This window comes from Caballeronia sp. INML1, from assembly GCF_023631085.1.
GTDB lineage: Bacteria > Pseudomonadota > Gammaproteobacteria > Burkholderiales > Burkholderiaceae > Caballeronia > Caballeronia turbans.
Window position 1 is genome coordinate 1 of the sequence record NZ_JALQDT010000001.1, and the last position, 112,994, is coordinate 112,994.

Sequence of the window (112,994 nt, forward strand, 5' to 3'; positions counted from 1 at the left end):
ACTCAGACGCCAGTGGCGCGTTTACGGCGAAAATCTACCGGCGCCTATATGCCGAAAGACTTGTGGCGCCTAAACGCCGAAAAGTCCCTGGCGCCTTTACGCCGAAAACGGTTTGGTTCCTTAACGGCGAAAGTTCACAATTAATGCCAGAGACGATCTAAGCGCCATAAAAGCGCAACACCCGATCTTGTACAACACTGTTTTGTACAGAACTGTTTTGCACAATGTAATATTTATATTTGCCCATATTCTTAAAGGTAAATCCTACAAAATGATAGGGTTATTCTCTCAGGCCGTCAAATCTTGATGCAAGATTGAGGTTCTCCGGATGCAATGTTGCTTTGCAATTTGAGGACAGCGAAGCCGGAACGCGGCACAACTATGCTTGCATTCAAACGGGCTTGCGCCATCGATTAGTCAAGCTCGATGCGGGCAGTTCTTCCTAACGGAGCTTAGTAGTCCTCTCGTCTTGAGGACTCTTGACGGTATCGTAGAGAACCCACTGGGGACGGTCAGATGAAGCAAGAGGTAAGCAGAAAAGCAGCAGCAGCCAAGGCTAGTAAGAATGGATCGGATCAGTTCAGATTCTTCTGTAAAACGTGTGGCAAGAAACGCATGCACTACGTCAGCGATACCAAATGTGTGCTCTGTACAAAGCAGCGAGACAAGAGAAGGACGAAGGAACGCCGCCAACACCCTGAGCTACGGAAGAAACACAGCGATGCTACGCGGAAATGGAACCGAGCCAACCCGGGGTCCAGCAGGGAGTCAACCGCGGCTCAAGACTGGCGAGAGGCAACGGGAGCGAAGCAGATGCACGCTTGGTATGAAAGAGAGCGGAAGGCCATGCAAGCGGTCTATGCCGGTCTGTTTGGCAGGGGAAAATACAAGCAGAATGGTGACCACTTGATAGCGAAGGTCGCCAAGAATGGGAACGATGAGCACGTAGCAAGTGGACTTCACACCTTCGCAAATCTTGGCCCCCTACCGGCAACGGTGAACCGAGGAAAAGGCAGCTACTTCAATCCCGATCATGAGCGAAGCCACAAGCCCGCTAATCGACACCCCGGTGGAGCTTGGGACCGTGAGCCAACCCCTTATGAAGTGGCGTACATGGAGCTTATGGAGAAGGAATACGGGGAGACCATCGAACAGAGCCTGAGGAACCTCGGAGGCTACCTGGACCGTCAAGCACGGGCCTATGAGAAACACGCCAGAGAGACGCATGATGTCGAAATCTTGGTCGATCCTTCTTGGTTTTAATGTCGTGTTGTACCTAAGTGGAAAGCTCTGAAAGCCCCTAGATACGAGGCTTTCGAAGGAGAAACTGACGAGAAGACCGTACAAGCTTTTATGACCATGCTGCAGAAGCTATCCGAGAAATAGACCGACGAAAGACAACGGTTTATGGCTTACTGTACGTTCCCCGCCCCCTTGCGACCTGAGCTCACTGTCAATCCTAGACCAGTTATAACACCTTTATTGATGACCATTTTCACCGGATACATTTTCCTATTAGCTCTAGTCTATCCTCGGTATATCCTTCGATGGCCTTCACCTTCTAGACACCCCTAACGGGGCTATCGTATTCCGCATCCGGCAATGGCCTCGCTTAAGAGATATCCACCTATAGGTCAATCTATTTTGTATATCCGGTAACAGTTTTCCTTATAGCAGCCCTCTTAACGAGTCCATGAAAACCATGATACCTAGGGTCTCCAAATACGTGGAATCCACGGGAAAAGTGGGGCGAACGACTTCAGGCAACCCACGACCCTTCACCAAAGTAACGTCACACCATGTCAAGCAACACGTTCAAGATTGCCCAATCGGTCTGTAGTGAAGCGACTAAGGCCACTGAAAGGCTTGTCGAAGCTGAAGCGTTGAACGGCGTCAACCTAGTGGCGAGAGTCTCAATCGTTCCTGCCAGCAACTTCCCTGACTGGCCGACCAAGCTTGCCGAAGCGCTATGTGAAAACCCGGAACTGGCTGCGCAGTCTAATGAAAGATTGGTCTCTGCGGTCGAGGCGCGTAGTGGCAGGACCGGCTTCAACCCAAAGCTTATTTCGAAGGATCTGACAAAGGCTCAACTTGCTTTCGTGTCTGGCATTCTTCGTCAGCACGGTTATTCCCCGGCGACACTCAAGAAAGGAACCGATATCAAGCGGATTGTCAAAGAGCAAATCCGAGGCGACACGCCTGCCGCGAACCAACCTACAGTCTTCTTCCCCGATGGAGTCTCAATTGACGGGAAGATTTACAAGTACCGTCAGCGCAACACTATTCCCACGGGTCTCCCATGGTATGACCTCTGCATCCGGATCGCAGGTAGCGAGGTTCCCCTTCAGATCGTGCTAAAGCTACGTGCTGTCAGCATTGGCGAGTTCCAATTGAAAGACAAGGCCGCGCAGGATTTCGCAAGTTCAGAGCAGACGGTGCGGAGGCAGGAGCTCGACAGGGAGCCGCAGGTTGCCCGCAGCTTGTCGGAACTTGCCAAAGCCGTTAGAGAGAATCAGCGAAAGGCAGTAGTACCGGGTGAGTACACCGGAAGTCAACTTGGGCAGCTAATTCGTTCGTGGTTCTACAACGTCACCGTAACGAAAGCTGGATACGTCTGCCTCGGAGACTTGTTGAAATCCATGGAGGACAATCCTGAGATCGTGGAAGCTTTGGAGGCGTTCATCAGCCAGCCTTATGGCGATGCCGCCAACGATAGAGAAGTGGAAGCAGCCTGACTGCCTTACAAAGACCGGGATGATCGTCGGTCGACAGGCCCATCTACGACAGTCCTCAAGGCGATCAACCACGCTACGCGGGTTTTACGTGCGTAACGCAAGTACCTCTAGACGAATTTCATTAGAAATCTTCGCAACCTGAAGTGAGAGATTACTATATTCTTGCGTAATCTGTTCTTGGCTCTTAGTCGACAAAAAAAATAACGTCTCTGCCGCTTTTTCGATAAGCACGGGCAACCGCGATTCAGCGGAAAGCTTGTTGCTATTTAGCCACCGTTCAATGGCCCCGCTAGATAGCCCATACAGCTCCTCATTCCATCGAGTACCGTTCACTATCTCTAATATTTCACGTTGAGCCGCAATGCGATTATTAAATTCAGTCATTTAAATACTCACATTAAAGGATTTCATCCAGTCACGAATATTATCAAGGGATTTCCGTGCGTCTTCAAGTTCGCACTCGTTTAATCTTTGACCATAACCGCGTGTGGACAAGATCCTCGCTTTCGCAAAAATCTCAAATTGTTCCCTTTCTAAGGGTGCAGCTGGACTGACCAGCATTGGCGAGTTTCGCGAAAAAATGGGTTTTCCAAGTAGGAACGAATAACATGTCGAAAAATTACGTATTGCTAGAAACATACAAGACAGGTGAAACGTCTGGCTGTTACGCGAGTAGACGAACGCATTGGCCGATTCATCGAACAAACGCTTAAATTTCGCACAATCCTGAAGCGCTTTTTGATATTCCGACGGCTCCCCGAGCTGTTTAAGAAAGTCGATGCCGTCGGATGAGAAAATCAAAGCGGACTCGTAATGCAAATGCCATGCAAAAGGGTTGCCTTCACGCCAGAGGGCTTCAAGACGATCGTAGGTATAGATCGAAAATTTCTGTGGGTCGATCACGGGTTGCCGTTCATCAGTGCAGGCAAGCAAATCAATGTCAGATCCACGGTCCATTTCCCCCCGACAGATCGATCCGAATGCGTAGAAATGCTTTCTCATCTTCGGCCGAATCTCTTAACTAACATTGCTGTCAACAATGCAATCGTTACAAAGCGACTTGCAACGATGCAGTCCAAGAATAGCGGCGAAAAGTTTCGTGGCGGGATTATGCCGAGAAACTCTCCAGGTGCGTTACATAATGCGGTGAGTATATCGTCTACATGCAGCAAGCTGCCATTACGAGCGGTATCGTAGACAGCGACGAGGACCAGAACGAGCATGATAGTGCGCAACAGGTTCCAAACGCTTTCACCGTTTCCCCAAATGAAATCGAGAATCCAAAAATCGGCCCATTTTACGAGCTGCGGGAACCGTTTCCAGCCGCCAAACTTTTTCTGATAATAACTTTCCTTTGAGGACCACGACTTGAGCAGGTATGTCGAGGTTGCCTGCAGCTCAAGCGATATCGCTTGATTGACTGCTTTGGCGTCGCCGACTTGCTGGTAATTCATCCTCAAAGATCGCGCAAATCGCATCCGGAGATTTTCTGCGCGAGGCGCTTCACTACGAAGGATGTCGTGGTCAATGTGGCAACGCTCAAACGTTGCATAGTCAAACTTGCAGCCGATGAACGCCGTTTGATGAAAGTTCGATCCGATAAATCGGCATCCAGTGAAGTCGCACGTGTCAAATACACAGGTGTTCAAGTAACATCCATCAAAGACGCAATGCTCGAATGAAACTCTTTTGAAAGCTATTTCCTTGGCATTTAATCTTACAAATACCTTATACCTGAAGCGCTTCGCTTCCTTTTCGACATTAGCCGCGAAGTAATGGTCGGTGATCACCTCCCGGTTACCTTTCTGCAAAACGTCTTTGGGCGCAGGAAGTTGCGGCACATGCGAGGGTAAGTGCTTGAGATCGCTTGACCCGCTTTCGGGAGTTGAACTCGGAATTTCCATTTTTTGGTTAGCGCCGCTGAACGTACCGATTCATCTATGATGAGCAAGCCATAAAGCAAGGCGTATCTGCGCTGCAGCTTGCAAGCCGTCAAGTCTATCATTCCAACGACGCTTCACGGGGACGGCCTGAAACAGCGCGGGCTGGTGGCTCGGGATTACTCAGAACATGGGCCCGAGGCAGCGCCCGGTGACCGCGCAAAACCGCGAAATTATGTGACAGTTATGCAAACGGCTTGCGGTCCTGCAACAAGCGGCGGTTTTATTTCCTCGGCAAGAAATCATGCGCCAGACGAAAAAACAGCACATTCGGCGGCGGGAGTTGTTAAGCCGATACGGACGCGTCACAAATTGGCATGCAAGCCTGCGGCAACATGCGGACAGGCCCCGGGGGCGGTCTCCGGTGCGAGAGAGCAGCGCAACCGTGCTGATCGAAGGGGAGTTCACAGAACCAGTCGGCGAGGTCACCCGATTCCTGATTCAGGTCTCGCCAACTGAGAAGCAGGAGCTGGGGAATGTCGAAGTACCCAACGTAGGCGTCTTCATATCGGTCAAACCCGAGTTTCAGGGGGTCATTGACATGACGGAGGACCGGTTCCATGAGTTGCTAACTCTAGCTGCATCGAGCCGCTTGGCTTGGTGCCATTTCGCATTCACGACCCCGCATCGGCGGTCCTCCTTCATCATCAGTATCGACTTCACCACGCAGCCGCCCGACGACGAGACCTAACGAGGCGCAACCTCGTCAAATCCGCCACCGGACGGCGAAAGGCGCAGTGACCGTGCAGAGTGTTCTTCTTGATTAGCCGAGCTTCATCGCCAATTCGCCAGCGTCGATTGACACATACCGTTGCAGCATGTTGGCCGTTGTGTGGCCTGATATGGCTCGAAGTTCCAGAACCGAGAGGCCCTGTTTTGCCAGCCTTGTAAGTGAATCGTGTCTCAGGTCGTGGAACGTGAAGTCGCTGATCCCGGCCCGGGCAACCGCTCGTTCATAAGCTTGCTTCAACGCTTCGATCGAAAGAGGAAAGACCGTTCCGTGAACGCTGCGCGGTAGCGATTCCAGCATCTTGACGCACGAAGGCGACAGAGGAATTCGTCTCGCTTGACCGGTTTTCGTCACATGCAACATCGCGGTTCGGTGCGACAAGTCCACATCTTTCCATCGCAGTGCGAGGATTTCTCCGCGTCGAGCAGCGGTTTCCAAGGCAAAGACCACGACCGGCTTGATCCATGGATTCCGGCATTGACTGCAGGCGGAAACAAGCGCGGTCCTTTCTGATGTGGTCAGCACACGGTCACGGGGTTTTCCGGCAGGTGGCTTTCTGATTAGGCTGACAGGGTTCTTGGAAATTGGGATGCCCCACTCGCGGATTGCCATCGTGAAAACGTGCCCAAGGAGTTGGAGTTCCCGCAATGCCGTTCCAGAGGAGACCTCTCTTAGGCGGGCATCTCGCCACGATGCGATCATTTGCGGGGTAATTGTCGCAATGGCGTGCTTTGCTAGGCCGTGTTTCTTGAGCGTTTCAATTCTGTAGATTTCGGCGCGGCTCCCTCGCTTGCTATTACTGACTTCCTTCGCATATCGGTCGAGGAGTTCTCCGAGGGTCGTCTGGCGCTCTCGAACAGTGGTATCGATCCACTCCCCGGCGTCGATGAGGCGTTCCTGCAGTCGTGCCCACTTTTCTGCGTCTTTCTTGAGCGTGAAAGTTTTTGATTGGGTCGGGTAGCCGGTGCGTTTCACGATCGCCTGCCAGCGGTCGTTGCGTTGACGAATGGTTGCCATCACTTCTCCAAGGGTGACAGCGGGGTGACAAACCAATGTGACAAACGGGGGCAACTTGCGCTAACCCCTTGATTCCATGCTTCGTTGGGGGGGTAGCTCAGCTGGGAGAGCGTCGCGTTCGCAATGCGAAGGTCGGGAGTTCGATCCTCCTCCTCTCCACCACGAATCCAAAGGGCTCGGCTTGAACGCCAAGCCCTTTTCCATTTGTTCCCCCACCCGCCTCCTTCCCCATTCGCGCTAGACTCAATCTCACATCGACTGTGCGAGGGCGACATGCACTTCAACATCCGCGGAATCGATCACGTCGTGATCCGCTGCGCCGATCTCGACAACATGGTGAATTTCTATCGCACCGTGCTGGGCTGTCCAGTGGAGAAAGAACAGCGCGATCTGGGCCTCGTGCAAATGCGCGCGGGCCGTTCGCTGATCGATCTACTGGCCGTCGGTGCGAAGATCGATCGGCCCGAGAGCGGCCAGCCCGGCAAAGGCCGCAACATGGATCATCTTTGCGTGCGCGTCGAGCCGTTCGATGCGGATGCGTTACGCGCGCATCTTGAAAAGCACGGCGCGCGCATCGGGGAAAACGCACGGCGCTATGGTGCCGAAGGTTTCGGCCCGTCTCTCTATCTGTTCGATCCCGAAGGCAACATGGTGGAGCTCAAAGGTCCGCCGGAAGCCTGAACGTCGACCTTCAGGCCGACCCCGCCTTGAGCACGTTCCAACGAATCGCAACCGGATCGACGGTCTCGCTGCTCAGCGTCACGTCCCCGTCCTGCACCATCAATTGCAAACGCATCGTCCGTTCGGCCAGCCTGCCGAGCGCTTCGGCGACGCCATCGGCGAGGGACCACACGGTCACGTTCTGTAGCCGCTCGACCTTACCCTTCACGCCGTTCCACCAGATGTCAGCGGTCTTGCCGGCATAAGCGATGACGATCACGCGCTCCGAGCGCCCGCTCGCTTTCGAAATGCGCCGTTCGTCGGGCTGGCCGACCTCGATCCAGGCTTGAATCTGGCCGGTGAGATCTTTCTGCCAGAGATCGGGTTCGTCGGTATCCGAGAGGCCTTTGCAGAATTCGAGTCGCTCGTCGGCGAACAGCCCGAAGGCGGCGACGCGAACCATCATTCGCTCGTCGGTCTCCGATGGATGGCGTGCAATAGTCAGGGAATGATCGCCGTAGTAGTGGCGGTCCATGTCGGCAACTTGAAGGTCGGCCTTGTAAATCGTGGATTTGAGAGCCATTCAGCATGAGGCGCCGGTTTTTTGGCCGGCGAAAAAGGAATATCGGAACGCTCCGTTGATGGGCGCGCGAAACCGATATTGTGCGGCGAATCGATGGAAATGTGGAAGGCAGCCGGAGACGCGCGCTCGAGAGCGCGGCGCAGAGCGATGCGCACGAATGCAGCGTCGAATTACGTCCAACGATTATTCGCGGGAAAATCGAAGCGCCGACGCGATTAGAAATCGCGCCGGACTGCAGGCACGGGAAACGCGAAAAACGCTTATTGATCGATGAACCGATCCGCGGTCCACATTCCTTGCGTGTCGCTATTGGCGGCGTTGACGAATTCGACGTCATGGCCCACCACGCGAATCACGCGAAAATGCGAATCGACCGGAGTCGAAATACATTCGAATCCCTCGAAAAATTGCTGCATTTTCTGATGCTCGCCGGCTCTCGCATGCTGGTCGGCCGAATCGAACTTGTCTTTGGACAAGCAGCCATACGAATTGGGACGGAACGTGAAGGTCTGCTGAGCCTGTATGACGCTGTCTTGAGCCTGCACTGCGGAAACGACTGCGAACAAACCCATCATCGCAAAAAGAGCACCGGCGCGTTTCTGCATGTATAGCCTCCTAACGAAGCCGTTTCGCAATTAGCTATGTATTTAAAAGCGGATAACCGCAAGACTCATGCTAGATGAGTCAGCCTAACTTGCAAGCATATGTTGTGTGCGGCTGCAACAAGTCAGAATGTCGCAGGTCTATACGGCGACGCGAGCAAATCGCGGATTAAAAAAAAATCGTCGAATTTACGCTTTCAGGAGAATGAAAGCCCACATTTGGAGTCGCGAAAGTGTCGCAATTTGCTTCCGCGCGTTTTTTGGTGCGGCGCATTAAACACGGGTGAGGTGTGCCCGACAGTTCACGATCGGCGTGGCGGGCGACGTCAAGCTGGCCGAACGGCCTCTTGCAAGCGATCCGCGTTCATGGATAAATCGACGCATCGAACTCAGGAGAACAAGGATGACCCTCGCCCAATGGCTGCCGTTCGCGATCGCGTCGGCGATTCTCGTCGCGATTCCCGGCCCGACCGTGCTGCTCGTCGTGTCCTACGCGCTCGGCCACGGCCGCAAGTACGCCTTTGCGACGACCCTCGGCGTCGCGCTCGGCGACCTTACCGCGATGACCGCGTCGATGCTCGGGCTCGGCGTGCTGCTGGCGGCATCGGCTGAATTGTTCATGGTGGTGAAGTGGATCGGCGCGGCGTATCTCGTCTACCTCGGCATCAAGTTGTGGAACGCGCCCGTCGTCGATGCGGACGCCGTCCAGCCCACCGGCGACCTGCGCACGAGCCGCATCATGGCGCACGCCTACGCTGTCACCACGCTGAATCCGAAGAGCATCATCTTTTTTGTCGCGTTCGTACCGCAATTCGTCGATCCGCATACGGCGAGTGTGTCCCAGATCGCGATTCTCGAAGCGACCTTCGTCGGCCTCGCGGCGGCCAACGCATTCGCGTACGCGCTGCTCGCGTCGGGAGCACGCAAGGCGATTCGCAAGGCTTCCGTGCAGCGCGCCGTGAACCGCACGGGCGGCGCGCTGCTGATGGGCGCGGGCGTTTTCGCGGCGGCGTGGAAGAAGGCAACGTGAGTCAGCCCGACGATTGGACCGCGAATGCGCGGCGCGTGTACTACGGCCTGCTCGACGACTGGAACAGGCAGGACGCGGTCGCGATGGCCGCGCGGTTTACCGAGCGCGGCAGCATGGTCGGCTTCGACGGCAGCGCTATTGATGGGCGTGCGAGCATCGAGGCGCATCTTCAGCCGATCTTCGCCCGGCATCCCACACCGCGCTTCGTCGCGAAAGTGCGCGAGGTGAGGCGCATGGCAAACGGTCAAACGCTGCTGTTGCGCGCCGTCGCCGGGATGTGGCCGCGCGGTGCCACGGAACTCGAACCGAGCCTGAGTGCGATTCAGACGATGGTGCTGTCGCTCACCGACGGTGTTTATCTGATCGAAATGTTCCAGAACACGCCGGCGGCGTTTCACGGACGGCCGGAGGAAGCCGAGAAACTTAACGCGGAACTTCGCGCACTCGGCAAACCCGCGGGCGCGTGAATTGCCTGTTGAAGAGAGAAGTCGGTTTGGGCCCCCGCTGGCTTTGGCGCATGTCGCTTCACGGTCCGCGCGGTCGTTCAGTTAGGCTCAGAAGCTTATTTCTTCATCAACGTATGCCGCGGCAGACTGATCGTGAATATGCATCCGACGCCCGGAATATCGCGCACGCTCAGAACACCGTCATTCAGCTCGACGCTCCGGCGTGCAATGGACAGTCCCAGCCCAAGCCCCGATTTATCCGCTCCGAACTGCGTAAACGGCAGAAACATCTGCTCTGCTTTGCCCGGCGGGAGACCGCCGCCATGATCCTTCACTTCGATAAGAATCTTGTCGGCGATGGCATATGCGTTCAGGGTGACTTCGGAATGTGGTCGCGTAAATTTGATCGCGTTTTGTATGAGATTGCCGAGCGCCGAATAAAGCAGGTCGCGATTGCCGCTGACAGCGAGCCGGGCATCGACTGGCGTTAAGACAAAGCCGCATCCGCGTAGTTGTGCGGCCAGATTTGCCGCGTGCTTCGTTTCGTTTATGAAGTCCGAAAGTGAAAACAGCGTCCACTTCGCGGCATCGCCAGAGGGTTTGCGAGCGTCTTCGATCGAATGCTCAATGAGTTTCCCCAAGCCCGCCAGACTGCGCTCCAGAACGGCGCCCGTAGCACCGAACAAAGGCAAGTTCCCGGCCTTCGCGGCGGCGAATGCGAGAGTCGCCGTGTGCAGGAAGTTGCGAAGCTCGTGCGCGAACGATCCCATGCGTTCGCCTTCTTCCAGTGCGTGCTGAGTGGCCATGTTGAAATCGCGTTGATAACTGAATTCAGTCACAGCGTCGGCGATCGCGTTGTCCAGGCAGCGGTTCAGCGTGCGGAATTCGTCGATCGAAAACGGGGCATCGCGTTCATGTGCCAGGTCCGTGATGGCCTGACACAGGTCTCCGTAATCATGGACGACCTGGTCGACCGTGTACCCCAGCCGTAGCAACTCGTGTCCGTGCCGGGCTGCGGCCTCGCCAATCTCCGATCGGCCGGAGTTGCCTCCCGACGAGCCTGACACGATGACGCTGTCTGCGGGGCGGTCCGTTTGCTCGATTCTCAACGTTTCTATCAGCTGTTCGAGGAACAGCGGAACGCCGTTTTCGAGTTGCAGCACGGAAGCGCCGCGCGCTGGCCGTTGCGCGACTTTGATCCTGCATCGCGATATCAGTTCGTCGCGATTATTGGCCAGAAATGTGTGAAGCATGGCGCCTCCTGCACGGTGGATGCCGGTAGCCGAACTACGAGATCTGGTGCGGCCCTTCGGTTCCAGAACTCGCCGTTCTTCACCGCGGAAAGCCAGACCGGTGCGCCCGCACGAAAATCGTGAGCCTCGATGGAGCAGTCAGTCAAGGTATTCGAGGACGTCGATTGTGTGGCGCGGCGTCGAGGGAGTGCGCTGCTTCATAGTAAAGAAAAAGCGAGAGCCTGACGAATCTGCATCGGAATACCTGCAAGGTCCAGAGCAAAAAAGAAGCCCATAATCGGCTTGGAACGCGCCTGGTTTTTCATGGGAAGGTCATAAGGCCAATCCCCGAAGCCTTCGCGGCGCAGCTGGAACGCCAGGTTGCGTCTGGCTCGTGTCTATCTCCTTCGGTGGCGGGACTTGCGTTCTCCGCGACCGTCCGGTCGACGACGCCTTCCGTGCTAGTCTCCGCTGCCAAATGGGAGGTTTTATGAAGCGGACGATCGAGTACCGAGGTTTTGAGATTCATGTCGAGCTCACTCCTTCTGCGCAGGACCTGTTTGACGTGATCGTCCAGATCAAAGGCGCCGAGAACATCGAGGTACTCGGGGCACGGGCGGATCGCGTAAGACTGCGTAACGGCCCTTTTACGGAGCGATGGGCGTATCTCGTCGGAGAAGTTGCAGGACAGGCTGCAATCGACGTCTTGTTGGGCCCTGCGGACTGAACTCGCGTTAGCTGTTCTGGGTGCTCAGCGCGCCGCGACACCGGCGTCGAGAACAGACAAAGGCGCCGCGCGCGATACGGCCGCGTTCGACGGTCCGCAACGCATCGTCAGGCGGTCGCTGAATGTGAGGGATAGTTTCAGACATCGTCGCCGTGCACGACAGCAGGGCTACTTGCCAATGCAGAAGCGGCTGAAGATCACACCCAACAAGTCGTCGGACGTGAACTCCCCCGTGATCGAGTTGAGATTGTCCTGCGCGAGCCGCAACTCTTCCGCGAACAGATCGAGCACCTGCGAGTGCTGGTCGGCATGTCCGGCGGCAAATCCGAGGTGATCGCGCGCCTCGCGCAGTGCGATCAAGTGACGCTCGCGCGCCAGATACACGCTTTCCGCGCCCGCCTGCCAGCCTGCGATTTTCAACAGTTCATCGCGCAGCAGCGAGATGCCGTCGCCGGTTTTCGCCGACAGGTTGACCTCGCGCGCGTGACCTTCACCCTCATGTGCCGCGGACGGCGCGCCCGCGAGATCCGTCTTGTTCAGCACTCGCACGACGGGCACGCCCGCCGGAAAGCGCGCCGCGATGGCCTGGTCTTCCGGCGTCAAGCCTTCGCGCGCATCCAGCAGATGCAGTACGACATCGGCGCGCTCGATCTCTCCCCAAGTGCGCTCGATGCCGATCCGCTCCACTTCGTCCTGCGTCTCGCGCAGTCCAGCCGTATCGATGATATGAAGCGGTATGCCTTCGACCTGAATCGTCTGCGCGACCTTGTCGCGCGTCGTCCCGGCGATAGGCGTGACGATCGCGAGTTCCGCGCCCGCGAGCGCGTTCAACAGCGACGACTTGCCCACGTTCGGCTGACCCGCGAGCACAACCGACAAGCCTTCGCGCAGAAGCGCGCCCTGCCGCGCGTCGGCGAGCACGGTGTCGAGCCGCTGCCGGATGCGTGCGAGTTTGCCGCGCGCATCGGCTGCTTCGAGAAAGTCGATCTCTTCTTCGGGAAAATCCAGCGTCGCCTCGACGAGCATGCGCAGATTGATCACGTCTTCGACGAGCGCATGGATTTCGCGCGAGAACGCGCCTTCCAGCGAGCGGCCGGCCGAGCGCGCGGCGGCTTCCGTACTGGCTTCGATCAGATCGGCGACGGCTTCTGCCTGGGCGAGATCGAGCTTGTCGTTGAGAAACGCGCGTCGCGTGAATTCGCCGGGCTCGGCGAGCCGCAGGCCGAATTCGCGGCCGGCTTCGAGCGCCCGTTGCAGCACCAGTTGCAGCACGATCGGGCCGCCGTGGCCTTGCAGTTCCAGTACGTGCTCGCCCGTGTAGGAATGCGGCGCGGGGAAATAGAGCGCGATGCCGCGATCGAGGGCTTCGCCGTTGCCGTCGATGAACGGCACATAGCTCGCGTGACGCGCCGCCAGCCCCTGACCGCATAAAGCGTGCATCGCCTTTTGCGCGGCAGCCTCGCCCGCACGACCGAACGACAGACGCACCACGCCGATTCCGCCCCGCCCGGGCGCGGTGGCGATTGCGACGATCGGATCGGTGTCGTTGCTCAGCATGTCGGTCGTGTCGTCGGATGGTTTCGAAGTGCGGGCATTGTATCGCGGGGTACGGATGGAGCCTCTCGCGCCCTCGCGCAGCAACACCGGGAGTGTTAGCCCTTTTGAGATAAAAAGTTACACTGAGGCTGAAACGGAAACTTTCACGCCGTCTGACGGATGAGGCATACGGAAGCTCACGTTGCGCCGGAAATTTGTTGCCACATAGCAGTCAACTCGCGTGCGTATTCAAGATAAAAGCACGCGGAGTCGCGCCAAATCTAGCCCGGATGGTTGACTGGTAAGCAGCGATTGCCTCGCACAATCCAGCCCATGCCTACACCACAAGAAAAGGCCGATTTTTCCGAGCGGCTCAAATTCTCGATGACCCGTGCACCCGAAAAGATGCGCGGCGCGACTGATCTCGCACTGCATTTCAATCTGCGCTATCAAGGCGAATCGGTTTCGCCACAGACGGCGCACAAGTGGCTCACCGGACGCTCGATTCCCACCGTCGACAAGCTGAAGACGCTCGCCGAATGGTTCAAGGTCGATCAGCACTGGCTGCATTACGGGCCGCCGCCGAGCGGCAATCCGCAAGCGACGCCGAAGCCGCTCGCGCGCGACGAGCGGTATCCCGCGTCCGAGGAGACGCTCGAATTGGCGACGAAGATCGAAGCGCTGTCGCCGCATCATCGATATTTGCTCGAAGAACTCATCGAGCAGTTTTATGGTTCGATGAAGGGGTAAATCCGGTCTCACAAAAGCAAAACGCCCGGCAAGCCGGGCGTTTCCACATCTGGAAGAGCAAAGCCGCCGCTTACGCCGGCTTTTGCTTGCTCTTGCCCATCATGCGCGTGATGTAGTACTGCTGCGCGATCGACAGCACGTTGTTCACCACGTAGTACAGCACGAGACCGGCCGGGAAGAAGAAGAACATGACCGAGAACGCGATCGGCATGAACATCATCATCTTCGCCTGAACGGGGTCGGGCGGCGTCGGGTTCAGCTTGGTCTGCACGAACATAGAGACGGCCATCAGCACCGGCAGGATGAAGTACGGGTCTTGCTGCGACAGATCGTGAATCCAGAGAACCCACGGCGCGCCGCGCATTTCCACCGACGACAGCAGCACCCAGTACAGCGAGATGAACACCGGAATCTGCACGACGACCGGCAGACAGCCGCCGAACGGATTCACCTTCTCGGTCTTGTAGAGCTCCATCAGCGCGGCGTTCATCTTCTGCGGGTCGCTCTTGAAGCGTTCGCGGAGCTGCTGCATGCGCGGCGTGATTTCCTTCATGCGCGCCATCGACTTGTAGCTCGCCGCCGACAGCGGGAAGAACACGGCCTTGATGAGCAGCGTAAGGAGCACGATCGCCCAGCCCCAGTTGCCCACGTAGCTGTGGATCTTCTCGAGCAGCCAGAAGAGCGGCTTGGCGATGATCGTCACCATGCCGTAGTCCTTCACGAGCTCCAGTCCCGGCGCGATGCCTTCGAGCATGCGTTCTTCTTCCGGACCGGCGAAGAGACGCGCATCGACGTTCACGGTCTGTCCCGGCGCGATCGTCTGCGCGGGCAGGGTCATGCCGACGCGATACAGTTCCGGATCGATCTTCTGCACGTAGATGTCGCGCTTCACGCCTTGCTGCGGAATCCACGCGGACGCGAAGTAATGCTGCACCATTGCGACCCAGCCGTTATCCGACGAAGGCTCGAACGTTGCCTTGTTCTTGTCGATGTCCGAGAAGTCGATTTTCTGGAAGTGCTTCTGTTCCGTATAGACCGCCGGCCCGATGAACGTATGCGAGAAACGCGGCGTCTCGACCGGCGTGTTGTCGCGCACGAGTTCCATGTAAAGCTTCGGCGAGACGGGCGCGGTGCCGACGTTCTCGATCTTCGTATCGACGTTGATCACATAGCTGCCGCGCGTGAACGTATAGGTCTTGATGACCTTCACGCCACCCTTCACCGGCGATTCGAACGCGATCTTCAGCGTCTTTTCGTCGCCCGTCAGCGACGTCTGGCCGGGCACCGGCGTGAAGATGTCGTTGTGGTTCGGGAAGTCGCCGCCCAGAAGGCCCGTGCGCGCAAGGTACGTGTGGTTCGCGGTGTGATCGAAGAGCGTGATGTAGAGGTCCGGCTGCTTGCCGTCGCCTTCCTTCATCAGCGCGAGCTTCGAGAGCGTGCCGCCGCGCGTGTCGATCTCACCGGAATACACGTCCGTTGTGAACTTGACGAGCTGGGCTTGCGCCGTGGCGGGGGGCGTCGCGGTGCCGGGGGCGGCCGCGCCCGCGGGCGCGTTCGGCAGCTCGGACGGCTGTGCGCCGGATGCGGCGGAGCCCGGTGCCGGGTTGCTGGCGGTCTTGGCGGGTTGCGTCGCGCTCGGGAAGAACATCGACGGGCGCCCATGGTCCCGTTGCCAGTTGTCGAACAGCAGGACAACTGACACGAAGAAGATGACCCATAGGACGGTGCGTTTGATATCCATGCGTTGTCTCAGTGTCGATCGGAAAGCGCTTCAGCGCCGTTTAGTGTTGAAAGCTTGTCTTGCCCCGAATCCGGGCGCGATTCGGACGCGTCGTCAGAGCCGACGTGTCCGCGGGGAGGCGGCACGAGATCGACGCCGCCCGCCGAAAAAGGATGGCAGCGGCACAGCCGTTTCACGGCGAGATACGTGCCATGCGCGGCGCCATGATACTGGATTGCCTCGCGCGCGTAGTCGGAACAGGAAGGATAAAAACGGCACCGGTTGCCGAGCAGCGGGCTCACAGCAACCTTGTAGAAGCGCAACAACGCGATGAGTGCCGTTTGCATAGTCTTCGCGCCGTACGCCGGACCCGCCGTAAAAGGCAAACGTCTGGCGCAACCGCGCTTCATGACCCTGACGGGCCGGATGATTCGTCGACGGCGGGCGCCTCGGGCGGCGCCGCCACGGTTTCGGCCCTGCGGCGCGCGGCTTCGCGCACGGCACGGTCGAACAATGCTTCAAGCTCGCTGCCGACGAGCGCCCTGAGCGGCGGCGAACTCGCGCTCGGCATCGCCTTGCGGTCGATCTTCGCGTGCAGCCGAACGAGGATATCGAATCCGTTCAGCTGTGCGCGCCGCAACCGGAACGTGTCGCGCGCAAGCCGTTTGATCAGATTGCGCGTGACGGCGCGCGGCGCCTGCTTCTTGCCGATCACGAGCCCGAGCCGCGCTTGCGTCCCGGACGGCTTGCCGTACAAAACGAAGTGCGGCGAACGCCGCCAGGGGCGCAAACGAAAAACGGATGAGAACTCATCCGTTTTCAGCAGCCTTGCGGCCTTGGGGAACGCGGCCTGCGCCGGCAACTGAACGATGTCCTGTTTCAAGACTTCTGTGCGGCGCGTGAGCGGCTCGCTGTCGAGTGCAAGATCCAACCGCGAGCGGGCATTCGGCAGACTTAGATGGCCAGGCGCTTGCGGCCCTTCGCGCGGCGAGCGTTGATGACCTTGCGGCCGCCAGCGGTCTTCATGCGAACGCGGAAGCCATGGGTGCGCTTGCGGCGCGTCACGGAAGGTTGGTAAGTACGTTTCATGGTGCTCTCACTTGAGTTGATTGACCGCGCGGGCTTGGCTCCAGTGTGGTCACTGCAAGCGCGATGGCCGGAGGTTCAGGAATTCTGTTTTCGCGGAACCCGCTATTTAAACCGTTTTCCTATTGACCGTCAATAGGTTAGCGCGAGCGAACGCGCATTCCGGCGGATTTGCGGCCTCGTCGACGCGCTGATTTGACCCTGTGGATAACTCGCGCGCCGCCCTCGTTTGGCGTTAGAATCTCGCCTTACTCCCAAATATCCGCCCGCTGCTTCGGCCCGCCGTCCGCCCGCAAACCCTTGCGGCGTAAGCCTCCGGAGCATCCCTGCTCGGCTGTGCCGGGACTTGTCCGAACGTTCGGCAAGCACGGCCCGCAGGTGCGGAGCAACCATAACGACCGCATTCGATGAACGATTTCTGGGAACACTGTTCCGCACTGCTTGCGCGAGAACTCACGCCGCAGCAGTACGTCACGTGGATCAAGCCGCTGACCCCGGTCGACTTCGATGCCGACGCAAACACCCTGCGCATCGCCGCTCCCAACCGCTTCAAGCTCGACTGGGTGAAAAGCCAGTTCTCGGGCCGCATCGCCGACGCGGCGCGCGACTTCTTCAGCGCACCCATCGATGTTCAGTTCGTACTCGATCCCAAAGCAACTGCGCGCAACGCGATCGGCGGCGGATTGAGCGCCGCGCCGCGCCCGACCGCGAGCGCACCCGCCGCGGCGCGCGCTCCGGCGCCGTCGGCGGCGGTGCCGCAAGCGCCTTCCGTGGTTGCGCACGCGAATGCCACAGCGCATATCAACGCGCTCGCCGCCGAAGCGGCGCAACAGGCGCAAGCCACGCAGGACGACCAGGCCGATCTCGATCTGCCGAGCCTCGACGCCAACGAAGCCGCCGCCGGCCGGCGCACGTGGCGCCCGGGCGGCGCGCCGTCGGCGGGCGGTGAAACCGATTCCGCCTACGAGCGTTCCAAACTGAACCCGGTGCTGACGTTCGACAACTTCGTCACCGGTAAGGCGAACCAGCTCGCGCGCGCGGCCGCCATTCAGGTCGCCGACAATCCGGGCATTTCGTATAACCCGCTCTTCCTGTATGGCGGCGTGGGTCTCGGCAAGACGCACCTGATTCACGCCATCGGCAATCAGTTGCTGATGGACAAGGCGGGCGCGCGCATTCGTTACATTCACGCGGAACAATACGTATCGGATGTCGTGAAGGCGTACCAGCGCAAGGCGTTCGACGACTTCAAACGCTATTACCATTCGCTCGATCTGCTGCTCATCGACGATATTCAGTTCTTCTCCGGCAAGTCGCGCACGCAGGAAGAGTTCTTCTACGCGTTCGAGGCGCTCGTCGCGAACAAGGCTCAGGTCATCATCACGAGCGATACCTATCCGAAGGAAATTTCCGGTATCGACGACCGCCTGATCTCGCGCTTCGACTCTGGCCTGACGGTCGCGATCGAGCCGCCCGAGCTGGAAATGCGCGTGGCCATTCTGATGAGGAAGGCGCAGTCCGAAGGCGTGAGCCTGTCGGAGGACGTCGCGTTTTTCGTCGCGAAGCATCTGCGCTCGAACGTTCGCGAGCTCGAAGGTGCGTTGCGCAAGATCCTCGCGTACTCGAAGTTTCACGGCCGCGACATCACGATCGAGCTGACCAAGGAAGCGCTCAAAGATTTGTTGACGGTGCAGAACCGGCAGATCTCGGTGGAGAACATTCAGAAGACGGTCGCCGACTTCTACAACATCAAGGTCGCCGACATGTACTCGAAAAAGCGGCCGGCCAACATTGCGCGCCCGCGCCAGATCGCGATGTATCTGGCGAAGGAGCTGACGCAGAAGAGCCTGCCCGAAATCGGCGAACTGTTCGGAGGACGCGATCACACGACCGTGCTGCACGCGGTGCGCAAGATCGCGGCCGAGCGCGGCACTGATGCGCAGTTGAACCACGAACTGCACGTGCTCGAACAGACGCTGAAGGGCTAAGGGGCCTGCGGGCGCGGCGCGGAGAACGCACGCGTCATTTATTGCGTTCGAGCGCCTGTTTTTTGATGAAAACGCCCCCATTTTTAGGGGGCGGTTCCGTTTTGAGGCACAATATAGGTTTAGCCGTCCGTGGCCTGGGCGGCTTTCGAGCGCAGTTTTCGCGAGTGACCGGCGGGGGGCCGGCAACGCGTGTTACGAGGTTGTCCGTTGGGCAAATCTGGTGGCGAAACCGGCGGACAGGCCGTCACATCAACGAAGGAACTCTATGCAACTGGTCAAGACCGAACGAGATAATCTTCTAAGGCCGCTGCAAACCGTGAGCGGCATCGTAGAACGCCGCCATACGTTGCCGATCCTCGCGAATTTGCTCATTACCAAGAACGGCGCAGATGTGTCGTTCCTCTCGACCGACCTCGAACTCCAGATCACGACCCACGCCGATTTCGGCGTCGGCAGCGACCAGGTCGCCACCACGGTCGCCGCGCGCAAGCTGCTCGACATTCTGCGCGCGATGCCTTCCGGCGAAGTGGTGCTCGATCTTTCCGACAAGCGCCTCACGGTGCGGTCCGGCAAAAGCCGCTTCGCGCTGCAGACGCTCGCCGCCGACGAATTTCCCACGGTCAACCAGGCTACTGACTTCGGCGCGAGCCTTTCGGTTCCGCAAAAGACATTCCGCCAGTTGCTCGGCATGGTCTATTTCGCGATGGCCCAGCAGGACATCCGCTACTACCTGAACGGCATGCTGCTCGTGGTGGACGGCGACCAGCTGATGGCGGTCGCGACCGACGGCCACCGTCTCGCGTTCTCGTCGATGAAGATCGAAGGCTCGTTCGCGCGCCAGGAAGTGATCATCCCGCGCAAGACGATTCTCGAGCTCCAGCGTCTGCTCGAAGACATCGACGATTCCTTGAAGATCGACATCGCCGCGACGCAGGTGAAGTTCAGCTTCGGCCAGGTGGAGCTCGTGTCGAAGCTGGTCGAGGGCAAATTCCCCGACTTCCAGCGCGTGATCCCGAAGTCTCACAAGAACACGTTCGAAATCGGCCGTGAAGAGTTGCAGCGTTCGTTGCAGCGCGCGGCGATTCTGACTTCCGACAAGTTCAAGGGCGTGCGTTGCCTGGTCGAGCCGGGCCAGCTCAAGATCATGTCGACCAACGCCGACCAGGAAGAGGCGCAGGAAGAACTGGAGATCGCTTATCAGGGCGATACCGTCGATATCGGATTCAACGTCACGTATCTGCTCGATGTGCTCGCGAATCTGAAGATCGACACGCTCAAAGTGAGCCTCGGCGATGCCAATTCCAGTGCGCTCATCACGATTCCCGAGAACGAGGAATTCAAGTACGTGGTGATGCCGATGCGCATCTGACGCGCGCAATACCGGGAACACTCCAAGGGGCGGCGCGCCCCTTTGGCGTTTTTAAGGTGTTTTGAAAAGTTCGAGCAGTAACCCAGGCAGTGACGCAGAACCGGAAAATTCCATGACTGAAAACACAAACCCGCAGCCCGACAACAAGCCCGACAATAGCTATGGCGCTTCGTCCATTCAGATCCTCGAAGGTCTGGAGGCGGTGCGCAAGCGGCCGGGCATGTACATCGGCGATACGTCGGATGGCACCGGTTTGCATCACCTCGTTTTCGAAGTGCTGGACAACTCCATCGACGAAGCGCTCGCTGGCTATTGCGACGACATTCACGTCGTCATTCACGCGGACAACTCGATTTCCGTGACCGACAACGGCCGCGGCGTGCCGACCGGCCTGAAGCGCGACGACAAGCACGATCCGAAGCGCAGTGCCGCCGAAATCGTGATGACCGAGCTGCACGCGGGCGGCAAGTTCGACCAGAACAGCTACAAGGTGTCGGGCGGCCTGCACGGCGTGGGCGTGTCGTGCGTGAACGCGCTGTCGGAATGGCTGCGCCTCACGGTGCGCCGCGACGGCAAGAAGCACTTCATGGAATTCGCGCGCGGCGTCGTGCAGAACCGCGAGATCGTCGAAGAGGACGGCGTGCAGTATTCGCCTATGCCCGTCGTCGGCGATACGGAAAATCGCGGCACCGAAGTGCACTTTCTCGCAGATGCGACCATCTTCGGCAATGTCGAATTTCACTACGACATTCTCGCGAAGCGCATGCGCGAGCTCTCGTTCCTGAACAACGGCGTGCGTATCCGCCTGACGGATCAGCGCACCGGCAAGGAAGACGACTTCGCGTTCGCGGGCGGCGTGAAGGGCTTCGTCGAGTACATCAACAAGGCGAAGCAGGTGCTGCATCCGACCGTCTTCCACGCGGTTGGCGAACGCGAGAACGTGACCGTCGAAGTGGCGATGCAGTGGAACGACAGCTTCAACGAGAGCGTGCTGTGCTTCACGAACAACATTCCGCAGCGCGACGGCGGCACGCATTTGACCGGACTGCGCGCGGCGATGACGCGTGTCATCAACAAGTACATCATCGATAACGAGATCGCGAAGAAGGCGAAGGTCGAAACGACCGGCGACGATATGCGCGAGGGTCTGTCGTGCGTGCTGTCGGTGAAGGTGCCGGAGCCGAAGTTCAGCTCGCAGACGAAGGACAAGCTGGTGTCGTCGGAAGTGCGCGCGCCGGTCGAGGAAGTCGTGGCGAAGGCGCTCGAAGACTATCTGCAGGAGACGCCGAGCGACGCGAAGATCATCACGGGCAAGATCGTCGATGCGGCGCGCGCTCGCGATGCGGCGCGCAAGGCGCGCGAGATGACGCGCCGAAAGGGCGTGCTCGACGGCATCGGCTTGCCGGGCAAGCTCGCCGATTGTCAGGAGAAGGATCCGGCGAAGTCGGAGATTTATATCGTCGAGGGCGACTCGGCGGGCGGATCGGCGAAGCAAGGGCGGGATCGCAAGTTCCAGGCGATCTTGCCGTTGCGCGGGAAGGTGCTGAACGTCGAGAAGGCACGCTTCGACAAGCTGATTTCGTCCGAGCAGATCGTCACGCTGGTGACGGCGCTCGGGTGCGGTATCGGCAAGGATGATTACAACCTCGACAAGCTGCGCTATCACCGCATCATCATCATGACCGACGCGGACGTCGACGGCGCGCACATCCGCACGCTGCTGCTGACGTTCTTTTATCGGCAGATGCCGGAGATCGTCGAGCGCGGATATATCTATATCGCGCAGCCGCCGCTCTACAAGATCAAGGCGGGGAAGGACGAGCGCTATATGAAGGACGCGCACGAACTCAATCAGCATATGTTGAAGCTGGCGCTTCAAGGGTCGGAACTTGTCCCGAGCGAGGGCGCTGATCCCATTTCCGGCGATGCGCTGGGCGAACTCGCGCGTGCGTATCTGCTCGCGCAGGCTGTGGTCGATCGCTTGAGCCGCATCTACGACGCGGCGGCGCTCGAAGCGGTGATGGATGGCGTCGTCATCGATCTTTCATCGCAGGAAGCGGCTGATGCGTCGGCGAAGCGTCTGGAAGAACGGCTGCGTGCCGATCCATTGAAGCCTGAAGTGACCGTTCAAGCGGCTTACGATCAAGTGCGCGAGTTGCGCTCGCTGCATGTCAAGCGGCGCCATCACGGCAATGTCAAGGTGACGGTGCTCGATGAAGACCTTCAGTTGACGGCGGACTACAAGCAGCTCGTCTCGACGGCCGATACGTTCAAGGGGTTGATCGGCGAAGGCGCATTGATCAAGCGCGGCGAACGGTCGATGGCCGTCACCGATTTCAAGACCGCGATGAAGTGGCTGATCGCCGATGCGGAACGCAATGTCAGCAAGCAGCGATATAAGGGGCTGGGCGAGATGAATCCCGAACAGCTCTGGGAAACGACGATGGATCCGAACGTGCGGCGTCTGTTGCGCGTGCAGATCGAAGACGCGATTGCTGCGGATGGCATTTTCACGACGCTCATGGGCGATGATGTCGAACCGCGGAGAGCGTTTATTGAAAGTAATGCGTTGCGGGCGGGGAATATCGACGTTTGATTCAAAAGCGCAGCAATGTCCTGAACCGTAATCGCCGCATTTCGAACCGGCGATTACGGCGCGTCGAGAATAAAAACAACACGCAGTAATGGCTCCCGCGACTTCCGCTGAGATTCTCCAGCGCTTCGAGAACTTGAACGTCTGGCGGCGCGGCGATGTACGCGCGCCGCATAAGCCGTTGCTCGTGCTTCTCGCACTCGGCTTGTTCGTTCGGGATATCCGCGTCATTCCGTTCATCGAATATGGCAGTTCGCTGACCGACTTGCTACGCGAGTTCGGTCCGCAACGGCAAACGTACTACCCCGAGCTTCCATTTCTGCATCTCCGTAGCGACCACGTCTGGCAGGTGGCGATTCACGGCACATGCGACGAACTCGTTCTGCGCGTCCATTTGACGAAGACGCAACTACGCGAACTGAATGCGACCGGGCGATTTCCGGACGACGTTCAGCAATGCTTCGACGAAGATCCCCGCCGCATCGCGACGGTCGCGCGACTTCTGCTCGACAGGCATTTTCCAGAGAGCGTCCATCGCGACATACTGGACGCGACCGGACTTTCGCTCGACGTTTCCGTGCCCGCCACGCAAAGGCGTGATCCGATGTTCCGCGGCCAGGTTCTGACCGCATATCAATATCGCTGCGCGCTGTGCGATCTCGACGTGCGCATCGGCAATATGTCGGTCGGTCTCGAGGCCGCGCATATCAAATGGCATCAGGCGCACGGACCCGACGTCGTCGCTAACGGCGTCGCGTTGTGCTGCATGCATCACAAGCTTTTCGACCTTGGCGCCTTCACCCTGGGCGACGATCGACGCGTTCTCGTATCGGACGCAGCTTACGGATCTTCGCGCCAATTCGATGAAATCCTGCTGCGGCACCATGGGCGTCAGATGAACGCCCCGGTTCACGCGGAAGATCATCCTTCGGGCGACTTCATCGTCTGGCATCGCGCGCAGGTCTTCAAGGGACGCGCGAGGCCGATCTAGGCCGCCTTCAACGGCAACCAGATCTCCGTCACCAAATCCGCCGGCGCCGTCTCCCTCGGATCGCTGACATACACCTCGAACACGGGCGCGTCGCCGGTTTCTCGTCCCGATTTTGGCAGCCATTCGCCATAAAGCCACTGATACGCGAAGCAAAGCTGCGCATACGGCCCGACATGCGTGAGCACCGCAAAGTCTCCGCCCGCGACTTCCATGCGCGACACCGGCGCTTCGAATCTCACGGAGTCCGGCTCGAACAGTTCACAACACGCCATCGACCGAAGTTCATCATCAGCCACGGCCGCCGGATCATCGAAATAAATGCCGAGCGAACGCGCGCGAGGATCGATCAACCCGCGCATCGCGAGCCAATGAAACAGCAGTTCAAACGCCCGCCCGATGTTCATATACGACCCGCGATGTGCCATCGCGGCGACGGCGAAACCCTTCCGGGTACGAATATCGACCTGATGCATCGCGGTATCTCCTGATCGGGCTTCATCGAAAGGAACAAACATCGAAGCGCCGCCTTCGTTGCGAAATTGCCCAGGCGCCATCCGGTAGCTCGCCTGAAACGCCCGCGAAAACGCCTGCACGCTGCCATACCCGGCTCGCTCGGCGATGGAATCGATGGGCACGCCGCCGTGCACGAGCTCATTTGCCGCGCGATGCAACCGCAACCGCCGCACGGTTGCAGCCGCAGTCTCCCGATAAAACGCGTGATAGATCCGATGCCAGTGATAAGGCGACAAACAGGCCACCTCCGCGAGCCGATTGAGATCGAGCTCATCATCGAGATGGTCGTGGATATACGCGACCACGCGCGCGAGCCGCGCCTCGTAGAGCTTGCTGCTCATGGTTCGCTCCGGAAAGTAGACTCGATGCAAAGCAAAGTAGCACGACCGGCTTTAGCATTTCTTGCGGACTTGCGCGGACCGCGCCGGTGCGAGAGACGCGTACACTTTCGCCTTTGGGCGCACGAACGCGCCACGAACCAGAGAAATTCGCATATGTTCACCTGTCGAAACCAGTCCTGCGGCGCCGAGTGGGCCCTGTCGGATGTCGTTATCAAGAACGAGGGCCAAGGCCTGCTGTTCCGCTGCCCGATGTGCGGCGCGCGCAACTACGTGACGCGCAACGATGCCGACGACGGCACCGCCACGTACGAGCAGGTCACTGAAATCCCGCCGCGCGGAACACGCTGAAATCATGACGACCGAAACCTCCTTCAGCAGTCTGCCGCTCTCACCGGCGATGCAGTCGAACCTGCAGCAACTCGGCTATCTGTCGATGACGCCGATCCAGGCGGCAAGCCTGCCGCCGGCGCTCGCGGGCCAGGATCTCATCGCGCAGGCCAAAACGGGCAGCGGCAAGACGGCGGCCTTTACCCTGCCGCTGCTCTCCAGGCTCGACGCGAGCCAGTTCGACGTGCAAGCGCTCGTCTTATGCCCGACACGCGAACTCGCCGATCAGGTCACGCAGGAAATCCGCCGCCTCGCGCGCGCGGAAGAGAACGTGAAAGTGCTGACGCTGTGCGGCGGCACGCCGATGCGCCCGCAGATCGCGAGCCTGGAGCACGGCGCGCACATCATCGTGGGGACGCCTGGCCGCATCATGGATCACCTCGACCGGGGCACGCTCGCGCTCGACGCCGTGCGCACGCTCGTCCTCGACGAAGCCGACCGCATGCTCGACATGGGCTTCTTCGACGATATCGCGTCAGTTGCGCGGAAATGCCCGAAGGATCGCCAGACCTTGCTGTTCTCGGCGACGTATCCCGAGGGCATCGCGAAACTGAGCCAGCAATTCCTGCGCAATCCGCGCGAGATCAAGCTCACCGAACAGCACAGCAACGCGAAAATCAAGCAGCGCTTCTATCAGGTCGAGGATCACGAGCGCCTGCACGCGGTCGGCCTGCTCCTCGATCACTACCGTCCGGTGAGCACGCTCGCGTTCTGCAACACGAAGCAGCAGTGCCGCGACCTGCTCGACGTGCTGCGCGCGCAAGGCTTCGAAGCGCTGACGCTGCACGGCGAGCTGGAGCAACGCGAACGCGACCAGGTGCTCGTGCAGTTCGCGAATCGCAGTTGCTCGGTGCTCGTCGCAACCGATGTCGCCGCGCGCGGCCTCGACATCTCGCAACTCGAAGCAGTGATCAACGTCGATGTGACGCCGGATCCGGAAGTGCACGTGCATCGAATCGGCCGCACGGGACGCGGGGACGAAGAGGGCTGGGCGCTGTCGCTCGCGAGCATGGACGAGATGGGACGCGTCGGCTCGATCGAACAGGCGCAGCGCGCGGAAGTGGAATGGCATCCGCTCGACGAACTGACATCGGCGGAACCGGGTCACCTGAAGCCGCCAATGGCGACGCTGCAAATCCTCGGCGGCCGCAAGGACAAGATCCGCCCGGGTGACGTGCTCGGCGCGCTCACCGGCGAAGCGGGCTTCGACGGCAAGCAGATCGGCAAGATCAACGTGATGGATATGGTGACGTACGTGGCCGTCGAGCGAAACGTCGCGGACGAAGCGGTGCGCAAGCTGGGCGCGGGCAAGCTCAAGGGCCGCAAGGTGAAAGTGCGGAGAATGTGAGCGCGCTCAGGTTTCGCGCGACGGCTCTCCGACGATTCGTTCAGACGACGGATGGCGCGTCACCAGCCGCAGACCGCTTGCAATACTGCCCGCGCCCGCGAACGCCGCACCGAGCGACAGCGCGAGCGCCGGGCCATGCTTTCCGGCGATGCTGAAGCACAGCGCGACGAGCGCCGCGCCTGTCGCCTGCCCGATGAGACGCGATGTGGCGATCGTGCCGCTGGCACCGCCGCTGCGTTCACGCGGCGCGCTCGACATGAACGCCTTCAGATTCGGCGACTGAAAGAACCCGAAGCCCGCGCCGCAGATCGCCATTCGGATGCAGATCTCCAGCGCGTGCGGCTGGGCCGGCAGCATCGCGAGCGACACCATCCCGACGCACAGAATGGCCAATCCGACGCCGCCGAGCAAGCCGGGCGCGTGGCGATCGGAGAGGCGTCCCGCGATGGGCGCCATCAGCGCGACGAGCGCGGACCACGGCGTCATCAGAAATCCCGTTTCGACCTGGCTGCGGCCCAGCACGCTTTCGAAAAAGAACGGCAGTGACACGAACGCGAGCCCTTGCGCCGCGAACGAGCAGATGGCGGTCATCGTCGAGAGCGCGAACATCGGGCGGCGAAAGAGATCGACGGGCAACATCGGCGCGGGATGGCCGCGTTCGCGTCGCAGCAGAAGAACGCCCGCGAGCAGCGCGACGCCGAAAGCCGTCAGCACCGTATGAGCCGGCGCGCGCTGGGACGCTTCGCCGAGCGCGAAAATCAGCGACGCAAACGTGACGACGTTGAGCAGGGCCGCGACGCGATCGAAGCCGTGCTCGGCTCGTTTGGTCTGCGGCAGCGACGGCCACGCGATCATCAGCGCGAACACGCCGACGGGCAGGTTGACCGCGAAGAGCCACGGCCAGGTGCCGAGCGAGAGCACGATCGACGCGACCGTCGGCCCGACCGCGAACGCGATGCCGACGACGAGCGCATTCAGCCCGACGCCGCGCCCCAGCCGATGCGGCGGGAAGATCGCGCTGATGAGCGCCGCGTTGACGCTCATGATCGCGCTCGCGCCGAGGCCTTGCAGCAGGCGTGCGGCGACGAGCGTCGGCAGCGACCACGAGAAAGCGCATATCGCCGAGGCGATGAGAAACAGGACGAGCCCGCCGAGATAGACGCGCCGATGGCCGAGGATGCCGCCGAGCGCCGCGAGGGGAAGCAGGGTCGCGACCATCGCGAGTTGATACGCGTTGATGATCCAGACCGACGCGGCGGGCGTCGTATGCAAATCGGCGGCGATGGCGGGCAGCGCGGTATTGGCGATCGCGGTGTCGAGCGTCGCGAGCGCGACCGAGAGCAGGATCGCGGCCATGCCGCGGCGCTCGAGCGGGGTCATCGGGGCGTCGGGATCGTGCGGCAGAGTTTGGGGGCGTTCTTCGGTGGGCACGGCGGGATTCCGGATGTAAGCGAACGGAGAATAATCCGAAACGATACGGGAAGATGGCCGGTTTTGCTGCGCCGATGCGCGGGAGCTTTCAAAGCGGTGTCAGCGGTTATGCTTTGCGCACGAGTATCGAAGGAGACCAGGGATGACCATTCGAATAGTCAGATTGGGGACGCCGCGCGCGGAGGATGAAGGGTTGCGCATCGGCACGGTGCGCCGGCCGCCGCGCGGGGTGCCGAAGGCCGAATTTGCGAAGCGTGATTTTTATGATGTGTGGTATCCGGTGCTGTCGCCGACGCAGGAACTCGTCACGGAAGCGCTTCACGCCGAAGACGAGAAGGCGTGGCGCGCGTTCGTGAAGAAGTTCAAGGCGCAGATGGCGGAGCCGGATGCCAGCAAGACGCTCGATCTGCTCGCGGCGCTGTCGCATCGGACGAATATGTCGGTTGGATGTTATTGCGAGGATGAGGCGAGGTGTCATCGCTCGGTGTTGCGCGAGTTGTTGACGGCGCGTGGGGCGGATGTGATTTGACGCGGAAATGAAAAAGGGCTGCGCGTTGCGCAGCCCTTCGAATCTGGTGGTGGGGCGTGAGTGACTCGAACACTCGACCTACGGATTAAGAGTCCGCTGCTCTACCAACTGAGCTAACGCCCCAACAGAAACGAAATTATAGCGGCAGCTTTTGCAGAAGCGCAAGCCCCCGGCCCCAAAAATTCTTAACTTTCCGACGAAGCCCTCCGAGAGGCGCATCCGCACGCACGGCACGGCCCGGTATCATGACGCATCCTTCAAAACCATGAAGCCTGCCAATCAAAAAGGAACCATGGACGAAACCGCCATCAGCGCGCTGCTCGACAGTATCCTGGCCCCGTGGGTCAAGGAACTTCGGCTCGTGCCCGAATCAGTCGCCGAGAACGCCGTCACATTGCGCTTGCCGTATTCGGACCACTTGCGCCACGCGGGCGGCGTCATCTGCGGACAGGTCTTCATGGCCGCGGCGGATACCGCGATGGTCGTCGCCGTCTCGCACGTCATGGGCGGCTTCGTCCCGATGACCACCGTGTCCCTCAACACGACCTTCATGCGACCGGTGAAAGCCGGCGACGTGCTGATCACCGCCCACATCCAGCGTCGCGGGCGCAACCTCGTCTTCGGGGAAATCGACATCCACGATGACGAGGGCGAACTCGCCGCTCACGCGACCACCACCTACGCGCTCATCAACAAGTAAATGTTCGACCAAGTCGTATTCGCCGGCGGGGGAAACCGCTGCTGGTGGCAAGCCGGTTTCTGGGACGTGATCCGGCCGGAACTGGATCTCAAACCGCGCATCATCGCCGGTATTTCGGCGGGTGCGGCCACCGCCTGCATGCTCTACACGAACGAGTCGCGCTGGGTCATGGACTACTACGCCCACGCGCTGCGCGACAACACGCGCAACGCCTACTGGGGCAACCTGCTGCGCCGGCAATCCGTGTTTCCGCATTACCGCATCTATCGACAGGCGCTGCTCGACATCTTCGCGGACCGTTTCCATGAGCTCGCGAACGCGCCCGAGATTCGCATCGGCGTGTCGCATCTGCCGCGCTGGCTCGGCGCGCGCAGCGCAGTCGCGGCGGGGCTGATCGCATACAACATCGAGAAATATGTCCGCAAGACGCTTCACCCGACGCTCGGTCAGGCGCTCGGTTTTCATCCCGAATTCGTGAAAGCGCAGGAGTGCGCGACGATCGAAGATCTCGCCGATCTCATCCTGCAATCGTCGAGCACGCCGCCGTTCACGCCGATCCTGCGACGCAACGGCCGTCCCGTCCTCGACGGCGGCATGGTCGACAACGTCCCGGTCGCCGCGCTCGATGCGTCGCCGGGTGTCGTTCTCGTGATGGTCACGCGCCTGTATCCGCGCGAGCGCATGTTCGTCGTGCCGCACGGCGAGCAGAAGCGCATCTACATCCAGCCATCGCGCAAGGTGCCGATTTCGAGCTGGGACTATACGAGCCCGTCCCAGATGCAACATGCTTATGACCTGGGCCGCGCGGACGGCGAGGATTTTCTCGAGCGCTTGCCGCGTCTGATGGAAACCGCTTCGCATCCCGCTTGAGGAGCAGACCGTGACGAAGAAGCATACGTACGAACTGACCGTCGACTGGACCGGCAATCTCGGTTCCGGCACATCGGCTTACGACGCGTATTCGCGGGATCATCTGGTGCGCGTCGGCACGAAGGCGGCGATCGAGGCGTCGAGCGATCCGGCGTTTCGCGGCGACCCCGCCCGCCACAATCCCGAGGAGCTGTTCGTGGCGTCTTTGTCGTCGTGCCACATGCTCTGGTATCTGCACTTGTGCGCGACGAACAAGATCGTCGTCACGGGTTATGTCGATGAAGCCATCGGCACGATGCAGGAGGAGTCAAAGGGCGAAGGGCGCTTCGTCGATGTGCTGTTGCGTCCGCGCGTGACCATCGGCGCGGGGGGCAATGTCGATCTCGCGGCGCGCCTGCACGAGGAGGCGCATCGCTTCTGTTTCATCGCGAACTCGGTGAATTTTCTCGTGCGATGCGAGCCGTCGATCGAGATGTCGACCGTCTGAATCCGACACTCAGCGGCGGCGCGCGTGCTGAAGCGCTTCCTTGTTGAAGACGCTCGACGTATCGCCCGCATCGAAGGCGAGGATGTTTCTGAACGCCGCGCCGAAATACAGTTCGTAACTTTCGCGCTCCACATATCCGATGTGCGGCGTGCAGATCACGTTCTCGAGTCGCAGCAATCCGTAACCTTGCAGAATCGGCTCGCTCTCGAAAACGTCGACGGCAACCATGCCCGGCCGGTTGTGATGCAGCGAGTTGAGCAGCGCGTTCTCTTCGAGCAGCTCGGCGCGGCTCGTGTTGACGAAGAGCGCCGTGGGCTTCATGCGCATCAGGTCGTCTTGCTTGACGATGCCCGCCGTCTCATCGGTCAGGCGCAGATGCAGCGTCAGCACGTCGCTCTGTTCGAAAAGCGCCTCGCGGCTTTCAACGACCGCGAAGCCATCTTCGCGTGCCGCGCTCTGCGAATGCTCGCGCCCGTAGACGAGCACGTTCATCCCGAACGCTTTCCCGTACCCCGCCACCAGCTTGCCGATTTTGCCGTATCCCCAGATGCCGAGCGTTTGCCCGCGCAGCACCTGACCGAGGCCGAAGTTCGGCGGCAGCGCGGACGTCTTCAGCCCGGACTGCTGCCACGCGCCTTGCTTCAGGTTCGCGACGTATTGCGGAATGCGCCGCTGCGCCGACATGATGAGCGCCCACGTCAGCTCGGCGGGCGCCACCGGCGAGCCCGTGCCTTCCAGCACCGCGATGCCGCGTTCCGTACAGGCATCTATGTCGATATGACCGCCGCCCGCGCGTCCCGTCTGGCTGATCATGCGCAGCTTGGGGCACTTGTCGAGCAATTGAGAGCTGATGCGCGTGCGTTCGCGAATGAGCACGAGCGCATCCACTTCAGATAGCCGGCTCGCCAACTGCCCGAGACCACGCACCGTGTTATTGAAGACCTTCACCTCATGGTCATCGAGCAGATGGAAGCAATCGAGCTTCCGGACGGCATCCTGGTAGTCGTCGAGAATGGCGATTTTCATGGGCTTTGATTGGCTTTTGTTGGGCATCAAACGTGCTGCTTTTTTATGGAGGGCGAGAATGGAGTACTTAAATTCGGGTAAATACCGATAAATTGCGCTCTTTTGCGCTTTATTGCGCTGCATCACAGAGTTCGCGCGCCGCGGTGTTATGCTTGACTCCCCTTTTTTCCGGGAGCGTCATACGGCGGCGCGATGACGGAAAGATAATCCGCGCAACTTGCGGAAAACACGATGATCCGCGAAGAGACAGGCCACTTAGTATCTCTTTTTAACAGTTTGTTCCTTTGCGACGCAAGCCGCGAAGGATTACGGTTGCTGTGTAAAGAATTCAGGCCCGTGACGCCGCATTGGCTCGCGAACCGCAATTCGTGCGATGAAAGCGCGTAACAGAAGTGCACGGATGCGCCCGGCGGTTCGAGTCGCAACGCCTCTCGCATGCAGCGTCAGTTGGGCGATTGGTTTTCATTGCAGAAGAACGGAGACAGCTCGATGAACCAGCCCGCAGTAGTCGAAGACACCAATAAAAATGCCGTCGATATCAAAGCGCCGGCCTATGTCCGGCACCGAAGACTCATCGAATGGGTGCAGCAAATCGCGGCCCTGACCAAACCGGACCGCGTCGAATGGTGCGACGGTTCGCAGGAAGAATACGACCGGCTCTGCCAGCAGATGGTCGAAGCCGGCACGATGAAGAAGCTCAACCCCGAGAAGCGCCCGAATTCGTTCCTCGCGTGTTCCGATCCGTCGGACGTGGCGCGGGTCGAAGACCGCACGTTCATCTGCTCAGAGCGCCGTGAGGATGCCGGCCCGACGAACAACTGGATCGATCCGCAAGACATGCGCGTCACGCTCGAAGGCCTGTTCGACGGCTCGATGCGCGGCCGCACGATGTACGTCGTGCCGTTCTCGATGGGCCCGCTCGGCTCGCCGATCGCGCACATCGGCGTCGAATTGTCGGATAGCCCGTATGTCGTCACGAACATGCGCATCATGACGCGCATGGGCCGCGCCGTGTATGACGTGCTGGGCGCGGACGGCGAGTTCGTGCCGTGCGTGCATTCGGTCGGCGCGCCGCTCGCGCACGGCCGCAAGGACGTGCCCTGGCCGTGCAACGACACGAAATACATCGTCCATTTTCCCGAATCGCGTGAAATCTGGAGCTTCGGCTCGGGCTATGGCGGCAACGCGCTGCTTGGCAAGAAGTGCTTCGCGCTGCGCATCGCATCGACGATGGGTCGCGATGAAGGCTGGCTCGCCGAGCACATGCTGATTCTCGGCGTGACATCGCCGCAAGGGCGCAAGTATCACGTCGCGGCGGCGTTCCCGTCGGCGTGCGGCAAGACCAATTTCGCGATGCTGATCCCGCCGAGCGATCTCAACGGCTGGAAAGTGACGACGATCGGCGACGATATCGCGTGGATCAAGCCGGGTCGGGACGGCCGGCTCTACGCGATCAATCCGGAAGCGGGCTATTTCGGCGTCGCGCCCGGCACGAGCGAAAAGACCAATTTCAACGCGATGGCGACGCTGAAGGAAAACGTGATTTTCACGAACGTCGCGCTGACCGATGACGGTGACGTCTGGTGGGAAGGCATGACCGACACGCCGCCCGCGCATCTGATCGACTGGCAGGGCCGCGACTGGACGCCCGAAATCGCGAAGGAAACGGGAGCCAAGGCCGCGCATCCGAACGCGCGTTTCACGGCGCCGGCCTCGCAATGTCCGTCGATCGACCCGGACTGGGAGAATCCGGCCGGCGTGCCGATCGACGCGTTCATCTTCGGCGGTCGCCGCTCGAACACGGTGCCGCTCGTCACCGAGGCGCGCGACTGGAAGGAAGGCGTCTATATGGCCGCCACGATGGGCTCCGAAACCACTGCCGCCGCCGCGGGCCAGCAGGGTGTCGTGCGCCGCGATCCGTTCGCGATGCTGCCGTTCTGCGGCTACAACATGGCCGACTACTTCGGCCACTGGCTGAAGATGGGCGAGCGCCTCGAAGCGATGCACGCGAAGGCGCCGAAGTTCTTCTGCGTCAACTGGTTCCGCAAAGGCGACGATGGCAAGTTCGTGTGGCCGGGCTTCGGCGAGAACATGCGCGTGCTGAACTGGATGATCGGTCGCGTCGAGGGCACAGCGAAGGGCGAAGAGCACGCGTTCGGCATTTCGCCGGGCTATGAGGACATCGACTGGGGCGCGCTCGGCTTCACGCGCGAGCAGTTCGAGCAGGTCATATCGGTCAACGACGCCGCCTGGCGCGACGAACTCGCGCTGCACGACGAACTGTTCACCAAGTTGCAGCACGGTTTGCCGCAAGCGCTGACCGAGGCCAAGGCCGGAATGGAGAAGCGTCTCGCCGCGTGAATGAATCGGCCGGCGCGTGTATGCGCTGGGGTTGTCTCATAAACTGAATCAATCCCCATATTTCGGGCTCGCATCTGCGGGCCCGTTTCTTTGTTGCCTACACCGTCAAAATTGACGCGGCCACTAATTTCAGTATTTCGTCCATCGGAGTTTGCTTAACCGAGTGTTGTGCGAATGACAACAGTCGGTGATCTTTCATCCGCGTAAGACGTCTAACTGCCAGATTTTTTTCGACTTTCTAGCCCTTCCCGGCAACTTCTGCACGAAAGCGCCGGTCCTAGGATAATCCTGAATTGCTTTGCAGCAGAATTCGAGCCGTCTAGCGGCAGGAGTTGTCTTATGGATCATTTGCAGTCGATGAGAGTGTTCGTCCGCGTCGCGGATCTCGGGAGTTTCGCCCGGGCCGCCAGCGCGATGGACATCTCCAACGCGGTAGCTACGCGCCACGTCGCGGACCTGGAAGGCCGCCTCGGCACGCGCTTGCTCAACCGCACGACGCGCAGCCTCTCGCTCACCGAGTCCGGTCAGGTGTATCTGGAACGGGCGCGGCAGATTCTCGACGAACTGGAAGACGTCGAACAGATGGTGGTTGCGCGCAATCACGAACCGCTCGGTTCGTTGAGGATCGTCGCGCCTGTGGTGTTCGGTCTGCATAATCTCGCGCCTGTCTTGCAGACGTACGCGCAGCGCTATCCGAAGGTCGTGCCGGACGTGACTTTGGTGGACCGTCAGGTCGATCTGGTCGAGGAAGGTTTCGATGTCGGCATCGTTATCGCGCGGCAGGTGAAGAGCGCGAGCGTCGTCACGCGACGCCTGACGACCGGTTGCATGACCGTCTGCGCGACGCCCGCGTATCTGGAAACGCACGGCACGCCGACGCGTCCCGAGCATCTGCTCGAGCATCCGTGTCTGAGCCTGCCCGCCGAATACTGGGGCGACGAGCGTGTGTTCACAGGGCCGGATGGTGAAGTGCGTGTGCGGCCGCAGAACGTGATCATCGCGAACAACACCGAGATGCTGCGGCAGTTCGCGCTGCTCGGCATGGGCATCGCGATTCTGCCGAGCTATCTGATCGGCAACGACACGACACGCGGCCAGCTCGTGCGCCTGCTTGGCGACTATCAATTGCCGCAGGTCGAGATCAACGTCGCGTATCCGAGCCGCCGTCATTTGCCGGCGAAAGTGCGCACGTTTATCGATCATCTCGTCGAGCATTTCAGCCAGACGCCGAATCATCAGCTCGGCGAGCAGTGGATTCGCGATGGCCGCGGCAGGCCGGGTTCGCATCCCCACTATGAGCAGGCCGAGGAAGCCGCGATTGCCGCGCCGCGCTCACGGCCGATCGACGGTGAACTGGCACCGAAGCTGTCGAAGCCTTCGCGACCGCGAGGGCGCCTGCCGGCGGCTTCTCCCTTCTGAAGGGCTCGCGCCAGGCGCAAATGAAAAACCCCCGCGAAGCGATTCGCGGGGGTTTTTCTCTTTAGCCGGCAAAACGGGGGATCAGCTCGCCTTCTTCGCCGCGGTCTTTTTCGCTGGGGCCTTTTTCGCGGGCGCTTTCTTCGCTGCGGTCTTCGCCGACGTGGTCTTGGCGGCCACCGCGACATCGCTGTCGCCGCTTTCGTCGCCGCTATCGGCTGGCGCTTCGGTGGCCGCGCCGCGCTTACCCGCCGTCTTCGCTGCCGGCTTGCCTTCCTTCTTCTCGAACTCGAAGCCGATCTTGCCGTCCGGCTGCTTCACGAGAAACGCCTTGAAGTTGCGCCCGGTGCGCGACGACTTGAAGTTCGTCAGCAGATCCGTGCGGCCTTCATTGAGCAGCTTTTCCATCTGCTCGCGGCTGATTTCCTGTTGAAGAATCACCTTGCCTGAGCGGAAGTCGCACGTTTTCGGATTCGACACCGAGTTTTCGCACACATAGCTCATGCCGTGCTCGAATACGCGCGATTGGCACTTGGGACACGCGCCGACCGGCGTTTGCTCGGAGAAATCAGGCGGTTCGCCGTCTTCGCCGCCGGAATCCTGCCCGAAGTCGAATTCGAGCTTGTAGTTCTTGATCTCGTCGTCGAATGAAAGTTTGAGAATGGCGGAGAACGGCCGGCCCATTTTGCTGCGGAATCCCGACAGCGGTCCGATGGTTTTCTCGCGCAGCAACTCCTCGACTTCCGGGATTTCGAATTGTCGGCCGCCTGGAATCTTCGAGATCGAGAACTCGCACTTCGTGCACGCAAAGCGGCGATAGTTTTCCTTAACCTGCGCGCCGCAGTTCGGGCACGGCGTTTCGAGCGTCGCGTAATCGCCGGGAATCGTGTCGGAGTCGTATTCCTTCGCGCGTTTGACGATGGTCTGCGTCATGCGCGCGATTTCCTGCATGAACGCATCGCGGTGCAGGTTGCCGCGCTCCATCTGCGAAAGCTTGTGTTCCCACTGGCCGGTCAATTCGGGCGCGGTCAGCTCCTCGACGCCCAGGCCCCGGAGCAACGTCATCAACTGGAACGCCTTGGCTGTCGGAATGAGCTCGCGGCCTTCGCGCACCATATATTTCTCGCCGAGCAGCCCTTCGATGATCGCCGCGCGCGTGGCCGGCGTGCCGAGGCCCTTCGCGGCCATCGCGTCGCGCAACTCTTCGTCTTCGACGAGCTTGCCCGCGCCTTCCATCGCCGAAAGCAGCGACGCTTCGTTGTAGCGCGCGGGCGGCTTGGTCACGAGACCGTGCGCCTGAACCTTCTCGACATCGACCTTTTCGTTCTTTTGCACCGGCACGAGATTGCCTTCTTCGCCCGCGGCTTCGCGGCCGTAGACCTGCAGCCAGCCCGGCTCGACGAGCACCTTGCCTTCCGTCTTGAAGTGATGCCCCGACACTTCGGTGATGCGCGTGGTCACGAGATATTCCGCCGCCGGGAAGAACACCGACAGGAAACGCTTGACGACGAGGTCGTACAGCTTCTGCTCGGGTTCCGACAGCGACTTCGGCGCCTGCAGCGTCGGGATGATCGCGAAGTGATCGCTGATTTTCGAATTATCGAAAATGCGCTTGTTCGGTTTCACCCAGCCCTTGTCGAGCACCTGCTTCGCGAACGGCAGATAGTTGTTGCTCTCCTTGAGCATGGTCAGGGTGTCCTTGACCGTGTTCAGGTAGTCCTCGGGCAGCGCGCGTGCATCGGTACGCGGATAGGTCAGGACCTTGTGCTTCTCATACAGCGCCTGCGCGAGTCCGAGCGTGTTCTTCGCCGAAAAGCCGAAGCGGCCATTGGCTTCGCGCTGCAAGCTGGTCAGATCGAAGAGAAGCGGCGACATCTGCGTCGACGGCTTCGATTCCTCGGTCACGACGCCGGTCTTGCCGCGGCACGCAGCGACCACCGTTTCCGCGGCCGCGAGACTCCACAGGCGCGAATCGCGCTGCTCGGGGTCGTTTTCGACGCGCTTGAACTTCGGGTCGAACCAGCGGCCTTCATAAAGGCCCTTCGCGGCGATGAACTCCGCGCGCACTTCCCAGTAATCGCGCGGAACAAAGCGGCGAATTTTCTCTTCACGTTCGACGACGATCGACAACGTAGGCGTCTGAACTCGACCGACGGTCGTCAGAAAAAAGCCGCCGCCCTTGCTGTTGAACGCGGTCATCGCGCGCGTGCCGTTGATGCCCACGAGCCAGTCCGCTTCCGAACGGCAGCGCGCCGCATCGGCGAGCGGCTGCATGTCGGCATCACTGCGCAGGTTCGCGAAGCCTTCTCGGATCGCGGCGGGCGTCATGGATTGCAGCCACAGGCGTTGCACCGGCTGCTTCGCCTTCGCGTGCTGCGCGATCAGGCGGAAGATCAGCTCACCTTCGCGCCCCGCGTCACATGCGTTGATGAGGCGGTCGACATCCTTGCGCTTCATCAGTTTCGTCAGCACCTTCAGGCGCGACTCGCTCTTCGCGATCGGATTCAGGTCGAAATGCGGCGGAATCACCGGCAGATTGGCGAAGCTCCATTTGCCGCGCTTGACGTCGTACTCTTCCGGCGCGGCAATCTCTAGCAGGTGGCCGACCGCGGACGAGAGCACGTAGTCGTCGCTCTCGTAGTACTCGTCATGCTTGGTGAAGCCGCCCAGCGCACGCGCGATGTCGTTCGCGACGGAGGGCTTCTCAGCGATGATCAGGGCTTTGGACATGACTCAAAAGGTTGGTAACTGGCAGCGGCCCGGTTTGGACTGCTTTAACGACCGCTTTATAGCACACGCTTTGCGCGGCAGGCGTCGAAGCTGGAATCGGGGCGTTTCAATATCTGGCTCGAAAAGCGCACAGCGAGAGGCGCAAAACGCGCGTTTCGCGTGCGTCGTATTCAGGCCGCAGCAAGCGCCGGGCGCAGTTTCGGCGCGCCGACCATGCCCGGCAGCGCGGTCAGATCGGTCAGCATCCGCTCGACGATCGACACTTGCGGCAGCACCGTGCCGAAAAACCGCGTCGTGACGGCGTCCTCGATCAGGATGGTAGGAAAATTTTCGACGTCGAGGTCGTCGAAGCGATCGGCGTGGTTCTCGATATCGATCCAGGCGAAGCAGATTTCCGGATGCGCGGCCGCCAGCCTGTCGAACCCTTCGCGATATTCGCGGCAGGTCCCGCACCATTCCGCGCACAGGCAGGCGACGAACAGCGTGCCAGGCACGGCGATGCGCTCCGCGATGCGGTCGGCATCGGTATCGAGATTCAGCGCAGACATGGCGGGTGCGAAATCCTTTATTGGTATCGGCTGCGGGGGAGGCTCATTTTTCCGCGAATGTAGCACGACGCGGCGTCACGAGCGCTCCACCGCCGCGTAGCGGCCGCCTCCGAGCGCGGCCACATGGCCCGACAGTTCGAGTTGCAGGAGCGCGCCCTGAAGTGCCGCGCCGTCCAGATCGGTGCGCATCGCGAGAATTTCAAGCGTCGCGGGTGCGTGGCCGAGTGCGCCGAGAACGCGCCCGGCATCGCCGCTGATCGGGCATTCGACGCCTGCCGAACTCGCCGATGCCCACGACGCGCTGACCGGACGCGGCTTTGCGCGTTTCGCCGCTGCGGTAGCCGCGCGCGCTGTTGCCGGCGGGAAACCGAACTCCTCGAGCACTTCTTCCGGCGTTTCGACGAGCTTCGCGCCCTGCTTGATCAGCCGATGACAACCTTGCGAAAGCGGTGCGTGAATCGAGCCGGGAATCGCGAAGACATCGCGCCCCATTTCGTTGGCGAGCCGGGCGGTGATGAGCGAGCCGGAACGCATCGCGGCCTCGACGATCAGCACGCCGCTCGACATTCCCGCGATCAGCCTGTTTCTTTGCGGAAAATTGGCGGAACGCGCCGGCGTGCCGAGCGGCCATTCGGCGAGGATCGCGCCGTCGCGGGCGATCTCATGGGCGAGCGTGTGATGCGCCGCCGGGTACACCAGATCGGCGCCCGTGCCGATCACCGAGACCGTGCCCGTGGCGCCCTCCAGCGCGCCGCGATGCGCGGATGCGTCGATGCCGAGCGCGAGACCGGACACCACGGATAGTCCCGCATCCGACAGCGCGCGGGCGAAGCGGCGCGCGTCTTCGAGTCCTTGCGGCGTGGCATGCCGGCTCCCGACAATGGCCACCGCGCGCACCTGAAGCAGATCGAGCCGGCCTTTCGCGTAGAGCAGCGGCGGCGGATCCGGCATCGTGAGAAGCGCCCGCGGATAGGTCGCGTCGGCGAGCGTCAGAATGTGATTACCCGGTTCGGACGCCCACGCCAGAACCGCTTCAATATAGTCATCGAACTGAACGCCTTCGATATCCTCCGGTGGCGCGAGCACGGCTTCGGCGGCGCGGGCATCGGCGGTTTCGGCGAGCGACGCGAAACTCTCCGACAAAACTTCGCGCGGACCGCCGAACGCACCGAGCAGCGTGCGCAGCGCGAGCGGCCGCAGCCCCTTCGCATGCGCGAGCCGCAGCCACGCGCGCAGTTCGTCGGCGTCGAGTATCGGGGCGGTGTCCCCGGTCGGCAGGTCGGCGGTCGTCATGTTAAGATTTTTGATCCGGAACAGATAAAGAAAGGTCGCTCAGGCGTGGTCCAAAGCCCGACGCGACGCCCATTGGCCGCTTGCCGGCGGCGTTGAATCCACTGGATTCGCCCGCATATCTTCGGCAGGCCGCCACTCACCCGCAACCTGGCCGAATGGCCGATTTACACGCGCCGCGGCGCGCGTAGACAATCCGAATCATGGCTCTGCTCAAGATACTCAACTACCCGGACAAGCGGCTGAACAAGGTGGCGAAGCCCGTCGCCGTGGTCGACGACCGCATCCGCAAGCTCGTCGCCGACATGGCCGAGACGATGTACGCCGCGCCCGGCGTCGGCCTCGCCGCGACGCAGGTGGACGTGCATGAGCGCGTGATCGTGATCGATGTCTCCGACGCGCACGACCAGCTCATGGTGTTGATCAACCCTGAGCTCGTCTGGACGAGCGACCAGAAGAAGGAGTGGGAAGAGGGTTGTCTCTCGGTGCCCGGCATTTACGATTTCGTCGAGCGCCCGGATAAAGTGCGCGTGAAGGCGCTGAACGAGAAGGGCGAAACCTTCGAGCTCGATTGCGACGGCCTGCTCGCGGTCTGTATTCAGCACGAGATGGATCACCTGGCAGGGCATGTGTTCGTCGAATATCTGTCGCAGCTCAAGCAGACGCGCATCCGCGGCAAGATGAAGAAGCTGGAAAAGGCGCTGTAACTGATGACTCAGTCGTTGCGCGTGGTTTTCGCCGGTACGCCGGAATTCGCTGCGGCCGCGCTTGCGGCCATTCACGCGGCGGGATTTTCCGTGCCGCTCGTGCTTACGCAGCCCGACCGGCCGGCCGGACGCGGCATGAAGTTGACCGCGAGCCCGGTCAAGCGCTTCGCGGTCGAGCATGGCCTGAAGGTCGCACAGCCCACTTCGCTGCGGCGCGCGGGCAAATATCCGCAAGAGGCGGCGGAGGCCATCGACCTTCTGCGGGCAACGCCGCACGACGTCATGGTCGTCGCCGCTTACGGGCTGATCCTGCCGCAAGAAGTGCTCGATATTCCGCCGCGCGGCGCCATCAACATCCACGCGTCGCTGTTGCCGCGCTGGCGTGGCGCTGCGCCGATCCATCGCGCGATCGAAGCGGGCGACGCCGAAACCGGCATCACGCTCATGCAGATGGACGCCGGCCTCGACACCGGCGCCATGATCCGCGAAGCGCGCACGCCAATTCTCGCCGACGACACCACGGCCACCCTGCACGACCGGCTCGCGCGAATCGGCGCGGAGTTGATCGTCGCGGGGCTGCGTGATCTCGAGCGTGACGGCTCGCTCCCGTCCACGCCACAGCCGGAAGACGGCACGACTTACGCCGAAAAGATCGCCAAGAACGAGGCCGCGCTCGATTGGCGGCGTCCCGCAGAAGAACTGGCGCGCCAGATTCGCGCGTTCGATCCGTTTCCCGGCGCGTTCGGCACGCTCGAGAACGCTGCGATCAAGATCTGGGCCGCGCATCCCGTCGATGTGTCGTCACGCGCGGAGCCCGGCACCATCGCCGAGGTTTCGTCGGACGGTATCGTCGTGATTTGCGGCGGCGGCGCGCTCAAGCTCACGCAATTGCAAAAACCCGGCGGCAAACGCCTGCCGGTGCGCGAATTCCTCGCGGGCGCGTCGCTCGCGAAAGGTCAGCGTTTCGCGTTTCCGGAAGCCGCTCGACAGTAAGGACGCCGCGACGGGCGCAGCGCTAAAATAAAGCGCTTTCCGCGCGTTCCGTCTGTCTGGAGTGTTCGATGCTCGGCATCACCGGTTTTACCTTCTTCGTCATCGCCGTATTTCTTCTCAACGTCACGCCCGGTCCCGACACCGCGTATATCGTCGGGCGCAGCGTCGCGCAAGGGCGTGGCGCGGGCATCGTGTCGGCGCTCGGTATTTCGGCCGGCTGCATCGTCCATACGCTCGCGTGCGCGTTCGGTTTGACGGCGATCCTCGCCGCATCGGCGACTGCGTTCACGGTCATCAAGATCGCCGGCGCGATCTATCTGATTTACCTCGGCGTGCGCCTCATTCTCGCGAAGCATGACGATGCGACCGCCGCGCGTCAGGCGCACGCCAGCGAGAAAGCCACGCCGAAATCGCTGCTTCAGCTTTTCGCGCAAGGTTTCGTCACGAATGTGCTCAATCCGAAGGTCGTGTTGTTCTTCGTGTCGTTCTTTCCGCAATTCGTCGCTGCGGAAAGCCAGCACAAGACGCTCGCGTTCCTCGCGCTCGGCATCGTTTTCATCGCCATGAGCACGGTCTGGAACAGCTTCGTCGCATGGATCGCGGGCAGCGTCACGGAGCGCTTCGCGGGCAAATCAGGCGTGAAGAAGTGGCTGGACCGCGGCGTCGGCAGCGCGTTCGTCGGCCTCGGCATCAAGCTCGCGACTTCGCATCGATAAATCGCGCAATGGCGGATTGAATTATTGACGGGCGCCGCTATCTAACATTTTGCTTACAATCGTCGTTCCGGTCATGTCGGCCGGGACAACCGCGCACTTCGCGCAGCGTATTCCGGGAGAGGAGTTCCAGCAATGTTCAACTGGGTCAAAACCGCGATGCTGATGGCTGCGATCACGGCCCTCTTTGTCGTGATCGGCGGTGTGATCGGCGGATCGAAGGGCATGATGCTCGCGCTGATCATCGCGCTCGGCATGAATTTCTTTTCGTACTGGTTCTCGGACAAGCTGGTCCTGCGCATGTACAACGCGCAGGAAGTCGACGAGACCACTGCGCCGCAGTTCTATCGCATGGTGCGCGAGCTCGCCGCGCGCGCTCAATTGCCGATGCCGCGCGTCTACCTGATCAACGAAGACGCGCCGAACGCGTTCGCCACGGGCCGCAACCCGGAGCACGCGGCGGTCGCGGCGACCACGGGCATTCTGCGCGTGCTGTCGGAGCGCGAAATGCGAGGCGTGATGGCGCACGAACTGGCGCACGTGAAGCACCGCGATATCCTGATCTCGACGATCTCCGCGACGATGGCCGGCGCGATCTCGGCACTCGCCAACTTCGCAATGTTCTTCGGCGGCCGCGACGACGAAGGCCGTCCGTCGAATCCGATCGCGAGCATTCTGGTGGCGATTCTCGCGCCGATCGCGGGCGCGTTGATCCAGATGGCGATTTCCCGTGCGCGCGAGTTCGAAGCCGATCGCGGCGGCGCCGAGATTTCAGGGGACCCGCAAGCGCTCGCGAGCGCGCTGGAAAAGATTCACGCTTACGCAACCGGCGTGCCGTTCCCGACAGCGGAAGCGCACCCGGCGACCGCGCAGATGATGATCATGAATCCGCTCTCGGGCGGCGGCATCGCGAATCTGTTCTCGACGCACCCGGCGACGGAAGAGCGCGTCGCACGTCTGATGGAAATGGCGCGCACGGGCCGCATCTGACGCTAACGAAGTCGTAGCGAAGGCCGTTCCGGGTTGCGCCGGAACGGCCTTTTTGCTGGTCCTCGGCAGCCCGTCCGGGCGCGCAATCCCCGCACGTTACAATCCTCGTTCGCGCAAGCCGTCCGCTTGCCGCTCGACCGTTCCCGTTTTCGCCATGACCGACAAGCCTCCCCGGCGGCACGCCGCCGCGCATACCCGCCTGAGCGCCCTCCGTCTCGCGCCCGATTCGCTCGCGTTCGCGCTCGATTGCGCGGCGCAGGCCGTGGGCGCGGTGCGCGCAGGCTCGGCGTTGCCGGCCGCGCTGCAGACGGTCATCGCGTCGGCGAAGCATGCGGAGGCGCGCGGGGCGGTGCAGGACATCGCGTATCGCGCGATGCGCCGTCTCGCCCTTGCCGATTCGCTCCTGCACAAGCTCGTGAAGAAGGCGCCGCCGCCGCATGTGGCGAATATGCTGGTCTGCGCGTTCACGCTGTTGACCGACGACGAAGCGCACGCGGCGTATGCGCCGTTCACCGTCGTCGATCAGGCGGTGAGCGCGATCGCGGCGCGGCGCGAGTTCGCGTTCGCGAAGGGGCTGGTCAACGCGGTGTTGCGCAACTTCCTGCGCGAGCGCGAAGCGCTCATCGACGAAGCGCGCCGGGATCCCGTCGCGCGCTGGAATTATCCGCAATGGTGGATCGACGCCGTAAAGCGCGGACAACCCGATGCCTGGGAGCGCATTCTCGAAGCGGGCAACGCGCAAGGGCCGCTTACGTTGCGCGTGAATGCGCGTCACGCCACTGTCGATCAATATCTCGCGCGCCTGAAAGACGCGCATATCGAAGCCGAAGCCGCGGGCCTCCACGCGGTGCGCCTGAAGACGCCGATGTCCGTCGATCGCATTCCGGGCTTCGACGAAGGCGTCGTGTCGGTGCAGGACGCGGGCGCGCAACGCGCGGCGCAACTACTCGACGTGAAAGACGGCATGCGCGTGCTCGACGCGTGCGCCGCGCCGGGCGGCAAGACCGGGCATATCCTCGAACTCGCGACCGTCGATCTCATCGCGCTCGAAAGCGATGCCGAGCGCTCGGGCCGCATCGAGCAGAATCTGAAGCGCCTCAAGCTCGAGGCGCAAATCAAAGTGGGTGACGCGGGCGATCCCGCGCAATGGTTCGACGGCGCGCCGTTCGATCGCATTCTCGCCGATGTGCCGTGCTCGGCATCGGGCATCGTGCGCCGTCATCCGGACATCCGGTGGCTGCGGCGCCCATCGGACATCGATGCGCTCGTCGCCGAGCAGCGGCGCATCGTGAGCGCGCTGTGGCCGCTCGTCGCGAAGGGCGGCGAATTGCTTTACGTGACATGCTCCATCTTTCCCGAGGAAGGCGAACAACAGGCCCGCTGGTTTGGAGCCGCGCATGAAGATGCGGTACGATTGGACGCGCCGGGGCAATTGTTACCGACAGCGGCGCGCACGAGCGCGGGCGCGGTGCAGGCCTCACCAGACGGTACAAATCTCGCGAACCCGGATCGGGACGCCGAGACCTTAGCGGACCACGACGGATTCTTCTACGCGCGCTTTCAGAAACGGTGACGATCAAACGCTTCTTTCCGCTTCGGCTCGCGGCCGTCATCTGGACTGCGCTGACGCTCTGGCTGGCATTCGCCGCAGCCGACCCCGCGTTTGCCGAAACGATCGCCGTGCAACGCGCGTCGCTGCAAGCGGACAACGCCGGCTGGAGTCTCGACGCACATTTCGACTTCGACCTGAACAACAGCCTCGAAGATGCCGTGAACCGCAGCGTGCCGCTTTATTTCACGATCGATTTCAACCTGTCGAGGCCGCGCTGGTACTGGTTCGACGAAGAGCCGGTCAACGTGTCGCAGAGCATCCGCCTTTCCTATCAGCCGCTCACGAACGAATATCGTGTATCGACGGGCGGGCTGCAATTGCGTTTCGCATCGCTCAACGAGGCGCTCGCGGTCATCAGGCACGTGACCTCGTGGCACGTGATCGACCGGAACCAGGTGCGTGGCGGCGAAACCTATACCGCATCGGTGCGCATGCAGCTCGACATCGCACTCATGCCCAAGCCGTTCCAGATCGACGCGGTGAATAACCGCGACTGGAACCTTTCCTCGGACTGGAAGCGTTTTACTTTTACGGCGGCAGAACGTGCGAAATAGATTTCGACGCGGCCGCACGGACATGAAGAGTCTCATCGTCCGCTTGCTGGTCTCCACGGTGGCGCTCACGGCGGTTCTGCTGCTCGTGATGCTCGCGCTCGCGAGTGCGAACACGGAATTCTTCGACCGCTACTACGGCTGGCTCTATGCCGCGAACGTTGCGGTGGCGGTCGTCTTCATGCTGATCGTCATCGCCCTGTTCATCATCATCGTGTCGCGGGTCAGGCAAGGGCGCTTCGGCACGCGATTGCTCGCGAAGCTCGCGTTGATCTTCGCGCTCGTCGGCGTCGTGCCGGGCGTGATCATCTACGTGGTGTCCTACCAGTTCGTGTCGCGCAGTATCGAATCGTGGTTCGACGTGAACGTCGAGACGGCGCTGTCATCGGGCCTGACGCTCGGCCGCGGCATGCTCGAAACCTCGCTCGCCGATTTCAAGGGACGCGGCCGGCAGATGAGCGATCAGCTCGCGAGCGCCGATCCATCGAGTCTCACGCTATCGCTCTTGCGCCTGCGCGATCAATACGGCGTGCAGGACGCAGTCGTGTTCGAGCGCCCGCGCGATCAGTACAACCGCGAGGATCTCGCGTCGAACAACAGTTCGCTGCGCGTGCCGGGGCTTCGCACGGTCGCGCAGGCGTCGGGCAATTACTACGCCCTGCTGCCGACCAACGAGCCGACCAGCGCGATGCTGAGGGAGGCGCAGGATCATCCGTATGGCGCGATCGAAGGCGAGATAGACGGCGATCCGAAATCGAATGGACCGAAGGGCGCGCTGCGTCTGCGCGTGGTCACGAAGATTCCGGATCCCACGACCACGACCGAATTCCAGCATGTCGATCGCTTTCTGCAGATCGAGCAGCCCGTGAGTCAGGAGCTCGCGCGCAATGCCGACGCCGTGCAGCGCGCGTATCGCGAGTATCAGGAAAAGCGGCTCGGGCGCACGGGCTTGCGCAAGATGTATATCGGCACGCTGACGCTCGCGCTCTTCCTCGCGACCTTCATCGCGATGATGCTCGCGCTCGCGCTCGGCAATCAGCTCGCGCGGCCGCTGTTCCTGCTCGCGCAAGGCACGAAAGAAGTGGCCGAAGGCGACTACACGCCCAAGCGAGAGATCAATTCGCGCGACGAACTGGGCTTTCTCACGCAGTCCTTCAACGCGATGACGCGCCAGCTTTCCGAGGCGCGCGCGGCGGTCGAGAACAATCGCGTCGCGCTGGAGCATTCGAAGGCGTATCTCGAAAGCATCCTTGCGAATCTGACGGCGGGCGTGTTCGTGTTCGACCGGCAGTTCCGCTTGACCACCGCGAATCGCGGCGCGGAGCGCATCTTCCGCCAGCCGTTCAACGCGTTGCTCAATCAGCCGCTCGATCAGATCGGCGTGCTCGCCGAACTCGGCGCGATGGTGAAGAAGGCCTTCGCCGAACGCGATGCGGCCGAGGTCGGCAGCGGACATCCGCTTGGCGATCGAGGCCACTGGCAGCAGCAGGTCGCCGTGTCGGTGCCCGGCGAGAACGAGCCGCTCACGCTCCTCGTGCGCGGCACGCAGTTGCTGAGCGTGACCGAAAGCGATGCCGACGATGCCGAAACGACCGGCTACGTCGTCGTGTTCGATGACATCTCGGACGTGATCTCCGCGCAGCGCTCGGTCGCGTGGGGCGAAGTCGCGCGGCGTCTCGCGCACGAGATCAAGAATCCGCTCACGCCGATTCAGCTTTCCGCCGAACGCTTGCAGATGAAGCTCGCGGACAAGCTCGCGCCGCCCGACGCGGAGGTGCTCAAGCGAGCGTCGACGACCATCGTCAATCAGGTGCAGGCGATGAAGCAGATGGTCGACGACTTCCGCGAATACGCGCGCACGCCGCCCGCGGTGCTCGGCAATCTGCAACTGAACGATCTCGTCGCGGAAGTGCTGACGTTGTACGGCATCGAAGATGGCAAGACGCCGATCAAGGTGGATCTCGCGAAGCTGCCCGTGATTCGCGGTGACGCGACGCAGATCCGCCAGGTGATCCACAACCTGTTGCAGAACGCGCAGGACGCGGTGGCGGATGTCGCGGAGCCACGCGTGCTGCTCGAAACGAGGACAGTAGAATATGGCGAGCCCGATGCATCGGGTCATGCGCGTGTCGCGGTTCGCCTCACTGTCTCGGATAACGGCTCGGGTTTTCCGGCGCGAATCCTTTCGCGTGCTTTCGAGCCTTACGTGACGACCAAGGCGAAGGGCACGGGCCTGGGACTTGCAACGGTGAAGAAGATCGTCGACGAGCACGGCGCGCGCATCGACATACGCAACCGCTCGAAGACAGCGGATGTGATCGAAGGCGCGCAGATATCGATTCTGTTTCTACAACTCGCGGACGATACCGCGGCGCCCGGCGCAACGCCTCCGGCGGCCGGTGCGGCGGCGAATCACGGAACGACAAAAGCAACAGTGCAGACAAGGGCAGCGTAAATGGCAACCATCCTGGTGGTAGACGATGAAATGGGGATCCGGGAACTGCTCTCCGAGATCCTGAGCGACGAAGGCCACGTTGTTGATGTAGCGGAAAACGCGCAGCATGCGCGCGACTATCGCCTGCAGCAAACGCCCGACCTCGTTTTGCTCGACATCTGGATGCCCGATACCGACGGCGTGACCCTGCTCAAGGAGTGGGCCGCGCAGGGCAAGCTCACGATGCCGGTCATCATGATGTCGGGTCACGCGACCATCGACACGGCTGTCGAAGCGACGAAGATCGGCGCGCTCAACTTCCTCGAGAAGCCGATCGCGCTACAGAAGCTCCTGAAGGCCGTCGAGCAGGGGCTCGCGCACGGCACCGCAGCGGCGCCCGTGACGACGCTAGCCAAGCCTCCGGCGAGCGCGATGGCATCGGGGGTGCCTGTGGCGGCCGCGCTGCCGACGGCGTCGGCGCTGAACGCATCGGGCGAAGCGGGAGCGGGCGGCGCGACGCAGAATCAGGCGGGGCAGACGGCATCCATCTCGTTCGATATCCCGTTGCGCGATGCACGCGATGCGTTCGAGCGCGCGTACTTCGAGTATCACCTGGCGCGCGAGAACGGCAGCATGACGCGCGTCGCCGAGAAGACGGGGCTCGAGCGCACGCATCTCTATCGCAAGCTCAAGCAACTGGGCGTCGATCTCGGAAAGAACAAGAACGAGGTCTGAGCAAAATGCTCCGAACATTTTCAGAAAAAATGTGTGGAGGGGCTTGAGGGGCGAAAATGAGTCTGCTATAGTTTCACCTCTTCGTTGGCCCGGTAGCTCAGTTGGTAGAGCAGCGGATTGAAAATCCGCGTGTCGGTGGTTCGATTCCGCCCCAGGCCACCAGAATGCAAGAAGCCCGAGAGTGTCATCGCTCTCGGGCTTTTTCATTTTCCATATGCAAAAGCGGGCACGTTCGATTGAGCGAAACGTGCCCGCTTTTTTCCACTATACGATCCTCACCTTGGATTCGCCGCGACGAAGTTCTTGAACGCCGCGTAGGCCGCTTTCTGCGTCTTGCCGTCGTTCTTCAGAAGGCCATATGCGCCTTCGCCGCCGGCGGGATCGTCGTACAGCTCGTACGTCTGGATCGCCTGGATGTTGTACTTCGACGCCACCGCGACGAACTCCGCCATCATCTTGTTGCCGACGAGGTAGGCCGCGATCTGCTGTTCGCTGCCGAGCCATGGGCGCACGCCGAATTCGTTGATCCAGATCGGCTTGCCCATCTGCTGCAGCGCCGCGAGCACGTCGTGACAACCCGTGCCGCCACATGCGTTCGTGATGTCGCCCATATCCGAGTACCAGTGCCACGCGGTGATGTCCCAGTTCACGACCGGATGACCCGTCGTGCCGTCGGGCTGCGTGCCGTTGGCGAGCATCTGATCGAGGCCGTAATGCATCCACGTGCCGCCGCCCATGATGATCTTGCCGTTCGGATCGACTGACTTCACGCCAGCGATCATCCCGCGAATCACGCCGCGCGCGATCTGGAATTTGGTGTTGTCGAATTGCTGCCCATAAACGCCGTCGACGTTGCTGCTGATCGCGCTGGCGTCGAGTTCGTTCGTCACTTCGTAGTACGGGTACTGGTACGAGGTCGCCGTCCAGACGCCGAGTTGATAACCCGCGTTGTAGGCATCGGTCTCGCTGGAGAAGGCGAGGCTCATCAACATCACCGGATACACGGTTACGCCGCCTGCCGCCATTGTTTTCGCGATGCCCGCGAGCTTGTTCGCAGTCCCCTGGCTGTACACCTCGTTTCGATACAGCTTCACGCCGAGATCCTGCAGCTGTGAGAGTTGCAAAGCCGGGCTGGAGAGGTCGTAGGCGCCGCCCTCATTGTTGTGCCCATTCGCGCCGTAAAAGATCGAGGTGGCCGACGTCGCATTCTTCACGACGACGTTCACGTTCTGCACCGTGCGTGTGGCGCCTTTGGCGTCGGTGGCCGTGATTTGCCATGTGTGCGTGCCGTTGGTCTGACTCGTCGTGTTGACGGTCGTCGAGAACGCCCCGTTCGAGGGCGTTGCATCAGGCGCGACCTTGTTGCCGGTGGTCATGTCGACGACGGAGACTTTCGTCCAAGTCGTGCCCGCCGTCCCTTTCACCGTCGCGGTGCCGGAAACGGCGGTGTTCACTGTTGGCGAGGTGACGGCGAAAGCGGTTGTATTGCGGTTCGCTGCGGCTGCTGCTGCGGTGGAGGCGGTATCGAAGGCGTCGCTACTACCGCCGCCGCAGGCGCCGAGCAGCAAGCTGGCCGCGACTGCAACGGCGAACAGGCTCGCTCTTGGGACGGAAAGGGCGCCGACAGTGCAGTCGGCATGAATGTTGGTCTGAATGTAATTTTTCATTGTTCGTAGTGCTAATCGGGTAGTTGGCGTCAACAAAAATGGGTGCGATCGCCGGAGCGCCGCGAGAAGGGCGGATCGGAGACGGACCTGCGGCCCCGCGTAACCCTGCGGGAGGGTTTGAAAATCAATCTTCGTTATGCGAATCAATTGGCCGCGTGAATGCCCCGGGCGGCGCGTACGAAAAGCGGCGCGTGGTCCGAAATCGCGCTATGGATGAGCTAGCTATGCAACCGGACGAATTGCTGGTCTCGTTATTAGTTCAGACGATTCAATTGTCTGTATAACGACCGGTTGTCCGTTGGGTTGAGGGAGATTTCCAGAAATTGCCGATCCGACCGTGTTGTTTGCGGCAATTTGTTCCGTTTGCAGGGTGTTGCGGCAAGATTGAAAGTGCTGGCCGCGACGGCGCGCGCCGAGCTCGGCGAACACCCGTGCTCCGTGCTAAAATTCCCGCCGAATTAAGGACTTGCCTCGTCCTCGGACCCGCAAGTCCTTTTCTTTTCGACGCTCCGAATCGCTCGTGTGACGCGCCGGAATCCTTCACCCGGCGCTCGTTCATCCGTCTCGTACTCCGCTATCGGCGGCATAAAGGGCGTGCGCGTCCGGGCGAAGGTCGCCGGCCTATACTGGACTCGCGGGCGTCGCGCCCGTGCCGCTCATGGCGAAGTCCGGTCATTCCGACAGCCAGTGCGGCGTGCGACGCCAATCTCATTCACGGAGTACGGAGTTTTCACGGTGACTCGGATAGACGCTAAAGACAGCGCGCTCGTGCTGTTTTCCGGCGGCCAGGACTCGGCCACGTGCCTTGCCTGGGCGCTTGATCGCTACAAGTCGGTAGAGACGCTCGGGTTCGACTATGGACAGCGTCATCGCGTGGAACTCGAATGCCGCGACGGCTTCCGTGCCGCGATCGCGCGCGAGTTTCCGCAGTGGACGGAGCGCCTGGGCGAAGATCACATGATCGATCTGTCCGTGCTCGGCGCGATCAGCGATACCGCAATGACGCGTGAGATCGAAATCCAGGCGAACGCGAGCGGCTTGCCCAATACGTTCGTGCCGGGCCGCAATTTGCTGTTCATGACGATTGCCGCGGCGGTGGCGTACCGGCGCGGGCTGAAGGTGCTGGTTGGCGGCATGTGCGAAACGGACTTTTCCGGCTATCCGGATTGCCGCGACGACACGATGAAGGCGCTCCAAGTCGCGCTCAATCTCGGGATGGAAACGCGCTACGCGCTGGAAACGCCGCTGATGTGGCTCGACAAGGCCGACACCTGGCGGCTTGCGGAAACGCTCGGCGGCGAACCGCTCGTCGAACTGATCCGCGTCGAAACGCACACGTGTTATGTCGGCGAGCGCGCCGAACTGCACGACTGGGGCTTCGGCTGCGGTCAGTGCCCGGCATGCAAGCTGCGCAAGCGCGGCTACGAGGCGTATCGCGCGGGCGAGCAGGTCACCACCGCGCCGGTTTGATTTTTACGACACGTTTTACGAGGCAGGCAGAGCAGTCATGACGTACGCGGTAAAGGAAATTTTCTACACGTTGCAGGGCGAGGGCGCCAATGCCGGGCGCCCGGCCGTGTTCTGCCGTTTCGCGGGCTGCAATCTGTGGTCGGGGCGCGAGGAAGATCGCGCGGACGCCGTCTGCCAGTTTTGCGACACCGATTTCGTCGGCACGGACGGCGAGAACGGCGGCAAGTACAAGACGCCGGCGGAACTCGTCGCGAAGATCGCATCGTTGTGGCCGGAAGGCGCGGCGCACAGATTCGTCGTGTGTACGGGCGGCGAGCCGATGCTGCAGATCGATCAGCCTTTCGTCGACGCGCTGCATGAAGCCGGCTTCGAAATGGCGATCGAGACGAACGGCTCGCTGCCCGTGCTCGAGAGCATCGACTGGATTTGCGTGAGCCCGAAAGCCGATGCGCCGCTCGTCGTCACGAAGGGCAACGAACTGAAGGTTGTCGTCCCGCAGGACAACCAGCGACTGGCGCAATACGAGAAGCTCGACTTCGACTACTTTCTCGTACAGCCAATGGACGGCCCGTCGCGCGACATCAACACGAAGCTGGCGATCGACTGGTGCAAGCGCCATCCGAAGTGGCGCCTGTCGATGCAGACGCACAAATATTTGAACATCCCCTGATAAGACGGTCAGCCGACGTGCAGACGATTACCCGAAAACTCGAATTCGATGCGGGCCACCGCATCCCCGATCACCGCAGCCAGTGCCGCAATCTGCACGGGCATCGCTATGTGCTCGAGATCACGCTGCAAGGCGATCTCGTCGACGTGGAAGGCGCGCCCGACCGCGGCATGGTGATGGACTTCGCCGACGTGAAAGCGCTCGCGATGGAGCATCTCGTCAACAAGTGGGATCACGCGTTCATCGTCTATGAAGGCGATGTCAAAGTGCGCGAATTCCTGCACACGCTGGCGGATCACAAGACCGTCGTGCTGGATCGCATTCCGACCGTCGAGAACCTGGCGGCGGTTGCGTTCAACATCCTCGCCGCAGTCTACGATGCACATTACGGCGTCAACCTCAAGCTGAAGCGCGTGCGTCTTTTCGAAACGCCGAACTGCTGGGCCGACGTCGAGCGCGGCTAATCTTCGGCGCGCGCCCGGCCCGGAGCAGGCCCGGCGCGCGCGCGTGCGTCACGGTATGATCGTCCGATGAGTCGCCCACCTCCGAGGCGACGAGACACGGAGCGCACGCATGCCGTCACTTCTGCCATCGTTTTCATCGCTGCGGCCGCGCGCGGCCGTCCTTCGATCTCTCGAAGGAGCCGCGCGATGAGCACGTTCACCAATCCCCTCAAGCAGCGCTTTTCAGAATCGGGCACCCTCTTCGGACTGTGGCTGTCGCTCGGCAGCGCCGATGCCGCCGAAGCGCTCGCGCACGCGGGCTTCGACTGGCTGTGCATCGACATGGAGCATTCGCCGAACGATAGCGCCGACGTCGTCGCTCAACTGCGGGCGATCGCCGCCGCGCATCTGCCGAGCGAGCCGATCGTGCGTGTGCCGGCCAACGAGGGCTGGCTCGTCAAACGCGCGCTCGACGCGGGCGCGCGCACGCTGATGTTCCCGAACGTGCAATCGGCCGAAGAGGCGGCGCGCATCGTGCGGCTCACGCAGTATCCGACCGAAGCGGCGCTGCACGGCTTGCGCGGCGTCGCGGGCGCGGTGCGCGCGGCGGCATACGGCATGCGGCGCGACTACATGGCGAGCGCGAATGCGCAGATTGCGACGATCGTGCAGATCGAATCGGTGGCGGCGCTCGAAGCGGTCGATGAGATCGCCGCGACGCCGGGCGTCGATTGTCTGTTCATCGGGCCGGCGGATCTGGCGGCGAGCCTCGGTCATCTCGGCGACGGCAAGCATCCGGATGTGCAGGCGGCGATCACGAAGATCGTCGACGCCGCGAATCGCGCGGGCATCGCGAGCGGCATCTTCGCGCTCGATGCGGCGAGCGCGAAGCAATACGCGCAGGCGGGCATCAAGCTCGTCGCGATCGGCGCGGATGTGATGTGGCTGTTGAAGGCGACGCGTCAGGCGTTGCAGGAGGCGCGAACATGAAAACCGTCGTGGCGTCGGTGGTCGCCGCGGTGATTCTGTCGATATCGATCGGCGCGGCGCACGCCGACAACGCGCCGAAGTCGGCCGATATCGCCACGCAAAACGCCGTCGCCGACTACAACGCGGGCAATCTCGTCGCGGCGCGCTCCGAGTTCCGGCGCGCCGCGCAGAAGGGCAGCCGCCTTGCCCAATTCAATTACGCGATGATGCTGCTCAACGGCGAGGGCGGCCCGGTGGACGTGCCGGAAGGCAAGAAATGGTTGCGCCGCGCAGCCGATGCCAACATGACCCACGCGCAATATGTGTACGGCAAGATGTACGACGATGGACAGTTCGTCGAGAAAGACCCGGCGGAGGCGCATCGCTGGTTCCTGCGCGCGGCGAATCAGGGACACGTGCAGGCCGAACTCGCGCTCGCCAATCAGTTTCTCGATGGACGCGGCACCACGCGCGATAACACGCAGGCGTTCACCTGGTACAAGAAGGCCGCGCAAGGCGGCGACATGACGGCGCAATACGTCGCGGGTTCGTTCTATGAGCGCGGCGGTGATGGCGTCGAGCGCAACCTGAACGTTGCGCGCGCCTATTACGCTGCGGCGGCGGCGCAGGGCGATCCGGCCGCCAAGCTGAAATATCTGCAGTTGAGCGCAGAACTGGAGCAGCAAAAGCCGCAGTGACGAGGACGGCGCGCGCTAACTCTGCATCAACCGCTTTTGACGAGCGACGCTCATGATCAGCCCAACCGCGACGCCGAGCGTCGTCAACGCGGTTCCGCCGTAACTCATGAACGGAAGCGGCACGCCGACCACGGGCAGAATGCCGCTCACCATGCCGATATTGACGAACGCGTAAGTAAAGAACGCGAGCGTGAGCGATCCGGCCAATAATCGCCCGAAGAAAGTGGCGCCGTTCGCCGCGATGAAGAGCCCGCGCGCGATGAGCGCCATATAAAGGAAGAGCAGCACGAGCCCGCCCGCGAGCCCGAACTCCTCGGAGAAGACGGCGAAAATGAAGTCGGTGTGCTTTTCGGGGATGAATTCGAGGTGCGCCTGCGTGCCCTTCAACCAGCCTTTCCCGAACGTGCCGCCCGAACCGATCGCGATCACCGCCTGAATCGTGTGGAAGCCTTTGCCGAGCGGATCGGAAGTCGGGTCGAGCAGCGTGCAGATGCGGTGCTTTTGATAGTCGTGCATCATCGGCCAGACCACATCCGGCTGGCAGATCTTGTCCTGAAACACCGCGATGCTCGCGACCGCAATGACGGCTGCGATCAGCACGGGCAGGATGAGCTTGAAACTCAGCCCGGCGAAATAGATGACGAACATGCCCGCCGCGAACACGAGCACCGCGGTGCCCAGATCCGGCTGCTTCGCGATCAGCCCGACCGGCAGCAACAGAATGACAAAGCCGACGATGTAATCCCACCAGCGGACATTGCTTTCGCGCTTCTGGTAGTACCAGGCGAGCATCAGCGGCATCGCGATCTTCATGATTTCGGATGGCTGGATCACCACGCCGACATTGAGCCAGCGTTTCGCGCCCTTGCGCGTCAGCCCGAACGCGGCGACCGCGACCAGCAACGCGACGCCGACGGTGTAGAGCGGCACGGCGAAGCGCATCAGCATCTGCGGCGGGATGTTGGCGAGCACCCACATCAGACCGAAGGTCAGCATGATGTTGCGCAACTGGTCCTCGACACGCCCAGGCATGTCGAGGCTCGCGCTGTACAGCGTCACGATGCCGACGCCGAGCAGCAGGAACACGATGAGCGCGAGCGGCTTGTCGAAGCCCGCGAACATGCGCTTGGCGCGGTCCAGCAGCTCCCGCTTGTCGAATTGCATGTGCAGTTGCATGGCGGTTTCCTTTACTCGTCGATGCCGCCGGACGGCGCGAGAACGCGCACGCCGTCGTTTTCATTGCCGCGCACCATCGAAGGCGTCGGCTCCGTCGGGCGCTTTTTCGGCGCGGGCGTGCGGCCAGGCGTGGAGGCGGGCAGTGCCGCAGCAGGCGCTGCGGGCGTCGCCGATGCGGCGCGCGGCGCCGACGCTTTCGGTGTGGAAGCAGGAAGCGCCGGCGCGGAAGCCGCTTTCGCGACTGCGGGATTCGACGCAGCCTGAGGCGAAAACGCCGGCGACGAATTCGCGACGGACGCAGGCAACGCGATGGCGGCGGGCGGTTGCGTGCCGCCGATCGTCGGCAGGCCGGCGTCTGTCGTCGCCGAGGCCGCCGCCGCGACAGCGGCCGCCTCCGCGCCTGGCTTCAGACGATCGATCAGATAATAGTCGAGCACCTTGCGCGCGATCGGTCCTGCGGATTCAGCGCCCCAGCCGCCGTTCTCGACGATCAGCGCAAGTGCGATCTTCGGCTGTTCCGCCGGCGCGAACGCGATGAACAGCGCGTGATCGCGCAGATGCTCCGCGAGCGCGTGTCCTTTGTAGTTCGACCCCTGCAGCGAATAGACCTGCGCCGTGCCGGTCTTGCCGGCCGCCTGGTACGGCGCGCCCGCGAACACCTTCGCCGCCGTGCCGCTGGTGACGACGCCTTCCATCGCCCGCTTGATGAAATCCACGTCCTTCTGCTGCACGGCGATCTTGTCGCTCGGATCGCGTACGACGGCGCGCGTCGCCTTCGAGATCGGATTTTCGATATCGCGCACGAGGTGCGGCTTCATCACGACGCCGTTGTTCGCGAGCGTCGCGGTAGCGTGCGCGAGTTGCAGGATCGTGAACGAGTTATAGCCCTGGCCGATGCCCAGGCTGATCGTTTCGCCTTCGTACCAGCGCTGCTGCTCGGGCTTGCGGTACGCCTTGCGCTTCCATTCCGTCGACGGCAGGATGCCGCGCGCCTCGCCCGCGATATCGATGCCGGTGATCTGCCCGAAACCCCACGGCTTCATGAAGCCGGCCATCGCGTTCACGCCGAGATCGCGCGCGAGCATGTAGAAGTACGTGTCGTTCGATACGACGATCGCGCGGTTCATGTCCACCCAGCCCTGGCCCGAGCGCACGTCGTTGCGGAACGTGTGGCCGCCGAACGTGAAGTAGCCCGGATCCTGGAAGCCCCAGCCCGGCGTGCGCTTGTGCAGCGTCAGCGCGGCGAGCGCCATGAACGGCTTGTAGGTCGAGCCGGGCGGATACGTGCCGTGCAGCGGACGATTCAGCAGCGGGTGGTCCGACGAATTGTTGAGCGCGTCCCACGTCTGCTGATCGATGCCGTCGACGAACGAATTCGGATCGAAGCTCGGCGCGGACACGAACGCGAGCACGTCGCCGGTGGAAGGCTCGATCGCGACGAGCGCGCCGCGCTTGCCCGCGAACGCCTGCTCGGCGACCTGCTGCAAGCCGATATCCAGCGAGAGTTGAAGGTTGTTGCCCGGCGTCGCCTGCGTGCGCGACATGGTGCGCACCGGGCGCCCGCCCGCCGTGACTTCCACTTCCTCGAAACCCGTCAGTCCGTGCAACTCGGTTTCGTAACTCTGCTCGACCCCGATCTTGCCGACGTAATCGGTGCCCTTGTAGTTGTTGGCGTCGACGCGCGGATCGTAATGATCCGAGCTTTGGTCGTTGGCGTCGCTCGCGTCGTCGATGCGCTCCTGATCGCGCTGCGAAATCCGTCCGATATACCCGATCACGTGCGCGGCAGTCGTGCCCAGCGGATATTGGCGGAACAGTCGCGCGCGCACCTCGACGCCCGGGAAGCGATAGCGCTGCGCGGTGAACTTCGCGACTTCCTCGTCGGTGAGACGCGTGCGGATCGGCAGGCTTTCGAAATTCTTCGAGTCTTCGAGCAGCTTCTTGAAACGGCGACGGTCGCGTGCGTCGATCGGAATGACTTGCGAGAGCTCGTCGATGGTTTCGTCGAGCGTGCCGTTGATCTTCGAACGCGTGATTTCCAGCGTGTACGCGGAGTAGTTCTTCGCCAGCACGACGCCGTTGCGGTCGGTGATGATGCCGCGGTTCGGCACGATCGGCGCAACGGAAATGCGGTTCTCGTTCGCCTGCAACGAGTATTTGCTGAAATGCCAGACCTGCAGATAGAGAAAGCGCAGCCCGATCAGACCGAAGCAGACGAACACGAACAGTCCCGCCGCCGCGACGCGCAGGCGGAACTTCGACAACTGTTGCTCGGTGTTCTTTATTTCGGTCATGCAGCTTTCGCGGTGTACTCGCGATTCAAGTGTAGTTCGCGCGCGGCGGTTTATTCGATGACCCGGCGCCGCGCGGCAAGACTCAGATTGGACGCGTGTCGTCCGGGTCGGCGGCGCGGCGCTGCGGCATCAGCAAGAGAAAGCTCGCGATCGGCCAGAGCAGCGCCTCGACGAATCCGTTGACCGGATAACTCCAGCCGGGGAACGCCGCGCCCGTCATCAGGCGGATGATGAAGGGCACGAGATGCGCGCCGACGAGGAGCGGCGCGACGACGAACATCTGCACGGGCAGCGTCATCCACAACACGCGGCGGTGAATGGTGATCGCGCCGTACGAAAGAAGCGTGTAAGCCAGCGCGTGTTCGCCGAGCAGATTCGCGTTGTGCACATCCATCAGAATGCCGAGCATGAACGCGATGCCCATGCCGACCTTGCGCGGCTGATGCACATTCCAGAACAGCAGTACGAGCGCCACGAAATCCGGCACGCCGATGAGCCGTCCCCACGGCATCAGGTTCAGCAGAAACGCAGCAGCCAGACTGAACGTGATGAAGTACGGATTGACTGGCTGGAGGATGTATTGCGGGCGGTTCATCGCGCGGCTCCCGAGGATGCGGGTTTCGGCGCATGCGCCTTCTTCGACGGCTTCGCCGCCGCGCCCGATGCCGCCTTGGGCGAGGCCGCTTTCGCCGGCGCAGCCTCAGCGGGCTTTGCGGGTGCAGCCGCCGCAGCCGCGGAGCCCGGCGCCGGAGCGGACGCGCCTGCCGCGGCCGAAGCGCCGCTCGCGCCCGCTGCCGCCGCAGCCTTCGGCGCGGCCTTCTTCTTGCCCTTGTTTTCCTTCGCTTCCTTCGCAGCCGCAGCCGCTTCGACTTCGATCGGATTCGGCGGCACGTTGACGTTGTAATGCAGCACGAGTAACTGACGCGCGCCACGCACTGCCGCGATCGGCACGCACACGACGCGCGCGAACGCCGTGTCGGCCTGCTTGTCGACGCGTAGCACCTTCGCGACCGGCAGTCCCGGCGGATAGATGCCGTCGAGACCGCTCGTGACGAGTTCATCGCCGGCTTGCACGTCGGCGCTGATCGGCACGAAGCGCAGATCGAGCGTGTCGCCCTTGGGCGTCCCGTAGATCACGCTGCGCAAGCCGGTGCGCGCGATCTGAACGGGCACGGCCTGATCCTTGTCGGTGAGCAGCGTGACTTCCGATTGCAGCGGAAACACGCGCGTCACCTGGCCGATCACACCGTCTTCGGTGACGACCGGCGCGCCGTCCTGGATATTTTGCTGCGAACCTTTGCCGATCACGACTTTCTGCGTAAACGGATCGCGCGTGTCGTACTGAATTTCGGCGGGCGTTTCGTCGGTGGTGGCGCGCGATTGGAGATTGAGCAGCGCGCGCAGATGCGCGTTTTCGATGGCGAGCTGCGCCGCATCGCCGGCCTTCACGGACAATTCCAGATTCTTGTTGGCGAGCTTCGCGTTTTCGCTGCGCAGCGTCGCGCTCGTCACGGCGAGATCGGCCGCGCCCATGAAGATGTCGCGCGGCACCAGCGCTGCGCGCTGCAACGGATAGAGCCCCGCGCCGAGCATTCCGCGAACGATTTCCAGCGTGCTGTAGCGAGCATCCGAAATGAGCAGGGCGATCGCGAGCACCACGAAGAAAATCAGGCGCGCGAGCGCGGAGGGGCCTTGCTTGAAAAGGGGCGGCGGACTGTATTCCATGGTCGGCGCCGAGGGCGTGAACGGATGGATCGATGCTGCAGGTTTTTTCGCCGATGGCGAAGCCTGCCCTACGCAGTTTCGACAACGGCTCGGACAGATGCCGGGCCGTGCGCCCGCCGCGTTATGCGGGTGCGTTTAGCTGTCGCGTCGAAGACCATTCAGCCTCAAGGGAAGAAGAGCGATAGCCTTCAGCAGGGAGATCACTCGTACGAGAAGATGCTGCCGAGCTTGTCCATGCGCTCGAGCGCCATGCCCGAGCCACGCACCACGCAAGTCAGCGGATCTTCGGCGACGAGCACCGGGAGGCCGGTTTCTTCGGCGAGCAGGCGGTCGAGGTCGCGCAGGAGCGCGCCACCGCCCGTCAGCATCATGCCGCGCTCGGCGATGTCCGCGCCGAGTTCCGGCGGCGTCTGTTCCAGCGCGATCTTCACCGACGACACGATCTGATTCAGCGGGTCCGTCAGTGCTTCAAGAATTTCGTTGCTCGAAATGGTGAAGCTGCGCGGAATGCCTTCGGACAGATTGCGGCCCTTGACTTCCATTTCCTTCACTTCGGAGCCCGGGAACGCTGAACCGATTTCCTTCTTGATGGCCTCGGCGGTTTGCTCGCCGATCAGCATGCCGTAATTGCGGCGGATGTAGTTGACGATGGCCTCGTCGAACTTGTCGCCGCCCACACGTACCGAGCCCTTGTACACGATGCCGCCCAGCGAGATGACGCCGACTTCCGTCGTGCCGCCGCCGATGTCGACGACCATCGAGCCCGTCGCTTCCGAGACCGGCAGGCCGGCGCCGATTGCAGCGGCCATGGGCTCTTCGATCAGATAGACCTGCGACGCGCCCGCGCCGTGTGCGGCTTCCTTGATCGCGCGGCGCTCGACCTGCGTGGAGCCGCACGGGACGCAAATGATGATGCGCGGCGACGGCGAGAACATGCGGGATTCGTGAGCGGTCTTGATGAACTGCTTGATCATCTGCTCGGTGACGGTGAAGTCGGCGATCACGCCGTCCTTCATCGGGCGGATGGCCTCGATGTTGCCCGGCACTTTGCCGAGCATCTGCTTGGCTTCCTTGCCGACCGCCTGAATGGTCTTCTTGCCGTTGGGGCCGCCTTCCTGGCGAATCGAAACGACCGAAGGCTCGTCGAGGACGATGCCTTTGCCGCGCATGTAGATCAGCGTGTTGGCGGTGCCGAGGTCAATCGCCAGGTCGTTGGAGAAATAGCTGCGCAAAAAACCGAACATTCAAAAATCCTGTCTCGCTGGGTGGCCGTTCGTCGCGAGGAGCGCCGGGGACGGCAGCGGAAAAAATAACGGTTTGCCCGGACGGCGAACGCTCGCCGCGAAGTGCAAATCCGGGAAGAAATCTACCGCAGAATGGAACGCCGTACGCAAACGTTTCTCACAATTCAATGATTCAGGGAGAAAGCCGCTGACAAGCCGATCCAGGGGTGAGTCGAACGTGTAATGATACCTTATAATTTGCGGGTATCTATAGGAAAAGGATGGCACTTTTTGCCATCGCCAGGCCTGCTTCCGAGGGCTCCTTTCAATATCGTAACTGGCTGTCGCAGCGCAGGTTTTCGAATTGAGGCTGCCCACGCTTTCTCCGGTGATTCCATGTCTTTGACCCTGACCGACGTAAAACGCATCGCGCACCTCGCGCGGCTCGAATTGCCCGACCACGAAGCCGAACCCACGCTCGCGCGTCTCAACGATTTTTTCGGCCTTGTCGAGCAGATGCAGGCCGTCGATACGACCGGCATCGAACCGCTCGCGCATCCGATCGAGCAGATCGAGGAAGTCGCGCTGCGTCTGCGTGACGACGCTGTCTCAGAGCGCGTCGAGCGCGAAGAGTTCCAGCGTTGCGCGCCTGCCGTGCAGGACGGGCTCTATCTCGTGCCGAAGGTGATCGAATAAGGCGCTTCGTGCGCCCACCAAGTGACATTGCGCGCGGATCGAATGCCCGCGCTCATCAGGGAACTGCAATGCATCAAAAAAGCTTGACCGAACTGCGCGCGGCGCTCGACTCGAAGGAAGTCTCCGCGGTCGAACTGGCGCAGTCGTATCTGCAACGCATCGAGGGCGCGAAGGCGCTGAACGCGTTCATCGGCGTCGATCCCGAGCTCACGCTCGAGCAGGCGAAAGCCGCCGACGCGCTCATCGCCCAAGGCAATGCCGGCGCGCTCACGGGCCTGCCGATCGCGCACAAGGACGCGTTCGTCACGCGCGGCTGGGCCTCGACGGCCGGCTCGCACATGCTCGAAAACTACGCGAGCCCGTTCGATGCGACCGTCGTCGATCGCCTGAAGCACGCCGGCATGGTGTGCCTCGGCAAGACCAACATGGACGAGTTCGCGATGGGCTCGTCCAACGAGAATTCGTACTTCGGCGCGGTGAAGAATCCGTGGGATCCGAAGGCGGTGCCGGGCGGCTCGTCGGGTGGCTCGGCCGCGGCCGTGGCCGCGCGTCTCGCGCCCGCCGCGACCGGCACCGACACCGGCGGCTCGATCCGCCAGCCCGCGTCGTTCACCGGCATCACGGGCATCAAGCCGACCTACGGCCGCGTGTCGCGTTACGGGATGATCGCGTTCGCATCGTCGCTGGATCAGGGCGGCCCGATGGCGCAAACCGCGCACGACTGCGCGCTGCTGCTCAACGCGATGGGCGGCTTCGACGAGCGCGACTCGACCAGCCTGCAGCGTGAGAACGAAGACTACACGCGCTATCTCGGCAAGACGTGGAACGGCGGGGACGCGGCCAAGCCGCTCGCCGGCCTGCGCATCGGCATGCCGAAGGAGTACTTCGGCGCCGGGCTAGCCGAGGACGTCCGCGCCGCCATCGACGCGGCATTGAAGCAATACGAAGCGCTCGGCGCGACGCTCGTCGAAGTGTCGCTGCCGCAGACCGAGCTCTCGATTCCCGTGTACTACATCATCGCGCCGGCGGAGGCTTCGTCGAACCTGTCGCGTTTCGACGGCGTGCGCTACGGACATCGTGCGGCGCAGTACAAGGATCTGCTCGACATGTACAAGAAGTCGCGCGCGGAAGGCTTCGGGCCGGAAGTGAAGCGCCGGATTCTCGTCGGGACGTATGTGCTGTCGCACGGGTATTACGACGCGTACTACCTGCAGGCGCAGAAGATCCGCCGCATCATCGCGCGGGACTTTCAGGAAGCGTTCAAACAGTGCGACGTCATCATGGGGCCGGTCGCGCCGTCCGTCGCGTGGAATCTGGGCGAGAAGGCCGACGATCCCGTGCAGATGTATCTCGCGGATATCTACACGCTTTCCGTGAGCCTCGCGGGTCTGCCCGGCATGAGCGTGCCGTGCGGCTTCGGCGCGGGCGCGAACGCGGATCGCCCGGTCGGTCTGCAGATCATCGGCAACTATTTCAACGAAGCCCGGATGCTCCAGGTCGCCGACGCGTTCCAGCGTGCGACCGACTGGCACCGCAAGGCACCATCGGCATCGGGAGTGTGAACATGCAGTGGGAAGTCGTCATCGGTCTGGAAACGCACGCGCAGCTTTCCACCGTCTCCAAGATTTTCTCGGGCGCGCCGACGCAATTCGGCGCGAGCCCGAACTCGCAGGCGAGTCCTGTCGATCTCGCGCTGCCCGGCGTGCTGCCCGTGATGAACAAGGGCGCCGTGGAGCGCGCGATCCGCTTCGGCCTGTCGATCGGCGCGCACATCGCACCGCGCAGCATCTTCGCGCGCAAGAACTACTTCTATCCGGATCTTCCGAAGGGCTATCAGATCAGCCAGTACGAGATTCCGGTCGTGCAGGGCGGTCAGATCACGATCCAGGTTCCGGCCAACGAGAAGGCGGGCAAGGAAGCGTATTCGAAGACCATCAACCTGACGCGCGCGCACCTCGAAGAGGACGCGGGCAAGTCGCTGCACGAAGACTTCGCGGGCATGACGGGCATCGACCTGAACCGCGCGGGCACGCCGCTGCTCGAGATCGTCACGGAGCCGGAAATGCGCAGCGCGGCGGAAGCCGTTGCGTATGCGAAGGCGCTGCATGGCCTCGTCGTGTGGCTCGGCATTTGTGACGGCAACATGCAGGAAGGCTCGTTCCGTTGCGACGCGAACGTTTCGGTGCGGCCGGTCGGCCAGAAGGAATTCGGCACGCGCGCGGAGATCAAGAACCTGAACTCGTTCCGTTTTCTCGAAGAAGCGATCCAGTACGAAGTGCGCCGTCAGATCGAGCTGATCGAAGACGGCGGCACGGTGGTCCAGGAAACGCGTCTCTACGATCCGGACAAACGCGAAACGCGTTCGATGCGCAGCAAGGAAGACGCGCACGATTACCGCTATTTCCCGGATCCGGACCTGATGCCGCTCGTGATCGAATCGTCGTGGATCGAGCGCGTGAAGGGCGAAATGCCGGAGCTTCCGGCGGACATGCACAAGCGTTTCGTCGATACCTACGGCCTCACGCCGTATGACGCGGGCGTGCTGACGTCGTCGAAAGCGATGGCGTCGTACTTCGAGGCGCTCGTGCAGAAAGCGGGTTCGGCACAAGCGAAGATCGCCGCGAACTGGATGATGGGCGACGTCTCCGCGCAACTGAACCGCGAATCGCTCGACATCAGCGAATCGCCGGTTTCGAGCGCGCAACTCGCGCTGATTCTTCAACGCATCGCCGACGGCACCATCTCCAACAAGATCGCGAAGGACATCTTCCAGACGATCTGGGACGAGAAGGCGACGGACGACGCGGCAGCGGATCGCATCATCGAGGCGAAGGGCCTGAAGCAGATTTCCGACACCGGCGCGCTCGAAGCAATCATCGACGAAGTGCTCGCGGCGAACCAGAAATCGGTCGAAGAATTCCGCGCGGGCAAGGAGAAGGCGTTCAACGCGCTGATCGGCCAGGCGATGAAGGCGACCAAAGGCAAGGCGAATCCGCAGCAGGTCAACGAACTGCTGAAGAAAAAGTTATCCTGATCGCTCCGTCCCGCACGGGATGAATGGGCTGCTGCCGGTCGAGCCCGGCAGCAGCCCGTTTTTCATTGGCGAACCAAGAACCAAAGAGACATGGCAAAGAAACCCGGACTCGACGACTTTCGCGTGCCTTTCTTCGACGCTGGCAAAAAGCTGAAGGCGTTCGACCTGAGCGCGATCGATCCGTCCGCGAAGCCGTTTTCCAGCGGCTCGAAAGATGAAGATCGCGAACGCCTCACGGCGATCGGCCTGCAACTCGACGACCTTCAGGAGAAACTCCACGCGCAGCGCCGCCAGCGCGTGCTGCTGGTGCTGCAAGGCATGGACACGAGCGGCAAGGACGGCACCGTGCGCGCGGTGTTTCACGATGTCGATCCGCTCGGCCTGCGCATCGTGCCTTTTCGCGCGCCGTCGGAGCGCGAGGCCGCGCACGACTTCCTTTGGCGCGTGCACGCGCAGGCGCCGCAGGCCGGCGAGTTCGCGATCTTCAATCGCAGCCACTATGAAGACGTGCTCGTGCCGCGCGTGCTGAAGCAGATCGACGCCGACGAATGCGAGCGGCGCTTTCGCCATATTCGCAACTTCGAGTCGCTGCTCGCGGATAGCGGCACGACCATCGTCAAATGTTTCCTGCATATCTCGAAGGATGAGCAGCGCGAGCGCCTGCAGGCGCGCATCGACGATCCGACGAAACACTGGAAGTTCGACGTCTCCGATCTCGACGCGCGCAAGGAGTGGGACGACTATCAGGCGGCGTATGCGGACCTGCTCGGCGCGACGTCGACCGACTATGCGCCGTGGTACATCATTCCGGGCAATTCGAAGACGCATCGCAACGTGATGGTCGCCGAACTGCTGTTGCGCACGCTGCAGGACATGAAACTCGAATTTCCGCCGGCGAAGGAATCGCTCAAGGGCGTGAAGGTCGAATAAAAACGAACTCAAAAAGGAAGCGTATGTTTCGCGTGATTACCGCCAATCTGAACGGCATCCGTTCGGCCGCCAAGAAAGGATTCTTCGACTGGTTCGGCGAGCAGAAATCCGACGTCGTGTGCGTGCAGGAAATCAAGTGCTCGCAAGACGACCTGACGCCGGAATTCCTCGCGCCGCACGGTTTTCAGGGCTATTTCCAGCATGCCGTGAAGAAGGGCTACAGCGGCGCGGGCCTCTATACGCGTCACGAGCCGGATGACGTGATCATCGGTTTCGGCTCGGAAGAGTTCGATCCGGAAGGGCGCTACGTGGAAGCGCGTTTCGGCAAGCTCTCGGTGGTATCGGTGTACGTGCCGTCCGGGTCGAGCGGCGACGAGCGCCAGCAGGCCAAATACCGCTTCATGGACGAGTTCATGCCGCATCTCGACGCGCTGTCGAAAGAGCGCGAAGTGATTCTGTGCGGCGATGTGAACATCGTGCACAAGGAAATCGACATCAAGAACTGGAAGAGCAACCAGAAGAACTCCGGCTGTCTGCCGGAAGAGCGCGCGTGGCTCACGAAGCTCTTCGACGACGTGGGTTATGTCGATGTATTCCGCACGCTGGATCAGCGCCCCGAGCAGTACACGTGGTGGAGCAATCGCGGCCAGGCGTATGCGAAGAACGTGGGGTGGCGTATCGACTATCAGATCGCGACGAAGGAAGTCGCCGCGACCGCGAAGAAGACGTCGATTTTCAGGGACATCAAGTTCAGCGACCATGCGCCGCTGACGATCGACTACGACTGGAAGCTCGGCAAGAAGAATTGACTAGCGCCCGCTCTTCTTGAACCGCCCCATGCCCGCGTAATTCGGCAACTGGTCGATGGTCTTGCCGAGCGCCTTTGCATAGAGCGGCATCATGTCCGGCATGCGCTTGAGCAGGTCCTGCCTGCGATCCGGGCCATACGGATGCATCCAGATGAAGCCGACATCCGCGCGCCGTGTTCCCGAATCGATCTTGTTCCACAACGTGACCGCCGCGCGCGGATCGTAGCCCGCGCGCGAGGCGATCTCGCTGCCGATCACATCGGCTTCGGTTTCATCGGCGGGGGAATAGCGCATGGTCAGTAATTCATCGCCGAAATCGGGCTGTTGCGGCGGATAGTTCGAGAAGCCGAACAACTGGGGCGGCGCGCCGGCGGAGAGTTGCGCCGCCTGCTGCCGGCCGAGCCGCTCGCGCGCATGCTCGCGCAACGCGTGCGCGATCTCATGGCCGATCATCATGCCGATCTCGTTATCGTTCAGACGCAGCTTCTCGATGAGACCGCTATACACGACGATTTTCCCGCCCGGCAGGCACACCATGCGCTCTTCGGGCGACTTGATGACGTTGATCTCCCACTTCCAGTTCTTCGCGCGATCGTTCCACTTGAGCGCGAACGGAATCTCGTGATTCGCGATCTCGCGCACGCGCTTCACGAGCGGGTTGCTATCGGGAAGCAATGTCTTTGCGCGACCCGCATCGAGTATGACTTGCGCGTATTCCTCGGCGGACTGCGCTTCGAGCGTTGCGGGCGGGATCAGGTTGCGAAAGAGCGCCGTATCGCCGAAGCGGATCTGGTTGTTCGGTGCGGTGTAGGGCGGCGGCGTCTTCTGTTCGTCCTGAGCGTGCGCGGACAAGGGCGCGAGCGACGCCGATGCCAATGCGCAAACCAAGGCGCGAAGCTTGAAAGAAACCGTCATCGTCGAGTTCTCCAGGGCGCGATCTTGGGCAACAGTAACATGCCCGGAATGGACAACGCGACGCAGATCATGAAGTACGGAAACCATCCGGTTTCATTCACGATGAAGCCGCTGCCCGCCGCGGCGAACGTGCGCGGCACCGCCGCGAGGCTCGTGAAGAGCGCGAACTGCGTCGCGGTGTAACGCGGGTCCGTCGTGCTCGCGATGTACGCGGTGAAGGTGGCGAGCGTGAGACCCGTCGCGAAGGTTTCAAAGCCGTAGAGCACGGCGAGCGCCGCGGGCGACGGCCCGATCTTCGCGAGCCAGGCGAAGCCTAACGTCGCGACGATCTGCAGCGCGCCGAAAATCCACAGCCCGCGCGCGATGCCGATCTTCACCAGCGCGATCCCGCCGAGCAATCCGCCCGCGATGCTCGCCCAGAATGCGACCGCTTTCGCGATCACGCCGATCTGCGCGAGTGAGAAACCCACGTCGATGAAGAACTTTGTGGCGAGTGCCGTCGCCATCGTGTCGCCGAGCTTGTAGAGGAAGATGAAGCTCAGCACGAGCAGCGCCGCGCGCCAGCCGTCGCGCGTGACGAACTCGTGAAACGGCTCGACGATCGCCTCGCGCAGATTCTTCGGCGGCGCGCCGTGAATCTCCGGCTCCCTGACGACGAGCGTCGTGATGAGACCCGGCAGCATGAACGCGGCGGTGATCAGAAACACGGTCTTCCACGGGAAGACCGTGGCGAGAATCAGCGACAGCGAGCCCGGCACGAGCCCCGCGACCTTGTACGCATTGACGTGAACCGCATTGCCGAGTCCTTGCTCGGTGTCGGCGAGCAATTCGCGGCGGTATGCATCGATGACGATATCCTGACTCGCGCTGAAGAACGCGACGAGCGCGGCAACCGACGCGACGGCCCATAGACTTCGTTCAGGTGAGAAGAATCCGAACGAGCCGATCGCCACCATCACGAGCACTTGCGTGACGAACATCCAGCCGCGCCGTCTGCCGGGACTCCAGCCCGGAAAGCGCGGGATGTAACGGTCCATCAGCGGCGACCAGACGAACTTCCACGTGTATGGCAGTCCGATCAGCGCGAACAGGCCGATCTCCTTGACGTTGATGTGCGCGGTCGTCAGCCACGCCTGCAGCAGGCTGTAGAGCGTGAAGAGCGGCAATCCGGACGTGAAGCCGAGAAAGACGCAAATGAGGATGCGCTTGTTGAGAAACGTGCGCCATCCGGGATGTTCTTCGTGAGCAGTTAGAGCGGGCGCCTCGTGTGGCGTATCGGGCATGTCGTATAGCGGGCAGTTGTCGATGCGCGACGGCGCCGGTCATCGTTACCGGCGCTTCACGCGATAGACCGCAAGACTACCACGCCAGTTCGCGCCCCAACGGACCGGCTGGCCGTCGTGCAGCACCACGCGGTCGAGAATTTCGATGCCCACCTCCGGCGCGAGCGCCTCGAAGTCCTTGATCGTGAGCACACGCACGTTCGGCGTGTTGTGCCACTGATAGGGCAGCGACTTCGACACGGGCATGCGCCCCTGAATCACCGACAGCCGATGTTGCCAGTATCCGAAATTCGGAAACGACACGATGCACTGGCGCCCGACGCGCACCGTCTCGCGCAGGATCGCGGCGGTCTGATGAATCGTCTGCAGCGTCTGCGAAAGGACCGCGAAATCGAAGCTGTCGTCCTCGAAGAGACGCAAACCGTCTTCGAGATTCTGCTGAATCACGTTCACGCCTTTTTGCGCGCACGCGAGCACGCCGGCATCGTTGATCTCGATGCCGTAGCCCTTCACTTCGAGTTCTTCGCCGAGCAGCGATAGCAGCGACCCGTCGCCGCAGCCGAGATCGAGCACCGTCGAGCGCGGTTCGACCCAGCGGGCGATCGCCCGAAAATCGGAGCGCAGCGCGAGCGAATCGAGGGTGTGCTGGTTCATGCGCCGATCTCCGTGGCAATGCGTTCGTAATAGGCGCGCATCAGGTTGTGATAACGCGCGTCGTCGAGCAGGAAGGCGTCGTGGCCGTGCGGCGCATCGATTTCCGCGTAGCTCACGGTGCGCTTGTTGTCGAGCAGCGCTTTCACGATTTCGCGTGAGCGCGCGGGCGCGAAACGCCAGTCCGTCGTGAAGCTGGTAATGAGATATTTCGCGCTGGTATTGCCGAGCGCTTTCGTGAGATCGCCGTCGAAGGCTTTGGCGGGATCGAAATAATCGAGCGCGCGCGTGATCAGCAGATACGTGTTCGCGTCGAAGTATTCGGCGAACTTGTCGGCCTGATAGCGCAGATACGACTCGACTTCGAATTCGACATCGAAGTTGAAGTTGTACGCATCGAGCGCGCCCTCGGCACGGCGCAGCGCGCGGCCGAATTTCACGGCCATGTCGTCGTCCGACAGATACGTGATGTGGCCGATCATGCGCGCGACGCGCAAGCCGCGACGCGGCTTCACGCCGTGCGCGTAATAGTCGCCGCCGTGGAAATCGGGATCGGAGAGAATCGCGGAACGCGCGGTTTCATTGAACGCGATGTTCTGCGCGGAAAGCTTCGGCGTCGATGCCACGACGATGCAATGCGCGAGCCGCTCCGGATACATCATGCTCCACGCGAGCGCCTGCATGCCGCCGAGGCTGCCGCCCATCACGGCCGCGAAGCGCTCGATGCCGAAGCGGTCCGCGAGACGCGCCTGCGCGTTCACCCAGTCTTCCACCGTGACGACGGGAAAGCTCGCGCCGTACGGCTTTGCCGTCGTGCGATCGATGCTCATCGGTCCAGTGGAACCGAAGCACGAGCCGAGATTGTTCACGCCGATCACGAAGAAGCGGTTCGTGTCGAGCGGCTTGCCGGGACCGACCATGTTGTCCCACCAGCCGACGTCCTTCGGATTATCCGCGTGGATGCCCGCGACATGATGCGACGCGTTCAACGCGTGGCACACGAGCACGGCATTCGAGCGCGCGGCGTTGAGCTCGCCGTACGTTTCGACGACGAGTTCGTAGTCGCCCAGCATCGAGCCGTTCTGCATCTTGAGCGGCTCGGTGAAGCGCAGTGTTTGGGGCGTGACGATGCCGATCGATTCCATTCATTCCGCCTTTGAACAAGCGGCTAAACGGTGTCGGCGAAGCGCGGAAAAAAGTGATGGCGCGGCTGACGACCTCTTTAGCCGCATTTATAGTGAACGCCCGTGAATCATCACTGAGGTTCGCGCGCCCGCAATCGAGTCAGCAAATCGGCGCGTCGTTGATGTTCGAGAAAATCTCGTTAGCGATGGAGTATAGCGGAAATCGTCATTAAGCCGCCATTTGCTCCGTCTTGGATGGGGCCCGCGTTTCCGTCTATATTGTCTAATCGTCTCGTCTTGCCAGGAAACGGAAATGAAACCGAGCCGGGTCAGACCGCTGAGTCACCTGAAGAGCCGCGCGGCCGAGTTGATCCGCAATATCGTCGAGAGCCGCGAGCCGATGCTCATCACGCAGAACGGCGAGGGCAGGGTGGTCGTGCAGGACGTGCAGTCATACGAGGATCTGCATCAGACGCTTGCCTTGCTGAAGATTCTGGCGATGGGGCAGAAGACCATTGAAGCCGGCCAGTGCATGAGCGCGGGCGATGTGTTCGCCGAGATCGAGCGCCTCGACCGCGAAGAAGGCGTCAAGTGAAGACCGTCTTCCTCGATCCCGTGCGCCAGGATTTGCAGGACTTCCGGCGCTACGTCATCAACAAGTTCGGCGGCACCGCGTGGTCCGCAACGCGCAACAAGATCGCCGATACCATCGTCGAAATCGAAGCCGCGCCGCGCAACGGCTCGACGCCGCCGGAGCTCGTCGACTTTCGCATGTCGGGGTACTACGAAGTCGCGAGCGGCACGAACCGCATCATCTACAAGGTCGATGGCGACACCATCTACGTGCATCTCGTCGTCGACGCGCGCTCGGACCTCGAAGACATTCTCGCGCGGCGGCTGTTTCGGATGTAGCTGCAATGGACGCGATCGGATCAGAGCGCGCGGCCGCGCATGCCGAGGGTGAGCGCGCGCAACGACCGCACCGTGCGATCCACATAATGCGGCCTGCCCGCGCCCGGCAGGCGTACTGACATTCCGCCGCTCGACGTCTTCGCAACCGGCAGATGCCCGACGATCCACACCGTGCGAATGCCCAGCCGCCGATAGCGCTTCAGATGCCCGCGCGTATCCTCGACGAGAATCGCGTCTTCGAGACGCACGTGCGCGCGGCGCATCGCACGGCGCAGCATCGGCGCGTCAGGCTTCGCGCGCCAGTGCTGACCTTCGCGCATGTCCTCGATCGCGATCACGCGCTCGAACAGCTTCGCGATGCCGAGTTCCGCCAGCACGGTGCGCGCGTAGAGCGTCGGTGCGTTGGTAAGCACGATCTTGCGTCCGGGCAGCGCACGCAGTATCCGCGTGAGGCCGCGCTCGGCGCGCAGCATCGACGGCAGATCGGGGAAGGTGTGAACCTCGCGCAGGAAATCGGCCGGATCGACGTCGTGATGCCTGACGAGCCCGAGCAGCGTCGCGCCGTAACGCACCGTATAACCGACGCGCAGGCGGTTCGCCTCGTCGACGTCGACGTTCAGGCGATCCATGATGTATTGCGTCATCCCACGATTGATCGCCGGGAAAATTTCATGCGATGCGTGATGCAGCGTGTTGTCGAGATCGAAGAGCCAGACGGGACCACGCGTTTTCACGCGGCGTCGGCGGGACGGGCGATGCGGACTCATATCAGCGTTGCACCAAAAGAAACGCCCGCGCATTGGCGGGCGTGGAAAGCGAAATGACGATGCTCAATGCGAGCGGATCATCGTGCCGAATGGCTGCTCGGTCAGAATTTCGAGCAGCACCGAATGCTCGATGCGGCCATCGATGATGTGCACCGAGCGCACGCCGCTCTTCGCCGCATCCAGCGCGGAAGAAATTTTCGGCAACATGCCGCCGGAGATGGTGCCGTCCGCGAAGAGGGCGTCGATCTCGCGCGCGGACAGGTCGGTCAGCAGATTGCCTTCCTTGTCCATCACGCCGGGAATGTTCGTCATCATGACGAGCTTTTCCGCATTCAGCACGACGGCGAGCTTGCCCGCGACGAGATCCGCGTTGATGTTGTACGAGAGGCCGTCCTCGCCGAAGCCGATGGGCGAAATGACCGGAATGAACGCGTCGTCCTGCAGCGCCTTCACGACCGCCGGGTTGATCGCCTCGACTTCGCCGACCTGGCCGATGTCGATGAACTGGCCCGGATTATCGCGGTCCGGCATCAGCAGCTTGCGCGCGTGGATCAGGCCGCCGTCCTTGCCCGTCAGACCGACCGCCTGTCCGCCGAAGTGGTTGATCAGCGTGACGATGTCCTGTTGCACCTCGCCGCCGAGCACCCATTCGACGACTTCCATGGTTTCTTCGTCGGTGACGCGCATGCCCTGGATGAAGGTGCCTTGCTTGCCGATCTTTTTCAGCGCCTGGTCGATCTGCGGGCCGCCGCCGTGCACGATCACCGGATTGATGCCGACGAGCTTCAGCAAAATGACGTCGCGCGCGAAGCCTTGCTTCAGGCGCTCTTCGGTCATGGCATTGCCGCCGTATTTGATCACGACCGTCTTGCCGTGATACTGACGGATATAGGGCAGCGCCTCGGCCAGAATTTCAGCCTTCAGGGTAGGCGCGATTTGCGTGAGGTCGGGTTGCTCGGACATGGCGGCAGATGAGGCGAGGAGCGTTTAAACACGCCGAATTGTACAGGACCGACGCATTGCGGCAGGACGAATTGCCGCGCCGGCGCGACGTTTTCCGGCGGACGGGCCGACGTGCGATCATCGTTCGAACGGATTGATGACAAGATGATGAACGAATCCCCTGAAACGAACGGGCGGCCAGCGCCGGGCGCGCTGGTTTGCGCCCGCTGCGGCGCGTCGTTTCGCTGCGGCATGCGCGCGGGCGATCCGGCCTGCTGGTGCGCGTCGCTCGCCGCGTTGCCGCTCGACTGTCTGCGGCCGGGCATGAGCTGCCTGTGTCCGGCGTGTCTCGCGGCGCAAGTCGATCGTGCCGCACCGCTGGACTAGCAGATCGAGCGCCGTGGCTGCCTCCCGCGGCAAGGTGCGACAAATCGCGCCAGATGCGGCTGCGGGCCCGACGCAAGCGGGATAATGTCGCGGGAAGCGTAACCACGTTGTCAAGCACTCAAGCAGATGCATCGCATAACCAATACCGGCCGCGTCAATCTCGGACACCTCTTCTGGCTTCGCTCGCTCGCGATCATCGGCCAGCTGACGACCATCGCCGTCGTGCAGATCTTCTTCGGCGCGAAGCTCCCGCTGCCCGCGATGCTGCTCGTCGTCGCGCTGGAGATGATCTTCAACGGCCTCACGTGGCTGCGCGTCGCGCGGGCGCGGCCGGAGACGAATCTCGAACTGTTCGGCCAGATGCTGGTTGACCTCGGCGCGCTCTCGGCGCTCCTGTTTCTCTCCGGCGGCGCGACCAATCCGTTCGTCACGCTTTATCTGCCATCGCTCGCGATAGCCGCCGCCGTGCTGCCGTGGACAATGATGGCTTGCCTCGCGCTCTTCGCCGTCGCCTGTTACGCGCTGCTCAGCTACAACTACGTGCCGCTCAACATCGAGAATCCGGCCAATCTCTTCGATTATTTCCGCACCGGCCTGTGGGTCAACTTCATGGTGAGCGTCGGGCTGATCGGCTGGTTCGTCGCGCGCATGTCGCGGGCGCTGCGCGTGCGCGACGCCGCGCTCGCCGAAGCCCAGCAACGTCATCTTCGCGATGAGCGCGCGGTCGCGCTCGGCGTGCAGGCCGCGACCGTGGCGCACGAAATGGGCACGCCGCTTTCGACCATCGCGATGCTGGCCGAGGAACTGCGCGACTCCGCCGCGCACGACAGGAACCTCGCACCCTACGCGGCGGATTTCGAACTGCTCGAGCAGCAGATGGCGCTCTGCACGTCCGCGCTCGCACGCCTGCGCAGCCGCGCGACGGGGCCGTCGAGCCGCCAGGGGCTGGACGAATGGCTATCGAGCTTCATCGAGCAATGGCGTTTGCGGCATCCGCAGGTGAAATTCGCGCAGATCGGCCGGACCCCCGTGGATGCGTCTATCGACGACGCGGTAGCCGTCGGCCAGATCCTCACGATCCTGCTCGATAACGCCGCGCGCGCGAGCAGCGAATCGGTGACGCTGCAGACGTCGGTCGAAACGGTAGACGACATGGACTACGTGCGCTTCGACGTGTGCGATCGCGGCCCGGGCATTCCGCCCGCGCTGCGCGGCACGCTCGGCGCGGGCCCGGTCGACAGTACCCAGGGCGGGCACGGCGTCGGGCTTTATCTGGCGTTCGCGGCGGCGGCGCGGCTCTCTGGATCGATCGAACTGATCGACGGCAAGCCGCGCGGCACGTGCGCGGTGTTGCGCCTGCCCAATCGCGGCGCGGTCGCGGCGCCGGCGCAGGCGGCAGGAACTGAACGAAGCGGCGCGGCCTGAACTCGAACCCAGGCGCGCCCGAGGGGCATTACGGAGAAAAATATGAGCGATACCAACTTTCTGATCATCGACGACGACGAAGTCTTTTCCGGCATTCTCGCCCGCGGCCTCACGCGGCGTGGTTTCACGCCGCATCAGGCCCACGACGCCGACGAAGCGCTGAAGCTCGCCAACCAGCACAAGTTCGGGCAGATCACGGTCGATCTCCATCTGGGCAGCGATTCCGGGCTGCGGCTCGTCGCGCCGCTGCGCGATCTGCAGCCGGATGCGCGCATTCTCGTGCTGACCGGCTACGCGAGCATCGCGACGGCCGTGCAGGCGGTGAAGGACGGCGCGGACAACTATCTCGCCAAGCCGGCGAACGTCGAGTCAATTCTTTCCGCGCTCCACGAGCAGGCGAGCGAGCAGACGGCCGAGGAAGCGATCGAGAACCCGACGCTGCTTTCCGTCGCGCGGCTCGAATGGGAGCATATCCAGCGCGCCCTCGCCGAGAACAACGGCAATATTTCGGCGACGGCACGCGCGCTCAACATGCATCGACGCACGCTGCAACGCAAGCTGGCGAAGAAGCCGGTGCGGCAATAAGCGAGACGACGCCCGGGCAAAACTCGGGCGGCAATTGAATATCGGCCGGAAATGGCGATGCGCGATGCGTTCAGACACGCATCGCGATAAAAGCGACCGCGCAAAAAAAAGAACCGCCCAAGCCCGGTGCCAAGGGCGGTAATCGGAGAGTTGCAACGACATGCATGTACATGGAACACGCATGCAGAAAGTGTACGTTGCGGCGCTGTACCCTTGAATAAGATAACTCCGAATTAAGAATTCGCTTAATTTGTCTGCTTTTACGCAGCAAATAGCGAATTTCTTTCAATCACCCTTCTTCGGGGTCTTCGTCGATGTTTCCGGCGCTCATTCTCAGGCCGTTATCCCCTTCATACGCGCTCAAGAAAATCGAAACGAGCGCCGTAAAGCCACTCTGTGCGCAAACCGGGATTTGCGCCGCGCCGTCCGCGGGCGTCGTCCGCGGGGCGTGACAGAGGAGACATCGATGAAATGGTTTGACCGCCTGTCCGTGCTCAGCAAGCTCTTGCTGTCTTTCGCGGTCGTGATCCTGTTCTGCGCATGCGTGGGCGTCACCGGCGTGGTTTCGCTCGCAAAGATGAACGGCCTGATCGAGGAAATCGGCGAGCGTCACATGGACGGCCTCTATTGGGTCGAGGAAGTCAACAAGCACAAGCTCAACACGGATCTCGCCGCCGCCAACCTCACGTTCGCCGACGATGCCGGCAAGGCAAAGCTGAAGGAAGGCATGTCGGCTTCGCTCGACAGCATGCACCGCGCGTTCGAACTCATGCGCCCGACGATGCACTCCGCCGACGGCATCGCGCTCTACGACGCGGCGAGCAAGTCCGTCGCCGCGTGGGAAGACATCGTCCTGATGCAGATGGGCAAAAAGCCGATGCCGATCGACGTCGACCAGATGGGCCTCATCGCGCGCGCGATCGCGGCGAGCGAGAAGGCGCGCGCTTCGCTGGAGCGTCTCGCCGACTTCAAGCGCAAGCGCGCGACCGACGCGCGCCGCGACGCGGCATCGGAATACGCAACGATGCGCGTCGTCATGCTCGCGCTCGTGTTCGGCGCGATGGTCGCGGGGGCGCTGCTCGCGGTGCTGATCGGACGGCGTCTTTCCGCGCAGCTCGGCGGCGAGCCGGCATACGCGGCGGATATCGCCGACCGCATCGCGCGCGGCGACCTGACCACGCGCGTCGCCACGCGCCCCGGCGACGACACCAGCATGCTCGCGAGCCTCGGCAACATGAGCACGAAGCTCGCGGATATCGTGGGCGAGATTCGCCATTCGAGCGATTCGATCCTGTACGCATCGCGCGAGATCGCGCAGGGCAACACCGATCTGTCGCAGCGCACCGAGGAGCAGGCGGCTTCGCTGGAGGAAACCGCGTCGAGCATGGAACAGCTCACGCAGACCGTGCGCCAGAACGCGAGCAACGCGGACGCGGCGAGCGGCATCGCGCGCGGCGCGTCGGACGTGTCCGCGCGGGGCAGCGAGCTCGTCGGCGAGGTCGTCGATAACATGCGCGAACTGGCGTCGGGCTCCAAGCGGATGACGGACATCATCGCGGTGATCGAGGGCATCGCCTTCCAGACGAATATCCTCGCGCTGAACGCCGCGGTGGAAGCGGCGCGCGCCGGCGAGGAAGGGCGCGGCTTCGCGGTGGTCGCGGGCGAAGTGCGCTCGCTCGCGCAGCGCAGCGCGACGTCGGCGAAGGAAATCAAGGAGCTGATCGAGGCGTCGACGGCGCGCGTGGACAGCGGCGCGGCGCTGGCCGAGCGCGCCGGCGCGACGATGGCCGAAGTCACGCAGGCCGTGCAGCGCGTGACGGACATCATGGCGCAGATTTCGTCGGCCTCGCACGAGCAGAGCGCGGGCATCGAGCAGGTGAACCGCGCCGTCGCGCAGATGGATGAGGTGACGCAGCAAAACGCGGCGCTCGTCGAGCAGGCCGCCGCCGCCGCGGGCGCGATGGCCGATCAGGCGGAGCAACTGAAGAGCGCGGTCGCGGTTTTCGAACTGGAGCGCGGCGCCTGACCCGCGAAACGAGCGCGGCACGTCGCGGGCAAGCGACGGCCAAACGGTCGTAATATCGGCTCGCTTGCCACCCGAGAGCCCGCTCCGTACACTCGCGCCTGTTTTTCAAGACCAAGCGCGCCGCACGGACGGCGCCTCACCGCCGAGAAGGAGCCCCGCCGATGTCCGATTCCTATTTCCCGCGCTGGCCGCTCCAGCCGGATGCTCAGGAGGGGCGCATCGTCGCGCCCGACGAGCGCCTCGCCTGGCCGCAGATGATCGCGATGGGCATTCAGCACGTCGTCGCGATGTTCGGCTCGACCGTGCTCGCGCCGCTCCTGATGGGCTTCGATCCCAATCTGTGCATCTTCATGTCGGGCATCGGCACGCTGCTGTTCTTCGTGCTGGTCGGCGGTCGCGTGCCGAGTTATCTAGGTTCGAGCTTCGCGTTCATCGGGCTGGTGATCGCGGTGACGGGCTACGGCGGTCACGGCCCGAACATGAACATTCCGGTCGCGCTCGGCGGGATCATCGCGTGCGGCGTGGCTTACACGATCATCGGTCTGATTGTCGCGGCGATCGGCACGAAGTGGATCGAAACGCTGATGCCGCCGGTCGTCACGGGCGCGATCGTCTGCGTGATCGGGCTGAATCTCGCGCCGATCGCCGTGAAAGGCGTGATGGGCAGCAGCTTCGAATCGTGGATGGCGCTCGTCACCGTGCTGTGCGTGGGCGGCGTCGCGGTGTTCGCGCGCGGCATGGCGCAGCGCCTGCTGATCCTGATCGGCCTGGCGATCGCATACCTCATCTATGCCGTGCTGACCAACGGCATGAGCATGGGCAAGCCGATCGACTTTTCGATCGTCGCGAACGCCGCGTGGTTCGGCATGCCGCACTTCACGGCGCCCGTGTTCGAAGCCCCGGCGATGACGCTGATCGCGCCGGTTGCGATCATCCTCGTCGCGGAGAACCTCGGGCACATCAAGGCTGTCGGCGCGATGACGGGCAAGAGCCTCGACAAGTACATCGGTCGCGCGTTCATCGGCGACGGGCTGGCGACGATCGCCTCCGGTTTCGCCGGCGGCACCGGCGTGACGACTTACGCGGAGAATATCGGCGTGATGGCCGTCACGAAGATTTATTCGACGCTCGTGTTCGTGATTGCGGCGCTGTTCGCCATCGTGCTCGGGTTCTCGCCGAAGTTCGGCGCGCTGATTGCGACGATTCCGGGACCGGTTCTGGGCGGCGTGTCCATTGTCGTGTTCGGGTTGATCGCGGTGACCGGCGCGCGCATCTGGGTCGTCAACAAGGTCAATTTCTCGGATAACCGCAATCTGATCGTCGCGGCTGTCACGCTCGTGCTCGGCACGGGGGACTTCACGCTGAAGCTCGGCGGGTTCGCGCTTGGCGGCATCGGGACGGCGACCTTCGGTGCGATTATTTTCTATGCGCTGTTGCGGCGGCGCGGCTCGGGCGTGGTTTGATTTCTTTTTCCCTGGGTTAATCGGGTGGAGCTGCTCGCTTAAGGCTAAAGCACAAGCGAACCGCCCATCCACCTCACCCCGCAGTCCCCCGCTTGCGGTTGACGATCGCCGTCTCCGACAAATCGACCTCGCGCATCAGCTTGTTCAGCGTTTCATCGTTGATGTGCTGCAGCGACCGCAGCCGCAACAACTCCGCCCGCTCGGCCCTCAGCGCCGCCATCTTCAGCCGCGTCTCCACCTGCTCGCTCTTCCTCGCCGCCACGCGCGGCGCTTCTTCATCGCCGAGCGATTCCAGCCGCCTGCGATACATGCTCATGACGCGGGCGGTCGAATCGGCGCAGCGCGCGGACGCGGTTTCGTCCATCTGCTCGATGAGCTCGTCGTGCGTGTCGTCGATCGCGCGGATCGCCGCCTGCGCCGCGCGGCGGCGCGCCATGCGTTCCTCCACCGCGTGCGGATTCTTCTCGCGCTCGATGCCGCGCAGCATCAGCGGCAAGCCCACGACAGCGATGAGCAGCGACACCAGAATCACCGCCGATGCGATGAAGATCGCCAGATCGCGCCCCTCGAGCGTGACCGGCAGCGACAGCACGCCCGCGAGCGTCACGGCGCCGCGCACGCCGCCGATCGTCGTTAGCGCGAGCGTGCGAAAACCGGGCGCGGCGCTGTCGATGCCACGCTTCGCCGTCTTGCGCGCCGCGACCCAACGCAGCGAATACACCCAGACGAAGCGCAGCGAGTAAAGCGCGACCAGCGTCGCGAGCACATAGCCGATCAGCAGGCCCACTTGCGCGTCGCTATCGTGATGCGCCTCGATCAGCGCCTGCCCGAGAATGTGCGGAAACTGCAGCCCGAGCAGGATGAACACCATGCCGTTGAACACGAATTCGATCATCGTCCAGGTGCTCGTCATGCGCACGCGCACCGCGCTCGGAATGCCTTCGCGCAGGCTCTGGATGTTCATGACCATGCCGGCCGACACCGCCGCCAGAATGCCCGAGCAGCCCACATGCTCGGCCATGACGTACGACGCGAATGGAATCAGGATCGTAAGGATCACGCCCGCGGCCGGGTCGTCGTCCTCGGAGAATTTCAGCAGACGCGACGGAATCTCGGTGAGCGCCCAGCTGATCGCCGCGCCGATCGCGATCCCGCCCGCCGCGATGATGAAAAAGCTGATCGTCGCGTCACGCAGCGAAAACACGCCCGTCAGCGCGGCCGCGATCGCGAACTTCAGCGCGACGAGGCCCGACGCGTCGTTCATCAGCGCCTCGCCTTCGAGGATATGCATGAGGTTCGCCGGAATGCGGTTGCGTCCGGCGATGCCCGTCAGCGCGACGGCATCGGTCGGCGAGAGCACGGCGGCAAGCGCGAACGCGACGGGCAGCGGCATCGTCGGAATCATCGCGTGCAGGAAGTAGCCGAGCGCGCCCACGGTGATGAACACGAGTCCGAGCGCGAGCATCAGGATCGCGCGCCGCTGCATGTAGAGCTCGCGCTTCGGAATGCGCCAGCCGTCCGCGAACAGCAGCGGCGGAATGAAGAGCAGCATGAAGAGATCGGGATCGAACGTGACGTGCAGCGCGAAGCCCGGCCACGCAAGGCACGCGCCGATCGCGATCTGGATGAGCGGCAACGGCAGCTTGACCGGAAGCAGGCTCAGGCCGAACCCCGATAGGGCCACGACCAGCAGAAGAATGAGGACGGTAAAAACGATTTCCATGTGTGCGCTACTGCACGACGCGTGCGAGCGGCCGGCGCACGCGGCGTCTAGCATTGACTTGATGAGCCGAAAGTTTAGCCCTTGCACGCGCTGCGGGCAGCGGCGGCGGCTTTTCGGTTTTCGCACCGTGAAGGTGCGCGTGCACGTCGAACCGCCTGCTGGCGGTGCACGAAGCTGGCAAACGATCGACGAATCGCGCCGCGCCGTGCGCATGGAGCTTGCTTTAACGAAAGCCACGGGACACACAGACTCCCGACGAGATCATCGAGGGCGGTTCTTATGAAAACGGTATGGGACGGATCCGGCGCGGGTCCGCTGGCACGGATGACGCAAGGCAGGCGCAGGTCGATCGCGCATCGCCGGAACATGGAGGCGAGGGTATCGGCATGGTGATCGCAAACCCCGAGAAAGCGACGGTTTCCGCACGCAGCTTCGAGCTCGGCGTGACTTCGGGCTTCGACCGCTATTCGGTCGAGCACGGCGAGTTGACGTTATCGAGCGTCTTTCAGCCGGTGTTCAGCCTGTCGCACATGCGCGCGGTCGGGTACGAGGGCTTGTTGCGCGCGCACGATGCGCTCGACCGGCCGGTGTCGCCGCTCGACGTGTTCGGGCAGGCATCGCGCGTCGGCGAAGCATTGCTCATCGACCGGCTCGCGCAGGCGCTGCATCTCGAGAACTTCAAAATGCTCGGCGCACAGACCGAATGGCTCTTTCTCAACGTGCATCCCGGCGCGCTGACCGAGCCGTATCACGCGGCGGCGCTGCTCGCGAATCTCAAGCGCCTCAATATCGAACCGCGCCGCGTCGTGCTCGAAGTGCTCGAGCACAGTGCGGAGGATATCGAGCGGCTCGCGCTCGCGGTGCAGCAGTTCCGCGATCACGGCTTTCTCATCGCGCTCGACGACTTCGGCGCGGGGCACACCAACATCGAGCGAATCTGGCAGCTCGATCCGGACATCGTCAAGCTCGATCGCGTGATGCTCTCGCACGCCGGCCACAACGTGCATGCGCCGCTATCGGCGCGCTCGCTCAAGCAGCGGCGGAACATGGAGGCGGTTTTGTCGGGCATCGTGTCGCTGCTGCATGAAGCCGGCAAGCTCGTGCTGATCGAAGGCGTCGAGACCGAGCACGAAGCGCAACTCGCGCTCGCGAGCGGCGCGGACTTCGTGCAGGGGTTCTTCTTCGCGCGGCCGCATCCCGGGCTCGCGGACAGCGCGCATGCGCAGACGGTCATCGGTGAGCTGACCGAGCGCTACCGCTTGCAGACCGAAGCGCGCGAGCGGCGCGTCGCGACGCGGCTTCAGCCGTATATCCGCGCGTTCGAGCGCGCCGCCGAGCGGCTCGCGGCGGGCGAGCCGCTCGAAGAAGTGTGCTGGAACTTCCTCGCGCTCGACAACGCCGCGCGCTGCTTCCTGCTCGACCAGAACGGCAGGCAGGCGGGCCGCAACGTCGTGCTGCGCGCGGACCGCGCCGCGCACGAGGCGCGCTTCCTGCCGCTCAGCGACGCGCAGGGCGCGAACTGGTTGCGCCGCCCGTACTTCCGGGCGGCGCTCGGCGATCCCGAGCGCGTGCATGTGACCAAGCCGTATCTGTCGATCAACGAGGCGATGCCGTGCGTCACGCTGTCGGTGGAGACGCGCTCGCAAGGCAAGCGCTGCGTGTTGTGCGGCGACATCGACTGGTTGCCCGACGACGACGTCGAATGATCCTTCGTCTTACTTTGCGACCACGACCGGAATGCCTTTGAGCGATGCCACGCCTTTCATCGTGTCGATGGCGGCGCGCACGGCATCGCCCGTCGCCGCTTCGATGCCGATGCGCGCCGCGATGCCACGTTCGCCGCGCTTGACCGTCGCGACGTTCGCGAGCTTCACGTGACCGTAGCCGCGCACGCGCTCGAAAAGGGCGGCGAGCGCTTCGATGTCGCCCGCGCTGGCGGCGTCGAGTTTGTCAAGGGCGCGCGTCATCGTGATTTCGAAGTCGTCGGCGAGCTGGCGTTCCATGCGGCGTTCGAGCGTCCTGCCGAAGACATCGAATGCCGTGCCGCGCAGCGCGCGCATTTTCGCGAGTCCGCCGAACACGGGCCACATCCATTGGCCGAACACTTTCTTCTTCGGCGCACCATGCGTTAGCGCCGGCGGCGCGAGATTGAACTTCACGGTATAGCTCTCACCCGCCGTGCCTTCGAATTGCGCGCCGAGCGCGGCGCGGAACGCCGGGTCCGCATGCAGGCGCGCGACCTCGTATTCGTCCTTCACCGCGAGCAGCTTGTAGAACGAGATCGCGATGGCGCGCGCGATGGCTTCATTGCCCGCCGCCTTGTTCACCAGGTTGCGATAACGCTCGACATACTTCGAACCGCCGTAAGCCAGCAGACGTTCCTCGCGATCGCGGATCAGCTCGGGCAACGACATTTGATCCATCACGACGCGCCTGGCCAGCACTTGCGCGGTCAGCGCTTCGAGCGCGGCCATGTCCGCCGCCGCGAGACGGCCGATCGAGAACGCCAGCTTGTTCGCCGCGACCGCGACATTGTTCAGCTCGATCGCGCGCATCAGCGCCACGAGCGACAGCGGCACGAGCCCGAGCTGCCACGCGAAGCCGAGCATCAGAATGTTCGCGCCGATCGTATCGCCGAGAAAACGTTGCGCGAGCGCCTGCGCATCGCAGCTGCGCATCGCGTCGTGCGCGCCGGGACCCGCGGCGTGACGCATCTTGTCGAGCAGCGCATCCGCGTGAAGATTCGCTTCGGGGTTCTGCACGAAGGTCGCGTTCGGAATCGCGTGCGTGTTCACGACGATTTTCGTGCGATCGTGCCGCACCGTCTGCAATGCTTCCGGGCTCGCGCCGACGACCATGTCGCAGGCGAGCAGCAAGTCCGCCTGTTGCGTGTCGATGCGAACCTGGTTCAGCAGCGCGTCCGTCGCGGCGAAGCGCACGAACGAGAGCACCGAGCCGCCTTTTTGCGCGAAGCCCATGAAATCGAGCACCGACGCGCTCTTGCCTTCCAGATGCGCCGCCATGCTGATGAGCGCGCCGACCGTCACCACGCCCGTGCCGCCTACGCCCGTCACGAGAATGTCGTAGGGCGCGTGGTCGAGATGGGCGGGCGGTTGCGGCAGCGCATCGACGCGGCGCGCGAGTTCGGCCGGGTCGAACGCGTGGCCTTCGGCCTTCTTCAACTTCGCGCCCTCGACGGTGACGAAGCTCGGGCAGAAGCCGTTCACGCACGAATAGTCCTTGTTGCACGACGACTGATCGATGCGGCGCTTGCGTCCCAGTTCAGTTTCGACCGGCTCGACGGACAGGCAATTCGACTGCACGCCGCAATCGCCGCAGCCTTCGCACACGGCTTCGTTGATGAAGAGGCGCTTGTCCGGATCGGGAAACTCGCCCTTCTTGCGGCGGCGGCGCTTTTCGGCGGCGCAGGTTTGATCGTAGATGAGCACGGTGACGCCCGGCGTGTCGCGCAGGCGGCGCTGCACGTCGTCCAGTTCGCCACGGTGATGGAACGTCGTGCCGCGCGGAAACTGATCTTCGTGACCTTGGTATTTCTCCGGCTCGTCGCTCACGACGACCAGCAGCGCGATGCCTTCCGCTTCCACTTGCCGCGCGATCTGCGGCACCGAAATGCTGCCGTCGACCGGCTGGCCGCCCGTCATCGCGACGGCGTCGTTATAAAGAATCTTGTACGTGATGTTCGTCTTCGCGGCCACGGCCTGGCGAATCGCGAGGATGCCCGAATGGAAATAGGTGCCGTCGCCGAGGTTCTGGAAGACGTGCGGCGTTTTCGTGAACATCGAATGCGACGCCCAGTCGACGCCTTCGCCGCCCATCTGGATCAGACCGGTGGTGTCGCGCTCCATCCACGAGGCCATGAAGTGACAGCCGATGCCCGCCTGCGCGACCGATCCTTCCGGCACCTTCGTCGACGTGTTGTGCGGGCAGCCCGAGCAGAAGTACGGCGTGCGCTTGACGGAATCGGCGACGTTCGAAAGGATCTGCGGCGCGACGAGATCGACGACCTTGTCGCGGCGATCGAGCGCGGGCTTGTGACGCGCGAGCCATTCGGCAAACACCGGCAGGACGCGCGACGGGCGCAATTCGCCGAGCGCGGAAAGAAGCTGCGCGCCGTCGCGCGCGTTCTTGCCGATCACGATCGGCCGGGCGCCTTCGGCACGGTTGTACAGATGATCCTTGATCTGCTGCTCGATGACCGGCCCTTTCTCCTCGATCACGAGCACTTCGCTCAAACCTTCGACGAACGTCTCCAGCCGCGTCGTTTCGAGCGGGTACGACAGCCCGACCTTGTAGATGCGCACGCCGGCGGCGTCGAGATCGTCGATGGTCAGGTCGAGGCGGCGCAGCGCTTCCATCAGATCGAGATGCGCCTTGCCGCATGTCACGATGCCGACGTTTGCGCGCGGGCTCGGCGCGATCCACTTGTCGATGCTGTTCGCTCGCGCGAAGTGGCGCACGGCGTCGATTTTGGCGGACAAGCGCGCTTCGATCGTCAGGCTCGGCAGATCGGGCCAGCGGTTGTGCAGGCCGCCCGGCGGCGGCGTGAAATCGTCGGGCGTTTTCCAGTCGGTGCGGATCGCGTCGAGATCGACGGTCGAGCCGGATTCGACCGTCTCCGAAATTGCCTTGAAGCCGATCCACGCGCCCGAGAACCGCGACAACGCCCAGCCGTAGAGGCCGAATTCCAGCATGTCCGCGACGTTCGACGGATTCACCACCGGCATGTGCCACGAGATCATCGTCTGGTCGCTCTGATGCGGCATCGACGACGACACGCAGCCGTGGTCATCGCCCGCCACGACCAGCACGCCACCGTGCGGCGACGAGCCGTACGCGTTGCCGTGCTTGAGCGCGTCGCCCGCGCGATCGACGCCCGGGCCTTTGCCGTACCACATCGCGAACACGCCATCCACCGTGCGTTCCGCGTCCGATTCCACGCGCTGCGTGCCGAGCACGGCGGTGCCGCCGAGTTCCTCATTGATCGCGGGGAGAAAGCGCACGTCGTGCGACGCGAGCAGTTTCTTCGCCTTCCACAACTGCTGATCGACCATGCCGAGCGGCGAGCCGCGATAGCCGCTGACGAAACCGGCGGTGTTCAGATTCGCGGCGCGATCGAGTTCGCGCTGCATCAGGACGAGGCGCACGAGCGCCTGCGTGCCGGTGAGGAAAATTCGGCCCTTGGTGGCGCTCAGGTTGTCGCTGAGTTGATAGTCCGACAGTGCGGGAGGAACAAATGCATCGGCTGGGACACGCGCGTTCATGAAATCTCCGGAGGCTTTTTTTGAGATGCGGGGCAATGCGACATTCTTTGCCGACAAATGCGAAATGTTTTTGCGCACTCGCCCCGATTCCGCACGCATGGAGAGACATCGACCTTATTTTTGAGATGAGCGGGAGGAATTTTCCCGATCCGGCGCGCGTAGGCGTAAACCCGATGCCGTCGGGCGCGCGATTCGCGTGGATTTGGGACTACCCTGAACGCATCGACAGACGACGAAAAAGACGCCGATGAAGCTCTTCTACTGGCCGAAAACGCGCGCCTTCCGCGCGCTGTGGATGCTCGAAGAAATGCGCGTGCCGTATCAGCTCGAGTTCGTGAACATCCGCGCGGGTGCGCAGCACGACCCGAACTTCTGCCGCGTCAATCCGATGTCGAAGCTGCCCGCGCTGGAAGACGGCAGCGTGCGCGTGGCCGAATCGGGCGCGGTGCTGCTTTATCTTGCGGATCGGTATCCCGAAACCGCGCTCGGCGTGCCGTTGCACGATCCTTCGCGCGGCCGTTTTCTGCAATGGATGTTCTTCACCGGCTCGTGTCTCGAACCCGCGATGGCCGAGCGCGTAACCGGCGCGCAGAGCAACAGTGTGAGTTTCGGCTGGGGCGATCTTGGGCGCGTCGAGCACGCGATCGAGAACGCGCTGGAAGAAGGGCCGTGGCTCCTGGGCGACCAGTTCACCGCCGCCGATATCCTTGCGGCGAGCACGCTGCAGATCGGATTCATCGCGAAGCTGATCGAGCCGCAAGGTGTGCTTTTCGATTACGTCGAGCGTTCGCTCGCGCGCGAAGGCTACGAACGCGCATCAGCGATCGACCGGCGCGAGGCCGGGCGGCTCGCGCTGAATGCGCACGTGGGTCTCGCGCAGCCGCCGGACGAGAATTAGGGAAATGCGCGTGGCTTCGGAATGCCCGCGCCGGCTTCGATATCGGACACCGCGCGCTGATGCGCAAGTTCGACGGCTTCGGCCTTGTCGGCTAGACCGTCATCGCCGCCGACGGTCGTCCACGGCTGAACGGCCTTGTCGTGATGACGGATCTCGTATTCCGCGTCCCAGCGCGAGCCCTGCAGCTCGACCGCCCTGACGTGAATGGCGTAGACGCCGTATAGGAAGATCTGCTCCGGCATATGTCCTCCGATGCAGCCCGGGAGGCGCCGCGAAGCCGAGCGCCCCGCGCCGCCCTGGCCGCCTGGCTACAGCTCGATTTCCCCAAGGATGCGGTGCGCGAGCGCGCGCGCTTCGTCGAGCGCTTCTTCTTCGTTACCCGATACGGCTTCCACTTCGTAGAGCGTCGCATCGTTATCCTCGCCGTCGTCGCGGGCGAGCGAGACGAGGCCCTGGAACTTGCCGCCGTCGATGGCGCGCACGCCGATCGTCGCGGTATAGATGCCTTTCGTGTAGGTGGTGTCTTCCATGATGGATTCGCCTCCAGGCAAGGACGAACCCATGCTAGCACGCTGATATGTAACGCGTGCGACGCGCTTTCAGATCATTTCAACAGGTCTTCGACCTCTTCCAGCGAAGGCGAATGCGCGCCCGAATGACGGCACGCCGCCGCGCCCGCTGCGAGCGCGAACTTCAGATGATCGGGCCAGTCGCCGTGGCGCGCCATGAGGCTGTAGAGCAATCCGCCGATGGACGCATCGCCCGCGCCGACCGTGTCCGCCACTTCGACGCTCGGCGGACGCGCGCTGTATTGCTGATCGCCGGCATAGAGCGTCGCTTGGCCCGAGCCGCGCGTGACGAGCACGGTGGCTTGCGGATTCATCGAGCGGATTTTCGCGAGCGCGTCCGCTTCGGGCATGCCTTTGAAGAGCATGTGCAAATCCTCGTCCGACACCTTGATGAGATCGGCGAGGCTTGCCATGTTGCGCAGGATCGGCTCGTAGCCGTGCTCCATCAGATTGCGATAGTTCGGGTCGAAGCTGATCTTCACGCCGTGGTCGCGCAATTGCCGCGCGAGCGCGGCGAGCGTCGCGCCGAGCGGCTGGCGCACGAGGCTGATGCAGCCGAAATGCGCCCACTTCACGCGCTCCATCCATCCTTGCGGCAGCCGCGACGGGTCGAACGCCAGATCCGCGCCGTTCTCGCCCATGAAGTAGTAGGTCGGCGGCTGCGTCTTGTGGACGATCGCGAGCAGCGGCGGACGCTCGACGCGCTGCATGAAGCGCATGTCGAGCCCCGATGAGACGCTCGCTTCCCACAGGTCGTCGGAGAAATTGTCGGTGCCGAGCGAGCCCGCGCAGGCCGTCGGCAGCCCGAGCCGCGCAACCGCACGCGCGACGTTCCAGCCCGCGCCGCCGGGACGCGAAAGCCAGCTCGACACGTCGGTGCGGATCATGTCGGTGAGGATGTCGCCCGCCGAGACGAATTGGGGGAAGGTGGTTTGCTCGCTAGCCATGCTTGTCACCGTTGAGTCGAGGTCGGGCCGAGCGCGTTCAGCACTTCGTAACACGCGCCCATGGTGTGATAGTCGGTCTTGCCGGCGGGACTTTTCTCGTCGCCGTACTTGCGGTTGTCGCACGTGAGAATGCGATACCACGCGCCGTATTCGTGATCGACGAAATGCGTCCAGCTGTAGCGCCACAGTTCGTCGTAGCAGTCCCAGAAACGCTCGCGGCCCGTTTGCGCGCCGAGCAGCGCCGCCGCCGCGAAGCTTTCCGCCTGCACCCAGAAGTACTTGTCGTGGTCGCAGATGGTGTCGTCCGGGCCGAAGCCGTAGTAGAGGCCGCCGTGACGGCTGTCCCACGCGCGGTTGAATCCGCCATCGAACAGCTCGATGGCGCGCGGTGCGAGCCACGGCAGCGCGCGATGCCGCTCGAGAATCAGCAACAGCTTGGCCCACTCGGTCTGATGACCCGGCTGGAAGCCCCACGGACGGAAGATGTTCGAACTGTCCGATTCGTTGTAGTGCCAATCCACGGACCAGTCGCGGTGAAAGTGCTCCCACACGAGCCCATGCGACAGTCGCGCCTGCCGCAGCGTGATATTTCCCGCGATCTTTTCCGCGCGATCCAGATAGATGACGTGGCCCGTTGCCTCGTATGCCGCGAGCAGCGCCTCGGTTGCGTGCATGTTCGCGTTCTGCCCGCGATAGTCCGAAAGCTGCCAGTCAGGCGTGGCTTCGTCGGCGTAGAGGCCGGCGTCGGCGTCCCAGAAACGCTGCTCCATGAGCGCGAAGGTTTCGTCGATCATCGGCTTTGCTTCGTCGATGCCCGCCATCGCGGCGTGCGCGCAGGCGAGCAGCACGAACGCCATGCCGTAGCAATGACGCGTGCCGTCGAGCGTGCGTTTGTGCCCGTCGCGCCACTCGATTTCCCAGTCGTAGCCTTCGTTGACGGCGTCCCAGTGGGCGTCGCGCAGGAATGTGAAAGCGTGACGCGCGTCGTCTTGAAAACGCGCGTCGCCGAAATGGCGGTACGCCATCGCGTAGTTGAAGACGAAGCGCGTGCTGCTGACGAGATGGCGCGTCGTGCGATCGTAGACGCTGCCGTCGTCCTTGAAGAAATGAAAGAAGCCGCCGGACGGGTCGCGTGCGTTCGGCGCATAGAACGCGAGCGTGTCGCGCACGTGGGAGAGCAGGAAGTCGCGGCTGCGGAAGTCGATCGCGCGTTCGGCTGGCGCGCTTTCCGCGATGGCAGGTGAGGCGGTCATGTTCATGGCGTGCTGATGTCCTGTTTCATGCCCGAACTCGCGCGAGGAACGAAATTGACGGCGACGAGCGTGTCGGCCTGGCTCGGCGGGCTCGATTGATCTTCCAGCAGCAACTCGACGCCGCGGCGCCCGAGCGCTTCCTTGTCGACGGTCACGGTCGAGAGCGGCGGCGTGCTTTGCGCGGCGGCCGGAATGTCGTCGAAACCGACAAACGCGACGTCATCCGGCACGCGCAACCCGTGCGCGAGGCAGACGCGCATCGCGGCGAGGGCCGCTGCATCGTTATAGGCGAAAACCGCGTCGGGGAGGGGACTGGATTGCGCGCGGGCGTCGGCGATCAGGCGCTCCATCGCGTCGGCGGCGGCGAGGTCGGCGGGCAGGCCCGGCTGGGTCACGATTTCGAGCGTCGGATCGAAAAGCTGGCCGGCGTCGAAATATGCCTTGCGATAGCCGAGCGCGCGCTGCGCGATGCTGTAATGCGCAAGCGATCCGCCGATGAACACGATGCGCCGCCGACCTTGCGCGAACAGATGCTGCATCGCGAGCGATGCGCCTTTCACGTTGTCGATGTTGACGGAACGAAAGCCCGGCGCGCGCAGGTCGATGAGCACGGTAGGCCGCGCGAGCGAATGCAGATGCGCGAGCAGTTCCGGCTCGACGAAGCCCGCCACCGCGATGGCGTCGGGCGCATGCAGGCGCATCTGCTGCGCCAGGTCATGCGTCGGACCGGCGGTCAGCACGGACGGCACGAGCCGCCGCTCGCGACACGCTTCCTCGAAGCCGTTCAGGACGTGCGAGAAAAAAGGGCTGACGGCGAAATTGTTGTGCTGCCGATGCAGCAGGAACGTCACGCGACGAATGCGCGTGCGCAACTGTGCCGAGTCATAGCCGAGTTGCTGCGCTACTTCGACGACGCGCACGCGCGTCGCTTCGGATAAACCCGGTTGATTCTTGAGCGCGCGCGACACTGTCCCGATCGAGACGCTTGCCGCACGCGCGACATCGCGAATGGTGGTGGCCATCGTGGTGTTCTCTGTCTCCGCCTGTTTGCGGCTGGTGTTCGGTCGGCGCTATGTTTACCGCTTCTGGCCGATGCGCGTGTTTCACGGCGATTGTATAGTAAAAAAGCCGGGAAAATCGCGCAAACGAGATAGGAGAAAACCAGTAGACCCTTGTTGTATATGACTTTCCTCGCGGTTTTTTTGTTTAGTAAAAACCAGAAAACACTACGCCGACGCTTCCCGGTCGTGAACTGAGCGCTTGTCAGGCGTCCAGACGTCGAGAACCAGATCGTCGTCCCAATAGTGGCTCAGCAGCGGAAGACTCATACGGCCGCGCAACTTCGCGTGCACTTCATCGCCGTTCTGCGCCCAGCCTTCGATCGGCCGGCGCCAGTGACATGCGACCACGGCGCCATCTCGCGACAGCGTCTGGTGTATGTGCTCGACGATATGCCATAGCTGCGGCTCGTCAAGGTAATAACCGATCTCGCTGATCACGACGAGATCGAGCGGGCCGCTCGGCCAGGCATCGGGCAAAAGCATCTGCTGGACTGTTACGTTGTGACACTGCGCGACGCGTTCCCGCGTGAGCGCGACGGCATCCTCGGCGATGTCCGTTGCGATCAGCTCGTCGCAGCGCGGCGCGAGCAGTGCGGTCAGCTCGCCGTTGCCGCAGCCGGGCTCGAATGCGCGGGCGTACCGCTCATGGGGAAGCGAGGCGAGCATGAGTGCCCGCTTACGCCGCTCATACCAGCGATGCCTGATCTTCCAGGGATCGTCATTCTGTCGATACAGGTTATCGAAGTACTGCTTAGTATTGTCGTTGATGTTGTTCATATGAGTACGACTTCGAAAGGCCGGGTGAGCCGGGCCAGCACATGCTCGGGCAGCACTGGCGCCTGACCGGTTGTGGCATCGGGATCGAGCTGGCTCCGAAAAGCCTGCACGGCCCGAAGCTTCCGGGCATGCGTGGCGCCGTCCAGAACGATGCGGCGAGCACGGCTCCATGGCACGCGCGTATCGTCCGGCGACGCCCAGTGCCAGGTCCAGAGCGGCACTTCCACGCAGGGCAGGTCGAGCGCTTGTGCCGCGGAATGAACGGCGCGCCCGGCTGCCTCGTGGTCGGGGTGACCATCATAGCGCCAAGTGGTGAAAACGATATCGCCGGGTTGAAGAAGTTCGGATAGGGCTCCTGACAAACTGGCTTCTATGCGGGCAGGCGCGCCGTCCTGAAGCCCGAGCCTGACCACCTGAACCTGACGCAGATGCAGCCGCTGGAGCGCGGCTCTCGTTTCCTGCGGACGTACACGCGCAAGGCGTTCCGGCGGCCATTCGGTGGAATCCGGGTGACTTGCGGTGCCGTCCGTGACGGCGACGATGAGTATCTGCCGGCTTATTTCCGAGAGACGAGCGAGCAGTCCGCCGGTGCCGAGCACTTCGTCGTCGGGGTGTGGCGCAACTACGACAGCCCGGCCGCCGAACGGCACCAGTTCGGCGGGCTGGACTTCGGGCAGCGCATTCAGACGCGTCCATCCCTGCCATGTTGCCTCAGGCGTGCCTTCGCCGGATATCGCTCGGTCGGCGGGATTTTCGTCTGTCGGCGCTCGCGGGGTCACAGTTGCCATGAAGTCCGTTCCTCTTCTATGACACGCTCGGCGAGCGATGCTTCGTCGCGCTCGGCGTGGCTTTGTCGAATGAATACCGGTAGATCGGCCATGAGTTGCGCGAAGTGCGCGTCGCGGCACAGCGGGGCGGCGCCCAACGCACGGCCGGCGCGTGCCGCGACGCGCGCCGCCGCGGATTCAGCGGCGATGCGTGCCCGCATCGCAGGCGCCATCGCGTCGGCGTGCGGGGCGCGGTCGATGAGCGCGGCCGTCTCGCGCAGCAGCGCGGCGGTGGCGCACAGCGTCGTATCGATGACGCCGAGATGCGCGAGCTTGTGTGGCCCCGCGCGATGCTGCGCGTCGCGCGCCACGAATGAGGCGATGCCGGCCGCCGCGCCGAACCAGCACGCGGCGATTCCTGCGCCGCCGTGCCAGAAGCCGGGACGCTCGACATACGCACGCGGGGAGCCGACGCGAAGCGCGGGCACCCGCTCGAAGCACACGTCAACACTCGCGCTCGCCTGCATGCCTACCGCTTGCCAGCCGGCTCCGGTGATCCGCACGCCGTCGTGTCGCAGGTCGACCGTGGCGAGCACGGGTTCGTCTCTTTCATTCCAGGCCGTCACGAGCGCATGGGTGACCGCCGCCGCCCCGGAACACCAGGACTTCGTGCCCTGCAGGAGCACGGTCTGCGCATCCGGGTCGCCCAGCGCCGATAGCCGCGCGCTCGGCGGCTCGGCCGCCCATACCGCCCACGCGCTGGCCGCGTCCGGTTGCGCCGCCCCCAGTTCAGCGAGGATCGCGAGCGCGTCGGTATGGCCTTCGTACAGCTTGACCAGCGACAGGTCGAACGCGGCGACCGCGCCGAGCGCGCGCCAGCGTTCGAGCGTATTGCCGTGGCCCGGCAAAGGCAGGCGATCCAGACCGGCCCCGATCAACGCACGCAGTGCACGGCCTGCGTCTTCCGCGCTGCCGCGCTGAAATGGCATTTCGTCGAGAAAGGCGCGCAAGGCGGACGCCGTGTGATGTTCGACGTGGTTCATCGTTCCTTCCGCGGTGGATGCATGATGCGTGGTGTGCACATGCTTGTCTCGTATCCGTTTCTGCACGGTGTTAAGCAAGAGTGTGGCAAGGCACATGCCCGGGCGCCATTCAGCCGAAAGGCATAGGCCGAATCGTCGGACACCGGGCAACGCAGATTCGCAACTCGATGCGGAAGGTCAGTCTTTTCGGCCTATGCCATCCGGCCGAATCGACTTCGGCGCGCGGGCGGGCTCAAATGACGCAAAGGCCGCACGAGGCGGCCTATGTGAAAGAAGGAGGAACGATGGTGAGGGGAACGACGCCGCCTGTGGTCGGGCGTGAATCAGCGACGCGCTGGCGCGGCGACGGCCTTGTTCTCGCGCACCGGCTCGGGCGCCGTCTTGCGCGCTCCCCAGCGCTGCGCGAGCACCGCGCACACCATGAGCTGGATCTGATGGAAGAGCATGAGCGGCAGCACCACCGCGCCAACCGCGTGCGACGCGAAAATCACCTTCGCCATCGGAATGCCGGAGGCGAGGCTTTTCTTCGAGCCGCAGAAGATGATCGTGATCTGATCGGCGCGGGAAAAGCCGAGGCGCTTCGCCGTGAACGCCGTGAGGAGGAGCGCGGCCGCCAGCAGCAGGATGTTGACGGCGAGCAGGCCCGCGAGCGTCGACAGCGAGATCGAATGCCAGATGCCTTCGTTCACGGCCTCGCTGAACGCCACGTAGACGACGAGCAGGATCGAGCCTTGGTCCACGAACTTGAGCATCGCGCGGTGCCTGTCGATCCATTTGCCGATGGCCGGCCGCAGCAATTGCCCGGCGACGAACGGCACGAGCAGCTGCAGCGTGATGTTGCCGACGGTATGCCACGGCGACCCGGTCGTCGCGCCGTGATTGCTCACGACGAGTCCGACGAGCGCCGGCGTGATGAAAATGCCGAGCAGGCTCGACGCGGATGCACTGCACACAGCCGCCGGCACGTTGCCCTTCGCCATCGAAGTGAAGGCAATCGACGATTGCACCGTGGACGGCAGCGTACAAAGAAAGAGGATGCCCGTGTAGAGCGCGGGCGTGACGAGCGGTGTGAGCACCGGCTTGAGCACGAGGCCGAGCAGCGGAAAGAGCGCGAAGGTGCTGAGCAGCACGACGAGATGCAGCCGCCAGTGCGTCGCGCCCGCAATGATCGCCTCGCGAGAAAGTTTTGCACCGTGCAGGAAGAACAACAAGCCGATGGCGATATCGGTGATCCAGTTGAACGCGACCGCAGCGCTGCCCCGACAAGGCAGGAAGCTGGCGATGATGACAGTGCCGACGAGCGCCAGCGTGAAATTGTCCGGAAGAAGTTTGGGCCGTGCCATCAGAGATTCTCGTACCTGGGAACGCCGGGCGCGCTGCCGCGCGTAGCCATCGTCAAGTCAGGAAAAACCATGATTTTCGCTCGCGCGCGATTAAATTGGCAAATTCATTTACTGGATCGATTGATTACCGATGCGCATGAAAACGGTAAAAATTGTGCGCGGGCCGAAAGTGTTCTACAGCAACATTCGGGCCGCGCGTGCGTCAATTTCACGGCTTTTCAATCGTTTGGTCAGCATGATTTTCGTCACATCTTTGGGCATCCGAAACGGTCGGCCAACGCGAAAAAACTCTGACGTAACATGGTGTTACAACCATCGAGCAGGCCTAACACTTTTTGGCTCGACTGCCGCGACCGGTCCAAATAAATTGTTGGATACACCGGTTGGCGGGTTTTTGCATCGTCTCGATGCAGGCGCCTGAAACCTCCGACTACAGCCGGTTGTCCGCCTGATCGAAATCTCGTGTTTTCGACCCACGGACAGGAATATCGGTCGGACGCAAGGCAGTTTCGACATGACGCTCACTGGCTTTCGCAAGACTACCCGGCTTTTCGCATCCGCTGCGCTCGGCGCGCTGGCGGTGGCGGGTTCGCTCGCGCTCGCGGGGCCGCGCGTCGAGTGGCTGTCCTCGGCGGTGTTCAGCGATTCCGCCCCGAGCAGGCAATCGCTGCACTTCACGCCGGTCGCCGCCAAAGACGGTTTGACGCCCGTGAGCGCCGAAGTGCGCCCCGGTCCGCGCGCCGATCAGGCGGTGCCCATCCGCGGCGCGGGTTCCATTCGCGCCGACATCACGCGCTACAACGAAGAGCGCAGCCTGCCGCGCCCGCCCGGGCGTCCGGCGGACGATGGCCGCGCGCCGGCCAACGCGAATTACCGCAACTGATTCTCCCTTCCCGTCGGCAATAGCTGTCGTTCCGTGCGTTTACCGTGCAGAACGAAAAACTATTGGCACGTCTAGTTCCGCTGCCGCGATGACGTAATCTCGCCACAGTTACGCAGCGATTTTCTTTAAGACGTTCCGCTCTTTTTTCCGCGCACGGACAATGCGCCCTGCGCGGAGAAATGTCGTATTTCCAATATTTCGAATGGCTTTCGGCGCTTCGACAGGCGCGCCGCTGCTCGCTTCGCAAAGCATTGAGCCACATGGAATCCTGCGCGCGCGTTCGACTCGATTCGCTTCGCGGGATGCGCAGTCGATCGGCATTATCCGAACCGCTATACCCGCAATAACCAAAAACATTTTTGACCGGAAAAATGGTCCGTAAAGATGGTGCCGCTCCACACGCGATGCCACTCTCGCCCACATGAACCGTCAACCGGTCAAACGAGGCGAGGCAACGCTCCTCGCCCGCCAAGCTTTTAATTTTCGACAAAAGACAGGAGAGTTCATGAAGTCAACCGTCAACCGTGCGCCGAAGACTACGGTGAAAGCAACGGTCAAGGCCACCGCGGTCGCCGCAGCGATGCTCGGCCTCTTTGCCGCGGGCGCGGCACACGCGCAATCGAGCGTTTCGCTGTACGGGCAGGTCGACGAATGGGTCGGCGCTACAAAATTCCCGGGCGGCGATCGCGCGTGGAACGTCAGCGGCGGCGGCATGTCGACGTCGTACTGGGGCTTGAAGGGCGCCGAGGATCTGGGCGGCGGCTACAAGGCCATCTTCACGTTGGAAAGCTTCTTCCGCGCACAGAATGGCCAGTACGGGCGCTTCCAGGGCGACACCTTCTTCGCGCGCAACTCGTACGTCGGCATACAAGGTCCGATCGGCACGTTCACCGCAGGCCGCCTGACGACGCAACTCTTCGTCTCGACGATTCTCTTCAACCCGTTCGTCGATTCGTACGTCTTCTCGCCGATGGTCTATCACGTGTTCCTCGGCGCAGGCACGTTCCCGACGTATCGGACGGATCAGGGCGTGGTCGGCGATTCGGGCTGGAACAACTCGGTGCAGTACACGTCGCCTGACTTCAACGGTCTGTCCGGCAGCGTGATGTACAGCTTCGGCAACACCGCCGGCGACGGCCGCTCGAAGAAGTACAGCGCGCAGTTCCTGTACTTCCACGGCCCGTTCGCGGCCACGGGCGTCTATCAGTACGTGAACTTCAACAACGTACCCGGCGACCTGACGACGATCGACGGCTTCGCGACGCCCGGCTACAAGAGCCAGAGCGTCGGGCAACTGGGTGCGTCGTTCGACATGAAGTACGTGAAATTCTTCGCGCAGTACATGTACACGAAGAACGACTTCGACGGCCCCGGCACGTTCCACGTCAACACCGGACAGGGCGGCGTGACCGTGCCGGTCGGCCCGGGCACGGTGATGGCGTCGTACGCGTACTCGCGCAGCAACGGCGGCCTCGACCAGACGCACAAGAGCTGGGCGGTCGGCTACGACTACCCGCTGTCGAAGCGCACCGACGTCTACGCGGCGTACCTGAACGACAAGTACACGAGCATGTCGTCGGGCGATACGTTCGGCGTCGGCATCCGCGCGAAGTTCTAAACAGCGCACACGCCCAAACGAAAACACCGCGCTTCATGCGCGGTGTTTTTTTTTGCGGCTATCGGAAAAGGATCAGCCGATCGCGAGGCGCGTCTTCGCGTCGTCGTACTCGCGCTTCAGGCGCTGGACCAACTCGGCCACGCTCGGCACGTCCTCCATCAGCCCGACGCCTTGCCCCGCGCCCCAGATCTCCTTCCATGCCTTCGCCTTGCTCGTGCCTTCGGCGAAGTTCATCGCTTCCTTGTTGGACTCCGGCAAAGCGTCTGGGTCGAGCCCCGCTTTGACGATGCTCTCGCGGATGTAGTTGCCGTGCACGCCGGTGAAGAGGTTCGTGTAGATGATGTCGGCGGCTTTCGCATCGACGATTGCGCGCTTGTAGGCCTCCAGCGCGTGCGCTTCTTTCGTCGCGATGAAGCGCGTGCCCATGTAGGCGAGGTCCGCGCCCATCGCCTGCGCGGCGAGAATCGAGCCGCCGTTGGCGATTGCGCCCGACAGCACGATCGGACCGTCGAAGATGCGCCGCACTTCGCCGACGAGCGCGAACGGTGACGTCGTGCCCGCATGGCCGCCCGCGCCCGCCGCGACGAGAATGAGGCCATCGACGCCCGCTTCGAGCGCTTTCTGCGCGTGTCTCAGATTGATGACATCGTGCAGCACGATGCCGCCATACGAGTGAACGGCGTCGATCATTTCCCTGACCGGCGCACGCAGGCTCGTGATGAAGATCGGCACCTTGTGCTCGACGCACACGCGCACATCCTGCTCGAGCCGCGCATTCGACTGATGAACGATCTGGTTCACCGCGATCGGTCCGATGACCGCTTCCGGATTCGCCGCCCTGTGCTCCGCGAGCGCGGCCTGAATCTGGGTGAGCCATTCGTCGAGCAATTCGGCGGGGCGAGCGTTCAGCGCCGGAAACGAGCCGACGATCCCCGCCTTGCATTGCGCAAGCACGAGTTCCGGATAACTGACGATGAACATCGGCGAGCCGACGACGGGCAATGTGAGGTGCTGCAAGATGGCGGGCAGGGCCATGGCACGAATCTCCTGAATGTGTCCGGGCAGCATTGAAGCCATTCTACGAACTGGCGCTCGTTTTCGGGAAAGCGCGCGCGCCCGGATAGCGAACGATCGTTCGATTATAAGCACGGCATCGTCGGCGAAACATCCGCCATTTCCCGAAGAAGTCTTCGGTTTCCGCGTTCGCACGCCCTCCGGCGCGTGAGCAATGGCGCCCCCGCGCCTACAATGACCCGCAATGCCACGAACAAGAAAACACCATGTCTTTCGGAGACTACGAGCCGTTTCGCGTCGATGCGGGGGACGTCGAAATCGTCGGGATGAAAGGCGGTGACGGACCGCCGCTGCTCCTCATGCACGGTCATCCGCAAACGCACGAAATCTGGCACAAGTGCGCCGGCGAGCTTGCCAAACACTTCAGCGTGATCGCCACGGATCTGCGCGGCTACGGCGCGTCGGGGAAGCCGAAAAGCGACGCGCGTCACACGCCGTATTCGAAGCGCGCGATGGCCGCCGATCAGGTCGCGGTGATGCGGCACTTCGGCTTCGAACGCTTTCTCGTCTGCGCGCATGATCGCGGCGCGCGTGTCGCGCATCGCATGGCGATGGACTTTCCGGATGCCGTCGATCGTCTGATGCTGCTCGATATCGCGCCGACGCTCGCGATGTACGAGGCGACCGACCGCGCCTTCGCGACCGCATACTTCCACTGGTTCCTGCTGATTCAACCGTCGCCGTTGCCCGAGTTGCTGATCGGCGGCAATCCGAACGCCTATATCGATCGCGTGATGGGCAATCGGCACGCGGGACTCGCGCCGTTCGCGCCGCACGCGTTGCAGGCGTATCGCGACGCGCTCGCATCGCCCGGCGCGATCTTCGCGATGTGCGAGGACTACCGCGCATCGGCGAGCATCGATCTGGACCACGATCGCGCCGATCTCGAACGCGGCCTGAAGGTCGCGTGTCCGCTGCGCGTGCTGTGGGGAGAAGAAGGCGTGATCGAGCGATGCTTCGATGCGCTCGATGAATGGCGGCGCGTCGCACGCGACGTGAGCGGCCGCGCGCTGCCGTGCGGGCACTACATTCCCGAGGAACAGCCCGACATGCTGCTCGCGGAAATGCTCGCCTTCTTCGAGGCCGATGCCCCCTGAAACCCGCGCCGGCATTGGGTCTTACGCCGATTCAGGTGATCGTTAAAGTTTTGTAGGGAAAGCACCGATGCACGTGAAACAGCGTCGCGCTACGATACGCTGGACGTTGATCACGTCCCTATGATTCTGCCGCTTGCCGTAGCTGACAAGCGGCTTTCTTTTGGGCGTCCGGTTTGATCAGGCCGCCGACAGCATCGCGCCGCTCACGTTCACCGAGCCGCCGCGCGCCAATTCCCCGACAATCGTCTCGATGAGCCTCCGACGCTCGCCCGGCCGCGCGAGCGCATCGGCGGCGGCGCGCATCGCGCGGGCTTGCCCGGTCATTGCGAGCAAGGCGTCGAAGGACATCGCGCGCACTTCCATCAGCTTGAACACGATCAGCACCTTGAGCGCGTTCTTCGCGTTGCGTGTGGGATCGGCTTGCAGATAGTCGAGCCGCGATGCAGCCACATCGAGCGCGCGCGCGACATCGGTGAATGGCGCGCCGTGCCCGGGAATCACGAGATCGACGTCGAGCGTCGAGATCAGTTCGAGCACCGCGCGCTCTTCCGCGAAACCGCTGTCGCCTTCCAACTCGGGAAAGATCACGCCGAAGCCGTTTTCCCATAACGCGTCGGCGCTGATCAGTACGCGCATCTGCGGACAATGCAGCATCAAGGAATGCGGATCGTGGCCCGGCGCGCCGAGCACGTTCCATTCGAAGCCGCCGAGCGCGAGCGTCGTGCCGTGTTCGATCGTTCCCGTGAAGTCGAAGCGTTCGCAGCGCTGGCCGGTTGCGCGAAACGTGAGCGCTTCTTCATCCCACGTGCGCACGGCGTGCGCCTCGCTCGCGGGAATCAGCGTGCGGCACGCATGGTTTTTCTGAAGCAGCGCGTTGCCGCCGCAATGATCCGAATGCAGATGCGTGTTGACGATCAGATCGAGCGTGCGCGCGCCGAGCTTCTGCTTGACGAGCGCGAGCGTCTGCGGCGCGTGCGACGCATAGCCGGTATCGACGATCGCGGTGCCTTCATCGCTCGCGAACAGCACATTGTTCGAGGACAGCCAGCCGCGCTCGAACACCGTCATGGATTCCGGAAGCGCCTTCACGCGCGCGGCTCCTTCGGCATCACGAGGATGGTGGCCGTCCCCTTCATCACCGTCTCGCCGTGCTGATTGCGCGCGCCGCCTTCGAGCTTCACGAGGTCGCCGCCGAGGCTCGCTTTCCACTTCGCTTCGGTGACGCGCCAGAACATCGTGAGCACGTCGTTCGCCTTCGCGGCGCGCGTCAGCTTGATCCCGAACTCGAGGCCGAGCGGCTGCGCGTCGCGCGAGAAATGCGCGGCGAGCATCGCCATCAGATGCGCGGTCGGCTGCGTGCCGGAGGCGATCAGCGAACCGAAGCGGCTCGCGCGCGCGTAGGCGTCGTCGTGATGCAGCGGGTTGAGATCGTTGACGAGCGTCGCGAAATGTTTGATCGAATCGGGCGGCAGCGCGAGCGTCGCTTCGAACGATTCGCCGATCGTCACGACGCGCGCGCCATGGCGGCGGCTCTCGACGCGCGCGAGCACCGCGCGCTTTTCATGATCGTCGCTGGAGGCCCACGCCGCGATTTCGCCGATGGTGCGAAGGCAGCCGTCGCAGAAGCCGGTCTCCGGGTTCATGCGGCAGACGTCGACGCACGGCGACGCCAGGCCGGTCATGACTCGGCCGTCTCGCGCAAGGCGACATCGACGACCGGCGCGCCCGTCAACTCGATCAACTCTTGCGGCGACAGATTGAACACCGCATGCGGATGCCCCGCCGCGGCCCAGAGACTGTCGAGCGCGAGCAGGTCTTCGTCGATCAGCGTGACCGGCTCGACCGCGTGGCCGATGGGGCACACACCGCCGATCGCATAGCCGGTCTTCTCGCGCACGAACTTCGCATCCGCGCGCGCCAGTGCGCCGACGCGCGCCGCGACCTTCGCCTCGTCCACGCGATTCGCGCCGCTCGCGATCACGAGCACGGGCGCATCGTCCTCGCGGCGCCGAAAGAGAATCGACTTGGCGATCTGCGCGACCGCGCAGCCCAGGCCGGCGGCGGCCTCGGCGGAAGTCTTTCCGGTTTCCGGCAGCATCACGACGTCGTGCGGATGGCCGCGTTCCTTCAGCAAGAGCGCGACGCGCCGCGCGGAATCGGGTAATTGATCGATCATCGTGGTCCTTTGTCGTTCAGGCGCAGGCGGCGACGCCATCGCGCTTTTTCGTGAAGAGCGCACGGCCGGCGCGCGACGAACTGGGCTTGGCGATAGCGCGCGAAATGAAATCGCCGATATCGACGAGCTGATCCAGATCGACGCCCGTCTCGATGCCGAGCCCGTTCATCAGATAGACGACGTCTTCCGTCGCGACATTCCCGGTCGCGCCCTTGGCATACGGACAGCCGCCGAGCCCCGCGACCGATGCGTGGAAAATCTCGATGCCTTCGAGCAGCGCCGCATAGATGTTGCCAATGGCCTGTCCGTACGTGTCGTGAAAGTGCCCGGAGAGCCGCTCGCGCGGAAACACCTTCTGCGCCGCCGCGAGCACTTCGCGGGTGCGCTTGGGCGTGCCGACGCCGATCGTATCGGCGATGTCGATTTCATCGCAGCCGAGCGCCTTCATGCGCTCGACGACATCCACGACCGACTCGATGCTCACTTCGCCCTGATACGGGCAGCCGAGCGCGCACGAGATGCTGCCGCGCAGGCGCATGCCCGCGTCCTTCGCGGCTTTCGCGACCGGCTCGAAACGCGCGATGCTCTCCGCGATGCTGCAGTTGATGTTCTTCTGCGAGAACGCCTCGCTCGCCGCGCCGAAGATCACGATCTCATCGGCCTTCGATTCGAGCGCGCCTTCGAAGCCGCGCATGTTCGGCGTCAGCACGGAGTAGATCGTGCCCGGACGGCGCTCGATGCCAGCCATCAGGGCGGCGGCGTCGGCCATCTGCGGCACCCATTTGGGCGACACGAACGACGTCGATTCCACATTGACGATGCCCGCGCGCGCGAGCCGGTTCACGAGCTCAATCTTGGTTTGCGTGGGCACGAACTCCTTTTCGTTCTGCAGGCCGTCGCGCGGCCCGACTTCGACGATTTTCACCTTGGCCGGAATCATGGCTGTCTCCTTTTATGTGCGATGCGTTCAGTACCCGCGCTTGAAATCGACGATGCCGCTGATCGGTTCGCCGCGCGCGAGCGCTTTGATCTTGCCGGCGATCTGCACGATGCTTTCTTCGCGCAGCGTTTCCGCCGAAATGTGCGGCGTGACCGACACGCGCGGGTGGGTCCAGAACGGATGATCCTGCGGCAGCGGTTCCGTGTGGAAGACATCGAGCGTGGCGGCGGCGATCTGGCCGCTGTCGAGCGCGGCGAGCAGATCGGCGTCGACGAGATGCGGGCCGCGCGCGACGTTCACGAGATACGCGCCGCGCGCGAGCCTGCCGAACGCGCGCGCGTTCAGAATGCCTTCGGTGTCGGGCGTATGCGGCAACAGGTTGATGAGCACCTTCACGCCGTCCAGAAAAGCATCGAACTGATCGGGGCCTGCGTGAACCTGCACGCCTTCGATCATCTTCGGCGACCGGCTGTAGCCCCGCACCGGCACGCCGAGCTTCAGCAGTCCCTTCGCGACTTCAGCGCCCAGCACGCCGAGCCCGAGCACGCCGACGGTGAACGACTCGCGCGCGTGCTGCGGCAGCTTTTCCCAGCGGCGTTCGCGTTGCAGCGCGTCGTATTCGTCGAAACGGCGCAGATAGCGCAGCACGCAGTAGGTCGCATATTCGACCATCTGCCGGGCCATGCCGGTATCTTCGAGACGCACGAGCTTCGCGTTCGGCGGCAACGTGCCGGGTTCCTTGCGCTCGACATCGAGAATGGCGTCGACGCCCGCGCCGAGATTGAACACGGCCTTCAGATCCGGACGATTCGCGAAGAGTTCGCGCGGCGCCCGCCAGACGATCGCGTAATCGGCGGGCGCGGTGTCCCCCGGTTCCCACACGCGCAGGTCCGCATCCGGCAACTCGCGTCTCAGGCCGCCGAGCCACGCGTCGAGATCGGCGCCCTTTTCGTAGAAGATGATTTTCATGCGTGGCCGTGTCCGCACGAGCGCCCGGTGCTTTCGACGCCGACGTTCTGCGCAGACTCCGCGCGCATGCCGAGACGCTCGATCAGCTTGCGGTCCGCTTCGGCTTGCGGGTTGCTCGTCGTCAGAAGCTGGTCGCCGTAGAAAATCGAATTCGCGCCGGCGGCGAAGCACAGCGCCTGCAGCGCTTCGTCCATCTGCTCGCGACCGGCGGAGAGACGCACCATCGCCTTCGGCATCGTGATGCGCGCGACCGCGATCGTGCGCACGAACTCGAACGGATCGAGTGCGTCGACGCCCGTGAGCGGCGTGCCCGGGACCTGCACGAGATTGTTGATCGGCACCGATTCGGGATACGGCTCCATGTTCGCGAGCTGCGAGATCAGCCCCGCACGCTCGCGCCGCGACTCGCCCATGCCGACGATCCCGCCGCAGCAGACATTGATGCCCGCGTCGCGCACGTGCTCCAGCGTGTCGAGACGATCCTGATACGTGCGCGTCGAGATGATCTGACCGTAAAACTCCGGCGACGTATCGAGATTGTGGTTGTAGTAATCGAGACCGGCTTCGCGCAGCCCCTGCGCCTGATGCGCTTCGAGCATGCCGAGCGTCACGCAGGTTTCGAGGCCCATCGCCTTGACGCCGCGGATCATGTCCTTGATCGGCTCCAGATGACGATCCTTCGGATTGCGCCACGCCGCGCCCATGCAAAAGCGCGTCGCGCCGTTGGACTTCGCGACTTCGGCCGCCTTCAGCACTTCGTCGACGTCCATCAGCTTGTCGGCCTTGAGGCCGGTGTCGTGATGCACCGATTGCGGACAGTACGCGCAGTCTTCCTCGCAGCCGCCCGTCTTGATCGAGAGCAGCGTGGAAAGCTGCACCGCGTTCGGATCGAAATTTTCGCGATGCACGGTCTGCGCGCGATAGAGCAGATCGTTGAACGGCAAGTCGTACAGCGCGACGACATCGGCGACGCGCCAGCGCTGCATCGGCTGCGGCGTGGTCGTGGAAGTGGTCTCTGCGGCGGTTTGCTGTGTCATGGGGTCAATCCTTTCGATGAAGCTGGTCTGTCAGAAGGCCGATGTCGAGCGAATCGGCGGCGCGCCGTGCGTCGTTCGGCGCGAGATGCGGGATCACGCCGATGAGCGGCGCTTCGATGCGTTGCTTGAGCGTTGCGATATTTTCGTCCGGATACAGCATGTTCGGGTCGACGCGATTCGCGACCCAGCCCGCGAGCGTCAGTCCGCGCGAGGCGATGGCTTCCGCGGTCAAGAGCGCGTGGCTGATGCAGCCGAGCCGCATGCCGACCACGAGCACCACCGGCAGATTCAGCGCGACGGCGAGATCGGCGGTGTCGTGCGTATCGTCGAGCGGCACGCGAAACCCGCCGACGCCTTCCACCACGACGATATCCGCTTTCGTCGCGGCATGGCGATGCGCGTCGACGATGCGCCCGATATCGAGCGCGATGCCTTCACGCGCGGCGGCGATGTGCGGCGCGATCGGCTCGCGCATCATGAACGGCGTGCGGATGTCGTTGGGCAGTGCGACGCTCGCGGCGGCGTCGAGCTGATCGGCGTCTTCGTTGTGCAGCACGCCGTCGCGCTCGCTGGCGCCCGACGCGATCGGCTTCATCGCGGCGGCGTGCAGGCCGGCGCGCGCGAAGCCGTGCAGCAGCGCCGCGGAGACGAAGGTCTTGCCGATTTCCGTATCGGTTCCGGCGACGAATAGCGATAAGGCGGTCATAGCGTGTTCAAAGCGTGATCGAGGCGCGCGAGATCGTCCTCGCTGTGCGCGGCGGAAAGCGAAATGCGCAGCCGCGAGGTGCCGGCGGGAACCGTCGGCGGGCGAATCGCGGGCACCCAGAGGCCGTGCTTGTCGAGCGCGGCGGCGATTTCCAGCGTTTCGTCGTTGCCGCCGATCACGAGCGGCTGCACGGCGGTATGCGAATCGACGGGCATCCAGCGCGTGCGTTTCAGCATCGCGCGGGTCGTCTCGATGAGCGATGCGAGATGCGCGCGCCGCTGATCGCCCTCGTCGCTGCCGATGATCCTCACGCTCGCCGACACCGCATGCGCGACAGCGGGCGGCGACGCCGTCGTGAAGATATACGGACGCGCCCGCTGCACGAGCCATTCGGCGACGGTTTCATCCGCCGCGACGAACGCGCCCGCGACGCCCGCCGCCTTGCCGAGCGTGCCCACATAGACGAGATGCGGCGAGCGCAGCGCGTAATGCGCCAACGCGCCGCGTCCTTGCGGGCCGAGCACGCCGAAACCGTGCGCATCGTCGACGACGAGCCACGCGCCGTATTTCTCCGCGAGTTCGACGAGACGCGCGAGCGGCGCGATGTCGCCGTCCATGCTGAACACCGTATCGGTGACGATGAGCTTCGTCGCGGCGCAGTCACCTGAGGCGTCGAGCATCGCGTCGAGTGCGTCCATGTCGGCGTGCGGGTAGATCTGCGTTTCCGCGCGCGACAGGCGCACGCCGTCGATGAGCGACGCGTGGTTCAGTGCATCGGAGAACACGAGCGTGCCGCGCCCGGCGAGCGCGGTCACCACGGCGAGGTTCGCCATGTAGCCGGTGCTGAAGAAGAGCGCGCGCGGGTTGTCGACGAAACCGCCCGAGAACGCGGCGAGATCGTCTTCGAGTTGCGCGTGTGCGCGCGAATGGCCGCCGAGCAGATGCGAGCCGCCGCTGCCGGCGCCGAACAGCGACGCGCCCTGCCCGAGCGCCGCGCGGATCGCTTCGTGCGCGGCGAGGCCGAGATAATCGTTGCTCGCGAAGCCGACCATCTCGCGGCCATCGACCGTCATGTGCGCGGAGCACGCGCTGTCGATCGTCTTGCGGCGGCGTCGCAGGCCGCGCGCGTCGATATCGGCGAGGCCTTGCTTCAGCGTTTCATACAGCGCTTGCGAAGTGTTCGTCATGTTGCGTCTCCGCCAAGCGTCGCGTCGAGCGTGTCGCGCGTGCGTTGCGCGAGGAGCAGGAGTTCGTCGTCGGAGAGGATGTACGGCGGCATCAGATAGACCGTCGTGCCGATCGGACGCATCAGCAGTTCGCGCTGCAACGCGTTGGCGAAAAAGCGCCGCGAGAAAGTCTTGTCGTCGATATCGACATCGAACGCGAAGATCGTGCCGCGCTGGCGCAGATTGCGCACGCGCTCATGTTCGAGCAGCGGCTGCAACGCTTCGTGCAGCAACGCGGACTTGCGCCGGTTCTCCGCGAGCACGTTCGCGCGCTCGAAGAGATCGAGCGTCGCCAGCGCGGCGCGGCACGCGAGCGGGTTGCCCGTGTACGAATGCGAATGCAGAAAGGCGCGGGTGATGTCGTCGTCGTAAAAGGCGGCGTAGATATCGTCACGCGTGAGGACAATCGAAAGCGGCAGGTAGCCGCCGCTGATGCCCTTCGACAGGCAAATGAAATCCGGCCAGATTCCGGCCTGCTCGCACGCGAAAAACGTACCGGTGCGCCCGCAGCCGACCGCAATTTCATCGGCGATCAGATGCACGCCGAATTCGTCGCAAAGTGCGCGCAACTGCGTGAGATACGACGCGTCATACATGGCCATGCCAGCCGCGCATTGCACGAGCGGCTCGACGATGACCGCCGCGAGTGCCGACGCGCGTTGCTCGAACAGCGCGCGCATTGCGCCGATGGCTTCATCGACGCCCACCGCGGCCGGCGACGCGACCACATGCGCATGACGAATCAGCGGATCGTAAGCGTCCTTGAAAATGGCGACATCGGTGACGCCGAGCGCGCCGATCGTTTCACCGTGATAGCTGTTCGCAAGGCACGCGAACTCGCGCTTCCCGCCCCGTCCGCGATTGCGCCAGAAGTGAAAGCTCATCTTCAGCGCGATCTCGACCGCCGAGGCGCCGTCCGACGCAAAAAAGGCATGTCCGAGCGTGCGGCCGGTCAGCGCACAAAGACGCTCGGCCAGTTCGACCGCCGGTGCGTGCGTGCAGCCGGCGAGCATCGCGTGTTCGAGCGTGTCGAGCTGATCTTTCAGCGCGCGGTTGATGTCGTCGTTCGCGTGGCCGAAGAGATTCACCCACCACGAGCTGATCGCATCAAGATAGCGGTTGCCTTGCGGATCGTAGAGCCACGCGCCCTTGCCGCGCGCGATCGGCACGAGCGGCACGCGCTCATGATGTTTCATCTGGGTGCACGGATGCCACACGGCTGCAAGCGAGCGGGCAACCCAGTCCTGATTGGCTTCTGTGTTCAAAAACGGCTCCCAGGCCCGCGCGCGCGGTGCGGGCCGGATACGTCGGGCAGGCGCCTGGACGCCTGCGTTGCGGGGAAACTGCGCGAGTCAATTATCCCTAAAAGATGCGCAGGCTTCCGTATTCGGAAGGTTTTTTTGGGCATGCGCGCGTGCCCAACGGAAATGCGAAAACGCGCTATCGCACGCAACTTCGTTCAATTCGAAGCGTTGTCGGCGGATTGGCGCGGAAGATGCGTGTTCGATAAAGGCGAACGCCGGTGCGAAGACCGGCGTTCGGAGGAATCGGGAAAGGGCGCGGTCAGCGCGATGCGGTCTGCGTCTCGGCCGCCTGATCGTTCCAGACGACGCGATTGTTCACCGCGTAGAGCCTGCAAGGATCGGCGCTCTGCTTCTGGCAGCTCGCAATGGCGACGGCCATCGGATCGTCGCCGCCTTCGGCCCACGACCACGCGCCGGAATCCGACACGGCGAACGCGCGGCTCGAATACTGCGAGAGGAAGTTGCGATAGCCGGCGCGGCCGTTTTCATCGACGTACGGAACGGCCTGCACCGAATCGAGATCCGCGAAGTGGGTCGCGTTCGGCATGTTCGGCTCGGAAACCTGGTACTGCACGGCGGTCGGCATGCCGATCTGCGCGAGGAAGGACCTCACGCGCGGCCACCAGATCTGCACGCCGTCGCGATCGCCGACGAGCCGATGCGCATCGTTCTTGTAGGTGCCGAAATCGACCATGTTCGCGCGCGCACCGTGCGACGTGAAGGCGGTGAACATCTGCGTGGAAAGATCGCCCTGCCAGACCGAGTCGTTGTCGCCATAGAGCCACAACGACGGCAGGCGCACGTTCTGGCCGTAATCGCCGAACGCGCTGACGAGGTTTTTCTGCCAGCCCGTGCATTCGTCCTGACGCAGGCCGCCCGAGAAGTTGATGAGGCCGCGCACGCCGGGCGCCGCGACGGCATCGCGCGCGCCGTAGGCGATCGTCGTCAGGCCGCCGTGCGACGTGCCCGCGACGACGATATGTGTCTGGTCGACATACGCCTGCTCGCTCATGTACGCGACGGTCGCCGCGACATCCTGTGCCTGGGCGAAGCCGTTCGCCTCGACGTCGCAGCCGTGGCCGGCATAATCGCCGCCCGAGCCCGCGAAACCACGGCGATTCGGCACGACCACGACATAGCCGTGGCGCACGAATTCACGCGCGAGCGCGACCGGCCGATTGCGCGGCTGAGCGTGCGAGTCGCCGGGAAGCTTGCCGTGGTTGAAGACGATCATCGGGAATGGGCCGGCGCCGTCCGGCTTGAATACCGTGGTTTCGAGCGCGATGTCCGCTTCGGGAATTTCGATGACGGCTTCGTTCAGCCCATTCGAGACGGCGGGCAGGCCGGCATCGAGCGAATCGGGAATGCGGGAAAGCGGCTGGCCGAATGCGGGCGCCTGGAGACCTTCGGATTGACGCACGCCGCCGATCGGTTCGGCGCGCACGGCGGACGTGACGAGTGACGTCGCGAGCGCGCACACCATGCCGCATCCGACCAACCAGGTTCTGATCGCCATCCGTGAACTCCGACTGCGCTTCCAATAAGGCGTTGATCCGGCGCGGCCCAACGCTTTTTGAAGTCACAAACCTATCGCGCTGCTCGTGAAGAGCAGTATCGGCTGCGGGTTCCGGGAGTCATGCCCGAAAAAGGCATGACAATTGGCTTCAAAACGGGGCTTCGCTGCGAGCGTCCGGGCACGGAGATGACTGCGCCCTGACGAACACAGATTAACCGTTCAAAATTGCACTGCACAATAAGTGGTACCCCGTAACTGTTTAATCTGAAAGGAAATTCTTAGGAAATTAATACCGTACGCCACTGCATATTTCTTAAAGACATATTTACTTTTCTTTTATCTGTCCATCGACGTAAATCCAGTTTCCATCGATGTTGCGCGTGAAGCGGCTCGCCTCGTGCAACCGGTGCGCGCGCCCGCCTGTCTTGTAGCGCGCAACGAACTCCACTTCCTCGTGATCGGCATCGATTCGTGTGTGGCGCATGATCTGCAGGCCGAGCCAGCGCGTGCCTGCGTCGGCTGCGTCGAGGTCGGGTGGGCACGTGGATTCGGCCCATGTCGCACGAAGATAGGCCGTGTCGCCGAGCACGTAGGCGGTGTAGCGCGAACGCATCAGTTCCATCGCGCTGGCGGGCTTTTCGCTGCCCTCGATGAACCGCCCGCAGCACGCTTCGTAACGCGGCGCGCGTGCATTGGGGCGCTGATCGGGCGCGGCGCCGCCGCAGGGACAGTCCACCGGCTTCATTGATCGACGCCCGGCATCTCGACATGCCGCGGCTGGCTGCGCACGCGTTCGAGCCACGCGCGGATCGCCGGGTAGCGCGACAGGTCGATATTCGCTTCACCGGCGACGTGCGTGTACGCATAGAGCGCGATATCGGCGACGCTGTACCGCTCGCCGACGAAATACGTGCGGGTGGCGAGATGCTGCTCCATCACGTCGAGCGCGCGATAGGAACCGGCGATCTTCTCGGGCAGGCGGGCATCGCCGGGATTCTTCTGAAACTGCAGGATGAAGCGCGCCACGGCCACATACGGCTCATGACTGTACTGCTCGAAGAACATCCATTGCAGCGCTTGCGCGCGCTCGAGGCGATCGGTCGGCATGAGGGGAGTGCCGTCGGCGAGATAGCAGAGGATCGCGTCGGATTCGGATAGCGTCGTGTGTTCGTCGATGACGAGCACCGGCACCTTGCCGTTCGGATTGAGCCGTTTGAATTCGTCGGTGCGGGTCGCCCCGTGCATCATGTCGACTTCATGCCACGCGTAAGGCAGGCCGAGCTGTTCGAGGATGAGGCGAACCTTGTAGCAGTTGCCCGATGCGGAAACGCCGTGTACTTGATAGGTCACATTCCCTCCAGTTTCACCATTCGAGCTTCGTGCCGTCGTATTGCACGAAGGTCCCGTTGAACGCGTCGCGCATCGCGCCCGCTTCGGCGATCACCGCGCGCATGCCCGACACGCTGTGCGCGACGTCGATCGCCGCCGACGGTCCGCCCATTTCCGTGCGCACCCAGCCCGGATGCAGCGCGACGCACGCCGAATGACGCGATTCCAGCGACGCCACTTTCAGCGCCGAATTGAGCGCCGCCTTGCTCGCCCGATACAGCCAGCCGGTCGTGCCGCTCGCCCCGCCGATGCTGCCCATCTTGCTCGACACGACCGCGAGCACGCCGTTCGCGGCATCGGTGAGCGGCAGAAGCACGGGAATCAGTTGCATCGGGCCGCGGACGTTCGTGTGCATGACCTGATCGAAATCGTCGGCGCCGATGGTTTCGACGCCTTCGGTGCGCGGACCGTACACGCCCGCAACCACGATCGCCACGTCCAGCTTTTCCTCGTCCAGTTGCCACGCGAGCGCGGCGATCTGCTCGGGCTGCGTGACGTCGAGCGGGAAGGTTTGCGCGCCCATCGCGTCGAGCGCGGAGAGCGAGGCCTTGTCGCGTGCCGTGGCGAGCACGCGCCAGCCATCGCGACAATATTCGCGCGCGAATTCGTGGCCGAGGCCGCGCGACGCGCCGACGATCAATACCGTTTTCATGACCGATACGTTCCTTGTTTGGACGACCTTGCGACTATAGCGCGCGACTCGGCGTCGCGGATCGTTCGCCGGCCTTTCGGCTATCGTTGTGCGCTTTCAGAAAAGCAAGACGGAAAGATGAGGCATACCGATATCGTGATCGTCGGCGCGGGGCCGGCGGGTTTGTGTCTGGCGAATGCGTTGAGCGGCGCGGATTTGTCGATCGTGCTCGTCGAGCAGCAGAGCGACGACGCGCTGCGCGAGCCCGCGTTCGACGGACGCGAGATCGCGTTGACGCAGAAATCCGTCACGTTTCTGAAGACGCTCGGCGTGTGGGCACGTATCGGCGCGCACGCGAAATCGCAGCTTGCGGACGCGCGCATCTTCAACGGGTCGTCGCCGTTCTCGCTGAAGATCGGTCACGCGCTTGCGGGGCATGCCGAGCTCGGCTGGCTCGTGTCGAATCATCTGATCCGGCGCGCGGCGTTCGATGCGGTCGGGCATCGTCGCGCGTCGGGCGCGGACATCCGCATCATCGCGTCCGAGCGCGTGATCGATATCGATACCGATGCTTCCGGCGCGCGCGTGCGGCTCGAAAGCGGCGAGACGATCGAGGCGCAGCTCGTCGTCGCGGCGGACAGCCGTTTCTCCGCCACGCGCCGCATGCTGGGCATCGCCGCCGACATGCACGATTTCGGCAAGTCCATGCTGGTTTGCTGCATGACGCACGACGCGCCGCACGATCACGCGGCGTGGGAATGGTTCGGCCATCGGCAGACGCTCGCGCTGCTGCCGATGAATCCTGATCCGGAAACAGGCGCGCATCGGTCGTCGGTCGTGGTGACACTCGACGCGCGTGACACAGAGCGACTGAACGCGCTCGATGCCGATGCGTTCAATCGCGAAATCGAGCGACGCTTCGAGCGAAGGCTCGGGACGATGGCGTTGCGCACGACGCGGCATGTCTATCCGCTGGTGTCGGTTTATCCGAAGCGTTTCGTGGCGAAGCGTTTCGCGACGGTCGGCGATGCGGCGGTCGGCATGCATCCGGTCACGGCACATGGGTTCAATTTCGGGCTGGCGGGCATCGAGATGCTTTCACGCGGCATTGGCGATGCGCGCGCGGCGGGGCTCGATATCGCCGGCGATGCGCTGCTCGCGCGATATGAGCAGAAGCATCGGCAGGAGACGCGGCCGCTTTATCTGATCACGCGGTTCATCACGGAGATCTATACGCGCGATTCGTTGCCCGCGCGGGTCGCGCGTGACGCGATGTTGCGCATCGGCGAAAGATTGACGCCGTTCAAGCGCGCCGTGGCGATGTCTTTGGCGGGGCGATGAAGGGTCGTTGCAGTAAATTCCTATATCGTTTGGATGACTAGGGATGCTTATTAAATCGGAGTACAGTCTCGCTACTCGCAACGCTCAGACGAGGAGCAGACCATGTTCAAAATCATTCAAGGAACCTTACCGTCGAATATCGACGAGAGCGAGCTTCGGGAGCTTCAGGCGTATACCGCCCGACGCATGAAGATCGAGGCGCAAGTGCGAAGGCAGATGGGGGAGCCGGACGATGACGATAACGCAGGCTTCATCAGAGCCCTCATGAGTTTTCCGAAAATCGACTGCGACGATTCCATTTTCGATCGTCACGCCAGCACCGGAGATTCCGATGTTTCTGGCTGATACGAACGTCATCAACTAGCAACCGCGCCGGCCCCGGCACCCGACACCCAACACCCGGACCGGCCCGCGGCACTCAAACCAGTTCCACGCCCATCGCGGTCGCTTCGCCGCCGCCGATACACAAACTCGCGACGCCACGCTTCAGCCCGCGCGACTTCAACGCGCCGAGCAACGTCACCAGAATCCGCGCCCCCGAAGCCCCGATAGGATGCCCGAGCGCACACGCGCCGCCATTCACGTTGACCTTGTCGTGAGGCAGATCGTGCTCGCGCATCGCGGCCATCGTCACGACGGCGAACGCTTCGTTGATTTCATACAGATCGACATCGCTCGCGCGCCAGCCGTTCT

General features: G+C 62.8%; 109 protein-coding genes and 3 tRNA genes (1 of these 112 running past the window's edge). 55 read left to right on the forward strand and 57 right to left on the reverse strand.

The window, feature by feature from the left end:
- Positions 1-846 precede the first annotated feature (846 nt).
- On the forward strand, positions 847-1,263 hold the full coding sequence (locus tag NCR38_RS00005; RefSeq protein ID WP_250476113.1) for a hypothetical protein: 417 nt from the start codon (positions 847-849) through the stop codon (positions 1,261-1,263).
- A gap of 536 nt (positions 1,264-1,799) precedes the next feature.
- Entirely contained in the window at positions 1,800-2,735 is a 936-nt protein-coding gene (locus NCR38_RS00010; protein WP_250476114.1) for a hypothetical protein, read from the forward strand.
- 84 nt (positions 2,736-2,819) lie between these two features.
- Here NCR38_RS00010 and NCR38_RS00015 read toward each other — a convergent pair whose 3' ends face one another.
- Genes NCR38_RS00015 through NCR38_RS00025 form a run of 3 tightly spaced genes read right to left on the reverse strand, consistent with a single transcriptional unit; the run spans position 2,820 to position 4,639 of the window.
- Positions 2,820-3,119, reverse strand: a complete 300-nt coding sequence (locus NCR38_RS00015; RefSeq protein WP_250476115.1) for a hypothetical protein — start codon at positions 3,117-3,119, stop codon at positions 2,820-2,822.
- Entirely contained in the window at positions 3,120-3,737 is a 618-nt protein-coding gene (locus tag NCR38_RS00020) for a nucleotidyltransferase domain-containing protein (protein ID WP_250476116.1), read from the reverse strand.
- Positions 3,734-4,639: a pentapeptide repeat-containing protein gene (locus tag NCR38_RS00025; RefSeq protein ID WP_250476117.1), complete on the reverse strand. Its 906-nt coding sequence runs from the start codon at positions 4,637-4,639 to the stop codon at positions 3,734-3,736. Before NCR38_RS00025 ends, NCR38_RS00020 begins: the two co-directional genes overlap by 4 nt.
- 421 nt (positions 4,640-5,060) lie before the next feature.
- On the opposite strand from NCR38_RS00025, the gene NCR38_RS00030 reads away from it, so the two are divergent.
- On the forward strand, positions 5,061-5,366 hold the full coding sequence (locus NCR38_RS00030) for a hypothetical protein (protein ID WP_250476118.1): 306 nt from the start codon (positions 5,061-5,063) through the stop codon (positions 5,364-5,366).
- A 72-nt stretch (positions 5,367-5,438) separates the two neighbouring features.
- On the opposite strand, the gene NCR38_RS00035 is transcribed toward NCR38_RS00030, so the two are convergent.
- Complete coding sequence (locus NCR38_RS00035; RefSeq protein ID WP_250476119.1) at positions 5,439-6,422, reverse strand: site-specific integrase; 984 nt, start codon at positions 6,420-6,422, stop codon at positions 5,439-5,441.
- 86 nt (positions 6,423-6,508) lie between these two features.
- On the opposite strand from NCR38_RS00035, the gene NCR38_RS00040 reads away from it, so the two are divergent.
- Both NCR38_RS00040 and NCR38_RS00045 read left to right on the forward strand, forming a co-directional pair.
- Positions 6,509-6,584 (forward strand) — tRNA-Ala (locus NCR38_RS00040).
- Positions 6,585-6,695: 111 nt separating this feature from the next.
- A complete protein-coding gene (locus tag NCR38_RS00045) occupies positions 6,696-7,103 on the forward strand; it encodes a VOC family protein (RefSeq protein WP_061116694.1) in 408 nt (135 codons plus the stop codon).
- A 10-nt stretch (positions 7,104-7,113) separates the two neighbouring features.
- Here the strand turns inward: NCR38_RS00045 and NCR38_RS00050 are convergent, their stop codons facing one another.
- Both NCR38_RS00050 and sap1 read right to left on the reverse strand, forming a co-directional pair.
- The gene (locus NCR38_RS00050) at positions 7,114-7,665 is read right to left on the reverse strand and encodes a YaeQ family protein (RefSeq protein ID WP_061116695.1); all 552 of its coding nucleotides are present in this window, start codon (positions 7,663-7,665) and stop codon (positions 7,114-7,116) included.
- Positions 7,666-7,925: 260 nt separating this feature from the next.
- Positions 7,926-8,270 (reverse strand): surface attachment protein Sap1, encoded by a 345-nt coding sequence (gene sap1, locus NCR38_RS00055; protein ID WP_061116696.1) that lies wholly within the window; start codon positions 8,268-8,270, stop codon positions 7,926-7,928.
- Between the two features lie 400 nt (positions 8,271-8,670).
- On the opposite strand from sap1, the gene NCR38_RS00060 reads away from it, so the two are divergent.
- Both NCR38_RS00060 and NCR38_RS00065 read left to right on the forward strand, forming a co-directional pair.
- The gene (locus NCR38_RS00060; protein ID WP_061116697.1) at positions 8,671-9,297 is read left to right on the forward strand and encodes a LysE family translocator; all 627 of its coding nucleotides are present in this window, start codon (positions 8,671-8,673) and stop codon (positions 9,295-9,297) included.
- A complete protein-coding gene (locus tag NCR38_RS00065) occupies positions 9,294-9,764 on the forward strand; it encodes an SgcJ/EcaC family oxidoreductase (protein WP_061116923.1) in 471 nt (156 codons plus the stop codon). The genes NCR38_RS00060 and NCR38_RS00065 overlap by 4 nt, the downstream gene beginning before the upstream one ends.
- Positions 9,765-9,859: 95 nt before the next feature.
- Here NCR38_RS00065 and NCR38_RS00070 read toward each other — a convergent pair whose 3' ends face one another.
- Positions 9,860-10,996 carry a sensor histidine kinase KdpD gene (locus tag NCR38_RS00070; protein ID WP_250476120.1) on the reverse strand — a complete coding sequence of 379 codons (1,137 nt, stop codon included), beginning with the start codon at positions 10,994-10,996 and terminating at the stop codon, positions 9,860-9,862.
- Positions 10,997-11,465: 469 nt separating this feature from the next.
- Here NCR38_RS00070 and NCR38_RS00075 point away from each other — a divergent pair, with 469 nt between their 5' ends.
- Entirely contained in the window at positions 11,466-11,702 is a 237-nt protein-coding gene (locus NCR38_RS00075) for a hypothetical protein (protein ID WP_061116924.1), read from the forward strand.
- Positions 11,703-11,870: 168 nt separating this feature from the next.
- On the opposite strand, the gene mnmE is transcribed toward NCR38_RS00075, so the two are convergent.
- Complete coding sequence (gene mnmE, locus NCR38_RS00080; RefSeq protein WP_061116699.1) at positions 11,871-13,259, reverse strand: tRNA uridine-5-carboxymethylaminomethyl(34) synthesis GTPase MnmE; 1,389 nt, start codon at positions 13,257-13,259, stop codon at positions 11,871-11,873.
- A gap of 312 nt (positions 13,260-13,571) precedes the next feature.
- On the opposite strand from mnmE, the gene NCR38_RS00085 reads away from it, so the two are divergent.
- Positions 13,572-13,988 (forward strand): transcriptional regulator, encoded by a 417-nt coding sequence (locus tag NCR38_RS00085; RefSeq protein ID WP_061116700.1) that lies wholly within the window; start codon positions 13,572-13,574, stop codon positions 13,986-13,988.
- Positions 13,989-14,058: 70 nt separating this feature from the next.
- On the opposite strand, the gene yidC is transcribed toward NCR38_RS00085, so the two are convergent.
- The 4 genes from yidC to rpmH all read right to left on the reverse strand — a co-directional run bounded on the left by yidC (position 14,059) and on the right by rpmH (position 16,797).
- The gene (gene yidC / locus NCR38_RS00090) at positions 14,059-15,729 is read right to left on the reverse strand and encodes a membrane protein insertase YidC (RefSeq protein ID WP_061116701.1); all 1,671 of its coding nucleotides are present in this window, start codon (positions 15,727-15,729) and stop codon (positions 14,059-14,061) included.
- Positions 15,730-15,737: 8 nt separating this feature from the next.
- Positions 15,738-16,055 carry a membrane protein insertion efficiency factor YidD gene (yidD, locus tag NCR38_RS00095; protein WP_061116925.1) on the reverse strand — a complete coding sequence of 106 codons (318 nt, stop codon included), beginning with the start codon at positions 16,053-16,055 and terminating at the stop codon, positions 15,738-15,740.
- Between the two features lie 59 nt (positions 16,056-16,114).
- Complete coding sequence (rnpA, locus tag NCR38_RS00100) at positions 16,115-16,591, reverse strand: ribonuclease P protein component (protein ID WP_061116926.1); 477 nt, start codon at positions 16,589-16,591, stop codon at positions 16,115-16,117.
- A gap of 71 nt (positions 16,592-16,662) precedes the next feature.
- Entirely contained in the window at positions 16,663-16,797 is a 135-nt protein-coding gene (gene rpmH / locus NCR38_RS00105) for a 50S ribosomal protein L34 (protein ID WP_004198824.1), read from the reverse strand.
- A gap of 404 nt (positions 16,798-17,201) precedes the next feature.
- Between rpmH and dnaA the strand changes: the two genes are divergently transcribed.
- The 4 genes from dnaA (at position 17,202) to NCR38_RS00125 (ending at position 23,735) form a co-directional block, all read left to right on the forward strand.
- Positions 17,202-18,782: a chromosomal replication initiator protein DnaA gene (dnaA, locus tag NCR38_RS00110; RefSeq protein ID WP_250476121.1), complete on the forward strand. Its 1,581-nt coding sequence runs from the start codon at positions 17,202-17,204 to the stop codon at positions 18,780-18,782.
- Between the two features lie 265 nt (positions 18,783-19,047).
- Entirely contained in the window at positions 19,048-20,151 is a 1,104-nt protein-coding gene (gene dnaN, locus NCR38_RS00115; RefSeq protein ID WP_061116703.1) for a DNA polymerase III subunit beta, read from the forward strand.
- Positions 20,152-20,263: 112 nt separating this feature from the next.
- Positions 20,264-22,747: a DNA topoisomerase (ATP-hydrolyzing) subunit B gene (gyrB, locus tag NCR38_RS00120; RefSeq protein ID WP_061116704.1), complete on the forward strand. Its 2,484-nt coding sequence runs from the start codon at positions 20,264-20,266 to the stop codon at positions 22,745-22,747.
- Positions 22,748-22,835: 88 nt separating this feature from the next.
- Complete coding sequence (locus tag NCR38_RS00125; RefSeq protein ID WP_250476122.1) at positions 22,836-23,735, forward strand: phosphorothioated DNA-binding restriction endonuclease; 900 nt, start codon at positions 22,836-22,838, stop codon at positions 23,733-23,735.
- Here the strand turns inward: NCR38_RS00125 and NCR38_RS00130 are convergent.
- Positions 23,732-24,589, reverse strand: coding sequence for a GyrI-like domain-containing protein (locus NCR38_RS00130; RefSeq protein ID WP_250476123.1), 858 nt, complete (start codon positions 24,587-24,589; stop codon positions 23,732-23,734). The two genes, NCR38_RS00125 and NCR38_RS00130, sit on opposite strands and share 4 nt — an antisense overlap.
- Before the next feature lie 153 nt (positions 24,590-24,742).
- Between NCR38_RS00130 and NCR38_RS00135 the strand changes: the two genes are divergently transcribed.
- Positions 24,743-24,937 (forward strand): hypothetical protein, encoded by a 195-nt coding sequence (locus tag NCR38_RS00135; protein ID WP_061116707.1) that lies wholly within the window; start codon positions 24,743-24,745, stop codon positions 24,935-24,937.
- 4 nt (positions 24,938-24,941) lie between these two features.
- The gene (dbpA, locus tag NCR38_RS00140; protein WP_250476124.1) at positions 24,942-26,324 is read left to right on the forward strand and encodes an ATP-dependent RNA helicase DbpA; all 1,383 of its coding nucleotides are present in this window, start codon (positions 24,942-24,944) and stop codon (positions 26,322-26,324) included.
- Positions 26,325-26,330: 6 nt separating this feature from the next.
- Here the strand turns inward: dbpA and NCR38_RS00145 are convergent, their stop codons facing one another.
- Entirely contained in the window at positions 26,331-27,704 is a 1,374-nt protein-coding gene (locus NCR38_RS00145; protein ID WP_061116709.1) for an MFS transporter, read from the reverse strand.
- A 193-nt stretch (positions 27,705-27,897) separates the two neighbouring features.
- Between NCR38_RS00145 and NCR38_RS00150 the strand changes: the two genes are divergently transcribed.
- Complete coding sequence (locus NCR38_RS00150; protein WP_250476125.1) at positions 27,898-28,284, forward strand: DUF488 domain-containing protein; 387 nt, start codon at positions 27,898-27,900, stop codon at positions 28,282-28,284.
- Positions 28,285-28,331: 47 nt separating this feature from the next.
- Here NCR38_RS00150 and NCR38_RS00155 read toward each other — a convergent pair.
- Positions 28,332-28,407, reverse strand: a tRNA-Lys gene (locus NCR38_RS00155).
- Positions 28,408-28,576: 169 nt separating this feature from the next.
- Here NCR38_RS00155 and NCR38_RS00160 point away from each other — a divergent pair.
- From NCR38_RS00160 to NCR38_RS00170, 3 genes are read left to right on the forward strand one after another with little or no spacing between them, the layout of a single operon-like run.
- A complete protein-coding gene (locus NCR38_RS00160) occupies positions 28,577-28,984 on the forward strand; it encodes a PaaI family thioesterase (protein WP_250476184.1) in 408 nt (135 codons plus the stop codon).
- Entirely contained in the window at positions 28,985-29,854 is an 870-nt protein-coding gene (locus NCR38_RS00165; RefSeq protein WP_250476126.1) for a patatin-like phospholipase family protein, read from the forward strand.
- Positions 29,855-29,864: 10 nt separating this feature from the next.
- Positions 29,865-30,341 (forward strand): OsmC family protein, encoded by a 477-nt coding sequence (locus NCR38_RS00170; protein WP_250476127.1) that lies wholly within the window; start codon positions 29,865-29,867, stop codon positions 30,339-30,341.
- Positions 30,342-30,350: 9 nt separating this feature from the next.
- On the opposite strand, the gene NCR38_RS00175 is transcribed toward NCR38_RS00170, so the two are convergent.
- Complete coding sequence (locus tag NCR38_RS00175) at positions 30,351-31,367, reverse strand: D-2-hydroxyacid dehydrogenase family protein (RefSeq protein WP_061116714.1); 1,017 nt, start codon at positions 31,365-31,367, stop codon at positions 30,351-30,353.
- A 489-nt stretch (positions 31,368-31,856) separates the two neighbouring features.
- On the opposite strand from NCR38_RS00175, the gene NCR38_RS00180 reads away from it, so the two are divergent.
- Positions 31,857-33,728 (forward strand): phosphoenolpyruvate carboxykinase (GTP), encoded by a 1,872-nt coding sequence (locus NCR38_RS00180; RefSeq protein WP_250476128.1) that lies wholly within the window; start codon positions 31,857-31,859, stop codon positions 33,726-33,728.
- Between the two features lie 339 nt (positions 33,729-34,067).
- The gene (locus tag NCR38_RS00185) at positions 34,068-35,147 is read left to right on the forward strand and encodes a LysR family transcriptional regulator (RefSeq protein ID WP_061116715.1); all 1,080 of its coding nucleotides are present in this window, start codon (positions 34,068-34,070) and stop codon (positions 35,145-35,147) included.
- Between the two features lie 81 nt (positions 35,148-35,228).
- Here the strand turns inward: NCR38_RS00185 and NCR38_RS00190 are convergent, their stop codons facing one another.
- From NCR38_RS00190 to dprA, 3 genes are all read right to left on the reverse strand, one after another.
- Positions 35,229-37,874, reverse strand: coding sequence for a DNA topoisomerase III (locus NCR38_RS00190; protein WP_250476129.1), 2,646 nt, complete (start codon positions 37,872-37,874; stop codon positions 35,229-35,231).
- 170 nt (positions 37,875-38,044) lie between these two features.
- A complete protein-coding gene (locus NCR38_RS00195) occupies positions 38,045-38,422 on the reverse strand; it encodes a thioredoxin family protein (protein ID WP_061116717.1) in 378 nt (125 codons plus the stop codon).
- A gap of 75 nt (positions 38,423-38,497) precedes the next feature.
- Positions 38,498-39,715 carry a DNA-processing protein DprA gene (gene dprA, locus NCR38_RS00200; RefSeq protein ID WP_250476130.1) on the reverse strand — a complete coding sequence of 406 codons (1,218 nt, stop codon included), beginning with the start codon at positions 39,713-39,715 and terminating at the stop codon, positions 38,498-38,500.
- A gap of 200 nt (positions 39,716-39,915) precedes the next feature.
- On the opposite strand from dprA, the gene def reads away from it, so the two are divergent.
- From def to NCR38_RS00245, 9 genes are all read left to right on the forward strand, one after another.
- Entirely contained in the window at positions 39,916-40,419 is a 504-nt protein-coding gene (gene def / locus NCR38_RS00205) for a peptide deformylase (RefSeq protein WP_250476131.1), read from the forward strand.
- A 3-nt stretch (positions 40,420-40,422) separates the two neighbouring features.
- Entirely contained in the window at positions 40,423-41,412 is a 990-nt protein-coding gene (gene fmt, locus NCR38_RS00210) for a methionyl-tRNA formyltransferase (RefSeq protein ID WP_250476132.1), read from the forward strand.
- 68 nt (positions 41,413-41,480) lie between these two features.
- A complete protein-coding gene (locus NCR38_RS00215; RefSeq protein ID WP_250476133.1) occupies positions 41,481-42,128 on the forward strand; it encodes a LysE family translocator in 648 nt (215 codons plus the stop codon).
- 132 nt (positions 42,129-42,260) lie between these two features.
- Positions 42,261-43,115 carry a zinc metalloprotease HtpX gene (htpX, locus tag NCR38_RS00220; protein ID WP_250476134.1) on the forward strand — a complete coding sequence of 285 codons (855 nt, stop codon included), beginning with the start codon at positions 42,261-42,263 and terminating at the stop codon, positions 43,113-43,115.
- Between the two features lie 154 nt (positions 43,116-43,269).
- The gene (rsmB, locus tag NCR38_RS00225; RefSeq protein WP_250476135.1) at positions 43,270-44,688 is read left to right on the forward strand and encodes a 16S rRNA (cytosine(967)-C(5))-methyltransferase RsmB; all 1,419 of its coding nucleotides are present in this window, start codon (positions 43,270-43,272) and stop codon (positions 44,686-44,688) included.
- Positions 44,685-45,281 (forward strand): DUF4390 domain-containing protein, encoded by a 597-nt coding sequence (locus NCR38_RS00230; RefSeq protein ID WP_061116724.1) that lies wholly within the window; start codon positions 44,685-44,687, stop codon positions 45,279-45,281. The genes rsmB and NCR38_RS00230 overlap by 4 nt, the downstream gene beginning before the upstream one ends.
- Before the next feature lie 22 nt (positions 45,282-45,303).
- Positions 45,304-47,733: a PAS domain-containing sensor histidine kinase gene (locus tag NCR38_RS00235; RefSeq protein ID WP_061116725.1), complete on the forward strand. Its 2,430-nt coding sequence runs from the start codon at positions 45,304-45,306 to the stop codon at positions 47,731-47,733.
- Positions 47,734-48,447 (forward strand): response regulator transcription factor EsaR, encoded by a 714-nt coding sequence (gene esaR / locus NCR38_RS00240; RefSeq protein ID WP_061116726.1) that lies wholly within the window; start codon positions 47,734-47,736, stop codon positions 48,445-48,447.
- Between the two features lie 86 nt (positions 48,448-48,533).
- Positions 48,534-48,609, forward strand: a tRNA-Phe gene (locus tag NCR38_RS00245).
- Between the two features lie 113 nt (positions 48,610-48,722).
- Here the strand turns inward: NCR38_RS00245 and NCR38_RS00250 are convergent.
- A complete protein-coding gene (locus tag NCR38_RS00250; protein ID WP_250476185.1) occupies positions 48,723-49,673 on the reverse strand; it encodes a lipopolysaccharide biosynthesis protein in 951 nt (316 codons plus the stop codon).
- Positions 49,674-50,849: 1,176 nt separating this feature from the next.
- Here NCR38_RS00250 and queC point away from each other — a divergent pair.
- The 5 genes from queC to NCR38_RS00275 all read left to right on the forward strand — a co-directional run bounded on the left by queC (position 50,850) and on the right by NCR38_RS00275 (position 54,364).
- Complete coding sequence (queC, locus tag NCR38_RS00255; protein ID WP_250476137.1) at positions 50,850-51,584, forward strand: 7-cyano-7-deazaguanine synthase QueC; 735 nt, start codon at positions 50,850-50,852, stop codon at positions 51,582-51,584.
- A gap of 37 nt (positions 51,585-51,621) precedes the next feature.
- Positions 51,622-52,254 (forward strand): 7-carboxy-7-deazaguanine synthase, encoded by a 633-nt coding sequence (gene queE / locus NCR38_RS00260; protein ID WP_061116728.1) that lies wholly within the window; start codon positions 51,622-51,624, stop codon positions 52,252-52,254.
- A 17-nt stretch (positions 52,255-52,271) separates the two neighbouring features.
- A complete protein-coding gene (gene queD, locus NCR38_RS00265) occupies positions 52,272-52,718 on the forward strand; it encodes a 6-carboxytetrahydropterin synthase QueD (protein ID WP_250476138.1) in 447 nt (148 codons plus the stop codon).
- A gap of 186 nt (positions 52,719-52,904) precedes the next feature.
- Positions 52,905-53,687 carry an HpcH/HpaI aldolase/citrate lyase family protein gene (locus NCR38_RS00270; RefSeq protein ID WP_061116730.1) on the forward strand — a complete coding sequence of 261 codons (783 nt, stop codon included), beginning with the start codon at positions 52,905-52,907 and terminating at the stop codon, positions 53,685-53,687.
- Positions 53,684-54,364, forward strand: coding sequence for a tetratricopeptide repeat protein (locus NCR38_RS00275; protein WP_250476139.1), 681 nt, complete (start codon positions 53,684-53,686; stop codon positions 54,362-54,364). The genes NCR38_RS00270 and NCR38_RS00275 overlap by 4 nt, the downstream gene beginning before the upstream one ends.
- Before the next feature lie 15 nt (positions 54,365-54,379).
- Here NCR38_RS00275 and rodA read toward each other — a convergent pair whose 3' ends face one another.
- The 5 genes from rodA to NCR38_RS00300 form a co-directional block, all read right to left on the reverse strand.
- Positions 54,380-55,528 carry a rod shape-determining protein RodA gene (rodA, locus tag NCR38_RS00280; protein WP_061116929.1) on the reverse strand — a complete coding sequence of 383 codons (1,149 nt, stop codon included), beginning with the start codon at positions 55,526-55,528 and terminating at the stop codon, positions 54,380-54,382.
- 23 nt (positions 55,529-55,551) lie between these two features.
- Positions 55,552-57,834 carry a penicillin-binding protein 2 gene (gene mrdA, locus NCR38_RS00285; protein WP_061116732.1) on the reverse strand — a complete coding sequence of 761 codons (2,283 nt, stop codon included), beginning with the start codon at positions 57,832-57,834 and terminating at the stop codon, positions 55,552-55,554.
- A gap of 82 nt (positions 57,835-57,916) precedes the next feature.
- On the reverse strand, positions 57,917-58,429 hold the full coding sequence (mreD, locus tag NCR38_RS00290) for a rod shape-determining protein MreD (protein WP_061116733.1): 513 nt from the start codon (positions 58,427-58,429) through the stop codon (positions 57,917-57,919).
- The gene (mreC, locus tag NCR38_RS00295) at positions 58,426-59,559 is read right to left on the reverse strand and encodes a rod shape-determining protein MreC (RefSeq protein ID WP_061116734.1); all 1,134 of its coding nucleotides are present in this window, start codon (positions 59,557-59,559) and stop codon (positions 58,426-58,428) included. Before mreC ends, mreD begins: the two co-directional genes overlap by 4 nt.
- 200 nt (positions 59,560-59,759) lie before the next feature.
- A complete protein-coding gene (locus NCR38_RS00300; RefSeq protein WP_004189550.1) occupies positions 59,760-60,803 on the reverse strand; it encodes a rod shape-determining protein in 1,044 nt (347 codons plus the stop codon).
- 375 nt (positions 60,804-61,178) lie between these two features.
- Here NCR38_RS00300 and gatC point away from each other — a divergent pair, with 375 nt between their 5' ends.
- The 5 genes from gatC (at position 61,179) to NCR38_RS00325 (ending at position 66,251) form a co-directional block, all read left to right on the forward strand.
- Positions 61,179-61,478: an Asp-tRNA(Asn)/Glu-tRNA(Gln) amidotransferase subunit GatC gene (gene gatC, locus NCR38_RS00305; protein WP_061116735.1), complete on the forward strand. Its 300-nt coding sequence runs from the start codon at positions 61,179-61,181 to the stop codon at positions 61,476-61,478.
- 68 nt (positions 61,479-61,546) lie between these two features.
- Complete coding sequence (gene gatA, locus NCR38_RS00310; RefSeq protein ID WP_250476140.1) at positions 61,547-63,040, forward strand: Asp-tRNA(Asn)/Glu-tRNA(Gln) amidotransferase subunit GatA; 1,494 nt, start codon at positions 61,547-61,549, stop codon at positions 63,038-63,040.
- A gap of 2 nt (positions 63,041-63,042) precedes the next feature.
- Positions 63,043-64,512, forward strand: coding sequence for an Asp-tRNA(Asn)/Glu-tRNA(Gln) amidotransferase subunit GatB (gene gatB / locus NCR38_RS00315; protein WP_250476141.1), 1,470 nt, complete (start codon positions 63,043-63,045; stop codon positions 64,510-64,512).
- Positions 64,513-64,602: 90 nt separating this feature from the next.
- The gene (locus tag NCR38_RS00320; protein WP_250476142.1) at positions 64,603-65,442 is read left to right on the forward strand and encodes a polyphosphate kinase 2 family protein; all 840 of its coding nucleotides are present in this window, start codon (positions 64,603-64,605) and stop codon (positions 65,440-65,442) included.
- Between the two features lie 23 nt (positions 65,443-65,465).
- Complete coding sequence (locus NCR38_RS00325) at positions 65,466-66,251, forward strand: exodeoxyribonuclease III (RefSeq protein ID WP_250476143.1); 786 nt, start codon at positions 65,466-65,468, stop codon at positions 66,249-66,251.
- On the opposite strand, the gene NCR38_RS00330 is transcribed toward NCR38_RS00325, so the two are convergent.
- Genes NCR38_RS00330 through NCR38_RS00345 form a run of 4 tightly spaced genes read right to left on the reverse strand, consistent with a single transcriptional unit; the run spans position 66,252 to position 70,245 of the window.
- Positions 66,252-67,166: a M48 family metallopeptidase gene (locus tag NCR38_RS00330; protein WP_250476144.1), complete on the reverse strand. Its 915-nt coding sequence runs from the start codon at positions 67,164-67,166 to the stop codon at positions 66,252-66,254. It lies immediately after the preceding gene.
- Positions 67,163-68,449, reverse strand: coding sequence for an AmpG family muropeptide MFS transporter (locus NCR38_RS00335; RefSeq protein ID WP_250476145.1), 1,287 nt, complete (start codon positions 68,447-68,449; stop codon positions 67,163-67,165). The genes NCR38_RS00330 and NCR38_RS00335 overlap by 4 nt, the downstream gene beginning before the upstream one ends.
- Positions 68,450-68,494: 45 nt before the next feature.
- Positions 68,495-69,103 carry a methionine biosynthesis protein MetW gene (metW, locus tag NCR38_RS00340; RefSeq protein ID WP_061116742.1) on the reverse strand — a complete coding sequence of 203 codons (609 nt, stop codon included), beginning with the start codon at positions 69,101-69,103 and terminating at the stop codon, positions 68,495-68,497.
- The gene (locus tag NCR38_RS00345; RefSeq protein WP_061116743.1) at positions 69,100-70,245 is read right to left on the reverse strand and encodes a homoserine O-acetyltransferase; all 1,146 of its coding nucleotides are present in this window, start codon (positions 70,243-70,245) and stop codon (positions 69,100-69,102) included. The genes metW and NCR38_RS00345 overlap by 4 nt, the downstream gene beginning before the upstream one ends.
- A gap of 292 nt (positions 70,246-70,537) precedes the next feature.
- On the opposite strand from NCR38_RS00345, the gene NCR38_RS00350 reads away from it, so the two are divergent.
- Positions 70,538-70,819, forward strand: a complete 282-nt coding sequence (locus NCR38_RS00350; RefSeq protein ID WP_061116744.1) for a type II toxin-antitoxin system Phd/YefM family antitoxin — start codon at positions 70,538-70,540, stop codon at positions 70,817-70,819.
- Positions 70,816-71,136: a type II toxin-antitoxin system RelE/ParE family toxin gene (locus NCR38_RS00355; protein ID WP_250476146.1), complete on the forward strand. Its 321-nt coding sequence runs from the start codon at positions 70,816-70,818 to the stop codon at positions 71,134-71,136. Before NCR38_RS00350 ends, NCR38_RS00355 begins: the two co-directional genes overlap by 4 nt.
- A 20-nt stretch (positions 71,137-71,156) precedes the next feature.
- Here NCR38_RS00355 and NCR38_RS00360 read toward each other — a convergent pair whose 3' ends face one another.
- The gene (locus NCR38_RS00360; RefSeq protein ID WP_061116930.1) at positions 71,157-71,903 is read right to left on the reverse strand and encodes a pyrimidine 5'-nucleotidase; all 747 of its coding nucleotides are present in this window, start codon (positions 71,901-71,903) and stop codon (positions 71,157-71,159) included.
- Positions 71,904-71,966: 63 nt separating this feature from the next.
- Positions 71,967-72,866 (reverse strand): acetylglutamate kinase, encoded by a 900-nt coding sequence (argB, locus tag NCR38_RS00365; RefSeq protein WP_061116746.1) that lies wholly within the window; start codon positions 72,864-72,866, stop codon positions 71,967-71,969.
- A 144-nt stretch (positions 72,867-73,010) separates the two neighbouring features.
- Here argB and NCR38_RS00370 point away from each other — a divergent pair, with 144 nt between their 5' ends.
- The 5 genes from NCR38_RS00370 (at position 73,011) to NCR38_RS00390 (ending at position 78,731) form a co-directional block, all read left to right on the forward strand.
- On the forward strand, positions 73,011-73,232 hold the full coding sequence (locus tag NCR38_RS00370) for a cysteine-rich CWC family protein (protein WP_250476147.1): 222 nt from the start codon (positions 73,011-73,013) through the stop codon (positions 73,230-73,232).
- A gap of 126 nt (positions 73,233-73,358) precedes the next feature.
- On the forward strand, positions 73,359-74,657 hold the full coding sequence (locus tag NCR38_RS00375) for an ATP-binding protein (RefSeq protein WP_250476148.1): 1,299 nt from the start codon (positions 73,359-73,361) through the stop codon (positions 74,655-74,657).
- Between the two features lie 42 nt (positions 74,658-74,699).
- Positions 74,700-75,242, forward strand: a complete 543-nt coding sequence (locus NCR38_RS00380) for a response regulator transcription factor (protein WP_061116749.1) — start codon at positions 74,700-74,702, stop codon at positions 75,240-75,242.
- A gap of 466 nt (positions 75,243-75,708) precedes the next feature.
- Positions 75,709-77,268: a methyl-accepting chemotaxis protein gene (locus NCR38_RS00385; protein ID WP_250476149.1), complete on the forward strand. Its 1,560-nt coding sequence runs from the start codon at positions 75,709-75,711 to the stop codon at positions 77,266-77,268.
- A 161-nt stretch (positions 77,269-77,429) separates the two neighbouring features.
- Positions 77,430-78,731: a solute carrier family 23 protein gene (locus NCR38_RS00390; RefSeq protein WP_250476150.1), complete on the forward strand. Its 1,302-nt coding sequence runs from the start codon at positions 77,430-77,432 to the stop codon at positions 78,729-78,731.
- A 73-nt stretch (positions 78,732-78,804) separates the two neighbouring features.
- Here the strand turns inward: NCR38_RS00390 and NCR38_RS00395 are convergent, their stop codons facing one another.
- Positions 78,805-80,454, reverse strand: a complete 1,650-nt coding sequence (locus NCR38_RS00395) for a Na+/H+ antiporter (RefSeq protein ID WP_061116931.1) — start codon at positions 80,452-80,454, stop codon at positions 78,805-78,807.
- 386 nt (positions 80,455-80,840) lie between these two features.
- Here NCR38_RS00395 and NCR38_RS00400 point away from each other — a divergent pair, with 386 nt between their 5' ends.
- The gene (locus NCR38_RS00400) at positions 80,841-82,160 is read left to right on the forward strand and encodes an EAL domain-containing protein (protein ID WP_061116932.1); all 1,320 of its coding nucleotides are present in this window, start codon (positions 80,841-80,843) and stop codon (positions 82,158-82,160) included.
- Positions 82,161-82,169: 9 nt separating this feature from the next.
- On the opposite strand, the gene NCR38_RS00405 is transcribed toward NCR38_RS00400, so the two are convergent.
- On the reverse strand, positions 82,170-85,736 hold the full coding sequence (locus NCR38_RS00405) for an indolepyruvate ferredoxin oxidoreductase family protein (protein WP_250476151.1): 3,567 nt from the start codon (positions 85,734-85,736) through the stop codon (positions 82,170-82,172).
- Between the two features lie 247 nt (positions 85,737-85,983).
- Here NCR38_RS00405 and NCR38_RS00410 point away from each other — a divergent pair, with 247 nt between their 5' ends.
- A complete protein-coding gene (locus NCR38_RS00410) occupies positions 85,984-86,634 on the forward strand; it encodes a glutathione S-transferase family protein (protein ID WP_061116752.1) in 651 nt (216 codons plus the stop codon).
- Here NCR38_RS00410 and NCR38_RS00415 read toward each other — a convergent pair.
- From NCR38_RS00415 to NCR38_RS00455, 9 genes are all read right to left on the reverse strand, one after another.
- Positions 86,631-86,876, reverse strand: coding sequence for a hypothetical protein (locus tag NCR38_RS00415; RefSeq protein WP_035497396.1), 246 nt, complete (start codon positions 86,874-86,876; stop codon positions 86,631-86,633). The genes NCR38_RS00410 and NCR38_RS00415 overlap by 4 nt on opposite strands.
- Positions 86,877-86,942: 66 nt before the next feature.
- Positions 86,943-87,164, reverse strand: coding sequence for a hypothetical protein (locus NCR38_RS00420; protein WP_061116753.1), 222 nt, complete (start codon positions 87,162-87,164; stop codon positions 86,943-86,945).
- Between the two features lie 74 nt (positions 87,165-87,238).
- Complete coding sequence (locus tag NCR38_RS00425) at positions 87,239-88,150, reverse strand: carbohydrate kinase (RefSeq protein ID WP_061116754.1); 912 nt, start codon at positions 88,148-88,150, stop codon at positions 87,239-87,241.
- Positions 88,151-88,155: 5 nt separating this feature from the next.
- Positions 88,156-89,409: an AGE family epimerase/isomerase gene (locus NCR38_RS00430; protein WP_250476152.1), complete on the reverse strand. Its 1,254-nt coding sequence runs from the start codon at positions 89,407-89,409 to the stop codon at positions 88,156-88,158.
- Positions 89,406-90,425, reverse strand: coding sequence for a LacI family DNA-binding transcriptional regulator (locus tag NCR38_RS00435; RefSeq protein WP_061116756.1), 1,020 nt, complete (start codon positions 90,423-90,425; stop codon positions 89,406-89,408). Before NCR38_RS00435 ends, NCR38_RS00430 begins: the two co-directional genes overlap by 4 nt.
- Before the next feature lie 204 nt (positions 90,426-90,629).
- Positions 90,630-91,241: an SAM-dependent methyltransferase gene (locus NCR38_RS00440; RefSeq protein ID WP_250476153.1), complete on the reverse strand. Its 612-nt coding sequence runs from the start codon at positions 91,239-91,241 to the stop codon at positions 90,630-90,632.
- A complete protein-coding gene (locus tag NCR38_RS00445) occupies positions 91,238-92,029 on the reverse strand; it encodes a PIG-L deacetylase family protein (RefSeq protein ID WP_061116758.1) in 792 nt (263 codons plus the stop codon). Before NCR38_RS00445 ends, NCR38_RS00440 begins: the two co-directional genes overlap by 4 nt.
- Positions 92,017-93,051 carry an acyl-CoA dehydrogenase gene (locus tag NCR38_RS00450; protein ID WP_250476154.1) on the reverse strand — a complete coding sequence of 345 codons (1,035 nt, stop codon included), beginning with the start codon at positions 93,049-93,051 and terminating at the stop codon, positions 92,017-92,019. The genes NCR38_RS00445 and NCR38_RS00450 overlap by 13 nt, the downstream gene beginning before the upstream one ends.
- A gap of 323 nt (positions 93,052-93,374) precedes the next feature.
- On the reverse strand, positions 93,375-94,394 hold the full coding sequence (locus NCR38_RS00455) for a bile acid:sodium symporter family protein (RefSeq protein WP_250476155.1): 1,020 nt from the start codon (positions 94,392-94,394) through the stop codon (positions 93,375-93,377).
- Between the two features lie 69 nt (positions 94,395-94,463).
- Here NCR38_RS00455 and NCR38_RS00460 point away from each other — a divergent pair, with 69 nt between their 5' ends.
- From NCR38_RS00460 to NCR38_RS00470, 3 genes are all read left to right on the forward strand, one after another.
- On the forward strand, positions 94,464-94,688 hold the full coding sequence (locus NCR38_RS00460) for a hypothetical protein (protein ID WP_250476156.1): 225 nt from the start codon (positions 94,464-94,466) through the stop codon (positions 94,686-94,688).
- Between the two features lie 220 nt (positions 94,689-94,908).
- On the forward strand, positions 94,909-95,277 hold the full coding sequence (locus NCR38_RS00465; protein WP_061116761.1) for a hypothetical protein: 369 nt from the start codon (positions 94,909-94,911) through the stop codon (positions 95,275-95,277).
- 505 nt (positions 95,278-95,782) lie between these two features.
- Positions 95,783-96,895: a porin gene (locus NCR38_RS00470; protein WP_061116762.1), complete on the forward strand. Its 1,113-nt coding sequence runs from the start codon at positions 95,783-95,785 to the stop codon at positions 96,893-96,895.
- Positions 96,896-96,967: 72 nt separating this feature from the next.
- Here the strand turns inward: NCR38_RS00470 and NCR38_RS00475 are convergent, their stop codons facing one another.
- Positions 96,968-97,930 carry a nitronate monooxygenase family protein gene (locus tag NCR38_RS00475; RefSeq protein ID WP_061116763.1) on the reverse strand — a complete coding sequence of 321 codons (963 nt, stop codon included), beginning with the start codon at positions 97,928-97,930 and terminating at the stop codon, positions 96,968-96,970.
- 245 nt (positions 97,931-98,175) lie between these two features.
- Here NCR38_RS00475 and NCR38_RS00480 point away from each other — a divergent pair, with 245 nt between their 5' ends.
- Entirely contained in the window at positions 98,176-99,066 is an 891-nt protein-coding gene (locus NCR38_RS00480) for an alpha/beta fold hydrolase (protein WP_250476157.1), read from the forward strand.
- A 177-nt stretch (positions 99,067-99,243) separates the two neighbouring features.
- Here the strand turns inward: NCR38_RS00480 and NCR38_RS00485 are convergent, their stop codons facing one another.
- The 13 genes from NCR38_RS00485 to NCR38_RS00545 form a co-directional block, all read right to left on the reverse strand.
- Positions 99,244-100,155: an MBL fold metallo-hydrolase gene (locus tag NCR38_RS00485; protein WP_250476158.1), complete on the reverse strand. Its 912-nt coding sequence runs from the start codon at positions 100,153-100,155 to the stop codon at positions 99,244-99,246.
- Positions 100,152-100,709 carry a DUF1289 domain-containing protein gene (locus NCR38_RS00490; protein ID WP_250476186.1) on the reverse strand — a complete coding sequence of 186 codons (558 nt, stop codon included), beginning with the start codon at positions 100,707-100,709 and terminating at the stop codon, positions 100,152-100,154. The genes NCR38_RS00485 and NCR38_RS00490 overlap by 4 nt, the downstream gene beginning before the upstream one ends.
- A 35-nt stretch (positions 100,710-100,744) precedes the next feature.
- A complete protein-coding gene (locus tag NCR38_RS00495; protein WP_086960813.1) occupies positions 100,745-101,242 on the reverse strand; it encodes a YbaK/EbsC family protein in 498 nt (165 codons plus the stop codon).
- A gap of 16 nt (positions 101,243-101,258) precedes the next feature.
- The gene (locus NCR38_RS00500; protein ID WP_061116766.1) at positions 101,259-102,182 is read right to left on the reverse strand and encodes a hydroxymethylglutaryl-CoA lyase; all 924 of its coding nucleotides are present in this window, start codon (positions 102,180-102,182) and stop codon (positions 101,259-101,261) included.
- Between the two features lie 27 nt (positions 102,183-102,209).
- The gene (locus NCR38_RS00505; protein ID WP_250476159.1) at positions 102,210-103,151 is read right to left on the reverse strand and encodes a glyoxylate/hydroxypyruvate reductase A; all 942 of its coding nucleotides are present in this window, start codon (positions 103,149-103,151) and stop codon (positions 102,210-102,212) included.
- On the reverse strand, positions 103,148-104,188 hold the full coding sequence (gene bioB / locus NCR38_RS00510) for a biotin synthase BioB (RefSeq protein WP_250476160.1): 1,041 nt from the start codon (positions 104,186-104,188) through the stop codon (positions 103,148-103,150). Before bioB ends, NCR38_RS00505 begins: the two co-directional genes overlap by 4 nt.
- Positions 104,189-104,192: 4 nt before the next feature.
- A complete protein-coding gene (bioD, locus tag NCR38_RS00515) occupies positions 104,193-104,894 on the reverse strand; it encodes a dethiobiotin synthase (RefSeq protein WP_250476161.1) in 702 nt (233 codons plus the stop codon).
- Positions 104,891-106,081 carry an 8-amino-7-oxononanoate synthase gene (gene bioF, locus NCR38_RS00520; RefSeq protein ID WP_250476162.1) on the reverse strand — a complete coding sequence of 397 codons (1,191 nt, stop codon included), beginning with the start codon at positions 106,079-106,081 and terminating at the stop codon, positions 104,891-104,893. Before bioF ends, bioD begins: the two co-directional genes overlap by 4 nt.
- The gene (locus NCR38_RS00525) at positions 106,078-107,385 is read right to left on the reverse strand and encodes an adenosylmethionine--8-amino-7-oxononanoate transaminase (RefSeq protein ID WP_250476163.1); all 1,308 of its coding nucleotides are present in this window, start codon (positions 107,383-107,385) and stop codon (positions 106,078-106,080) included. Before NCR38_RS00525 ends, bioF begins: the two co-directional genes overlap by 4 nt.
- A 298-nt stretch (positions 107,386-107,683) precedes the next feature.
- Positions 107,684-108,940 carry a dienelactone hydrolase family protein gene (locus NCR38_RS00530; protein ID WP_250476164.1) on the reverse strand — a complete coding sequence of 419 codons (1,257 nt, stop codon included), beginning with the start codon at positions 108,938-108,940 and terminating at the stop codon, positions 107,684-107,686.
- A gap of 325 nt (positions 108,941-109,265) precedes the next feature.
- Positions 109,266-109,685: a YchJ family protein gene (locus NCR38_RS00535; RefSeq protein ID WP_250476165.1), complete on the reverse strand. Its 420-nt coding sequence runs from the start codon at positions 109,683-109,685 to the stop codon at positions 109,266-109,268.
- Positions 109,682-110,290, reverse strand: a complete 609-nt coding sequence (locus NCR38_RS34305) for a glutathione S-transferase family protein (protein WP_250476166.1) — start codon at positions 110,288-110,290, stop codon at positions 109,682-109,684. The genes NCR38_RS00535 and NCR38_RS34305 overlap by 4 nt, the downstream gene beginning before the upstream one ends.
- Positions 110,291-110,303: 13 nt before the next feature.
- Positions 110,304-110,981, reverse strand: coding sequence for an SDR family oxidoreductase (locus NCR38_RS00545; RefSeq protein WP_061116775.1), 678 nt, complete (start codon positions 110,979-110,981; stop codon positions 110,304-110,306).
- Between the two features lie 117 nt (positions 110,982-111,098).
- Here NCR38_RS00545 and ubiM point away from each other — a divergent pair, with 117 nt between their 5' ends.
- Both ubiM and NCR38_RS00555 read left to right on the forward strand, forming a co-directional pair.
- Positions 111,099-112,301, forward strand: a complete 1,203-nt coding sequence (ubiM, locus tag NCR38_RS00550) for a 5-demethoxyubiquinol-8 5-hydroxylase UbiM (RefSeq protein ID WP_250476167.1) — start codon at positions 111,099-111,101, stop codon at positions 112,299-112,301.
- A 102-nt stretch (positions 112,302-112,403) separates the two neighbouring features.
- A complete protein-coding gene (locus NCR38_RS00555) occupies positions 112,404-112,646 on the forward strand; it encodes a hypothetical protein (RefSeq protein WP_250476168.1) in 243 nt (80 codons plus the stop codon).
- Positions 112,647-112,719: 73 nt separating this feature from the next.
- Here the strand turns inward: NCR38_RS00555 and NCR38_RS00560 are convergent, their stop codons facing one another.
- Positions 112,720-112,994 carry the 3' portion of an acetyl-CoA C-acetyltransferase gene (locus tag NCR38_RS00560; RefSeq protein WP_061116778.1) on the reverse strand. It continues 919 nt past the right edge of the window, so the window shows 275 of its 1,194 coding nt (coding positions 920-1,194); its start codon lies beyond the right edge, outside the window — the gene reads right to left on this strand; its stop codon occupies positions 112,720-112,722.

Coding starts and splice junctions, on each gene's coding strand:
- NCR38_RS00005 (WP_250476113.1), top strand. CDS start 847: ATGCAAGCGGTCTATGCCGGTCTGTTTGGCAGGGGAAAATACAAGCAG.
- NCR38_RS00010 (WP_250476114.1), top strand. CDS start 1,800: ATGTCAAGCAACACGTTCAAGATTGCCCAATCGGTCTGTAGTGAAGCG.
- NCR38_RS00015 (WP_250476115.1), bottom strand. CDS start 3,119: ATGACTGAATTTAATAATCGCATTGCGGCTCAACGTGAAATATTAGAG.
- NCR38_RS00020 (WP_250476116.1), bottom strand. CDS start 3,737: ATGAGAAAGCATTTCTACGCATTCGGATCGATCTGTCGGGGGGAAATG.
- NCR38_RS00025 (WP_250476117.1), bottom strand. CDS start 4,639: ATGGAAATTCCGAGTTCAACTCCCGAAAGCGGGTCAAGCGATCTCAAG.
- NCR38_RS00035 (WP_250476119.1), bottom strand. CDS start 6,422: ATGGCAACCATTCGTCAACGCAACGACCGCTGGCAGGCGATCGTGAAA.
- NCR38_RS00045 (WP_061116694.1), top strand. CDS start 6,696: ATGCACTTCAACATCCGCGGAATCGATCACGTCGTGATCCGCTGCGCC.
- NCR38_RS00050 (WP_061116695.1), bottom strand. CDS start 7,665: ATGGCTCTCAAATCCACGATTTACAAGGCCGACCTTCAAGTTGCCGAC.
- sap1 (WP_061116696.1), bottom strand. CDS start 8,270: ATGCAGAAACGCGCCGGTGCTCTTTTTGCGATGATGGGTTTGTTCGCA.
- NCR38_RS00060 (WP_061116697.1), top strand. CDS start 8,671: ATGACCCTCGCCCAATGGCTGCCGTTCGCGATCGCGTCGGCGATTCTC.
- NCR38_RS00070 (WP_250476120.1), bottom strand. CDS start 10,996: ATGCTTCACACATTTCTGGCCAATAATCGCGACGAACTGATATCGCGA.
- NCR38_RS00075 (WP_061116924.1), top strand. CDS start 11,466: ATGAAGCGGACGATCGAGTACCGAGGTTTTGAGATTCATGTCGAGCTC.
- mnmE (WP_061116699.1), bottom strand. CDS start 13,259: ATGCTGAGCAACGACACCGATCCGATCGTCGCAATCGCCACCGCGCCC.
- NCR38_RS00085 (WP_061116700.1), top strand. CDS start 13,572: ATGCCTACACCACAAGAAAAGGCCGATTTTTCCGAGCGGCTCAAATTC.
- yidC (WP_061116701.1), bottom strand. CDS start 15,729: ATGGATATCAAACGCACCGTCCTATGGGTCATCTTCTTCGTGTCAGTT.
- yidD (WP_061116925.1), bottom strand. CDS start 16,055: ATGCAAACGGCACTCATCGCGTTGTTGCGCTTCTACAAGGTTGCTGTG.
- rpmH (WP_004198824.1), bottom strand. CDS start 16,797: ATGAAACGTACTTACCAACCTTCCGTGACGCGCCGCAAGCGCACCCAT.
- dnaA (WP_250476121.1), top strand. CDS start 17,202: ATGAACGATTTCTGGGAACACTGTTCCGCACTGCTTGCGCGAGAACTC.
- dnaN (WP_061116703.1), top strand. CDS start 19,048: ATGCAACTGGTCAAGACCGAACGAGATAATCTTCTAAGGCCGCTGCAA.
- gyrB (WP_061116704.1), top strand. CDS start 20,264: ATGACTGAAAACACAAACCCGCAGCCCGACAACAAGCCCGACAATAGC.
- NCR38_RS00125 (WP_250476122.1), top strand. CDS start 22,836: ATGGCTCCCGCGACTTCCGCTGAGATTCTCCAGCGCTTCGAGAACTTG.
- NCR38_RS00130 (WP_250476123.1), bottom strand. CDS start 24,589: ATGAGCAGCAAGCTCTACGAGGCGCGGCTCGCGCGCGTGGTCGCGTAT.
- NCR38_RS00135 (WP_061116707.1), top strand. CDS start 24,743: ATGTTCACCTGTCGAAACCAGTCCTGCGGCGCCGAGTGGGCCCTGTCG.
- dbpA (WP_250476124.1), top strand. CDS start 24,942: ATGACGACCGAAACCTCCTTCAGCAGTCTGCCGCTCTCACCGGCGATG.
- NCR38_RS00145 (WP_061116709.1), bottom strand. CDS start 27,704: ATGACCCCGCTCGAGCGCCGCGGCATGGCCGCGATCCTGCTCTCGGTC.
- NCR38_RS00150 (WP_250476125.1), top strand. CDS start 27,898: ATGACCATTCGAATAGTCAGATTGGGGACGCCGCGCGCGGAGGATGAA.
- NCR38_RS00160 (WP_250476184.1), top strand. CDS start 28,577: ATGGACGAAACCGCCATCAGCGCGCTGCTCGACAGTATCCTGGCCCCG.
- NCR38_RS00165 (WP_250476126.1), top strand. CDS start 28,985: ATGTTCGACCAAGTCGTATTCGCCGGCGGGGGAAACCGCTGCTGGTGG.
- NCR38_RS00175 (WP_061116714.1), bottom strand. CDS start 31,367: ATGAAAATCGCCATTCTCGACGACTACCAGGATGCCGTCCGGAAGCTC.
- NCR38_RS00180 (WP_250476128.1), top strand. CDS start 31,857: ATGAACCAGCCCGCAGTAGTCGAAGACACCAATAAAAATGCCGTCGAT.
- NCR38_RS00185 (WP_061116715.1), top strand. CDS start 34,068: ATGGATCATTTGCAGTCGATGAGAGTGTTCGTCCGCGTCGCGGATCTC.
- NCR38_RS00190 (WP_250476129.1), bottom strand. CDS start 37,874: ATGTCCAAAGCCCTGATCATCGCTGAGAAGCCCTCCGTCGCGAACGAC.
- NCR38_RS00195 (WP_061116717.1), bottom strand. CDS start 38,422: ATGTCTGCGCTGAATCTCGATACCGATGCCGACCGCATCGCGGAGCGC.
- dprA (WP_250476130.1), bottom strand. CDS start 39,715: ATGACGACCGCCGACCTGCCGACCGGGGACACCGCCCCGATACTCGAC.
- def (WP_250476131.1), top strand. CDS start 39,916: ATGGCTCTGCTCAAGATACTCAACTACCCGGACAAGCGGCTGAACAAG.
- fmt (WP_250476132.1), top strand. CDS start 40,423: ATGACTCAGTCGTTGCGCGTGGTTTTCGCCGGTACGCCGGAATTCGCT.
- NCR38_RS00215 (WP_250476133.1), top strand. CDS start 41,481: ATGCTCGGCATCACCGGTTTTACCTTCTTCGTCATCGCCGTATTTCTT.
- htpX (WP_250476134.1), top strand. CDS start 42,261: ATGTTCAACTGGGTCAAAACCGCGATGCTGATGGCTGCGATCACGGCC.
- rsmB (WP_250476135.1), top strand. CDS start 43,270: ATGACCGACAAGCCTCCCCGGCGGCACGCCGCCGCGCATACCCGCCTG.
- NCR38_RS00235 (WP_061116725.1), top strand. CDS start 45,304: ATGAAGAGTCTCATCGTCCGCTTGCTGGTCTCCACGGTGGCGCTCACG.
- esaR (WP_061116726.1), top strand. CDS start 47,734: ATGGCAACCATCCTGGTGGTAGACGATGAAATGGGGATCCGGGAACTG.
- queE (WP_061116728.1), top strand. CDS start 51,622: ATGACGTACGCGGTAAAGGAAATTTTCTACACGTTGCAGGGCGAGGGC.
- NCR38_RS00270 (WP_061116730.1), top strand. CDS start 52,905: ATGAGCACGTTCACCAATCCCCTCAAGCAGCGCTTTTCAGAATCGGGC.
- NCR38_RS00275 (WP_250476139.1), top strand. CDS start 53,684: ATGAAAACCGTCGTGGCGTCGGTGGTCGCCGCGGTGATTCTGTCGATA.
- rodA (WP_061116929.1), bottom strand. CDS start 55,528: ATGCAATTCGACAAGCGGGAGCTGCTGGACCGCGCCAAGCGCATGTTC.
- mrdA (WP_061116732.1), bottom strand. CDS start 57,834: ATGACCGAAATAAAGAACACCGAGCAACAGTTGTCGAAGTTCCGCCTG.
- mreD (WP_061116733.1), bottom strand. CDS start 58,429: ATGAACCGCCCGCAATACATCCTCCAGCCAGTCAATCCGTACTTCATC.
- mreC (WP_061116734.1), bottom strand. CDS start 59,559: ATGGAATACAGTCCGCCGCCCCTTTTCAAGCAAGGCCCCTCCGCGCTC.
- NCR38_RS00300 (WP_004189550.1), bottom strand. CDS start 60,803: ATGTTCGGTTTTTTGCGCAGCTATTTCTCCAACGACCTGGCGATTGAC.
- gatC (WP_061116735.1), top strand. CDS start 61,179: ATGTCTTTGACCCTGACCGACGTAAAACGCATCGCGCACCTCGCGCGG.
- gatA (WP_250476140.1), top strand. CDS start 61,547: ATGCATCAAAAAAGCTTGACCGAACTGCGCGCGGCGCTCGACTCGAAG.
- gatB (WP_250476141.1), top strand. CDS start 63,043: ATGCAGTGGGAAGTCGTCATCGGTCTGGAAACGCACGCGCAGCTTTCC.
- NCR38_RS00320 (WP_250476142.1), top strand. CDS start 64,603: ATGGCAAAGAAACCCGGACTCGACGACTTTCGCGTGCCTTTCTTCGAC.
- NCR38_RS00325 (WP_250476143.1), top strand. CDS start 65,466: ATGTTTCGCGTGATTACCGCCAATCTGAACGGCATCCGTTCGGCCGCC.
- NCR38_RS00330 (WP_250476144.1), bottom strand. CDS start 67,166: ATGACGGTTTCTTTCAAGCTTCGCGCCTTGGTTTGCGCATTGGCATCG.
- NCR38_RS00335 (WP_250476145.1), bottom strand. CDS start 68,449: ATGCCCGATACGCCACACGAGGCGCCCGCTCTAACTGCTCACGAAGAA.
- metW (WP_061116742.1), bottom strand. CDS start 69,103: ATGAACCAGCACACCCTCGATTCGCTCGCGCTGCGCTCCGATTTTCGG.
- NCR38_RS00345 (WP_061116743.1), bottom strand. CDS start 70,245: ATGGAATCGATCGGCATCGTCACGCCCCAAACACTGCGCTTCACCGAG.
- NCR38_RS00350 (WP_061116744.1), top strand. CDS start 70,538: ATGAAACCGAGCCGGGTCAGACCGCTGAGTCACCTGAAGAGCCGCGCG.
- NCR38_RS00360 (WP_061116930.1), bottom strand. CDS start 71,903: ATGAGTCCGCATCGCCCGTCCCGCCGACGCCGCGTGAAAACGCGTGGT.
- argB (WP_061116746.1), bottom strand. CDS start 72,866: ATGTCCGAGCAACCCGACCTCACGCAAATCGCGCCTACCCTGAAGGCT.
- NCR38_RS00370 (WP_250476147.1), top strand. CDS start 73,011: ATGATGAACGAATCCCCTGAAACGAACGGGCGGCCAGCGCCGGGCGCG.
- NCR38_RS00375 (WP_250476148.1), top strand. CDS start 73,359: ATGCATCGCATAACCAATACCGGCCGCGTCAATCTCGGACACCTCTTC.
- NCR38_RS00380 (WP_061116749.1), top strand. CDS start 74,700: ATGAGCGATACCAACTTTCTGATCATCGACGACGACGAAGTCTTTTCC.
- NCR38_RS00385 (WP_250476149.1), top strand. CDS start 75,709: ATGAAATGGTTTGACCGCCTGTCCGTGCTCAGCAAGCTCTTGCTGTCT.
- NCR38_RS00390 (WP_250476150.1), top strand. CDS start 77,430: ATGTCCGATTCCTATTTCCCGCGCTGGCCGCTCCAGCCGGATGCTCAG.
- NCR38_RS00395 (WP_061116931.1), bottom strand. CDS start 80,454: ATGGAAATCGTTTTTACCGTCCTCATTCTTCTGCTGGTCGTGGCCCTA.
- NCR38_RS00400 (WP_061116932.1), top strand. CDS start 80,841: ATGGTGATCGCAAACCCCGAGAAAGCGACGGTTTCCGCACGCAGCTTC.
- NCR38_RS00405 (WP_250476151.1), bottom strand. CDS start 85,736: ATGAACGCGCGTGTCCCAGCCGATGCATTTGTTCCTCCCGCACTGTCG.
- NCR38_RS00410 (WP_061116752.1), top strand. CDS start 85,984: ATGAAGCTCTTCTACTGGCCGAAAACGCGCGCCTTCCGCGCGCTGTGG.
- NCR38_RS00415 (WP_035497396.1), bottom strand. CDS start 86,876: ATGCCGGAGCAGATCTTCCTATACGGCGTCTACGCCATTCACGTCAGG.
- NCR38_RS00420 (WP_061116753.1), bottom strand. CDS start 87,164: ATGGAAGACACCACCTACACGAAAGGCATCTATACCGCGACGATCGGC.
- NCR38_RS00425 (WP_061116754.1), bottom strand. CDS start 88,150: ATGGCTAGCGAGCAAACCACCTTCCCCCAATTCGTCTCGGCGGGCGAC.
- NCR38_RS00430 (WP_250476152.1), bottom strand. CDS start 89,409: ATGAACATGACCGCCTCACCTGCCATCGCGGAAAGCGCGCCAGCCGAA.
- NCR38_RS00435 (WP_061116756.1), bottom strand. CDS start 90,425: ATGGCCACCACCATTCGCGATGTCGCGCGTGCGGCAAGCGTCTCGATC.
- NCR38_RS00440 (WP_250476153.1), bottom strand. CDS start 91,241: ATGAACAACATCAACGACAATACTAAGCAGTACTTCGATAACCTGTAT.
- NCR38_RS00445 (WP_061116758.1), bottom strand. CDS start 92,029: ATGGCAACTGTGACCCCGCGAGCGCCGACAGACGAAAATCCCGCCGAC.
- NCR38_RS00450 (WP_250476154.1), bottom strand. CDS start 93,051: ATGAACCACGTCGAACATCACACGGCGTCCGCCTTGCGCGCCTTTCTC.
- NCR38_RS00455 (WP_250476155.1), bottom strand. CDS start 94,394: ATGGCACGGCCCAAACTTCTTCCGGACAATTTCACGCTGGCGCTCGTC.
- NCR38_RS00460 (WP_250476156.1), top strand. CDS start 94,464: ATGATTTTCGCTCGCGCGCGATTAAATTGGCAAATTCATTTACTGGAT.
- NCR38_RS00465 (WP_061116761.1), top strand. CDS start 94,909: ATGACGCTCACTGGCTTTCGCAAGACTACCCGGCTTTTCGCATCCGCT.
- NCR38_RS00470 (WP_061116762.1), top strand. CDS start 95,783: ATGAAGTCAACCGTCAACCGTGCGCCGAAGACTACGGTGAAAGCAACG.
- NCR38_RS00475 (WP_061116763.1), bottom strand. CDS start 97,930: ATGGCCCTGCCCGCCATCTTGCAGCACCTCACATTGCCCGTCGTCGGC.
- NCR38_RS00480 (WP_250476157.1), top strand. CDS start 98,176: ATGTCTTTCGGAGACTACGAGCCGTTTCGCGTCGATGCGGGGGACGTC.
- NCR38_RS00490 (WP_250476186.1), bottom strand. CDS start 100,709: ATGAACCCGGAGACCGGCTTCTGCGACGGCTGCCTTCGCACCATCGGC.
- NCR38_RS00495 (WP_086960813.1), bottom strand. CDS start 101,242: ATGATCGATCAATTACCCGATTCCGCGCGGCGCGTCGCGCTCTTGCTG.
- NCR38_RS00500 (WP_061116766.1), bottom strand. CDS start 102,182: ATGATTCCGGCCAAGGTGAAAATCGTCGAAGTCGGGCCGCGCGACGGC.
- NCR38_RS00505 (WP_250476159.1), bottom strand. CDS start 103,151: ATGAAAATCATCTTCTACGAAAAGGGCGCCGATCTCGACGCGTGGCTC.
- bioB (WP_250476160.1), bottom strand. CDS start 104,188: ATGACACAGCAAACCGCCGCAGAGACCACTTCCACGACCACGCCGCAG.
- bioD (WP_250476161.1), bottom strand. CDS start 104,894: ATGACCGCCTTATCGCTATTCGTCGCCGGAACCGATACGGAAATCGGC.
- bioF (WP_250476162.1), bottom strand. CDS start 106,081: ATGACGAACACTTCGCAAGCGCTGTATGAAACGCTGAAGCAAGGCCTC.
- NCR38_RS00530 (WP_250476164.1), bottom strand. CDS start 108,940: ATGGCGATCAGAACCTGGTTGGTCGGATGCGGCATGGTGTGCGCGCTC.
- NCR38_RS00535 (WP_250476165.1), bottom strand. CDS start 109,685: ATGAAGCCGGTGGACTGTCCCTGCGGCGGCGCCGCGCCCGATCAGCGC.
- NCR38_RS00545 (WP_061116775.1), bottom strand. CDS start 110,981: ATGAAAACGGTATTGATCGTCGGCGCGTCGCGCGGCCTCGGCCACGAA.
- ubiM (WP_250476167.1), top strand. CDS start 111,099: ATGAGGCATACCGATATCGTGATCGTCGGCGCGGGGCCGGCGGGTTTG.
- NCR38_RS00555 (WP_250476168.1), top strand. CDS start 112,404: ATGTTCAAAATCATTCAAGGAACCTTACCGTCGAATATCGACGAGAGC.